113 protein-coding genes and 1 pseudogene are annotated in these 113,889 nt (G+C 57.8%); 42 read left to right on the top strand and 72 right to left on the bottom strand.

What is annotated here, in order from left to right; translation table 11 throughout:
- The first annotated feature begins 154 nt into the window (after positions 1-154).
- Positions 155-283, top strand: a complete 129-nt coding sequence (locus BK658_RS30440) for a hypothetical protein (protein ID WP_259740141.1) — start codon at positions 155-157, stop codon at positions 281-283.
- 139 nt (positions 284-422) lie between these two features.
- Here the strand turns inward: BK658_RS30440 and BK658_RS25585 are convergent, their stop codons facing one another.
- A complete protein-coding gene (locus BK658_RS25585; RefSeq protein WP_123584727.1) occupies positions 423-683 on the bottom strand; it encodes a hypothetical protein in 261 nt (86 codons plus the stop codon).
- A gap of 35 nt (positions 684-718) precedes the next feature.
- On the bottom strand, positions 719-1,018 hold the full coding sequence (locus tag BK658_RS25580) for a DUF6124 family protein (RefSeq protein ID WP_123584726.1): 300 nt from the start codon (positions 1,016-1,018) through the stop codon (positions 719-721).
- 259 nt (positions 1,019-1,277) lie between these two features.
- Here BK658_RS25580 and BK658_RS25575 point away from each other — a divergent pair, with 259 nt between their 5' ends.
- From BK658_RS25575 to BK658_RS25560, 4 genes are all read left to right on the top strand, one after another.
- On the top strand, positions 1,278-1,823 hold the full coding sequence (locus BK658_RS25575) for a PAAR domain-containing protein (RefSeq protein WP_123584725.1): 546 nt from the start codon (positions 1,278-1,280) through the stop codon (positions 1,821-1,823).
- A 10-nt stretch (positions 1,824-1,833) separates the two neighbouring features.
- A complete protein-coding gene (locus tag BK658_RS25570) occupies positions 1,834-2,616 on the top strand; it encodes a hypothetical protein (protein WP_123584724.1) in 783 nt (260 codons plus the stop codon).
- Positions 2,601-2,954, top strand: a complete 354-nt coding sequence (locus tag BK658_RS25565; protein WP_123584723.1) for a DUF7079 family protein — start codon at positions 2,601-2,603, stop codon at positions 2,952-2,954. Before BK658_RS25570 ends, BK658_RS25565 begins: the two co-directional genes overlap by 16 nt.
- A gap of 133 nt (positions 2,955-3,087) precedes the next feature.
- Positions 3,088-3,744: a hypothetical protein gene (locus BK658_RS25560; protein WP_123584722.1), complete on the top strand. Its 657-nt coding sequence runs from the start codon at positions 3,088-3,090 to the stop codon at positions 3,742-3,744.
- Between the two features lie 568 nt (positions 3,745-4,312).
- Here the strand turns inward: BK658_RS25560 and BK658_RS25555 are convergent.
- From BK658_RS25555 to BK658_RS25545, 3 genes and pseudogenes are all read right to left on the bottom strand, one after another.
- Positions 4,313-5,326, bottom strand: a complete 1,014-nt coding sequence (locus BK658_RS25555) for an IS110 family RNA-guided transposase (RefSeq protein ID WP_123584721.1) — start codon at positions 5,324-5,326, stop codon at positions 4,313-4,315.
- Between the two features lie 100 nt (positions 5,327-5,426).
- Positions 5,427-6,813: pseudogene (locus BK658_RS25550) on the bottom strand (IS4 family transposase).
- A gap of 250 nt (positions 6,814-7,063) precedes the next feature.
- Positions 7,064-7,378 carry a hypothetical protein gene (locus BK658_RS25545; RefSeq protein ID WP_123584720.1) on the bottom strand — a complete coding sequence of 105 codons (315 nt, stop codon included), beginning with the start codon at positions 7,376-7,378 and terminating at the stop codon, positions 7,064-7,066.
- A 142-nt stretch (positions 7,379-7,520) separates the two neighbouring features.
- Between BK658_RS25545 and BK658_RS25540 the strand changes: the two genes are divergently transcribed.
- Positions 7,521-7,721 carry a Com family DNA-binding transcriptional regulator gene (locus BK658_RS25540; protein WP_123584719.1) on the top strand — a complete coding sequence of 67 codons (201 nt, stop codon included), beginning with the start codon at positions 7,521-7,523 and terminating at the stop codon, positions 7,719-7,721.
- Positions 7,682-8,152, top strand: a complete 471-nt coding sequence (locus BK658_RS25535) for a DNA cytosine methyltransferase (RefSeq protein WP_259740140.1) — start codon at positions 7,682-7,684, stop codon at positions 8,150-8,152. Before BK658_RS25540 ends, BK658_RS25535 begins: the two co-directional genes overlap by 40 nt.
- A gap of 395 nt (positions 8,153-8,547) precedes the next feature.
- Here the strand turns inward: BK658_RS25535 and BK658_RS25530 are convergent, their stop codons facing one another.
- The gene (locus BK658_RS25530; RefSeq protein ID WP_123584718.1) at positions 8,548-9,561 is read right to left on the bottom strand and encodes an IS110 family RNA-guided transposase; all 1,014 of its coding nucleotides are present in this window, start codon (positions 9,559-9,561) and stop codon (positions 8,548-8,550) included.
- An 867-nt stretch (positions 9,562-10,428) separates the two neighbouring features.
- Between BK658_RS25530 and BK658_RS25520 the strand changes: the two genes are divergently transcribed.
- Complete coding sequence (locus BK658_RS25520) at positions 10,429-11,682, top strand: S-type pyocin domain-containing protein (protein ID WP_259740139.1); 1,254 nt, start codon at positions 10,429-10,431, stop codon at positions 11,680-11,682.
- Between the two features lie 24 nt (positions 11,683-11,706).
- Positions 11,707-12,063: a DUF6572 domain-containing protein gene (locus BK658_RS25515; RefSeq protein ID WP_123584716.1), complete on the top strand. Its 357-nt coding sequence runs from the start codon at positions 11,707-11,709 to the stop codon at positions 12,061-12,063.
- A 307-nt stretch (positions 12,064-12,370) separates the two neighbouring features.
- On the opposite strand, the gene BK658_RS25510 is transcribed toward BK658_RS25515, so the two are convergent.
- A complete protein-coding gene (locus tag BK658_RS25510) occupies positions 12,371-12,769 on the bottom strand; it encodes a hypothetical protein (protein WP_259740138.1) in 399 nt (132 codons plus the stop codon).
- On the bottom strand, positions 12,750-13,904 hold the full coding sequence (locus BK658_RS25505) for a polymorphic toxin type 44 domain-containing protein (protein ID WP_123584715.1): 1,155 nt from the start codon (positions 13,902-13,904) through the stop codon (positions 12,750-12,752). The genes BK658_RS25510 and BK658_RS25505 overlap by 20 nt, the downstream gene beginning before the upstream one ends.
- A 369-nt stretch (positions 13,905-14,273) precedes the next feature.
- Here BK658_RS25505 and BK658_RS25500 point away from each other — a divergent pair, with 369 nt between their 5' ends.
- The 4 genes from BK658_RS25500 to drt4 all read left to right on the top strand — a co-directional run bounded on the left by BK658_RS25500 (position 14,274) and on the right by drt4 (position 18,504).
- Positions 14,274-14,600 (top strand): hypothetical protein, encoded by a 327-nt coding sequence (locus BK658_RS25500; RefSeq protein ID WP_259740137.1) that lies wholly within the window; start codon positions 14,274-14,276, stop codon positions 14,598-14,600.
- A gap of 29 nt (positions 14,601-14,629) precedes the next feature.
- Entirely contained in the window at positions 14,630-15,322 is a 693-nt protein-coding gene (locus BK658_RS25495; RefSeq protein ID WP_123584714.1) for an SOS response-associated peptidase family protein, read from the top strand.
- Between the two features lie 347 nt (positions 15,323-15,669).
- Positions 15,670-16,704 carry a DUF4238 domain-containing protein gene (locus BK658_RS25490; RefSeq protein WP_123584713.1) on the top strand — a complete coding sequence of 345 codons (1,035 nt, stop codon included), beginning with the start codon at positions 15,670-15,672 and terminating at the stop codon, positions 16,702-16,704.
- A 165-nt stretch (positions 16,705-16,869) separates the two neighbouring features.
- Positions 16,870-18,504, top strand: a complete 1,635-nt coding sequence (drt4, locus tag BK658_RS25485) for an antiviral reverse transcriptase Drt4 (RefSeq protein WP_123584712.1) — start codon at positions 16,870-16,872, stop codon at positions 18,502-18,504.
- Positions 18,505-18,529: 25 nt separating this feature from the next.
- On the opposite strand, the gene BK658_RS25480 is transcribed toward drt4, so the two are convergent.
- Positions 18,530-19,324 (bottom strand): DNA adenine methylase, encoded by a 795-nt coding sequence (locus BK658_RS25480; protein WP_123584711.1) that lies wholly within the window; start codon positions 19,322-19,324, stop codon positions 18,530-18,532.
- A 224-nt stretch (positions 19,325-19,548) separates the two neighbouring features.
- Between BK658_RS25480 and BK658_RS25475 the strand changes: the two genes are divergently transcribed.
- Positions 19,549-20,376 carry a hypothetical protein gene (locus BK658_RS25475; RefSeq protein ID WP_123584710.1) on the top strand — a complete coding sequence of 276 codons (828 nt, stop codon included), beginning with the start codon at positions 19,549-19,551 and terminating at the stop codon, positions 20,374-20,376.
- Here BK658_RS25475 and BK658_RS25470 read toward each other — a convergent pair.
- The 33 genes from BK658_RS25470 to BK658_RS25310 all read right to left on the bottom strand — a co-directional run bounded on the left by BK658_RS25470 (position 20,363) and on the right by BK658_RS25310 (position 48,381).
- Positions 20,363-20,902: a lysis system spanin subunit gene (locus BK658_RS25470; protein WP_123584709.1), complete on the bottom strand. Its 540-nt coding sequence runs from the start codon at positions 20,900-20,902 to the stop codon at positions 20,363-20,365. The two genes, BK658_RS25475 and BK658_RS25470, sit on opposite strands and share 14 nt — an antisense overlap.
- Complete coding sequence (locus BK658_RS25465; protein WP_123584708.1) at positions 20,884-21,447, bottom strand: glycoside hydrolase family 19 protein; 564 nt, start codon at positions 21,445-21,447, stop codon at positions 20,884-20,886. Before BK658_RS25465 ends, BK658_RS25470 begins: the two co-directional genes overlap by 19 nt.
- A 48-nt stretch (positions 21,448-21,495) precedes the next feature.
- Positions 21,496-22,542 (bottom strand): phage late control D family protein, encoded by a 1,047-nt coding sequence (locus tag BK658_RS25460; protein ID WP_123584707.1) that lies wholly within the window; start codon positions 22,540-22,542, stop codon positions 21,496-21,498.
- Positions 22,543-22,639: 97 nt separating this feature from the next.
- Positions 22,640-22,846 (bottom strand): tail protein X, encoded by a 207-nt coding sequence (locus tag BK658_RS25455; RefSeq protein WP_123584706.1) that lies wholly within the window; start codon positions 22,844-22,846, stop codon positions 22,640-22,642.
- Entirely contained in the window at positions 22,821-23,666 is an 846-nt protein-coding gene (locus BK658_RS25450) for a phage tail protein (protein ID WP_123584705.1), read from the bottom strand. The genes BK658_RS25455 and BK658_RS25450 overlap by 26 nt, the downstream gene beginning before the upstream one ends.
- 9 nt (positions 23,667-23,675) lie before the next feature.
- The gene (locus BK658_RS25445) at positions 23,676-26,522 is read right to left on the bottom strand and encodes a phage tail tape measure protein (RefSeq protein ID WP_123584704.1); all 2,847 of its coding nucleotides are present in this window, start codon (positions 26,520-26,522) and stop codon (positions 23,676-23,678) included.
- Between the two features lie 150 nt (positions 26,523-26,672).
- The gene (locus tag BK658_RS30860; protein ID WP_123584703.1) at positions 26,673-27,272 is read right to left on the bottom strand and encodes a phage tail assembly protein; all 600 of its coding nucleotides are present in this window, start codon (positions 27,270-27,272) and stop codon (positions 26,673-26,675) included.
- Positions 27,273-27,286: 14 nt separating this feature from the next.
- Positions 27,287-27,790, bottom strand: a complete 504-nt coding sequence (locus BK658_RS25435; protein ID WP_123584702.1) for a phage major tail tube protein — start codon at positions 27,788-27,790, stop codon at positions 27,287-27,289.
- Positions 27,791-27,802: 12 nt separating this feature from the next.
- Positions 27,803-28,969: a phage tail sheath subtilisin-like domain-containing protein gene (locus BK658_RS25430; protein ID WP_123584701.1), complete on the bottom strand. Its 1,167-nt coding sequence runs from the start codon at positions 28,967-28,969 to the stop codon at positions 27,803-27,805.
- 104 nt (positions 28,970-29,073) lie between these two features.
- The gene (locus tag BK658_RS25425; RefSeq protein ID WP_123584700.1) at positions 29,074-29,502 is read right to left on the bottom strand and encodes a phage tail assembly chaperone; all 429 of its coding nucleotides are present in this window, start codon (positions 29,500-29,502) and stop codon (positions 29,074-29,076) included.
- Between the two features lie 9 nt (positions 29,503-29,511).
- Entirely contained in the window at positions 29,512-31,476 is a 1,965-nt protein-coding gene (locus tag BK658_RS30425) for a phage tail protein (protein ID WP_259740136.1), read from the bottom strand.
- A complete protein-coding gene (locus tag BK658_RS25415) occupies positions 31,469-32,077 on the bottom strand; it encodes a phage tail protein I (protein ID WP_123584699.1) in 609 nt (202 codons plus the stop codon). Before BK658_RS25415 ends, BK658_RS30425 begins: the two co-directional genes overlap by 8 nt.
- Position 32,078: 1 nt before the next feature.
- Positions 32,079-32,960 (bottom strand): baseplate assembly protein, encoded by an 882-nt coding sequence (locus tag BK658_RS25410; protein ID WP_123584698.1) that lies wholly within the window; start codon positions 32,958-32,960, stop codon positions 32,079-32,081.
- The gene (locus BK658_RS25405; protein WP_123584697.1) at positions 32,957-33,283 is read right to left on the bottom strand and encodes a GPW/gp25 family protein; all 327 of its coding nucleotides are present in this window, start codon (positions 33,281-33,283) and stop codon (positions 32,957-32,959) included. Before BK658_RS25405 ends, BK658_RS25410 begins: the two co-directional genes overlap by 4 nt.
- Before the next feature lie 5 nt (positions 33,284-33,288).
- On the bottom strand, positions 33,289-33,540 hold the full coding sequence (locus BK658_RS25400) for a hypothetical protein (RefSeq protein WP_123584696.1): 252 nt from the start codon (positions 33,538-33,540) through the stop codon (positions 33,289-33,291).
- Between the two features lie 54 nt (positions 33,541-33,594).
- Positions 33,595-34,128 carry a phage baseplate assembly protein V gene (locus BK658_RS25395; RefSeq protein WP_123584802.1) on the bottom strand — a complete coding sequence of 178 codons (534 nt, stop codon included), beginning with the start codon at positions 34,126-34,128 and terminating at the stop codon, positions 33,595-33,597.
- Positions 34,129-34,157: 29 nt separating this feature from the next.
- Complete coding sequence (locus tag BK658_RS25390) at positions 34,158-34,673, bottom strand: hypothetical protein (protein WP_123584695.1); 516 nt, start codon at positions 34,671-34,673, stop codon at positions 34,158-34,160.
- A complete protein-coding gene (locus BK658_RS25385; protein WP_123584694.1) occupies positions 34,666-35,331 on the bottom strand; it encodes a hypothetical protein in 666 nt (221 codons plus the stop codon). The genes BK658_RS25390 and BK658_RS25385 overlap by 8 nt, the downstream gene beginning before the upstream one ends.
- The gene (locus tag BK658_RS25380; protein WP_123584693.1) at positions 35,328-35,648 is read right to left on the bottom strand and encodes a head-tail joining protein; all 321 of its coding nucleotides are present in this window, start codon (positions 35,646-35,648) and stop codon (positions 35,328-35,330) included. The genes BK658_RS25385 and BK658_RS25380 overlap by 4 nt, the downstream gene beginning before the upstream one ends.
- A gap of 2 nt (positions 35,649-35,650) precedes the next feature.
- A complete protein-coding gene (locus BK658_RS25375) occupies positions 35,651-36,646 on the bottom strand; it encodes a major capsid protein (protein WP_123584692.1) in 996 nt (331 codons plus the stop codon).
- A gap of 62 nt (positions 36,647-36,708) precedes the next feature.
- The gene (locus BK658_RS25370; RefSeq protein WP_123584691.1) at positions 36,709-37,053 is read right to left on the bottom strand and encodes a head decoration protein; all 345 of its coding nucleotides are present in this window, start codon (positions 37,051-37,053) and stop codon (positions 36,709-36,711) included.
- A complete protein-coding gene (locus BK658_RS25365) occupies positions 37,050-38,210 on the bottom strand; it encodes a head maturation protease, ClpP-related (RefSeq protein ID WP_123584690.1) in 1,161 nt (386 codons plus the stop codon). Before BK658_RS25365 ends, BK658_RS25370 begins: the two co-directional genes overlap by 4 nt.
- A complete protein-coding gene (locus BK658_RS25360) occupies positions 38,207-39,688 on the bottom strand; it encodes a phage portal protein (protein WP_123584689.1) in 1,482 nt (493 codons plus the stop codon). The genes BK658_RS25365 and BK658_RS25360 overlap by 4 nt, the downstream gene beginning before the upstream one ends.
- On the bottom strand, positions 39,688-39,894 hold the full coding sequence (locus BK658_RS25355; protein ID WP_123584688.1) for a phage head-tail joining protein: 207 nt from the start codon (positions 39,892-39,894) through the stop codon (positions 39,688-39,690). The genes BK658_RS25360 and BK658_RS25355 overlap by 1 nt, the downstream gene beginning before the upstream one ends.
- A gap of 1 nt (position 39,895) precedes the next feature.
- A complete protein-coding gene (locus BK658_RS25350) occupies positions 39,896-41,911 on the bottom strand; it encodes a phage terminase large subunit family protein (RefSeq protein WP_123584687.1) in 2,016 nt (671 codons plus the stop codon).
- 4 nt (positions 41,912-41,915) lie between these two features.
- Positions 41,916-42,518 (bottom strand): terminase small subunit, encoded by a 603-nt coding sequence (locus BK658_RS25345; RefSeq protein WP_123584686.1) that lies wholly within the window; start codon positions 42,516-42,518, stop codon positions 41,916-41,918.
- 248 nt (positions 42,519-42,766) lie between these two features.
- Positions 42,767-43,267 carry a hypothetical protein gene (locus BK658_RS25340; RefSeq protein WP_123584685.1) on the bottom strand — a complete coding sequence of 167 codons (501 nt, stop codon included), beginning with the start codon at positions 43,265-43,267 and terminating at the stop codon, positions 42,767-42,769.
- Between the two features lie 35 nt (positions 43,268-43,302).
- Positions 43,303-43,647: a phage holin family protein gene (locus BK658_RS25335; RefSeq protein WP_123584684.1), complete on the bottom strand. Its 345-nt coding sequence runs from the start codon at positions 43,645-43,647 to the stop codon at positions 43,303-43,305.
- Positions 43,648-43,836: 189 nt separating this feature from the next.
- Positions 43,837-44,307: a hypothetical protein gene (locus BK658_RS25330; protein WP_259740135.1), complete on the bottom strand. Its 471-nt coding sequence runs from the start codon at positions 44,305-44,307 to the stop codon at positions 43,837-43,839.
- Positions 44,308-44,647: 340 nt separating this feature from the next.
- The gene (locus BK658_RS25325; RefSeq protein WP_123584682.1) at positions 44,648-47,347 is read right to left on the bottom strand and encodes a bifunctional DNA primase/polymerase; all 2,700 of its coding nucleotides are present in this window, start codon (positions 47,345-47,347) and stop codon (positions 44,648-44,650) included.
- Positions 47,344-47,550 carry a TraR/DksA C4-type zinc finger protein gene (locus tag BK658_RS25320; protein WP_123584681.1) on the bottom strand — a complete coding sequence of 69 codons (207 nt, stop codon included), beginning with the start codon at positions 47,548-47,550 and terminating at the stop codon, positions 47,344-47,346. Before BK658_RS25320 ends, BK658_RS25325 begins: the two co-directional genes overlap by 4 nt.
- Positions 47,543-48,031, bottom strand: coding sequence for a phage regulatory CII family protein (locus tag BK658_RS25315; RefSeq protein WP_123584680.1), 489 nt, complete (start codon positions 48,029-48,031; stop codon positions 47,543-47,545). The genes BK658_RS25320 and BK658_RS25315 overlap by 8 nt, the downstream gene beginning before the upstream one ends.
- 140 nt (positions 48,032-48,171) lie before the next feature.
- Entirely contained in the window at positions 48,172-48,381 is a 210-nt protein-coding gene (locus BK658_RS25310) for a Cro/CI family transcriptional regulator (RefSeq protein ID WP_123584679.1), read from the bottom strand.
- 116 nt (positions 48,382-48,497) lie between these two features.
- Between BK658_RS25310 and BK658_RS25305 the strand changes: the two genes are divergently transcribed.
- The 9 genes from BK658_RS25305 (at position 48,498) to BK658_RS25260 (ending at position 53,256) form a co-directional block, all read left to right on the top strand.
- On the top strand, positions 48,498-49,220 hold the full coding sequence (locus BK658_RS25305) for a helix-turn-helix domain-containing protein (RefSeq protein WP_259740134.1): 723 nt from the start codon (positions 48,498-48,500) through the stop codon (positions 49,218-49,220).
- Between the two features lie 355 nt (positions 49,221-49,575).
- Positions 49,576-50,142 carry a deoxynucleotide monophosphate kinase family protein gene (locus BK658_RS25295; RefSeq protein WP_123584677.1) on the top strand — a complete coding sequence of 189 codons (567 nt, stop codon included), beginning with the start codon at positions 49,576-49,578 and terminating at the stop codon, positions 50,140-50,142.
- A gap of 10 nt (positions 50,143-50,152) precedes the next feature.
- Positions 50,153-50,425, top strand: a complete 273-nt coding sequence (locus tag BK658_RS25290) for a hypothetical protein (RefSeq protein ID WP_123584676.1) — start codon at positions 50,153-50,155, stop codon at positions 50,423-50,425.
- Entirely contained in the window at positions 50,422-50,805 is a 384-nt protein-coding gene (locus BK658_RS25285) for a hypothetical protein (protein WP_123584675.1), read from the top strand. The genes BK658_RS25290 and BK658_RS25285 overlap by 4 nt, the downstream gene beginning before the upstream one ends.
- Complete coding sequence (locus tag BK658_RS25280; protein WP_123584674.1) at positions 50,802-51,044, top strand: pyocin activator PrtN family protein; 243 nt, start codon at positions 50,802-50,804, stop codon at positions 51,042-51,044. Before BK658_RS25285 ends, BK658_RS25280 begins: the two co-directional genes overlap by 4 nt.
- A gap of 58 nt (positions 51,045-51,102) precedes the next feature.
- The gene (locus BK658_RS25275) at positions 51,103-51,447 is read left to right on the top strand and encodes a hypothetical protein (protein ID WP_123584673.1); all 345 of its coding nucleotides are present in this window, start codon (positions 51,103-51,105) and stop codon (positions 51,445-51,447) included.
- Between the two features lie 51 nt (positions 51,448-51,498).
- The gene (locus BK658_RS25270) at positions 51,499-52,320 is read left to right on the top strand and encodes a YfdQ family protein (protein ID WP_123584672.1); all 822 of its coding nucleotides are present in this window, start codon (positions 51,499-51,501) and stop codon (positions 52,318-52,320) included.
- A 77-nt stretch (positions 52,321-52,397) separates the two neighbouring features.
- Positions 52,398-52,814: a hypothetical protein gene (locus tag BK658_RS25265; RefSeq protein ID WP_123584671.1), complete on the top strand. Its 417-nt coding sequence runs from the start codon at positions 52,398-52,400 to the stop codon at positions 52,812-52,814.
- Between the two features lie 166 nt (positions 52,815-52,980).
- Entirely contained in the window at positions 52,981-53,256 is a 276-nt protein-coding gene (locus BK658_RS25260) for a pyocin activator PrtN family protein (RefSeq protein ID WP_123584670.1), read from the top strand.
- Between the two features lies 1 nt (position 53,257).
- Here the strand turns inward: BK658_RS25260 and BK658_RS25255 are convergent, their stop codons facing one another.
- Positions 53,258-54,382 carry a site-specific integrase gene (locus tag BK658_RS25255; protein ID WP_185019898.1) on the bottom strand — a complete coding sequence of 375 codons (1,125 nt, stop codon included), beginning with the start codon at positions 54,380-54,382 and terminating at the stop codon, positions 53,258-53,260.
- Positions 54,383-54,484: 102 nt separating this feature from the next.
- Here BK658_RS25255 and dusA point away from each other — a divergent pair, with 102 nt between their 5' ends.
- From dusA to tal, 4 genes are all read left to right on the top strand, one after another.
- On the top strand, positions 54,485-55,495 hold the full coding sequence (gene dusA / locus BK658_RS25250; RefSeq protein WP_123584668.1) for a tRNA dihydrouridine(20/20a) synthase DusA: 1,011 nt from the start codon (positions 54,485-54,487) through the stop codon (positions 55,493-55,495).
- A gap of 212 nt (positions 55,496-55,707) precedes the next feature.
- Positions 55,708-57,444, top strand: coding sequence for a DEAD/DEAH box helicase (locus BK658_RS25245; RefSeq protein WP_123584667.1), 1,737 nt, complete (start codon positions 55,708-55,710; stop codon positions 57,442-57,444).
- Positions 57,441-59,432, top strand: coding sequence for a UvrD-helicase domain-containing protein (locus BK658_RS25240; protein WP_123584666.1), 1,992 nt, complete (start codon positions 57,441-57,443; stop codon positions 59,430-59,432). The genes BK658_RS25245 and BK658_RS25240 overlap by 4 nt, the downstream gene beginning before the upstream one ends.
- 187 nt (positions 59,433-59,619) lie before the next feature.
- The gene (gene tal, locus BK658_RS25235; protein ID WP_123584665.1) at positions 59,620-60,546 is read left to right on the top strand and encodes a transaldolase; all 927 of its coding nucleotides are present in this window, start codon (positions 59,620-59,622) and stop codon (positions 60,544-60,546) included.
- Positions 60,547-60,805: 259 nt separating this feature from the next.
- On the opposite strand, the gene rssC is transcribed toward tal, so the two are convergent.
- Together rssC and rssB are read right to left on the bottom strand one after the other, a co-directional pair.
- Complete coding sequence (gene rssC, locus BK658_RS25230; protein WP_054593158.1) at positions 60,806-61,288, bottom strand: anti-sigma factor antagonist RssC; 483 nt, start codon at positions 61,286-61,288, stop codon at positions 60,806-60,808.
- Positions 61,288-62,469: a two-component system response regulator RssB gene (gene rssB / locus BK658_RS25225; protein ID WP_123584664.1), complete on the bottom strand. Its 1,182-nt coding sequence runs from the start codon at positions 62,467-62,469 to the stop codon at positions 61,288-61,290. The genes rssC and rssB overlap by 1 nt, the downstream gene beginning before the upstream one ends.
- A gap of 276 nt (positions 62,470-62,745) precedes the next feature.
- Between rssB and BK658_RS25215 the strand changes: the two genes are divergently transcribed.
- A complete protein-coding gene (locus BK658_RS25215; RefSeq protein WP_123584663.1) occupies positions 62,746-63,045 on the top strand; it encodes a PilZ domain-containing protein in 300 nt (99 codons plus the stop codon).
- Between the two features lie 63 nt (positions 63,046-63,108).
- Here the strand turns inward: BK658_RS25215 and BK658_RS25210 are convergent, their stop codons facing one another.
- On the bottom strand, positions 63,109-63,798 hold the full coding sequence (locus tag BK658_RS25210) for an MlaA family lipoprotein (RefSeq protein ID WP_123584662.1): 690 nt from the start codon (positions 63,796-63,798) through the stop codon (positions 63,109-63,111).
- A 203-nt stretch (positions 63,799-64,001) separates the two neighbouring features.
- On the opposite strand from BK658_RS25210, the gene BK658_RS25205 reads away from it, so the two are divergent.
- A complete protein-coding gene (locus BK658_RS25205) occupies positions 64,002-64,622 on the top strand; it encodes an HAD superfamily inactivated hydrolase PcrP (RefSeq protein WP_123584661.1) in 621 nt (206 codons plus the stop codon).
- Between the two features lie 123 nt (positions 64,623-64,745).
- Positions 64,746-65,009 (top strand): DUF4404 family protein, encoded by a 264-nt coding sequence (locus BK658_RS25200; RefSeq protein WP_123584660.1) that lies wholly within the window; start codon positions 64,746-64,748, stop codon positions 65,007-65,009.
- 170 nt (positions 65,010-65,179) lie between these two features.
- Here BK658_RS25200 and queF read toward each other — a convergent pair whose 3' ends face one another.
- Positions 65,180-66,010, bottom strand: a complete 831-nt coding sequence (queF, locus tag BK658_RS25195; RefSeq protein ID WP_123584659.1) for an NADPH-dependent 7-cyano-7-deazaguanine reductase QueF — start codon at positions 66,008-66,010, stop codon at positions 65,180-65,182.
- 61 nt (positions 66,011-66,071) lie between these two features.
- Positions 66,072-66,629, bottom strand: a complete 558-nt coding sequence (gene copI, locus BK658_RS25190; RefSeq protein ID WP_123584658.1) for a copper-resistant cuproprotein CopI — start codon at positions 66,627-66,629, stop codon at positions 66,072-66,074.
- Between the two features lie 155 nt (positions 66,630-66,784).
- Between copI and BK658_RS25185 the strand changes: the two genes are divergently transcribed.
- Positions 66,785-67,465, top strand: coding sequence for a heavy metal response regulator transcription factor (locus tag BK658_RS25185; protein ID WP_123584657.1), 681 nt, complete (start codon positions 66,785-66,787; stop codon positions 67,463-67,465).
- A complete protein-coding gene (locus tag BK658_RS25180) occupies positions 67,465-68,826 on the top strand; it encodes a heavy metal sensor histidine kinase (protein WP_123584656.1) in 1,362 nt (453 codons plus the stop codon). The genes BK658_RS25185 and BK658_RS25180 overlap by 1 nt, the downstream gene beginning before the upstream one ends.
- A gap of 143 nt (positions 68,827-68,969) precedes the next feature.
- Here BK658_RS25180 and BK658_RS25175 read toward each other — a convergent pair whose 3' ends face one another.
- The 3 genes from BK658_RS25175 to BK658_RS25165 all read right to left on the bottom strand — a co-directional run bounded on the left by BK658_RS25175 (position 68,970) and on the right by BK658_RS25165 (position 72,222).
- A complete protein-coding gene (locus BK658_RS25175) occupies positions 68,970-70,214 on the bottom strand; it encodes a lipoprotein-releasing ABC transporter permease subunit (protein WP_123584655.1) in 1,245 nt (414 codons plus the stop codon).
- A gap of 66 nt (positions 70,215-70,280) precedes the next feature.
- Positions 70,281-70,964, bottom strand: a complete 684-nt coding sequence (lolD, locus tag BK658_RS25170) for a lipoprotein-releasing ABC transporter ATP-binding protein LolD (protein WP_167368529.1) — start codon at positions 70,962-70,964, stop codon at positions 70,281-70,283.
- A gap of 7 nt (positions 70,965-70,971) precedes the next feature.
- A complete protein-coding gene (locus BK658_RS25165) occupies positions 70,972-72,222 on the bottom strand; it encodes a lipoprotein-releasing ABC transporter permease subunit (RefSeq protein WP_123584654.1) in 1,251 nt (416 codons plus the stop codon).
- Positions 72,223-72,316: 94 nt separating this feature from the next.
- Between BK658_RS25165 and BK658_RS25160 the strand changes: the two genes are divergently transcribed.
- Both BK658_RS25160 and BK658_RS25155 read left to right on the top strand, forming a co-directional pair.
- Positions 72,317-72,901: a PilZ domain-containing protein gene (locus BK658_RS25160; RefSeq protein ID WP_123584653.1), complete on the top strand. Its 585-nt coding sequence runs from the start codon at positions 72,317-72,319 to the stop codon at positions 72,899-72,901.
- Between the two features lie 13 nt (positions 72,902-72,914).
- Positions 72,915-73,637, top strand: coding sequence for a glycerophosphodiester phosphodiesterase (locus tag BK658_RS25155; RefSeq protein WP_123584652.1), 723 nt, complete (start codon positions 72,915-72,917; stop codon positions 73,635-73,637).
- A 42-nt stretch (positions 73,638-73,679) separates the two neighbouring features.
- On the opposite strand, the gene sthA is transcribed toward BK658_RS25155, so the two are convergent.
- Complete coding sequence (gene sthA / locus BK658_RS25150) at positions 73,680-75,074, bottom strand: Si-specific NAD(P)(+) transhydrogenase (protein WP_123584651.1); 1,395 nt, start codon at positions 75,072-75,074, stop codon at positions 73,680-73,682.
- A 210-nt stretch (positions 75,075-75,284) separates the two neighbouring features.
- A complete protein-coding gene (locus BK658_RS25145; protein WP_123584650.1) occupies positions 75,285-76,310 on the bottom strand; it encodes an FAD:protein FMN transferase in 1,026 nt (341 codons plus the stop codon).
- Between the two features lie 230 nt (positions 76,311-76,540).
- Here BK658_RS25145 and tcuC point away from each other — a divergent pair, with 230 nt between their 5' ends.
- Positions 76,541-77,842, top strand: a complete 1,302-nt coding sequence (tcuC, locus tag BK658_RS25140) for an MFS transporter (protein WP_123584649.1) — start codon at positions 76,541-76,543, stop codon at positions 77,840-77,842.
- A 121-nt stretch (positions 77,843-77,963) separates the two neighbouring features.
- Here tcuC and BK658_RS25135 read toward each other — a convergent pair whose 3' ends face one another.
- From BK658_RS25135 to BK658_RS25110, 6 genes are all read right to left on the bottom strand, one after another.
- Positions 77,964-79,403 (bottom strand): efflux transporter outer membrane subunit, encoded by a 1,440-nt coding sequence (locus tag BK658_RS25135; protein WP_123584648.1) that lies wholly within the window; start codon positions 79,401-79,403, stop codon positions 77,964-77,966.
- Between the two features lie 9 nt (positions 79,404-79,412).
- Entirely contained in the window at positions 79,413-81,563 is a 2,151-nt protein-coding gene (locus BK658_RS25130) for a glycosyltransferase family 2 protein (RefSeq protein ID WP_123584647.1), read from the bottom strand.
- A gap of 1 nt (position 81,564) precedes the next feature.
- Complete coding sequence (locus BK658_RS25125; RefSeq protein ID WP_123584646.1) at positions 81,565-82,830, bottom strand: hypothetical protein; 1,266 nt, start codon at positions 82,828-82,830, stop codon at positions 81,565-81,567.
- Complete coding sequence (locus BK658_RS25120; RefSeq protein ID WP_123584645.1) at positions 82,830-84,038, bottom strand: HlyD family secretion protein; 1,209 nt, start codon at positions 84,036-84,038, stop codon at positions 82,830-82,832. Before BK658_RS25120 ends, BK658_RS25125 begins: the two co-directional genes overlap by 1 nt.
- Before the next feature lie 771 nt (positions 84,039-84,809).
- Positions 84,810-85,991, bottom strand: a complete 1,182-nt coding sequence (ampC, locus tag BK658_RS25115) for a class C beta-lactamase (protein ID WP_123584644.1) — start codon at positions 85,989-85,991, stop codon at positions 84,810-84,812.
- A gap of 168 nt (positions 85,992-86,159) precedes the next feature.
- Entirely contained in the window at positions 86,160-87,623 is a 1,464-nt protein-coding gene (locus BK658_RS25110; RefSeq protein ID WP_123584643.1) for a glyceraldehyde-3-phosphate dehydrogenase, read from the bottom strand.
- Positions 87,624-87,791: 168 nt separating this feature from the next.
- Between BK658_RS25110 and mfd the strand changes: the two genes are divergently transcribed.
- From mfd to BK658_RS25095, 3 genes are read left to right on the top strand one after another with little or no spacing between them, the layout of a single operon-like run.
- Positions 87,792-91,241 (top strand): transcription-repair coupling factor, encoded by a 3,450-nt coding sequence (gene mfd, locus BK658_RS25105; protein ID WP_123584800.1) that lies wholly within the window; start codon positions 87,792-87,794, stop codon positions 91,239-91,241.
- Between the two features lie 10 nt (positions 91,242-91,251).
- Positions 91,252-91,818, top strand: coding sequence for a CsiV family protein (locus BK658_RS25100; protein ID WP_123584642.1), 567 nt, complete (start codon positions 91,252-91,254; stop codon positions 91,816-91,818).
- Positions 91,819-91,829: 11 nt separating this feature from the next.
- Positions 91,830-94,520 carry a DEAD/DEAH box helicase gene (locus BK658_RS25095; RefSeq protein WP_123584641.1) on the top strand — a complete coding sequence of 897 codons (2,691 nt, stop codon included), beginning with the start codon at positions 91,830-91,832 and terminating at the stop codon, positions 94,518-94,520.
- Between the two features lie 138 nt (positions 94,521-94,658).
- Here BK658_RS25095 and BK658_RS25090 read toward each other — a convergent pair whose 3' ends face one another.
- The 4 genes from BK658_RS25090 to BK658_RS25080 are packed head-to-tail and all read right to left on the bottom strand — an operon-like array spanning position 94,659 to position 97,324.
- A complete protein-coding gene (locus tag BK658_RS25090; RefSeq protein ID WP_123584640.1) occupies positions 94,659-95,396 on the bottom strand; it encodes an S-methyl-5'-thioinosine phosphorylase in 738 nt (245 codons plus the stop codon).
- A 12-nt stretch (positions 95,397-95,408) separates the two neighbouring features.
- Positions 95,409-96,419, bottom strand: a complete 1,011-nt coding sequence (gene nagZ / locus BK658_RS25085) for a beta-N-acetylhexosaminidase (RefSeq protein WP_123584639.1) — start codon at positions 96,417-96,419, stop codon at positions 95,409-95,411.
- The gene (locus tag BK658_RS30075; protein ID WP_185019895.1) at positions 96,416-96,568 is read right to left on the bottom strand and encodes a hypothetical protein; all 153 of its coding nucleotides are present in this window, start codon (positions 96,566-96,568) and stop codon (positions 96,416-96,418) included. Before BK658_RS30075 ends, nagZ begins: the two co-directional genes overlap by 4 nt.
- A gap of 48 nt (positions 96,569-96,616) precedes the next feature.
- On the bottom strand, positions 96,617-97,324 hold the full coding sequence (locus BK658_RS25080) for a TetR/AcrR family transcriptional regulator (protein ID WP_054593186.1): 708 nt from the start codon (positions 97,322-97,324) through the stop codon (positions 96,617-96,619).
- Between the two features lie 252 nt (positions 97,325-97,576).
- Here BK658_RS25080 and lexA point away from each other — a divergent pair, with 252 nt between their 5' ends.
- Together lexA and sulA are read left to right on the top strand one after the other, a co-directional pair.
- Positions 97,577-98,185, top strand: a complete 609-nt coding sequence (gene lexA / locus BK658_RS25075; protein WP_054593187.1) for a transcriptional repressor LexA — start codon at positions 97,577-97,579, stop codon at positions 98,183-98,185.
- A 10-nt stretch (positions 98,186-98,195) separates the two neighbouring features.
- Entirely contained in the window at positions 98,196-98,669 is a 474-nt protein-coding gene (gene sulA / locus BK658_RS25070) for an SOS-induced cell division inhibitor SulA (protein WP_123584638.1), read from the top strand.
- Positions 98,670-98,775: 106 nt separating this feature from the next.
- Here sulA and BK658_RS25065 read toward each other — a convergent pair whose 3' ends face one another.
- The 7 genes from BK658_RS25065 to BK658_RS25030 all read right to left on the bottom strand — a co-directional run bounded on the left by BK658_RS25065 (position 98,776) and on the right by BK658_RS25030 (position 107,230).
- Complete coding sequence (locus tag BK658_RS25065; RefSeq protein WP_019692745.1) at positions 98,776-99,009, bottom strand: hypothetical protein; 234 nt, start codon at positions 99,007-99,009, stop codon at positions 98,776-98,778.
- A gap of 151 nt (positions 99,010-99,160) precedes the next feature.
- Positions 99,161-99,685, bottom strand: coding sequence for a DUF6586 family protein (locus tag BK658_RS25060; protein ID WP_123584637.1), 525 nt, complete (start codon positions 99,683-99,685; stop codon positions 99,161-99,163).
- Between the two features lie 143 nt (positions 99,686-99,828).
- The gene (topA, locus tag BK658_RS25055; protein WP_123584636.1) at positions 99,829-102,450 is read right to left on the bottom strand and encodes a type I DNA topoisomerase; all 2,622 of its coding nucleotides are present in this window, start codon (positions 102,448-102,450) and stop codon (positions 99,829-99,831) included.
- 114 nt (positions 102,451-102,564) lie between these two features.
- Complete coding sequence (locus BK658_RS25050) at positions 102,565-102,801, bottom strand: DUF1653 domain-containing protein (RefSeq protein WP_019692748.1); 237 nt, start codon at positions 102,799-102,801, stop codon at positions 102,565-102,567.
- 100 nt (positions 102,802-102,901) lie between these two features.
- Positions 102,902-104,077, bottom strand: a complete 1,176-nt coding sequence (gene fadA, locus BK658_RS25045) for an acetyl-CoA C-acyltransferase FadA (RefSeq protein WP_024618393.1) — start codon at positions 104,075-104,077, stop codon at positions 102,902-102,904.
- Between the two features lie 30 nt (positions 104,078-104,107).
- On the bottom strand, positions 104,108-106,255 hold the full coding sequence (fadB, locus tag BK658_RS25040; RefSeq protein WP_123584635.1) for a fatty acid oxidation complex subunit alpha FadB: 2,148 nt from the start codon (positions 106,253-106,255) through the stop codon (positions 104,108-104,110).
- Positions 106,256-106,792: 537 nt separating this feature from the next.
- Positions 106,793-107,230: a hypothetical protein gene (locus BK658_RS25030; protein ID WP_123584634.1), complete on the bottom strand. Its 438-nt coding sequence runs from the start codon at positions 107,228-107,230 to the stop codon at positions 106,793-106,795.
- Positions 107,231-107,334: 104 nt separating this feature from the next.
- Between BK658_RS25030 and BK658_RS25025 the strand changes: the two genes are divergently transcribed.
- Complete coding sequence (locus BK658_RS25025) at positions 107,335-107,772, top strand: universal stress protein (RefSeq protein WP_019689573.1); 438 nt, start codon at positions 107,335-107,337, stop codon at positions 107,770-107,772.
- A 184-nt stretch (positions 107,773-107,956) separates the two neighbouring features.
- On the opposite strand, the gene BK658_RS25020 is transcribed toward BK658_RS25025, so the two are convergent.
- Positions 107,957-109,873 (bottom strand): ATP-binding cassette domain-containing protein, encoded by a 1,917-nt coding sequence (locus BK658_RS25020; protein WP_123584633.1) that lies wholly within the window; start codon positions 109,871-109,873, stop codon positions 107,957-107,959.
- Positions 109,874-110,086: 213 nt separating this feature from the next.
- Here BK658_RS25020 and BK658_RS25015 point away from each other — a divergent pair, with 213 nt between their 5' ends.
- Entirely contained in the window at positions 110,087-112,015 is a 1,929-nt protein-coding gene (locus BK658_RS25015; RefSeq protein ID WP_123584632.1) for a transglycosylase SLT domain-containing protein, read from the top strand.
- A 13-nt stretch (positions 112,016-112,028) separates the two neighbouring features.
- Here the strand turns inward: BK658_RS25015 and BK658_RS25010 are convergent, their stop codons facing one another.
- Positions 112,029-113,825 (bottom strand): ABC transporter transmembrane domain-containing protein, encoded by a 1,797-nt coding sequence (locus tag BK658_RS25010; RefSeq protein ID WP_185019894.1) that lies wholly within the window; start codon positions 113,823-113,825, stop codon positions 112,029-112,031.
- Positions 113,826-113,889: the final 64 nt, after the last annotated feature.

Raw genomic sequence — 113,889 nt, 5'->3', positions numbered from 1 at the left:
CTTTAACTATTCACGTCCCATCTCCGATCACACTCTTTTACATCTGAGGTACACATTCTTAACAACTGCATTCCTTTCGTTGATTAGCATGGACAAACCTTATGCGAATTCAGGGACGTCGCTATTCCAACGGATGCCTTATGAAGGAAAGCAAATGCCTACTGAACAAATCATCATCTTTGTTACCGTTACAATCATTGGCCTTGCATGGGCTGCCAGAAGAGATTTAAAAAACCGGAAGAAAGAACAGGCCACAAAAGAGGCTAATGAGAGCGTAGATTGACTGTCGGTTACTTTCAAAACAAGTAGACAGATATAGTGGGGCACTTCAAAAAATAATAATCTGCCCCGTCAATACGCTACAGCCTTATAAACAGATCGATGATTAACAAGGGGCGACCGTTGCGGTCGCCCCTTTTCGTTTACCGCTGCAATCGCCGCCCGATCACATCCATCAAATCACACCCATCGCGCAGCGGAATCGCCAACACCCGCGCGAAATCCTGCAACAGCAACGCATCACGGCCAAGCCCCTCGCCCAGGGAAAGCGTTTCCAGCAATTGCGTCACGCTGCGAATGCGGTACGCCGCCGTGTCGTGCAGCACATCGACCGGCGCTTCGGTGTCAATCAGCAGCGACGCAATTGTGCAGTCAATGCCGGTGATCGGCATGTATCGAGCCATGGCAAAACCTCCAGTGAATGAACCAGCGCGAGCACTCAGTGACGAGCAGCGGACGAAACCCCGGACGCCAAGTCCGGCGTATCGAAGTGCTCCAAGGCGCGGTTCACCAACAACTCGCTGAGTACCACCAGTTGCTGCATGGCCAACGCCACATGGCGGCGTGAGCCTTTGAGTTCGAAGGCCAGGTCGGTGGTCATGGCGTTGAGGGACGCGAGGGTTTCGGAGGTGTGGATTAGCAGGGTTTCGGTGTCGATGTTGGGGGCGATGGTGAAGACGTGGGTGGTGGGGTCGGAGACGGCTGGGGTTTCGGGGGGATTGGGGGTGATCTTTTTCATGAGTGAAGCTCCTTTAGCATTTATGGGTGCTTGGGCTCCTTTAGCAATAGAACGGACTTCCACATCCGGCCGCTGAATTTGCAGCGACACGTGGAATCTACTTTTGGTAGTCGCCTCTCACAAGTCGGCCAAGAACGCCAAGACATGCGGGAAATTTCCGAAACCTGTATTCAGGTATGAATATGGGCCACCCCCATTGCCCTTCTCAGTCTGTTAAGGTCGCGATCTTCATAAGGAGTTCTTTGACAGGAGGTCAAACATGGCAAAGCCAGCCGCACGCATCACCGACCCGACCAGTTGCCCCATGCCCGGGCACGGCCCCAAAGCGATCGCCTCCGGGTCTCCCGACGTGTTCTTCGACGGACTTGCAGCCGCGACTAAAGGCGACACTTGCACCTGCGGTAGCGCTTTAGTCTCGGGCGTATCCGCTACGGTTTTCATCAATGTTAAAAATGCCGCTCTAGTCGACAGTGTTGGCACCCATGGTGACATCGTGATTGGTGGTTCGGGCACGGTGATTATCGGTGACTCACATACGCCGGCACCGTTCACTCCGCCTACGCCTATGACCATCCACGGGAACTGGATCGGCTTTAAGATTCCTGCAGCAGAGAGTTATGAAGGGTTTGCCTGCACGACTCACTTTGACGACGGGTCTTCGATGTCCGGGGTATTCGACTCAAACAACTCGGTCAAATTCTCCAATCCCACCGGAAAGGCATGCCATACCTTGGCATTCGCCCAGCACGAGAACACCTGCACCACCGCCGGTATCGACGGACTACTGAAAGACATTTTGGGATAAGGATATTCTCGTGACGGAACCGAACCTGGTAACCGGAAGCTATATCGTTAAAAGTGAACATACGCTCTACCAGTCCCCCCTTGAGATGGCGGTTGCGGGTATGGAAGGAGCTGCAAGTCGCTTTTCCATCGATGCCATCAAGGACGAACGGGTCCGTGTGAGCTATGAGAAAAACATTCGGCGAATGGCGCAGCAAATATTTGCTGAGGTGAAAGCTGGCAACATCAGCGTTGAAGACGGCACAAAGTTCAGCAATGAGATGCGCAACAAAATCATGTTCGAACATCGCAAGCTTACATCTGCGCAAGGCTTGGCCATCGTACAAAAAAAGAAAAAGGCTGGTAAGACACACGCCGACGTACTGAACGAAAAATCTCAAGCCCAGTTCAACAAGAACTACGAGCAACTTTCTAAGACACAGCAAAAAGAAGTCCTGTACAGAGCGCTAGAGCGGTCCGGCAGTGCCAATGCCAAGTTCACCTCTGGCACCAAAATCATGTCTGTCATGGGTAAGGTCGGCATCATCATGACGGCAGTGCTGGCCACCTACCAAATACTGAACGCTGACGACAAGGCTAAAGAGACGGCTCGTCAAGCCACCATCTTGGGCGGCGGCGCAGCGGGAAGCCTTCTTGCAGGCTTGGGCATATCGGTTATTTGTGGCCCAGGCGCGCCTGCCTGCGCTATAGCCGTTGTACTCATCGGTAGCGTAGCCGGTGGCATAGCGGGCGGAATCGCTGCCGATACATTCGACGACGAGCTAAAGGAGTTGGCCCATTGGGACATATTCTGACCTCAGCAGAACGAGCGAGTATTCAGATAGCACTGGCAGAGGCATTTGTAGATAGCGCTGTCGACTATGCCTATATCGCGGAACGAATCCGGGGCTATGACCTGAAAGTAGTGAAAGACATTTTGTACTCAGAAGTCGCACCTGTGTGTTTTAGCAACCTTGAAACACCTGTCCCTCCGATTTGGACAGGCTTCAAGGATGAGTGGCTATTAAGTGAAATTGAAAAGGAACTCCAGGCACGAGAAAATAGTTGGCTGCGTCGTGTATTTGACAAGCTGAAAGTTGCCTGGCTACGTTATAGCTACGGCTACATCTGGAGGGAGATAATAAAATTTTAAGAAGATCGGGGACAGAACACGACTTATTTGGCACAGGCTTAATCACTCAAGCCAAAAATCGTGATTCACCCTTGAATTGCAGCTCCTGCTTCCACCTTGACTTAAACACATATTGACTTCAGGAAAACAACACATGGCGCACCTAACCGAGAACTGCAAAGGCGACGACAAGAAGAAAAACATCTGTGCTCTTTATGATGTACAAGTCATCTCAAGAATTGCGCTAATGCCTGGTTCAACCATTGACGGATGTTGTGGAGAGTTAGAGAATGAGCACACTATATTTCATTATAAAAACAAGACCAACCCTAAGGATGAAGGTACATTTTCAGTAGGTAAAAGCTGCGCCGCGAGCTTCCTAAAGATACTCAATCAAAAAATGCCGCATTTGATAAACCCCATGCAAAACATCCAAATTCCAGGAACGGGGCCAGGGCCACAAGTATCGACTAACGGACCAGAAGAAGAGAGCGACAAACATTCCAGCATAACAGCTCAATCGATCCCCACTATTAACCAAGAGCTTTATACCGCCATTAACTTATTTTTCATCTTACAAAATAAAATCCCAAAATGGGCCCTTCAAAGAATTTTGTTAGAGATACAAAACTCTCCCACAAAGGCACTGGATGAAAAAAACGTTTTTGATTTTATCAAAGTCTTAGCAGCCTATAAAAAAACCTTAAGTGACATGATCGCATCTGCGAAAACCAAGCACCCACAAATGAAATCGTATAGTTTTCCAACCATAGATGCCATTGCACGTAAAAACTGGATTTGCCTTCCATAAAATCACTGACTTTTGGGGACAGACCACGATTAATTTGGCATCAGCTTAATTACTCAGCTATAAACCGTGGCCGGCCCCCAAAATTGCACTCAATGCCCCAAAAAAAGAAGGCCCTGTTGCCCTCTTCGGGCAACAGGGCCTTGCTATGTGACAAATAAAGGGGACACCCATTAGCGGGTCCTACGTCAAGATCCAAAGCCGACCCGCCCTGCTTTTTAACGGCAGGGTGTTTCCTTCGTTAAACCTGATCGGTTGAACCGATCGAACCCGTTTTCTCATCATTGGCTGCGACCGAGTCGTGCCTGACACCCATATGGATCAAGCGGTAACGGTATTGCATGCATCGCCCTGGCAGTGAACTGCCCCAGAGAAACGTTGGTGCCGCCAATGTGTCCAAAACGTGTCACAGAACTGTGGCTCGTGCACCATGCACGTCCAGTCCCAGCGGGCTCACTTGGCAGACGACCCGGTTCCAACACACTCAGGCGGTGACAGCCGGTCGCTACTCAGATTTCGTGGTTCGCGCCCAGTCCCTTTTTGGTTGGCCGACCATCACCTAACTCGCCCTTCAGGCGAAACAGCGTTTGGCATCGAAAGGCTGTTTCTCCTTCAAGATGTGGTAACTCGCTCGTGCCAGTTTGTGCGCCAGTGCGGCGGTAGCGACCACGCCATTGGTTTTGGCTTTCTTTCTCTCGAAAAATCGTTTGGCGTCCTCACTGAATCGCCGTGCAAAATTGGCGGCTTCAATGAATGCCCAGATCAGGTAGGCGTTGCCGTTTTTAGCGTTGCCTTCTCCTTTCTTTTTACCATTGGAGTAGCGTGCGCTTTTTACGCATCGAGCATAGGAAGCGAAGTTGCCTACATCCGCAAAACGGTTGATGTCGCCAGTTTCCAACATGATCACTGTTGCCAGTATTTCACCAATCCCCGGCATGGTTTTCAGCAAGGAAAACTCCGGCCGTAATTTGACCTGATGAAGCAACCGACCTTCCAGTCCAGCGATTTGGGATTCCAGTGCTTGGACAACGGCAACATTGGCCTTCATCGCCAAAGCCACATCCGTTGGCAGACCGAGGCTGTCAACGGATGTGGCTGACAGGCTTTTGATTTCATTACAGCTCAGGCTATGGCCCAGCTGGCGCGCTGCGATGTTTTCTACGGCCAGGATGTGTTGGGTTCTCGTACGTACCAATTGAATCCGTTTTCGAGCCAGATCGCGTAACGCTCGTTCTTCAGGTGGATGAATGTAGCCAGTGGGCAGGATCCCCAGTCGCAGCAGATGCGCCAGGAACGCGGCATCATCCTTGTCGTCAGAATGCTTTAAACCGTCGTAGCGTTTCATCGCTACGGGGTTGGCCAGTTTTACCTCAAAGCCAGCAGCCTTGAGGCCGTCGACCAACCAGTACCAGTTGTAGGTGGACTCGATCACGATACCAATCAGTTCGTCACGGTGCGGCTCCAGTAGCAAGAGAATTACCGTCAGCTCGTTGGGGCAGCGCCGACTAACCAGGATCCGGTCCGTTTCGTCGGTAACCACTACAACACTGTTGTTCGAATGCAGGTCTATGCCACAGAATTTCATCACGGCCTCCTCAGCAAAAGCCTAAGTTCGCACCTTGAATTTTGCGCCACCTCCTGGAGGTGGGGAGGCCGGCCAGATGATTCTCAGATTTGAATGGCACTTACTTAACCTTCTTCGGGTGCCCATTCCTCCGTACCTCAGCCCTTGCCGATCGACGTGTTTGCATCAGCATGGGGTAAGGCTTGGGTCTTCGTTTTAAAGCGCGGGGCTCTATCCTGCCAGGCCGGTTTCCGACACGTTTGCAGGCAATCAACTCGAGTAGATCCAACAACTCATCGCCGTATTCGCCAGCCCCGTACTGCCTCAACGCAAGGCACAGCTGAAGACTATGTTTGAAGCTCAGTTCTCGCGGTAAACAATCCGCTAACAGAGCGGATTGGGCCATGATCATCCGAATCAGATTGTGCGCCAGCAGATAAATCCATAACTCTTTGACGGCCATGCCAGGTGTCTTGCAGCTCAGCGTTTCAAGTCCCAACGTTGTCTTGAGATTGCGTAGATCCAGCTCAACATGCCATAGGCCCTTATACAGCGATTTGAGAGCTGCTTTCGGTACTTTCTGCGGGCAGCTCAAGGTCGTCACCAGGATTTTTCCGCCGGTTTTCAGTTCACGTACTGTCAGTGTCTCTGGCGCATCGTCGTAATAGGTCCGACTCATCCAGGAAGGCCGCTGCCTGGGCTTTTTCAATTCAACCAAATGATCTTCCGGCCCCAACGATTTCCCCAGTTGAAAAATCAGTACTACGTCGTCGTGCGCCATATTGCTCGAACACCCCATCGACCCCACGACGTTGCAGTTCACACAACAAAAAATACGTCGCGTAGTAGGCATCGCCCAACACAATGTCACCTCGATTCAAGGTGTCGAGCATTGTTCTGAGCAGCGTCTGCTCATCGCCGCCTTTGCCTCGAAAGCGCCCCAACGAGGCGTCTAGAACTGCTCCGCTGGCGAGGCATATGATTCCCACCAAACGGCAGATGGGAAAGCCCAATCCGGCTGTTTGTCCACGCGATTGTGGATACGCCTCTTGGTTGGCCAGCGTATCCGGCAGGGTGACCGTGGTGCCATCCACAAGACGCACAGGTCGTCCCATCCAGCGCCATGACGGCGGTGCCTTGTTGCTCATTGATGTGCCGGTGGAGCGCAACAAAGTCGAAACCATCTCTACTGGCAACCGCGCTCGGGCTTTGCAATAAGCCCCGGTATGAACGCTGCTGGGCTTTAAACCATCGCAGGAACGCTTGATCGACAAGTCATTCACCGCATTCTGGCAAGAGCGATCAGCATTCATCGCCTGGGCCAAAAACATCGACAGCGTTTCGGCTGGTGGGAACAGCCGCTGACGATGTTTGGGTATCGTTGACTCAACGCGTTGCAGAAGCTCTGGATCGCTGAGCAGCTTGAAGAAGGCGTGAGCATTACTGTTGGTGGCGTGTTGACGAATGCGCTGCTGTTGATGCCTGACGATTTGACGTCTACGATTCACTCGGGCTGGTCCTTGCTCTGTGGGTGTGTGTTCGCAACTATCACCGTAGACCAAGGCCAGCCTTTTTTCATTTTTTTGCAGTCACATCAGCCAGTTAGCTGCTAAGTAAGTACCACTCACCATGAGCCCCTATTGATGCTAGAAACCCGATTGTGAAACGCTTATGAGTTATTCCACTTGGCACCTCTTTTCCTGACGTCAACCAGTAGACGACTGGGGCCTCTACCAGTCGTCACTAGAAGCGCCAGAACTATTGCCTCCCGCCTTCTAACTGATCAAACAATCTCAAAAGCTTGCCATCGCTGGACACGGCGTTCACGAAGTACACAAAAGGACGATCTGCATTGAAACGTTCCTGTTTAGGTATTGAAGAAGACTTTGCTCTAGCAGTGGTGGCAGGACCGCCCTCAAACTTAACCACCGCAGTATTTTTTTCTCTATTAATCTCAACATCTAATACTGATATCTTCCGCCCTGCTGCTTTGATTTGTTTTTCGAAATCCTTCTTGATTTGTTTTTCATCAACCTCTGGAGTTACCTTGCTGAACGTCACTTCAGTGATCATATTTATCTCCCAGCCTCATTTTTGAATAACGCCTTGATAGCTTTACCGCCTACTCGTCACTTGCCAACTGTAAGAAATAACAGTTTTTTAGAACCGATTGAAACAACGGCTATAACGTAAATCGCAAACTTTGGGAAAACGAATGCAAGACATACGTTGCGGCCACTGCTGCCGCAAACTCGCCGCCGCCAGCGGCTTCATTGAATTACAGATCAAGTGCCCGCGTTGCCGGACACTGAATCACTTGAAGGCCCAGAGCCTCCCCCAAGCGTGCCGCGAGCATCCAGAACAACGAGTTCATGGATGCAGCAACCCACCCTTGGCAGCCTGTTCGCAGGTATAGGAGGCTTTGATGTCGGATTTGAAAACGCCGGTTACCGCAGTGCCTGGCAAGTTGAGCTCAACCCCATCAACCGGGCTGTGCTTGCCGATCGATTTCCCCATGCACGCCAATTTGAAGACGTGCGCCAATGCGGCGCCCACAACCTGCCCCCCGTCGACGTCCTCACCGCTGGCTCCCCCTGCCAGGACATCAGCGTCGCCGGACAACGGGAGAGCAACCGAGACAACCGCGGACTACGCGGCGAACGCAGCGGCTTGTTTTGGGAAGTCATACGAATCCTCAAGGAAACACAACCTCGCTGGGTGGTCCTTGAGAACGTCGTTAACCTGCTCGCTGTCAACGATAGCCAAGACTTTGAAACAGTCATCCGGGCCCTTGCGGACTGCGGGTATGTGGGATTTTGGCGAGGAAAAAACGGGGACACCCATTAGCCGGTCTCGAGTCAAGGCTAAAAGCCTACTTTCCCTGCAGTTCTGACTGCTGGGTTATCCCTCTAACGCAACCTGACTGGTTGAACCCGTCGAACCCGTTTCCTCATCACTGGCTACGACCGAGTCGTGCCTGACACCCATGTGGATCAAGCGGTAGCGATACGTCTTGCACCACCCTGGCAGTGACCTGCCCCAGAGAAACGTTGGTGCCGCCAATGTGTCCAAAACGTGTCACAGAACTGTGGCTCGTGCAAAGCACGTCCCGTCCCGACGGGCTCACTTGGCAGACGACCCGGTTACAACACACTCAGGCGGTGACAGCCGGTCGCCACTCAGATTTTGTGGTTCGCGCCCAGTCCCTTTTTGGTTGGCCAGCCGTCACCTTAACTCGCCCTTCAGGCGAAACAGCGTTTGGCATCGAAAGGCTGTTTCTCCTTCAGGATGTGGTAACTCGCCCGTGCCAGTTTGTGCGCCAACGCTTTAGTGGCGACCACGGCGTTGGTCTTGGCTTTCTTTTTTTCGAAAAAACGTTTGGCGTCATCACTGAAACGTCGAGCAAAATTGGCCGCTTCGATAAAGGCCCAGATCAAGTAAGCGTTGCCGTTCTTGGTGTTGCCTTCGCCTTTTTTCTTGCCGTTGGAGTAATGCGCACTCTTTACGCATCGGGCATAAGAGGCGAAGTTGCCAACGCCGGCAAAGCGCTCGATATCTCCCGTTTCCAGCATGATGACCGTGGCCAGAACTTCGCCAATCCCGGGCATCGTTTTCAACAAGGAAAACTCTGGGTGCAGACTGGCTTCCAGCAGCAATCGGTCCTCGAGGACATCAATCTGAGACTGCACCGCCTGGATGATGGCGACATTGGCTTTCATCGCCAGCGCCACCTCCGTCGACAGGCCCAGCCTGTCCACGGAGGTGGCGGACAGCCCTTTGACGTCATTGCAACTCAACCGGCGGCCAAACTGACGCGCCATGATGTTTTCGACGGCCAGAATGTGCTGAGTCCGACTGCGTACCAGTTGAATACGCTTACGTGCTAAATCTCGCAGCGCCCGTTCTTGCGGCGGGTGGATATAGCCCCTCGGCAAAATCCCGAGCCGCAGCAAATGCGCCAGGAAAGCCGCATCATCCTTGTCGTCGGAATGCTTTAAACCGTCGTAGCGTTTCATCGCCACGGGGTTGGCCAGTTTAACTTCGAAGCCCGCCGCCTTGAGACCATCGACCAACCAGTACCAGTTGTACGTCGACTCAACCATGACACCGACCAGTTCGGCACGATGCGGCTCGAGTAGCGAGAGGATTGGCGTCAATTCATTGGGGCAACGTCGACTGGCCAGTATCCGGTCCGTTTCGTCGGTAACCACCACAACGCTGTTGTTCGAATGCAGGTCTATGCCACAGAATTTCATCACTACAGGCCTCCTCCGCAAAAGACTAAGTTCGCACCTTGAATTTTGCGCCACCTCCGAAAGGTGGGGAGGCCGGCCAGATGATTCTCAGATTTATTTAATCCCTAACGAAAGCCGGGTAAGAAGCACGACGTCAGAAACGTGGTCGCCGCAGGTGCATCACGCCCCCTAGCGCCCTCCCACTCCCTCCCCCGTCTCTCACTCCTCTTATTCAGATACCCATGTCCCATTCAGCCGCACCAACTACCGCCCAACCGCTCTCCCGCCACGTCTCCATCACCCCGATGATGGATTGGACTGACTTTCCAGCACCACCCAGCAAATAAAGGCTTAAATGCCACTGAAAATTCAATGCGTACCATTTTTGTACCACCAATACAGAAAGCTGCGCGAGCCGGACGGTGCCCTCACCAAATTCCGCCGGCAAACTTTGTCGACAGTGCCGTGCTCTCCAATCCTAAAACTCATTCACAATAGAAAACCCTTCCACCCAGACGAAAAAAAGCACTGTGTCTGTTTCTGTTTTTTTAAGACCCCGAACGAATCGAAACAGACACCAGCGCTTCGACGAGACTCTCCCTTCTCCGCAATAAACCTGAACATCGGCCAGCTGCATCAGAACAGCCCTCCCAAAGCTGATGGCGCCCAGTTCATGATCACCCCTTCGCCACTCACCCCTGCCCGACCCGCGATGACGATTGCAATCAGCCAGAAGCAAACTTTCGTAATGACGGCAGCGGGTGCGCAAAATGCCATCATTCAAACTCCCATGCTAGTGCGGTTACCATCCGCTCTCTGCAAATGACACGGAAAAGTCATTCTGCCCCAGCCTCAGGCCGGGACGCCTAAAGACGAACAAGGACGCTCATGGCTCGCAACACGGATATACCGCAAGTTAAAAACCCGCCCTCGGGTGATGGTCATCACGTCACCTATCGAAATATGACGGCCACCGAACTGGCAGAGCGTGACGCCAGACAAAAATCCTACGACGACATGCTAGGCCGACAGCAGGCGTATGAGGATCAGCGCGCGACCTCCACCAAGAAAGACGCACAATCAACAGCTGGCTGTGTATTCGCCAAGAGTTGCAACCTGCCTGACGGAGAAATCAATCACAAGAACCCAACCGGGTTTGTGCCTGTGGAGAAACTGGCCGACTACGGGTTGTGGGCAGTGCTTGCCACTGGGGCTGCGATTACAGCCGAAGGCAGCCCACTGCAACTGGTGGGCGGGTCTGCTACTGGCAGTGCAATTGCTGAACGTCTTGGTGGATCGCTGTCACTGGGGTTGCTGAAAAGATCAGGCTTAGCTGCTGGCTTTGCTGTGGGCACCATTGCACTACTAATTCCGAACACCAGCATTTCACCAGATAGCGCCTTCTACACGAACGATCAGTACGCAACACTCGATGCAGGCCGTACACGTGTCCGTGTCAACGTGAAGACCTTGCCGGATGGCTCCGTTAACGCTTACGGCTTCTACACAGGTGGCAAAAAGGATTGGGAAAATGTCCCCGTCATCAAGGGCGAGAAAGTCGGCGAGAAATTTGTTGCTGACATCGGCAATGGAATTGGGCTCACTTGGACCCCAGCGGCAAGTCCTGACGGTGTGCTGGGTATTCCTGCCCTAGAGGGCGCCCCACAGTTGCCACCTGTCTGGGTGTATCCGCCGACAGCACAATCTGACACGGTGCTGGCGAATCCTGCGCATCCTCCAGAGTTCCAAGATGCAATTATCTGGTTCCCTGACTCGGGCATTGAGCCAATCTACATTGTGCTCAGCACGCAGCTGGAGAAAAATAAGGCTGCTGGCGCTGCTTTTGAGGACAAGGCTTACGGTGACTTTTCAGAGGAGATGGAGGAGTCAGGGCAACAGGTAACAATCAAAACAGGTAGCGGCACCAGAACCCGTCTCGACATGATCGGTAGAGATGCAAACGGTGATATCGCGTGCGTCGAATGCAAAGCCTCTGACACAGCGCCATTAACACGAAACCAGAAAATTGCGTTTCCAGAAATTGAAGAGAGTGGCGGGACCATTGTCGGCAAGGGTAAGCCCGGCTTCCCCGGAGGCACAGTTCTCCCGCCTACCCGTGTAGACATCCTGCGACCGAAGTAAAACCAACACACTTAAGGAGCTGCCATGTCAGTAACAGACGCCAAAATCATTGATATGTGGGGAATCCCAAAATGGGACAACAGCAAGATAGTTCTCGGTATCTCTGACCACCTCGGGTGGGCTGACAAAGCCGAACAAGGCGAGCACCTCCTGGTGCTTCAAGAGAAACTGAATGCGTACATCGCTTTTATCGAAAGCGGTGAAATCTACACGGAGATTCCGGATGCTCTAGGCAAGTCTCCCATCATCCGCATCCAGGGCAAGTATGAGCTTTCAGAGCAAGGCGAACTCCTTGTTGATCGCGCTACTGAGGTGCTAAAGGAAGTGGGCATCGGGCTGGAGTTCGTACTTAAAGCGGACGAAGCCACTCGCAACATGTGATCAGTAATATGGCCAGTACAGAGCCCCGCTTTCTGGATGCTGCAGAGCATGGGGGGGGCCGATCCCTGTCATCGTGCAGGGTTCGCAGCTAGAAGAACGGTCGTCGTCATGACCTGGGTATAGTTAGGGATTCGAACCCCTTCAGGTGTCTCTGTGGACCGCTGTAGGCCATCAAACACGGCGTTTTCATCCTTGGCGCGTGGCGTGCTGCGGTCTATTGCGGCCCCGATTCTGCCCTAATTTTGCCCTAAACCTTTTCCAACTAAGCAGAGCTATGCAGGCCGGGACTGAAAAATATCGGTCTCTCTCACTCAGTCGGAAATGGCCCACACGGCTCAATGCTGCGGCTATCGGTGAGGCTATCAATCTCACCGCTTGGCCCGATGTAGATGTCTGTATCAGGCCATTTCGGTTTGACGCGGACACAGTGCGACTTGCCAGCGTTGTTCCAGTCGAACTCCATGAAAAACTTCTTGCTCGGGAAAATGTGACCAGCGCCACCAGTTGCTTCACCGGGGTAAATCTCGCCTTTGGATATGTCGTGCTGGACATTGAGGATGTAGCCAAGCCGCCCTTGGCCATCCTTCGAGAAATGAAAACTCACTTGTGGCGTGGCGAAGTACCAGAAGGCAATGGGACCGACTGCCAGCACGATCAGACCACGCCAGACATACCTAGATCTGGGCTTACTTACAAACGTGGTCACGGATGCCATCCCCCCAGCTTGCAGGCTTCACTGCTAACACTTCGTCCATGACCATCTTCGCGGTAATACCTCCGTTTGGGTGCAGCTTATACAGCTTCACACCGATGCAGATCGATGTCCTATCAGCGACATCATCCCACGCACGCATCCCTTCAATATCTGCTGAGCGGTGCGGACCCGGTCTTTCTTTCCACTTCTGAACTTTGCGGATTGAGTCTGAAGCAATCTGCTCGACCCCTGCACCATCCAGCAAGATGCCTTCGGAAAGACCGCCTGCCATCCCCACATACCCGTAGTGGACGTTCGACCAAATGTCGTAGAAGTAATCAAACTTACCCTGTTTCTGCCATGCTCCGCCGAACTGTTCGCCTATCTTGGGCTTGTGATCCCATGGCCTGTTCTGGCCAACACGCTCTGTCCACAATGCCAGTGCTGCACCTTTGTTCCCAAGCGCCATGGCTTCAAAGTTGGGGGGCGATAGACGAGCGTACCAAGGTAGCTTTTGAAACTTGCCGTATTCGGCAGCGGCATCGAAGCTGTTGAGCTTCTTCATCTTCACGACTGACGGGTGCTTGATGTTGCGGTTCATTTCACCTGCGATGTAAGCCGCTAGCTCTGCCATCCGGTCAGGATGTGGGCAGGCAACTGCAGTCGGTGTTTTAGCCTCAGCTTCTTTCGGATCAGCCTTTTTCGGTACAGCCTTCTTCGGCGCATTGGGGTCTACCAACGCATTCGCAGCAGTGGCTTTTTCTGTGAGCTTTGGATCAGCCAACAGGGTGGCCATCTTTTCATCATCCACAGTCCCGTTCGGACGTATTGCCCCGAGCTTGGCGAAGTTGATGATTGCAGCCCCGGCGCCACCACCAAAGACGAACCCACCACCAACATCGCCTGACCCGGTGATGATGGTTCCGCCGTGACTAGTTGGGCTTCCCAAGTGAGCCATGGGACGGCCATTCACCAGAATGGATGGGAACCCTGTCGTAATCACCGCACCACAACCACAGGTGTCACCAACGCGGGCAGCCCCCATGAAGTTGATGTTGGTATCAGCGCTGGCAGAAGCAATAGGGGTGGTGCCGTGCCCTGGCAATGGGCAGGTGTGTTTATCGCCCAGTCGGGCAGAAGAGATCATGCGTCGTCCTTGATTCGTCCTTGGGAATTCCGGCCTGAGGCCGGGCAAAATGACGTTAGCGGGATATGCGGATGCTTATACTCCGTACTCCCTGCGCTCCGTGTCACTGCTGGGAGCGAAGGATACCCGCTCTGGCATGAGGGCTTGAATGGTAGCCATGAGCCACACACGGTCATTCGATTGCCGAGGCGTCAGCAAAGCGCCCCTTCTCGCTGCGTCCTACCGACCGTACACCACCCCAAACCCTACAGCTCGTCACCCCACACTCGCCCGACCGTCACGCCCATACTACTGTATATCCAAACAGTCGCCAGTAAAGGCACCTACCGTGAATCCTCTCGACATCGAAGACACCAGCGACTGGCTTGGATGCCCGACCGAACTGGAAACTATCTCCCACTACAACCGCATGCTGGAAACGAAGTCCAGGAGCTGACCCTGCAACTGCGCAAAGCCCGCGAGGACATCTTCGGCCTGGTGCAGATGCACGCGGATGTGTCCAAAGAGCGCGACCACCTCAGGGCAGAGCTGAGTCGCACACAAGCCAATCTGTCAGATACCAAGCGAGACAAAACCTCAATCGAAATCAAGTGCAATTGGCAGCTGGCGGCGAAAGACAGAGTGATCAGCGAGCTCTACGCCCGTATTGTCGAACTCACAGGAATCGCCCCATATACCCGCCTCCCGGGCAACTAAACTTGCTGGTTCTACTGGAGGGCTCGCCAATGTGTGGACGACTTTCACAATACCGAGGCATCCATGACTTCGTTGCAGCGCTGAGCATGCCCAATGCTCTGGTCAACACCGTCGGCGATCAGCCGCTCGAGCGTTACAACGTCGCGCCATCGACTCAGGTCGCCCTGCTCCACCTCGAAGGCGACGCCCTGCACGCTGATCGGGTGCGTTGGGGATGGCGGCCGCACTGGGCGAAGGATCGTGCTCCACCGATCAATGCCCGGGTCGAGAAAGTCGCGCACGGCGCATTCTTCCGGGCGATCTGGCCACACCGTGCCATCACGCCCATCGACAACTGGTTTGAATGGGTCGATGAAGGCGGACCGAAGAAGCAGCCCTACTTGATCAGGCGCCAGGACGGCTCACCGATCTTGTGTGCCGCCATCGGCCAATTTCCCGACAGCGACGAAGGGCCTGGCGAGCACGACGGCTTCGTGATCATCACCGCCGATAGCGTTGGCGGCATGGTGGATATTCACGACCGCCGGCCGGTAGTGCTTGAACCGGAGCTAGCTCAGGAGTGGCTGGACCCGGCAACGCCCAAAGAGCGTGCCGAACAGATGGTGTTGTTGCAGGGTGAGCCGACAAAAGTATTCGAGTGGTTCAAGGTGGACCGGGCTGTAGGCAATGTTAGGAACCAAGGGCCTGTAGTGATCGAAGCAATCAAGGATTTGACGCAGTAAACAACAAAAGCCCAGTCGGACTGGACCAAAATCCCTATACCCGTTCAACGCGTAGCAACAAAGCAACTTGTAATAGGTATCTGTCGCAGGTGCTGCCGCTGCTATGCTTGAATTTTCTCGAAGGGAATCGTAACTATGCCAAGCCCTCGATTCTGACATCCGGCAAAGAGATGGCCCCTTATACGGTGTCATCTTCAACGATTTATTTGCACAAGCGGTGGCCCATGGACAAGCTAGTGATTGCGGTCGAGACTCTTGTTCATCCCGATAATCCCGTTCGTAAAGCCTGAGCATCTATACTGAGTACTCCACTACCACCCTAGGGGTGACAGGACGACGATCATCCGATGGATACATTCGAAAATCTTAAATCGAAGCCCCATCTCAATGGCCCAAAGCGACAGCACTTTGTTCCAAAGTTCTATTTAGAGGGTTTTACCTCGGCCGGATGGCTTGGAGTCTTTGATCGGGCCAGTGGTGAGATCAGAAAGCAACGACCGAAGAATGTAGCGGTTGTCGGCCACCTGTACACCTTTGAGGACCATCAAGACCGCAAGCGGTTTGACCTTGAGGTATTTTTCGGTCACATCGAAAATGCTGCGGCCCCTATCCTGAAGTCGCTCGTGCAGGGCAAGCACTTAAGCTCCGCAGACCGCGAAACCTTCGCGATCTTTCTGGGCCTTACAGCTGTTCGGACACCGGCGGCAATTGCGGAGGCGAGCAGCGTTTACGCGGGATTTGTGAAAGCACGATCTCGCCTAACGCTGACAGACGAGTCTCAGGTCCTTGAACTCCTCAAGAAAATTAAGGGGGATGAGGCAAATGATTCTTTGCTGCAGAAGCAAGCCCAAGATGTCACGAAAATGGCTCGCGAGGAGTCCTATGATGTCGAGGTAGACCAAGGATATGCACGCGGTCGTTCGCTGAAAGTCTGGCACATTGTGGCCGAAGAACTATTAAAACGAGACTGGATGATTCTGCACGCGTCCGGCGATGGCCACAGCTTCCTGACTTCAGACTCACCTGTCGTGCTGATGTCGACTTCGACTGCAACTCGAAATCTACCAATCGGTTATGGCTCACCTCATGCACAGATTCTGGTCCCGCTAACCTCGAAGTACGCTCTCGTCGCAAGTGGATCATTGGGAAGAACAGGTCGCGCAGACATCAAGAACGATGATCTACGTCGATTCAACATGACAGTCGCTCTGAATTGTCACAGGCAAGTCATGGGAAGTGATATAGCCCTCGTTGAAAGCATCACAACTGAACTCGGCCTAGCAGGCACCGAGTGGCAGCCTACGTCCCGCGTCGAGAGCGGGACTCATGCGAAGACCGACGGCATCGTCTCCGTTAGAACATATGAGCGCATGGGGACTTAGTCGTTGATTGACGCCTTTCAGAATCACACCGGTGCGGTACCAACCATTAGTAACGACTTACTGTGCGAAATGAAATTTTCAAATAATTTAGAAGTTAAGTTTTTGAAAACTATCACGAACTCCAAACTAGTAACACCAAGAATTAACCAAGGGATTTAGAGAGAAATGGAGCAGATCAATAAGATGTCAAAGGATTTTCTTTTGGAGGCCCTAACTCGGTGGAGTTATTTTCCAACTCAAAAAAAAGAAAATGAATACACCCCTGCGCTACACTCCAAAAAATTCACACCCGAAGTATCTTTAGAACTTACTTACATTGACTTTCCAAAAGACAGAAAACAGAAATACGATCAAGTTGAATTCAGCCTAACAAGACACAACTCTACAACGCGCCTACTGTCAATACCTCACCCCCTACCCTACTCCAAACTTTGCAATACTGTCGCTAACAGCTTAGAACAAATCAATCTAAAAATGGACATATACAACAATGTAAACAGCCTCATTAAGCCTCATAAAAATGAAAGCGGTAAACTAGTAGTAATGGATTACGAAGATCCTCTTGAAAAATCCGAAAGACTTTTAGATCATAGCTTCGGAAAAAAATTTAGAGTCCAAACGGACATCTCCAACTGCTTCCCCAGCATATACACGCATGCCATCCCTTGGGCGCTAGTAGGCTTCGAGCATGCAAAAGAGTTTCGCGGCAATGCGGAATGGTACAATCAGATAGATGAAGGCTTTCGCAATATAAGACGAGGCGAGACTCAAGGCATTGGAATTGGACCTGCCATTTCAAATTTTGCCGCCGAAATTATATTAACTCGTATAGATGAGAGTCTATCTAAAAAATTTGACTACACACGCTACATTGATGACTACACCTGCTACTGCGAAACGCATGAAAAAGCATTAGAGTTCCTAAACACATTAGAGAGCCAGCTTAAAAAATTTAAACTAACAATCAATACGCGAAAAACCACAATAAAAGAGCTACCAGCCACAATACATAACGAGTGGCTGATCGAACTACAGTCAAGAAGCCCAATCGGCTACCTAAACAAACATGACGACGAAATACTAAGTTTCAAGCACAGCGCTCTGGAAGCAATAAAACATATCGAACTGGCAGTCCATCTAAACTCAAAAGAACCGGATGGCAGCATCATAAAATACGCAGTAAAAATGATACTTGGAAGGCTAGACAACACCGCAAACGAACCCGTCATACATTACCTTCTCAACCTATCATTCATTTACCCTCATCTTCTCCCTCTGCTTGAAGAGTTACTTGAACAGCCTAATGTCGACCCCAAAAAATACGAACTCCACCTAAACAAAATCGCCGCAACAAACGCTAAACTTGGGCGCTCAGATGGAATGTGCTGGCCACTCTACTACTTACACAAACACAATTTAACACTAGACCCAAACGTTATTGCGGCAATAATACAAGCCGAAGACTGCACTGCAATACTATTAATCGAGCATTTCGAGGATCATCATGGATGCAGTGCAGCGTTCCTGAGCACACTTCAACCAGGCTATGACCAAGACAAATACTGGCTACTAATCTATCAACTCCTACACTGGGACAGACTCGACAAAAAATTTATCACACCGGAATACCAAACAATGATGAAACATCAAGTTAGCTTTTCATATTTAGATAACAAAAATAGCGAGAGCGAGGACAAACTTGAAACAGAAAAAATTCGTAAAATTTTCGAATCCGTCCCACTTTTTGTTCCCGCACCCGCACTAGTTTCAGCACCACCAAATATAATTAAACCTTATTAGAAACCTCGAATGATTTTCCGCTTTTTTAGAACAATCCACCTAGTCCTGCTGGGTCCCAATTCATGATCACCAGTTCACCACTCACCTCGGCCTTCCCCTGCCTTTGGTTGGCGTTGCTGTAACGAATGTCCAGAGTCTCGAAGTGAAAGCCCTCGAACACCCGTCTGATGTCCGGGTGATCGTTGATGCTGACCATCACCTTACCTTTGCAGCGCCGCATGAAGTCGGCCATCCGCTCGTAGTTCTCGAACGGAAAGTCCACCCCATAACCGGCGGTCTGCCAGTAAGGCGGGTCCATGTAGTGGAAGGTGTGGGCACGGTCGTAGCGTTCGACGCATTCAAGCCAGGGCAGGTTTTCGACATAGGTACCCGACAAACGTTGCCAGGCGGCCGATAGATTTTCTTCGATCCGCAGCAGGTTGATGGCCGGGCCGGTGGTGGCGGTACCGAAGGTTTGCCCGGTGACCTTGCCAGCAAAGGCATGGTGCTGCAGGTAGAAGAACCGGGCGGCGCGCTGGATGTCGGTGAGGGTTTCGGGGCGGGTCATCTTCTGCCACTCGAATACCTGGCGTGAGCTAAGCGCCCATTTGAACTGGCGAACGAACTCTTCAAGATGGTTCTGCACGACGCGATACAGCGTCACCAGGTCGCCGTTGATGTCGTTGAGAACTTCCACGGAAGCGGCCTGGGGTCGCATGAAGTAGAGCGCTGCGCCGCCGGCAAAGACTTCGACGTAGCATTCGTGCGGTGGGAAAAGCGGAATGAGGCGGTCGGCCAGGCTGCGTTTGCCGCCCATCCAAGGGATGATGGGTGTGGACATTGAACGCAAGACCTTTGCTGTATGGATAAACAGGTGCTAGGCTCTCCGAGCTTTGTGCACGGAGCAGGAGCCTCGGCTGGGCTTGCAGGGAGGTTCTGCGAGTTTGGTGTCTGAAGTTGATGTTGACGCATTCACTTCAGACGCTCCTTTTATATTAAAAATTTGTAAAATTACGCGCCAAAATTAAGTCACGAGAAACTGAAACCTTATTCAGGGAATGGAAAATGAACAAAACCATAAAACTCTACTGGATACCAATACTCCTACTTGCAGCTTTCACACTAATAACTTTCTACACATACCACGCCAGTACAGACGAGATCCAAAAAAACATAGCACTAAGCCTAGCAACATCGCTTCTATCTACAACACTAGCTGCAATCATAATAAATTTCTATATATCCTACAAAGAAAACAAGAACCAAGAACAGCTCAACCGAATCGCACTCAACACATTAGTAATTCCTATAGCTCAATTCAGCAGCTTTATATTTAATATTATAAAAGCCACAGCACGCACCCCAGGAGAAGACTCAAAAACACCACACTGCAAACACATTAAATCACTGCAAGCAGCTCAAGTTCGCGCACTAGACGCATCAAGCACAGCTCCAATTTATCCAAATCGAACATGGGAAATTTATTTTTTAGAACAACTCTCACAACTCAACAACTCAATAGTCATCTTCCTGGAAAGGCACTCCACACTAATCGAACATCAAACACTAGACCTTTGCAACAAAATAATAACCCACAACTTTTTCATGCTAGCCAACAGCACTCAAACAATAAAAACACTATCCAGCGTTCCAGATAACTCAAGCACATTATATTTTCTTGCATCTGACGATAGTGACACCCCAATAATGATTGATTTTCTTAACATGGTCGGAGAACTAGCCGACACCATTTTTAGAGTCACGGGGTCGGCTAATTTCGAATTCACTCCATGCTGGAGAAATGACATAGCCCCTCACATTGGAAGCGCTTTACGTGAAAATCATGAGGAAGACGAGAGGGCTTTCGCCAGTCGTAAAACTAGCGAGTACTAGAAATTTCTCGCAAATAGCTTTGGCACGCAGTCAAGGCTATCAGTCCTTGGTCGCCGGCATCGGTGATGCCGATAATTCGTTCAGCATGCGCTGGGTCAAGTTGGGCTCTTGTGGCTCCATGAACCACGCCGCCGGTTGAGGTGGCGGCTGACACTGCACCACTGGCTGAATCGGTGGCGTCGAGTAGGACTGACAAGCGCAGATCAGCAGTGGCAAGGCGGTCGCGCAGGCGACCTTGATCACGTTGGGCATCGCTCAGGACTCGGTAATAGGTTTGTTCGCTGGCGGACAGCCGCTGCTCCAGGGCCAGACGTTTGGCCTGTTCAGCTTGTTGCTGGGTCGCCGCTGCCAGCGTCTGTTGATTGAGGCTTTCCGCCTGCAGGCGGGCTTGTTGCTCCAGCTGCCGGCCGTAGCGCCAGTCCTGAACCTGCCACGCTAACGCAGCAGATCCGCCGGCCAATACCATCAGCAGTGCGCCGCTGGCCAGTAACCGATACGGCGCTGGGATCAGGTCGACGATACGCATAGCACCGCCCTCGCCCGCCCCCACATCTCCAGCCGATCCGCCAGGCCGTTGAGCCCGCCGTTAATTTTTCGGGTGATCGCCTCGAACTCCCCCCGATCTGCCAGGGCATTCAGCTCACGTACCCACCAGAACCACGCGGCCGACTCGGCAGCCCATTGCGGCAGTTCCAATAACTCCGGAGTGCGCAGCAATCGTTCATCGCCAAACAGCGCCAGGCTGCAGCGCAGGTAGTTATTACGGCCGGTGATCTGGATCAGACCGCGACCGCGATAGCGCTGACCATCTCCGTCGGCCTCCGGGGTATTGCCCAGTTTTACCGCCAGATTGCCGGTATCGTATTTGCTCAAGTACTGATCACCGCCCAGTTCGCGGACGTACTGCAGCTGACCCGACTCATGACCGAGCTGGGCCAGGAACGCCGCCTGACGCGGAGGTGTATTAATCTGCCGGCGGAGCATCGCCGCGTTGAGGGCCGAAACAAAAACGCCCGCTTGGCGGCGGGCGTTCGGCATGATGCGTTGTAGTTGTTGTTCCGTGATGGACATAAAAACTCCGGACATAAAAAAACCGCATTCAAGCGGCGATGGGATGCGTTACAACTTCTGGACGCTCATAACCTTGAGCGGCTTCGTGTCTTTCTTTTTCTTGCCTTTGGATTTGCCTTGCTTGCCGGCATTGCACTCGACGGTGGTCGACCAGCCGGCCTGGGTGACCACCTGCTCGACCGAATCCGCCAGGTATTCGCCATCAAGGCCGACCTTGAACCCCTGGGCATTAATGGGCCGCTCGGTAAAGAGGTCCGTCCGGCCGGGCATCTCCAGGCGAACGTCAGCGGTCGAACGGTTGAACGCCGACAAACGCGCCTTAGCGGCCGCCTCGGCGGCGGTCTTGTTCGGGTAGATATGCCGATCGGTATGCACCGCCGGCAAGCCAGCCGGGGCGTCGTTGTTGTCAATGGTGACGACCGCCAGCTTGCCGTCCTTCTTGTTCTGGTGTTTGGTCGCCACGGCCTTGTGCGAGTTGCGATCGCCCAGGCTGAACTGCCAGCGACTGAGGTCGCTCTTCGTCAGGGTGATCGCGCCAAACGCCTTGCCGCTGGCGGTCTGGCCACCTTGACGCGGCATCACCAACAGCTTGCCGTCGGCGACCTTGGCCGTGCAGTCATATTGCTTGGCCAGGCGCGTGATGAAATTAAAATCGGACTCGCTGAGCTGATCCACCCGGGCGACCTTTGTCGTCACCGGGCACACCGGCTGCCAGCCATTACGCGCGGCGATGTCGGCCACGATCTTCGACAGGGGCACGTTTTCCCAGCTTCCGCTGCGGATGGTCTTGCCACTGCCGCGCATGTCGCTGGCCTTGCCCTTGATCACGATGGTGTCCGGCGGACCCGACACCTCGACCGTGTCCACGGTGTAACGCCCCAGACGCGCCAGAGACGTTTCGGCATAGCCCAAGTAAACCTCGATAGAGCTGCCACGCCGAGGCAACTGCACCTGGCCGTCACGGTCATCAATGCGTAACTCAAACTCGTCGGAGTCCATGCCCGGTTTGTCAGAGGTGCGCAGCAACAACAGCCGATCATTGATCAGCGCCGTGACATCAGCGCCATCGGCAACGATTCGAAAAGTGGGAGTCATGGATTTTGTCCAAAAAAAAGCCCGCACAAGGCGGGTCAAAAAACAAAGTGTCGTTACGCGTAACGCAACGGGCTGCCGGCGCTGGTGCCGTCCGAGGTCAATCCCACAAGCTAATCCCTTCCTCGGTTGGGCTAGGCAAATCCGGCAACACGATCACCACCCCAGCGCGGTAGGGTTGGGGCTCGTCCGCCAGCCCCTGATTGGCATCCAGCACTGCCTCGGTGCTGCCGTTCAGATGGCCATAAGCGTTGTGACAGATGACATCGAGCATGTCCCCATCAGACGTTCTGCATGTCGTCGCCATAGCGCACAAACTCCAAAGTGAACCCTTGTTTACGGGGAATCCCGCCGTGCAATAGCGCGCCCTGCTCCTCGTTGATGGTCTTCAGGCACCAGGTCCCAATCACCTCGCCATAGCCTGTGGTCAGGGTCAGAGGCTGAAGCCTGGCGCCAATGGTGCGCAACGTATCAAGCTGCTTGAGGCCACCCTTGAAGCCCGGGTAAATCGTCCCTTTGAGTGTTAGCTTTTCCTCACCCATTCCAACGGCTTGTTGCGCCGGACGGCGCGACAGCCGCTCCTGGGAAGCCCAGCGAAATTCGGTCGAGCGGCTCAGCTCGTCGAAAGCCGCCGTGTCCAGATTGAAATAGTAGGGCTGCAACTTGGGGTCACGAGGCTGGATGATCAGCAAGTGCGGGAACGGCTTCACTGCTTCCGGCGCCGGCGTTGCATCCACGGCAAAGGAGCTGGTGGGCACGATGTTGGCCAGCGACGGGCTGACCTTGCCGGCGATGTTGTTGATCGCCGTCGCCGCCTTGCCCGCCTGTTCTTTCAGCGTGCCCAACCGCTCCTGTACTTCAGTGGCCGCCCGGGTCGCACGGCCGTACACCGCCACCGCTTGGCCGACCTTGGCCTGAGCGGCATCTACGCCGCGCATCACCCGCTGAAGCTTGGCCCCGATAGCCGGCCCCACAAACGGGATATTTTCCAGCTCGGACGCCGCGCCGGTGATTTCGCTGATCGCACCGTTGACCGGCCCCAGCATGCCGTCCGCACTGCGCCGGCCAGCTTCCCCCGCTTCCACCAGGTACTTGAGGCCCGATTGCAACTGTTCCATATAAGCCATGAGGCCTCCTTACACGTGGGGTTCGTCGTACAGCTTGGCGGCGTTCTGTTTCGCGGCATCCGCCATCATCCGCTGCATGTGCGGCATCAGGTCCTGAGCCAAGCGTTGCGGGTCTTTGACATCCCCTTGCACCGTGACCGGCATGTTCAGCGAGTACTGAAACTGCTGATCCACTTTGGCCGGCACAGGCTTCTCCGGCTCCTTGGACTGGATCACCACGGCTGCCGGCTTGGCCGGTGCCTGAACGGCCAATGAACGCGCGACATCGCCCAGCACTGGCCCTTGCGGGGCCGGCGCTTGAGCCATCAACAACGCTCCTGGACTGTTCGCCCCATTGAAGGACTGGCCCATGGTGGCCAAGCCGGGAACCGCCGGACCAGGGCGCGGCGCCATCAATAACGGCGTGATCGGTGCCGCCGGCTTTTCTTCGGGCTTGTCATCTTTGCCACCAAACAGCGACTTGCTCAAGGAGCCGCCCAACGCCTCGCCGCCCTTACTGCCGAGATAGGCGCCAACCAATCCGCCGATGGCGGTACCAATAATTGGCACTACCGAGCCAATGGCCGCCCCTGCCGCCGCCCCGGCCATGGTGCCGGCCAGATTGCCGGCGGCCGCGCCATAACCCTCAGCCTTTTCGTCCTGGGTTTTGGCCGTCTGGTAAGTTTCGAATGCCATGGCACCGGCATCCATCAGCGAACCACCGGGGATCATCTTGGCGGCTTTGCCGATCTTGCCGACCGCTTGCACGACCCCTCCCAGCTTGGCCATCGCACCGGCTGGCACCGGCACCGATGGAATCGGCGGACGCGGCGCCGGAATAGGCGAGCGCGAAGAACCACCCGGCCGAGGCAACCCGGCCCGTCGCCGCGAAGCAGTTCGCCTTGCACCGCGACCACGCCGGCGTGTTTCTCCAGGCCCTTCAGCGGCGCCCCCCATGGCCCCCGCGTTGACGACAAACACCTTCTTGACACCGTCGCCCCCCGATCCTGCTTCACCGCCCCCTGAGGTCGCTTCCTGCGCCAGCGAAACCACCTTGAGCCCGGTCGCAACCACGTCGAGCTTGCCGGGCTTCTTGTCGCCCTCGCCCCCTGCTTCGGCATCGACAGACTTACCCTTGAAGGCCGCCACCGCCTTGAGCCCGGTTTCCACCAGCGACAACGCTTTGCCGGCCTTGCCCTTGGGCTCGGCATCCTTGCCCCCGCCGCCTTCCTCGGAGTTGGTCACGAAGACCTTTTGCACTGCGCCGGACTTGCCGCCCAGCGACCCGCGTGCCAGATTGAACAAGCCCTTGCCCATCTTGAACGAACTGTACAAGCCCGCGAGTGCGACCAACCCGCCGCCAACCGAGGCGAGCCCTGCCACCACCTTGGGCGAGCTGTCAGACAGCGCGGTAATGCCCTTGGTGACGTTAGTCAGCGTCACGGCCACGGTATCCGTGACCGGGCGCAGCGCGTCGCCTACGCTACGCATGGCGTCATCCATCGACTGAGCCATTTCGGCCCACTTCTGCGACGACGACTCACGTCGCTCGCTGAGGTTTTTATCGAGGATGCCCGTTGCCGCGCGTGAATCGTTTTTAAGCTGGGCGTACAGCGCCTTGTTCTGCATGAACGCTGTAAGCGCCGCCTTAACCTGCATGTCGGCGAACAGGTCGCCGGTGCGCAATGACTCCTCCAGAGAGGTCATCATGGCCTTGGCTTTCTCCGGGTCCGCCTCCTTGCTGATTTTCGACGTCGCTTCGGCCATCGCCGCAGCGCGTTTCGGATCGGTGGCCTGAATGTACTTCTGAGCCAACGCCATGCTGGTTTCAAGCGTGGACATGCCGTTTTGCAACCCGGTCTGCATCGACCCCTTGTAGTCGATGCCGGCCTTTTTGTAGGCCTGGACGGTGTCGGTCGAGCCGATTTTGCCCATCCAGTTTTTGAGGTTGTTGGCCGCCTCGTCCGAGCTGCCGGCCGTCTTCATTTGCACTTGCAGCATGGCGCCCAACTGGGTCACCGCATCCATGCCGGTGATCCCATTCTTGCCCATTTCCGCCAACAGCTCAGGGAACCACTTGGCCATGTCGGACGCTTCAAAGCTGCCCGCCTGCCCTTGGTAGGCAATCGCTTCCAGCGCCTGCTGCATCTGCTTGGCGTCGGTGATCTTGGCGTTTTGCCCCAAGGCATTGATCATATTCGCCGTATCGACACCGCTCGACCCTTGCCCCACGACAAACTTGGCCGCGACGGGCGCGTATTCCAGGGCCTTGCTCAACTCCATACCGGCGCCAACCAACTGGTTGACCACGTCGGCCACGTCGTTGCGCGCCATGCCGGTGTCGCGCGAGGTATCAATGATCTTGCGCGACATCTCCTGTTCTTGTGGCTTGTTGGCAATCCCGGCCTTGATCGCGATGTCACGAACAATGGCACCGAAGTCCGCACTGACCTTCGTCGGCACCGCCAGAGCCCCCACACCAACGACAGCGGCACCCACCGCTTTTGTCATGCCAGCCTTGCCGGCATCAAGCTGCTGATGCCCCTTGGCCTTAAACTCAGCCTTGTTGGCCGCCTGGCCCATGGACCGATAGGCCTTCTCCAGCCGGCCGACCTCGACGCCCTGTTTTTTCAAGCTGTCGAGGTTGGAGTTCAACCGACTGAGCAATTTGGACGCCCCGGCGGCACCGCTGTCGTGGGCCTTTTTCCATTCATCGCGCAGGCGAATGGTGTCGCCAATCGTGCGCTGCAGCACGCGTGCCTTGTTGCCTTCCGCTTCGAGGCGCTTGATGCGCCCCGTTACGTCTTTGAACGCAGCGCCGACCGTCGAACTGACGGCGCCACCGATCACCAGCCCGAGGGCAATTTTGTTCGCCATGTCATGGCTCCCCGTTGCACAGCATTACCGGTAGCGGCTCAATCCGTGAGCCACCACACCATCTCGGCAAATGGCATCGACAGTATCTCGGCGGCGGAAAATCCGGTTTCCGCCGCCAAACGTTTCGCGGCCATTTTTATGACGCCGGGGTCAAACCCCGTTGTCTTGGTCCATACGAAAATAGCCGGCCTGCAAGCGGTTGAAATCCACCAGCTTCAGGCCCTCCAGATCCGCGACAGGCGCACCGGACAGCTCGGCAAACAACACCAGCTCGCGCTGCTCGTCATCGCCGCCCGCCTCACGATTCGCCGAACGAACGTCGCGAACGGTTGGGGAACGCAGGGCCAACTTATCGACCGTCACGCCGTTGATTTCGCTCGGGCACGACAGCGTGACCATAACGTTATCGGTGGTGACCGACAGCCACGCCGGCATCGACGTCGAGTAGTCGGTATCAGGCGCCAGGCGCGAATAGGCCGCCTGTACACGGCGATAGTCCACCAGCTTCAGGCCTTCCAGATCCTTGAGGCCCACCTCGGCCAAGCCCGCGAACAACATCAGCTCGCGCTGCTCGTCATCACCATTCGAGGCCCGGTCGGCCGCCCGCACTTCGCGTACGGCCGGGGCTCGCAAGGTCAACGTATCGACCTTGACCCCATTGGCATCACTTGGGCGCGAGAGCGTCACGACGGCGCGCTCAGGGGTGATCGACAGCCATTCCGGCAGTTTTTTATCGTTTACTTGAGTCATCTGGATCTATTCCCTTAGAGGCCGAGCGCGGTGCGCACTTCGGCGAGCTGGTCTTTGCCGTCGATCACCTGAACGCCGGCGACCATGTCGATTTCGTACATCAGGCGACCGTCGATTTCGAGCTTGTAGTAGGTCACCGCAATCGCGTGCTTGATCTCTGCCGGGTCGCCGGCCTTCCAGTCGCCCAGGTCGACCTCTTTGAGGCGCCCGCGCAGGGTGGCGACAACGGCAATAATCGCCCCCTTCTGCCCCTTGAAAGCACCCCGGAAAGTGGCATTGAAGGCCGTACCATCGGCCAGGCCGAAGTGCTTCAGCGACTCACGACGCACGCCCTTGGTGACAAAGGACGCCTCCATCTTTTCAAGTCCCTGATCCATCTCGATGGCACCGGCCATGCCACCGGCTCGATACTCGTCAGTCTTGGTGGTCAGCTTGGGCAGCGTCAGGCTTGGCACGTCACCGGCAAAGTTCACCCCGTCGACAAACAGGTTGGTGTTAAACAAAGTTTGAGGAATCATTGACTAGGCCCCTTAGGCTGCTTCAAGAACTTCGGTCATCCACTGATCGGTGACTTCGAAAAGGAAATTCGGGTTTTCCGCCGGCGGCACGTCGGTGTAGCGAATGCGCCAATAGACTTTGCCCTGGGCGATTTGGCTTTCCGTGTTCAGCTCGGCGTCCGGGAACACTTCGAAGTTGATAATCGCGCCCTGGGCTTTCAGGTCGCGCATGAACGCATTCAGACCGTTAGTCACATCACTGACGTAAGTCTTGGTGATCGAGCGGTCAACGGCCCACTTGTGACTGGCTTGCACGGCATCCATGAGGATGAACAGCGTGCGAACGCGGGTGACGAATGCCCATTTCGGATCGCTCGACAGCGTGCGGTTACCCCATAGGCGGTAGCCATCGTCGCGAATGATCGTCGCGATATTCGCGTTGTTCAGCAGGTTGGCCCGACACGTCTCGTCGCCGTCCAAGTACTCGACGGCGCGGGTCGTGCCAGTGATGCCGGTTAACTCCTTGTTCGACGGCGACGCCCAAAAGCCATATTCCGCATCGGTCCAGGCGAACAAGCCCGCCGCCCAGGCCGAGCCCGGTGCGTCGACCGTCTTGCTGAGGTCGGTGTCCCAGTACTGAACACCGGGGTCAACCATGTACAGGTTGCGGCTGCCAAAGTTTTTGGCGTAGGCCATGGCGGCCTCATCGGTGGTGCCAGGCCCGTCGATGATGCCGATAGCCCGCAGCTTCTGCGCCAGGCTATCGAGCGCCGTGGCCACCGCCTGCTTCGCCGTATGCCCCGGAGCGATCAACAGCCGCGGCTGGGCGTTGAACAGGCTTTTGCCATCGAGCAAGGCCTGTAGGCCGGTACGCTGCCCTGATGCCAACACCCCGCCAATGATCGCCGAGGTTTGCAGCGCGGCGTCTTCCAGCTTGGGCACGCCAATGGCGACAATCACCGCCTTTGCCTTGCTGTAGATCGCCTTACAGGCCTTGGTGATCGCCGAATCGGCGCCGAAGGCGGCAATGGCTTCGCGCTCGGTGGTGATCAATTTCAGCTCGCCGGCCTTGGCGGTGCCACCACCGAGAACGCCCGGGGTAAAGGTGTCGCAGAGCCCAATGATCGAAGACGACGGCAACGAAATGGTGCGCGCACCAGTCTTGACATCGGTGGTCGTAACGCCGTGAAAGAAACTCATAAAGCTCAATCTCCAGAAACGAAAAAGCCCCGCATAAGCGAGGCTGTGAGAGGTGTTTGTGTTGCGCGTAACGGAAAAGAAAACGCCCCGTCAGTGCGGGGCGTTTATTGGAGCTGATCTACCAACCAAAGAGGCGCCGGCGGACGATGCTCAATCAGCGGAAACTCTCCCGCCTCCGGCCAGTTGCGCAGGCCACTTCGGTACGTCTGCAATTCGGCGTACTGCTCAAGAGTCAGCGTTGTAGTGCCCCCACCTTCCAACTCATCGCGGTGGCGCGAAACAACACCATCCGTTTCAGATAGGCGCTGATCCCGCCAAACCCGTTCGATAGCAGCCAACGCCTCATCACTGGGCGGCGGTGGATCAACCAGCACTGGAAAGCCATCATCCCCGGCCACTATCCGCTTACCTTGCTCTTGGCCAGCCAGTAACGCCCGATAGCCCTCATCAGAGACTTCAACGCAGCCAACTGGAATTACGCCGTGAAACTCCAAGCTGTAAAACCCACCATCAGCCGCACAGAAATGATTCATAAATACCCCCTAGTTACCTTTGGCGCGCCAGAAATGTTGAGCGCCGCTACTGCTGCCCGAGTGGGAATAGTTAAATCCCGTCTTCGTGAAGTTACCGACCTGTACGGGGCCACCGCGCGTTGCAGGCGCCTGCGTCCCTGAATCGACGTAGGTCAGCTGGATATTCAGACACGCGTTCGGGAACGCAAATGGGAATGTAATTCCCACAAAGTTCCCCGGCACCGCCCCACCCGTCAACCCCCACATTTCGATATCCCCATTAGGTGACTTTGAATATCCCGTCGTGCCGAACGAGGCGGCAAAGAGTGGAGACGTTCGTAGAGTTTCGCTGCCGAAGTGACAGCGCCACACGTTGGCCTCACGTATGGCTATAAAGTCCCCTCCAGGGGAAAGCGTGTAAGGAACTGCCACGGAAATGTTGTTCATTGCCAACTGATCCCCCGCGGCGACAGTCACCCGCGAGGTGGTGGACACTGGTCCTGCCGATATCAATACCGCAGACCCGTCAGGTACAGACGAAGAGTCAGGCAACGTCACCGTGACGCCCGCTGCCAACTCCAGTCGCTTGCCGATGTCATCGCCGGTCAACACCCGGCTTACGGAAACGCCGGCACCTCCGCCAAAACTCCCGAGGGAACGTTTAACAAACTCCGTCGTAGCGAGCGACTTGCCGCTATCAAACTGCGGCCGCGTTGTCCAGTTTGCACCGGCCATCACAGCCGCATACTTGAGGGCCATGGACCCACCACGCAAGCGCCAGGTGCCCGACACCTTAACGAACTCGGCGTTATCCCCCATGCCCAAGACGATATTGATCACCCCCGCAACTGGAGATGCCAACACGTCCAACCCTGACGGCAGAACAGTTACTCCCGCACCGCCAGCGTTAACCACCTCGACCGTAGCCCCCTCAGGAACCCCGGCGGTCGGTGGTAACGTGATGTTGATCGGCGTAGCGGATGCGGCAGCCACAATCCCGCCAACACTTGAAGCCCCCAACGCGGTACTGGCAGTCAGCGGGGAGAAGCCCGAATACTCCACACCCATTCGCTTTGCAAAGGCCGTTGTCTGTACCCTCGTACCGCTATCGAACTGAGCCGGGGTCGGGGCCGTTGGAGCGCCCAGCAAGGCTGGGGAGTTGATCGGCGCATACCCCTGAGTGACGTCCTGGAAAGTCAGGGCCGTGGCGCCCAGGACAATCACCCCATCCGTGACCAACTGCCAACTCGTGTCGGCCTGCGTGGCGCCCTGCTCGACCGAAACCAGCAGTGCTGAAGTTACTTCGGCATTGGTGTCGGCATCCGCCGCGCGTGTCCACACGCCAGACGCCGCGACATACAGGCCGTTGTCCTTAGCGACGGACTGGCTTTTCACCAGCACCCGATCACCGGCCGCCAACGCAACGCCGTCAATGGTCAACAGGCCCGCCAGCGCTATGTTGGCCGTGGTGGCCACCCGTACCGACTGTTTATTGTCGAGCTTGTACAGCTCCTCCATGATCCGAGTATCGACGTATTCACGGGTTGCCAGCACCACCGCCGGATCGATCTTGAGCGTGATGTTCCCGGTGCTGGCCACGATGAAGTTCATGCGCACGACTTGCGTGCGGCCCGAGCCTTGCGACAGCACGGGCTTGAAGCTCGGCGCACAGTTGGCCACCGCCACCAGATCCCCGTCCGCGTCATACAGACCGATTTCGCGAATCCAGTGCCCACCCTCGTCGGCCGGAATAATCTGCTCGGCGATGATCACTGCCGGGTTGACCGGGTCAACCCGGACCTGATTCAGTGGACGGCGACGCCACTCATTGATCAGCTTTTTTTGCGCGGCGCTGGGGATAGGGTCGGTGTTGTTGGCATCACCTACGCCCATTTCGGTGAACTTCCAGGGAATGCCGAGCGCATCGGCGTTCGCCTGCTTGGCCATCCCCACGTTCGTGAGGATCGCGAAAAACTGCGAATTCGCATCAATCATAGTAAACGTCCAGGGTGTCTATAGAGTGTTCGCGTCCGACCACACCGATAGTCCCGGTGACCTCGATGTCACGCATTACTGGCGGGTAAACGTCGATTTCATCGCCTTCGTACAGGGCGACACTGATATTCAAAGCACCTTGAGTTTCGAGGCTGATCGCCAGCCCCGTCAGGTGCCGCGTGACGGGCTTAGCGTCGTCAATCAGGCGCTCAAGCTCCTGATACATTTCCTCAGTGATACCGGTTTCGAGAACGCCGACCTTTAGCGCGAAGGTGCCCGGGATGCCTTCCGGCACCGTCTTGAACCACTCGATAATCTCGATCAGGTAGCCCAGGGGCTCGACCACACGGCGCAGCGCGCCAATGGTCCCCTTGTGGGCATGGATGAAATAAGAGGCTTTGATGGCGGCGCGCTTGGTCGCCTCGGTCCATCGGTAGTCCCAGCGATCCACTGACCAGGCCCACGCCAGATGCGGCAGTAAATGCACCGGGCAGGTATCGGCGTTGTAGAGATCGCGTAGCGGGACAATCGTTTTCTCGAAAAACGCGGCCTCCATGGCCCGTTCCAGCTGCGTGCTGTTGATCGGCAGTAGGCTTTTCATATCAGCCCGCCAGCTTCACGGTGTAGTCCGTGCAGAACGCCGCCTGCGCCTTGGTCGGGGCCAGGTCCTGCCATCCGACCAGTTCAACCCGAGATACGCCGGCAACGTGCAACTGAGCGTCGACGCCGGACCGCGCGACCTCAACGCCCAGCCGTTTACGCGGATTGATCCACGCAGCCAATCGACTTTTCGCCTCGGCCAAACTGGCATCCGCTTCGGGGCCGGCGCTGGACATGTGCAGAATCGCGTTGATTTGGTAGCGGATCACCTGGGCGCTCTGCACCGTCACCCGATCACACACCGGCCGCACGTCGTCGTCATTCAGCGCGGCGGCCACTGTGGCCAGCAACTCCGGTGGCGCCACCCCTTCCCCGTCCAAACCCAGCACCGTGACCGTCACGTAACACGGCGCCGGGCTTTCAGCCGTGGCATCTGCCACCAACCCCGAAGCGTTACGCGCATGCAGGATGTAGCTGTTACGCGGGCCGGCCGTGGTCAGCCCTTCATAGGCCAACTGGATACGCTCACGAAACGGGTCGTCGTCCTCCTTGACCTCGGGCACCGGCGGCACCGCCAGCAGATCCTCGGCTTGAATGACCAGCCGTTTTAGATTGACGTTGGCCCCTAAGTGATCGAGGTCGCCGCGTATGGCGTGCGCCAGTAGCACCGCCTTGCCGGCGTCATTGACCCGGGCGCGGTTGCCGACTTTGATGTAAGCGCCGACCTCCAGCACCTTTACCACCGGATCACTTTCAAGCGCGGCGGTCCAGTTGCCGCCCATGTACCCGCGAAAAACACCCAGCTTTTCCTGATAAACCTCTTCGAAGTCCAGAGGCTCCAACACAGTCGGCGCCGGCAACGACGACAGATCCACGATACTCATACGGCTACCTCCAGCGTGACTCCGTCGCCCAGGTACTCCCCGACGATTTTCAGATTGATTTGCCCCCCGATAACGGAAAGGACGCGCACCTGATCCAGTTTCAAACGTGGCTCCCAACGCCCCAAGGCGCGAGCGACTTCAGCCTGTACGGCGCTTTTCCAACCCTCGTTAACGGGCAAGTCAACAAACCGCCGGAGCTGGCTGCCGTAATCCGGTCGATGCCGGCGGCTGCCCAACGGCGTACCCAATATGTCTGGAACGGATTGCCGCAAGTGCGCGATGCCGGAAATGGGCTGGCCGGTGTGACGATCCATTCCGATCATCTACATCACTCCTTCAGCGGTTCGAATTCTTCGTTCGCTTTCAGGAACTTGACGGCGTCGGTATCGGACACCGGTACCTCTACCACCCCCTTGTTCACCGGCAGGGTGCGGTCAGTGTCGGGAACGATCAGCAACCGCGACGTATAGACCTTGTCGCGAAACTTCAAACGCTCCGGTGTCGTTTGCAGTAGCGGTTCCCGCATCGGTGATGCAGACACCTGTTCGTCGGTGACAAGCGTGTCGACAATCTTGGCCATGTGTTTCTCCAGGCATGAAAAAGCCCGCACTGGGCGGGCTGTCGTGAGTTGAAATTAATGCGAGTGGTGGTTGCTGTTGCCACCGGCGTCTATGATCGCGCCGGCACTGGTGATGCCCTTCGTGACGTGCAAGGCGCCGTCGATGGCCACTGCCGCTTTCAGATTGATATTCCCGGTCGTTACGGTAACGGCGCTATCGGTGACGACTACCTCCGTGCTGGCGACTTTGATGGTCACCGTACCGCTGGGCAGGTTGATGGAGTAGCTCTTGGCCTGCCAGTCGTAGATGAGCGAGCCGCCATCATCAAAGCGCCAGACTTCCACATGGTCGCGGTTATCCGGCGGCGGGCCGGCATTACCGTACAAGCCCGGGATAAACGTGCCTTGTGACACATCACCACTGGCACTGACCAAAGTCCCCTGCTCGCCCATGGACGGCGCCCGCCAGTGCCTGGCCTTGCCGGCGGCGATGCTGTGCCAGCGCACCCAGGCGCTAGTCCACTCGCCATCCGAAACCCGACACACCGGCGGGGAGGCGGCCAGATCGACCGCCACCACAAAGCAATCCTTGACCATCCCCGCAAGCATCCGGTCGTGCTGGGAGGTTACGTAGCCGCTCACACGTCCTCCGCCGGGACAAAGCCCTCTTTGAGGTCGCCGTTAAAGCCAAACAACAACGAGCCCGGCGGCTCATCAGGCCATGGCCATTCCTCGGGGCCGAGGTACACCTGCTGAGTCCATTCCACCAGCCAGACGGTGTAGCCATCCAGCGCCGGCTGGGTCCAGTCCTGCTGCGCTTGTACGAACTCGGCGGGATCGACCGACAACCCCCACGTCTGTGCGCGCAGCAACACGGCGAGCTGGGTCGCTAATTGCACGGCATGCCGTTGATGGTGCGGCTTGATCGGGTCAACGATGATGCGCGCCTCGAACTTGCACACCAATGTTGTTTCGCCCGTGCCGATGTCCGGACCTGGCTCAATCTCGGCCAGCTCCAGAAACACCGCCGGCAACGCAACGCGGTCCGAAATGTTCGGCCATACCGTCACAGCCCGCACGCCTGGCAGATGGGTCGTCAGATGTTGTTCAACAGCCTGATAAAGCTGGTCCAGGCTCAAAGGCTCGTCAGACATTGCCTATCCTCTTGAGGTACTTCTGCAACTCAAAGTTGAGTTCCTGTTTCAGGATCTCCAGCAGGCGTTCATCCGCCTTTTGAACCCAGCTTTCGAAGTGCGGCCGAGCTTGCTCCAGAGAGACTTTCGCCTTGGCTAACGGAAAGCGACTGCCATTTTCCGCAACCCACCCCGAGCTCGGCCCGCGACCCGGTGACACCGTGCTATCGGGATAGTCGTCCGCATTGAAATGCTTGCTCGCGGTACGAATCCAGATGTCGGGCTTGTTGCCGTAGACCTTTTTCAGGAACGCCCCCTGGTAACGCCGCCCCGCCACCGACACGCCGCTGCCGGTCTGCCGTGCTCGGCCGATCCGGCTCGACTCGATAGCATTGAGCCCAAACCACAGCTTGCCGCTCGAAGCCCCGCCGGAAACCGGATAGCTGCGCAACCGTTGACGCACCGCCGCGACAGCGATCCGTTCCTGTCGGCTGACGGCCCGGGCGATGTGCGTGCGCAACCACCCCAACGTCTTGTTGATCGCGCGTCGGTGCGCCGTCGCAGCCGCCTTGGGCACCAGCTTGGCAAAGTCCTGAAACGCCTGAAGGTCCGTGGCCGAGGACTGGATAGAAATCATCCCGCCGCCGGCCGAGGGTTTGAAATGGCTACCGACACTCATGGACGCAACCTCAGGATCAAGGCGACCAGGCCGTCGCCGCTCGGCTCCAGCTGAAACAGATCGTAATCGCCACCGCCATCCAAGACAGGCAAATCGATACGAACCAATAGGCCCGGCTCCAGGCCTTGCGAATCGCTGACGCGGATTTCGAACCGAGGCTCACGGAGCCCGGTGTTGAGCTTGCCGAACTTCGGCTGCAGCCAGGGCGCGGCAAACATTCCGAACACCGGTTCTTCGCGACCCTCGATCCGTGCGGTGTCGCCCAACGTTTCGAACACCACTGCATCGACCTCGGCGACCAGGTCGCGAAAGCCCACGATCAGAGCTCCAGCAGGATCTGTGCCCGAGGACGGGTGCACAGGTGCAGCGGGTTGGACTGGGCTTCACCGGCCATACCCTTGCCGAACTGCATCGGTTCAATCTTGCTGTAGTACGGGATACCCTGCGTGTTGACCGTTTCCATGTAGTCGGCCGGTGCGAACACCGAGATGTACAAATCAGGAACACCTTCAGGGACCAGCAGCGCCTTGTCGTCATGGACGAAAGACACACCAGCTACCTTTCCACGATAGCGCTCCCAGATGATGCCACCGAATTCGAAGCTCTCCCGAGCGTCACCGCGCAAGGACGCCGCTTGCTGGCTGTTGAGGTAGGTCTCGGTGACCGAGGGGTGAACGATCAATTTGTTCCAGAAGTGCTTGCCGCAGAACGCGCGGGAACCGGTGCTAGTCACGCTGCCGAGCGCGTCCTCCTGCATGTCCAACGCCTCAACACACTGGACCCGCAACTCTGTGCTCTTGTCGGCCAAGCCCATGGACAACGTCTGACGCTCCACACCGAAGCGATCATAGAGATTCAACAGCGGTGTCCGGCCATCGGCATCGAGAATCAAACCATTGAGCGCGCCCATGCGCTGGAACTCATGGGTCGCGTCCAACTGACGCCGTGCTTTGGCCAGTCGGGTATTGACCACGTCCTGCACCGCCTGCAGTTCGGTGCGAGTACCGAAGGCGCGAATTCCCTGGATCTCGTCGGCCTTGATGGTGAAGCGTTCCGGCAAGTGCACAGTGTTGAACGGGATCAAGTTGCGCTTGCTGGCCGCGACCACCAGACCAGAGCCACCCCGCTCACCGGCCGGCACCAGCGCCAGGGTGTCACCGTCCTTTTCGATCTGTACGGTCAGGGTGGTGATGCCCTCCTCGCGGAACAGGCCCAGGGCGCTGATGCGACCCGGCAGGTAAGGTTGATCATTCAGTGCAGCGGTCAGCGCGGTCACGGTAAACGCTTCGTCGTCAAAAATGGCGATCTCGGCCATGGGTACTCTCCAGAAATGAAAAAACCCGCTCAAGGCGGGCTGGGTAAACGTGACTGAGCGTCTTAACGAACGATCAGGAAATGGGTGGCCAGAGCCTTTTCGGCATCGAGATCCAGCCCGGTCAGATGCGCTTCGCTGATTTCAGCCAAACGCACGACAGCGCGACCACGGCGCACGATGTCCGACGCCCCCAGAGGCCCGAAGAGAATCGCCACGGCGGTCTGGGTGCCGTCTTCGGCGGTCGGGTGGTACGGCGCGAACTCGCCCGTCGCCGTGACCAGACCGAGGATCTGCCCGGGCTCCAGCGCCGGGCCTGCCGCAACGTTGATCGATTCCCGCGAAATGTTCCCGGCGCCCTCGGACAGGAGAAATTCACCTGCGTGGATCGGCTCTTTTTTGATGGTCATTGTCTTGCTCCTTTAGCGCCGTGCGCAGTTCCGGACTGAGCGATTTGTCGAGCAGCCCAGATCGAGGTTGGATCAGGTTGTTTGGCCAGCACCTTGGGTGCAGGGTCGTTGTCGAGCGGCAAACTGTTGTCGATTTCAAAGCCTTTGCCACTGGTGACGATCTTGTCGAACAGACGTGCCCGAACCGCCGCAGCATCCAAGCCAGCCGCGACATACTCGGCACTGAATTCCGGCAAGCGTGCCGCCACGCAAAGGTCATTCACCGCCTTGGCACGGGCCAGGCCGGCCAGAACAATCTCTTCGCTTTCGAGCTGGGTCGAGCTGAGCAGCGGCTCGACCAGATTGCTGATGCCCGCCGCCGTGCAACGCTGGGTGATCATCAATGCCAACTTGGCCGAATCGACTACCGGCGGCACCAATGGTGGATCGACCGGTTCCAGCTCTGGCTCCAGATCCGCTTCGGGTGGTTCGTCGAGTTGGGCCAGCAATTCAGCCGGTGCGTGCTGGTAACGCTGCAACACAGCACCCTGGCCGAGGCAGGCCTTGACCTTGATCCCGTCGCCGACTTCATCGGCCAGGCCCAGGGCCACGGCCTCATTGGCGGTGAGCCAGGTTTCAGCGGCGACCAGCCGCCGCAGTTCGACCTCATCGATATCCGGCGCCTTCGCCTTGTAGGCTGCGATGATCGCCTCCATCGTCTGATCAAGGACGTCGGCCACCTTGCGGAAGTCTTCGGCGTCCCCAGCCGCATAGGTCCATGGGTTGTGGATCATCAACATGGCGTTGGCTGCAATCACCACCTTATGTGCACCGCACACCGCCACGCTGGCTGCACTCGCCGCCAGAGCATCAATGCGGCCGGTGCAGCGCTCGCCCAGACGCGACAGCGCGTTGTGCATGGCCAGCCCGTCAAACAAATCGCCGCCGATGCTGTTGAACGCCGCGATCACCGGCGAGACGCCGTCGTCCATGGCGCGCAGATCCTGCACAAACTGATTGGCGGTAATGCCCCAGGCACCGATCTCGCCGTAAACGAAGACTTCGAAAACTCGCTCGGCGGCCTCCCCGCTGGCTTGCAGGGCATACCAGGTTTTGTCTTGCACCTGCACCCGCTGGCCAGCCCTGTTGTAAATGCGCGGTTGCGCTCTTTTGCTCATGGTTGCTCCTTGTCGTCGATTGGCTGGACGGCGTCGAGAGTGTTGTAGTTGAGGCCCAGTGCTGTAGCCCGTGCCAGATCGGCGGCGTTTTCCGCATCGACCGTTTCAGCGTCGTAGCCGGTTCGCAGACACATTTCACTGCGAGAGCCGAACCCGGCCTGTACTTCCATCCGCCTCGCCTGAACGTCTTGCACCGGCTGGATGTAGGCCCAGCCTTGCGGCACCCAGCGGGTACGCAGGTAGTCGCGGCGCTTCTGCGCGTAGTCGTCTAGTACCAGGACACCCGACAACACCGCCATGTCCATCCAGGCAGCCCGCACCGGGCGACAGAGCTGGTGGACGTATACGCTGAATTGCAGTTGCTCCAGGCGGCGCCGAAACTCGTTGAGCACCACACGGAGCGCTCGGTCGTTGATCCCACGCATGTCGCCGGTGAGGATCTCGTAAGGCGTGCCCGATCCTGCGGCTGCAGCCATCAGTTGCTGCCGCATAAAATCCGGGTAGTTATTGCCTGCATCCGGGGGCTTGGAGAACTCAACCTCTTCTCCTGGCCCGAGCTCCTGCATAGTGCCGGGTTCAAGGGCGACCATCGGCGTGAAGCCATCACGATCCAGGCTCAGCGGCGCGCCGGTCACCGGATCTCTGGGTACCGGTCCAGACTCCGGCGTAGGCCGTTTGATAAAGCCGGCAAACAGGTTGGCCACCTCCTGGCGGAACAACACGGCATCGTCGTAGTTGTCCAGGCTGCGCAGACGCTTCAGCACCGGCGACAATCGTGGCACCCCACGCAACTGACCGGGTTCGACCGGCTCGAAGATGTGCAGCACCTGGGCTGCCGGCACGCGGACCAACTGGTTGTAGCCGGCGTTCAGCGACGCCGCATCGCGCGGATGCGACAGGTACATCCAGTACGCCACGCGCTTGCCGCCCGGGTTGAACTCGATCCCGGCGCGGATGGTGTTGCCGGTTTTGGTGCTCTCGTACTTGTCATGCGGAACGAACTCCGGCGCCAGAATCTGGAGCTGCAGCGGAACCGCCAAGCCCTCGTCCGGGCTTCGCGGTCGCAGCCGCACAAAGCACTCGCCCGAGGTTTCAACCGTGCGTGCCACCAAAGCCTGCTGGCCGTAGAAGTCGGTACGATCATCGGCGTCTGACTCATCGACCCAATCACCCCACAGCTCCTGCAGCAACTTGCGTAAAGCGTCATCATCGGTCGTCGGCCGAGGGGTGATGCCCGTGCCGATCAAATTGCTGACGCGCTTGTCGATCACGTTGAAGGCATACGGGTCATTGCGAACCGCTGCCCGGGAGCGCGACCGCAGGTTGCGCAGTGCCGGGGTGTTGATGCTGTTGATCCCGTTGTCGGGAGCATCCCAACCAGTGGAGCGGCGGCCCTCTCCGGCGCCTTCGTAACTGGCCTTGATGTTCGACGGCAACACGAATCCGTTACGGGTTAGCGTAGGGAAATGGCGGGCCATTAGAGTCCTTTGCCCCCGTGGTACAGCCGAACCACACGCGAGCGCGGTCCAGCAGCGTTGACCAGCGACGAACGAATTTCTTCGCGAGCCTTGAGCAGCTCATCGACCGTGCGGTACTCCACGGTGCGGTCGGTGTAGCGCACGGTTTTTTCACCGCGAGCGATGGCCGCCTCAACCGCGTCGAGGTGCTTCTGGGTAAATGACATATCAGCGTCTCTTAAGGTAACCGCTGGTGGAGCTGCGGCGTTGAGGTGGTGTTGCTGCGGGGCGCGGTTGCACGACCGGAACAGCGGGTGGTGGAGCCGGTTGCCGAGCAGGTGTTGCTGGACCAGGACCATCGACCCGTTCACCTTGAACAGGCTTGATGCCCAGGGCCTCGTCGAACAGTCCGGACTGCGCCAGGGACTGACGCACGCGCTCCCAGTCATGTTCCTTGTAGCGGTTGAGGCCCAGGTAATGCGCCATGGCCAGGCAATACACCATCAGGTCGAGCGCTTCGTTGCGCTCGGCCTTGCCCTTGACCCATTCGATGCGCTTGTGGCCCCGTACATAGCGGGCGACCTTGCGCTCCGCGACGCACTGGTCAAAGAAGTCGTCCGGCAGGTCATTGGCAAAGTGCAACGCGCCCGGCCCGGATTCGAACGGGTAGCGGTTGTAGATCCAGTCCTTCGCCGTGTCGGTACCCACGAACCAGAGTTCAGCACCGTTGCGTTCGGTCTGGCCTTTCCAGGTCACGTCGACCATGGACGGCCGTTGAGCAATGACCGGCTTACCGGGTTTGCTCGCACCTTTGATGGCGAACACGTTGCGCCAGCGACGAACGCGGCAGAACTGGTAGACCTCATCGGTGTGGTGACCACCGGAGTCGACGGCCACCGCGAGAATGCCAAGACCGACACCGCACGGATGGCGATATTTAGCCTTGAGCAATTCATCCAGCGCCGCCCAGGTGCGCTCGTCTGCAGGATCGCCCGAGACTACTTGGTAGTCCACGACCCAGCGCTCCATACCGGCCCCCCAGCCCATGGCCATGAACTCCAGGCGATTGGCCTGAACGTCGACGGCACCGGTGATCATCATCACCGCCGCCGGCAGTGAGCCGAGGGTAAAGGTTTCCAACCGCGCCCGCTGTCTCAGCACGTCGGCTTTGGTTTGCTCTTGAGCCGCGTCCCAAACCTTCGCCAGACGGGTGTTATAGAACACCTGCATGGGCTCAAGATCGCCTTTGGCCTGGGCCTTTTTCGCCTTCTCGAATTGCTTGGCCAGCGACTTCCAGTCCATCCAACCCAACGGCGAATACAACGCGTTGAGGTGGAAGCCAACGGTCTCGCCGTCGCCTTCGGCGTGCGCCCGCCATTCGCCGTTGGCGAGCATTTCGCCCTTGTGATACTCCTCGATCAGCACATCACATTCAGGTCCGGCGCACTGGTAATGCACCAAGCTAAAGTCCTTCGAGTAGTGCAGCCGTTCCCACTCAAGGATTTGCATGTGCCCGCAAGTCGGGCATGGCACGTAGTAGTGACGCTGGTCGCTACCATCGAACAGGTCGGAGATCCGCGAGGCGCCCTTGATCGTCGGCGAGCTGGAGAAGTAGAACTTGGCGTTGCGGCCAAAGGTACTGCCACGGGTTTCCGCCAGTTCGATGGGGTCGCCCTCCTCGCCGATGTCCACTTCCCACCGGTCGATTTCGTCGCCGTAAACGTAGCGCGCCGATAACTCCGACAGGTTGGCCGCCGAGCCGGCGGTGGTGACGTACAACGTACCGCCCTCGAACTCCTTGGTATCCATGGTATTGCGCGAGTCCCGCGACCGGTTGGCCGCCACCCGCTCCCGCAGTACAGGCGTGGCCTTGATCGTTTTGCCGATCCGCGACGACACCCGTTTGGCCAGGCCGAGGCTTGGCAGCAGCGCCAGGATGTTCGACGGAGCCATGTGCATCAGGCCGCCGATCCAGTTCAGACCGATCTGCGTTTTCATCAGTTGCGACGCGACCATGGTGATCACGCGCTTGCAAGGGTGAGCCGGCGACAGGCAGCGCATCGGCTCGCGGGCATACGGCGTGCGCGAGGTGCGGTACTGGCCCGGCTCAGCGGCGCCGGTGTCACGCGGAATCCGCATGTACTCATCGGCCCACTGATCGATCCAGACATCCGGGTCGGGCCGTAGCCCACGGAAATACGCCTCGCGGTACACCTCTGCACCGTCAGGAATTTCTGTGGGCATGGGCTTAACTCGTGGTCAGTGCGTGTTCAAGGTCCGCTGAAGACATGCGTTCGGCGTCTTCCAGCGAGCGGCGGATCGCCGCCGTCAGGTGCTTTTCAATTTCCCAAGGGTCGGTCATGGATGCCAGTTCGGGGGCCAACTGCGGAGGCATGCCAAAAAGCTGATCGCGCAGCATGCGACCGGCGTTGTAGGCGCCGGTCTTAACCGCTGACATGGCGACCAGAGAGCCCTTGGCCTTGTGCAACTCGATCTCGGCGAGCTGTGCCAGGTTGTGTTCGCGCAGTGCACGGGCCTTCTGGAAATCGGGCAGTTGCCCCGAAGGGGTGATCGCGGGCGGCGGCGCAGCCGTTGAAGTCGGCTCGACCTGACTGGATAACTGGCTGTAAACGTCACGCTGAAGCCGGTCCTGGTGGTGTCGATCAGCGACGGCGGTCTTGCAGGGGTCAGCGGTGTCGCGAATCAACGCTTCGCTGGCCAGCACATCCACCTGTTTGCCATCGGCGGTCAGCACCAGCCGGTCGTTGTTTTTCAACCAGGTGATGTAGCTTGGCGCCCTGCCGATCCGAGCCGCGAAGGCGCTCTTTGACAGGTACATTGGTTCTGTCATAAGCCCTCCTTTCAACGGCTTTTCAATGGGAACCTTTCAATTTCAATGGATTGAATTTCAGTAAGCTGACAACCCTGCCGCTAACACTTTCCCGCGGGTTTCCGACCCCGTACCCTCCGAATAACCCCAGGGTCCCCGGCGGTTTTCGGCGCCCCAAACCGGTGCGCCTACCCCTGCCCGCCACCTGCGGGGTGGCACTTCGAGGACACGCGAGAGCTAGGCCGTCCCCGGAACGCAAAGGCGGGGGTTTACGCAAACTCTCGCAACGCCTCTTGCAGTCGCTTGGCTTTGACGATGGCTTCAGCATTACTTTCGCGCTCAGCCTCTACCGACAGGGCTACCTCTTCGATGCGGCCAGCCAATGCCTTCATGCGCTTGCTGAACTCCTCAGACAGGCTCACCACTTCACCCGACAGGGTTGCCAATACGTCCAGCGCGCCATCGGTTGTTTTGGTCGATGCAACGGACTGCTTGGATACCTGAGGCATGGTTGTCTCCTTCTTGGATTTGGGTGTGGCTACAGCCCGCTGAAACTTTCCGCCGACTGGCTCCCTGATCAGCCCGGCATCTTTGAGCTCACCAAGAGCGCGGCGTATAGCATAGGCAGATGCGCCACTGACATTGGCCGCCAGGACGGCGCCGTGAATATCACGAGCGGCCCAGCATGATTGAATGGGTACATAACTAAAGATTTTTTGAGCGATGGAAGATTGCCCTGCAAGCATCTGCTGCTGCCTGGATTCATTCATTGCTGGAGACCTGCTAAATGAGTGGCTGGTGAGAGTTATTCAGAACGATTAGATTCGGCGGGCATTTCAATGACGCCCAACCGTTTGGCAGCCCAGCGCTCGTACAACCCGATGGCGACATCAGCGCCGGCCATCGCGGTCAGGCAACCCAAGCTGCCGGCCGTCCAGATCGTCATCCCCGCGCCGATCATCAGCATCATCGCCGACACCCCGCAGACAATGCAGGCACCGGACCGAAGCGCCAGGCGCCGCAACAATGCCCAGCCCCGCGCCCCGTCTTTATCTGCTCGCCACATTTCACCGGATACGCCACCGACCAAGGCCAGGACGATCACTAACCAGATCGGCATCTCTGCCAGCGCTTGCTGCTCATTTGTCATGTTGTGCCTCAAGTGAAAGAGCGCGCCAAACACAAAAAGAAAACCCCGCCGGAGGGCAGGGTTTTCAGTGTCGAGGCGCTTGCCAGGACGGTGCACAGCACGTGCTCGGGGGAAGCGCCGAGGCGCAGAATTCATATCGTGGTGACTTTTTACCCCCTGAGTACGGAACCGAAAAGAGGGCATTTTCGGTTAACCGGCTCGACGCAACTTTGACGCAACTTTGAGGAGACTTTGAGGTAAAACGCCCCGACCAGCGGTAAGCCATTTGCGTGCATCTTTGCGTTCAGCCAACACCTCAAAGAGTCGCACATGAAGACTGTGCACAAGGTCGTAGTAGGTTTGCTTCGCCTTGGACACATACCCCAGCTCATGCATTTGCGAAATCCAGGTCGGCGCCGGGTCGTCGCCGTAGCGCAAGACTGCCAACTGTTGCAGCCTTTCTCCCCGCCCATCTTGTCGAGCGATCTCGGAAAGAGCCGCACCGACTTCCTGAGCAACTGCATCAGGCCCCGCACCAGCACCCATAATGATCCGAGATCCGGGAGTGCCGCGCGGTGCACATCCGCCCCACTGCATGATGGTTGCCATCGGGCTACCCATGCCCCCCACCTCACCATTACTCCGAAGTTGCTCGCCCCAGTGCTTCAGCAGCACTTCCATTGCCTCGATCATCGCCCTACCCCCCGAAAAACCGAACCCGACACAAAAAAACTATTACCCAACACAAACCCAACACAAATAAATCCCTTTAAAATCAATACTCTTATTAACTTTGAGTTGAGTGTGTTGGGTTTGTTGGGTTTTTCTGTCCTCGCATAAGAAAAAAGTCTTACCGTTGTTTTCAGTGCAAATAACGTCACGCATGCGCGCACGCGACGCCAAACCCAACACACCCAACACAACAGCCGGAAACCCGCGCAAATAAAGGACTGAAACTGTGTTGGGTAGCCAAAACCAACCCGACACACACCCGACACACCCAACACACTTTTAGACGTAGTCATGCGGCAGCCGCCTTAATGTGGTCCCAGCTGTCCACATTCCAACCTGCCAGCTTCGCCCTTGCCCGCCAGGCGACGACCATTACACCCAGCTCGGCCGACTTCAGTGATGGGGGCAGGGAAGCATCCTGATCAACCGGAAAGAAGAACGCACCAAACTTGCGATTACTGCCATCGGTCCAAGGTATCGAACGCGTTTTTTCCACTTCGGAGTTGATGAACAGCGAGAACTTCGTCTGACTCATTACGTGTTCCTTGTTGCGCTGACACCACTCCAGGAACAGCGAGTAAAGGTCAGTGGATAGGCATGGTCCCCAGAGCCCCTGACCCAACTCGCTGTATTTCCACAGATGCAGGAATGTCTGCCAACCGGCCCGACTCAAGGCTACCAGGCGTTCACGGGCGTCAGTGGATGGCGGACGCGTACGCTGATTGAAGTCGCCCAAATCAACCGACAACAGCCAGCCATAAAGAGCTGCGACACCACCCTGCTCCAATTCCTGGCCGATGGCTTTCTGGCGCTCCACCGGCAAAGTCTCCAAGGGCCAGACCACCAGCATCCGGCGGTCGCTGTCACTGATCGGCCACGGCATGATCTCGTTACTCAAGAACACCGCGTTCATATGGTTGGATTCCTCCCAGCCATTGATGAACTTGGATTCCATCCGCACCGTTTTTCCCGTCACCAGATGCTTGATTTTGCCCACCTGGTTGTAACGCTGATCGCGGCTGACCACCTCTTCGAACACGGCCCAAAGTTTCCGGCTTTGCCAGGCGTTGAAATTGCTTTCCAACTGGGTCTGTCCGACTGTCGCGGCGTACTGGCCGTACAACTTACCCATGGTATCGGCGAAAAACAGACTCTTACCCGAGCCCTCCATGCTGGAGTGCATCAGCACAGCGGTATCCATCTTCGCGCCCAGGTGCTGCAGCGGAAACGCCAACCAGCGAGTCAACCAGAGCGCTGCATTTTCATCGTGGTTGCATAGAAACGAGATCAGCCACCGTAAGTTGGCACATGCGGCATCATCCCTGAGCGGTTCCAGCGGCAGGCCATCAAAGGTATTGATATAGACCGCTGGATCTTTGGTCATGGTCGGGTCAAACACGATGTGCTCGACATCCACCGTGCGCCGCTCACTGCTGTTCAGCCACAGCGGGTAGGTGTCGCCCAGCGCCATCTTCACCGCGCCCTCGGCAATGCGCCGCTTCTTCTCTCGATCCCAAACGTCCTTGGTCCCATCGATGTACACGTAACGATCGGTCGGCGGCATGCCCAGCGCACCGCCCTTCTTTCCCGCCATGCGTCGGGACTGCTCGATATCGCGGACATGATCATCAGAGATCAACCGTTTTTCCGTATTGTCCAACCACTCCTTGGCCAGCGGCTTGCCCACTCGAGCCTCAAAAGCCGACTTCTTCATCACCCGTGACTGGTCGCAGTCCCACACATGCGTTGTGCCCTCAACCAACGCAAATCGACGCAGCACCTGGTCAATCGTCAGCGCCTCCCCCGCGCCCCCGTCTGGAGCCGTAGCGGCCTCGCTGGGCGCGCTGTCATCGACCTGGCTCGGCTCGCTCGGGTCACAAGATGGGGTGGGGGGAAGATCACGCGGATCCGGGCGCGACGAATACTGCATACCCAGCAACCGCGCCGCGTCCTTCACCGCCCGCGCCTGATCGCCGCCATGCTGCAGCAAACAGAACACTTCGAACGCATCGTTCTGATGCCCGTTCGCGAGTGGATCGGCGCCATGGTGCGAATACACCTTGCCGTCGTCGCTGACCGTCACACCCGGCAGCCCGGTGCTGCTGTGTGGATATAGCCACTTACTGCCACGCTTGATGTAGTCGTGGGCACGCAGCAGCTCTTCAACGTCGTGGCAGAGATTGAACTCATCGATCACCGACGGCTTGCCCGCCGCTGGCGGTGCCCGTTTGATGACCTTGGCCACCGGCTTTTTCGGCTTGGGCGCCCACGGGCACGCAGCCTCGGCATCGCGCTTGAAGATGTCCCAATTGCTCCAGATGGACAGCAACTCCGGAGTCAGCACCGGCAAACCATCACTCACACTCGGCGGCGTGCGCCAGGTGTAAGGTTTACCCGTGCCCGGGTGGATCGATGGTGGCAATACATCCTGCACCAACCCACCGCGCAGCTCGAACACCGTGATGCGCTGGTATTCGTCCGCCTCAGCCCGCGCCTCGGCTTCACCCGCCGCATCACCGGCTTCCTTCGCGGCTTTTGCCTTGGCGGTCAGCGCCTTGTGTATCGATCCGTCAGGATCTTTCTCGTTGGGCCATGCCAGCGCATGACGGCTCAGTTCAAGACCGTCAGGGACGCGGAACATAATGCGAAAGCGCGCCGGGTTGCCCACCACCGTCGGAAACGCCAACGCCATCGCATCAAGATCAATTTCCAGCTGGTCATAGAGAACATGCCGCGTCCACTGCACGTCATCTACGTCCAGAGAACAGATACGGCTGGGGCCCAGCACAACACCAAGATTGTGCTCAGGCTTCTTTGTCCAGAACGCCGCAGCCTTCGCCGAATCGGTGAAATACCCACCCGGCTTGTTCCAACCCATTCCTTTCGGGCCTTTCTGACCAGGCTCAATCGGAACCAGCGCCAAACCAAACGTATCAATGTAAAACTGAGCCCAATCAGCAGTAGGCAATCGGTTGTCGTGATCAGTCATCTGCGCCGCTCCCGCAACCCCTGGCAACTGACACAGGTCTGGCACCCCTGAATCGTCTGCTGTCGAAGCAACGGGATAGGGTCATCGCAGTCTTCGCAGAATTGCGCGCTGACGCGACTTGAAGGGATACGGCGACTGCGCTGAAGAGCAACGTCGAGCAGATATTGAGCCTGGTCATTAGCACGATCGATATCGTCAGCCATCTTTGCGATCCTCCATCGCCTGACGGGCACCCGCCATGATGCCGAGAATTTCGCGGATCACATCAGCTCCGTGCTTCTCCAACGCGAGGACCTCATGAAGCTCCCAGACGTTGTCCCTGGCTGCTTCATGCATGCTCGATACGAACTCTGCAGTCTCACCCAAAACATTACCAACAGCTTTCAGCGCTTCCGAAGTTGCAGGCACTGGAACTGGTTTGTACCAAACCACCCCGGCTGGACGCATCAGAGCGTCCAGCAGCAACGGACTGGCTGTCAGCCGGATAACCTCTTCCAGCTCGTCCGGCGTCAGCCAGCGGCGCTCTTCGTCGAGCTTCAGTTTTTTCTGAAGCGAGTCGTTATCCATGACCATGTCGAAAGCCAGGGCTGTGATGCCACCCCTATAATCACGCCCAGCGCGATAAAGCGCATGGCGCAAAGAAAGGACCGGACCAGCGTCCGGCAAAAGATCTGTGCGACTCATAACCGTAAATACCCCGTTTACGGCCTAGCCATACGAATAGGTACGACCTATCCTACGACCACGACCGATGTGCATGTGCTGTGTATCGTCGTAGCCGGGCTGGGGGATTCTTTGGTGAGAGGCCCCAGCTCGGCACCTTTTTATGCTGCTAGTGGTTTTCGGCGACTGCCAACCGGACGAATCTCAACAGCCCCGAGTCCCCCGTCAGCTTTACTGACCACTCGGATGTCTCGTCCAGAGAGAATCATTTGAGAGACGGCGCTTTGGGTCACGCCGATGACACCAGCCACTTCAAGCTGGCTCTTACCCTTCGCGAACTCACGCAAAGGCGTTCCATATTCAACCGTCATTCGCAATTCCTCGGAATGGATGCAGGGCAGAATATTAGTTCGACTCATAAAATCAAGCAAGAAAAAAACACTAACACTCTTTGTCGAATATAAGTGCTACTTCTAGAATCGACGACATGACGAATAAACCGACCTACATTGCTGAAGAAGCCTCACGGCTCAAAAGCATTTACAGAGCTAGAAAAGCGGAAGACCGAAGCCTGAATCAGGAGAAGGTCGCCGAGGCCTGTGGCTGGTCGGGCCAAAGCGCTGTCAGTCAATACATGACAGGCAAGATCCCCCTGAATCTCCCCGCGTTGTTAAGCCTAAGTCGTGCGTTACGTTTCGCCCCCGAGAGCGTCAGCCCTCGGCTGGCAGAAACGATGATGACGGCAAATAACGCTCCGATGATAAATAGCCCCGGTTTTGGGGACTGGCATCGGAACACCACGGATATGGGACCGGCGGGGAGGCTGTTGCCTGTGATCGGATATGTAAAAGCTGTAGCCTTTTTGAAGGCGGATGAAGGATTTCAAGCGGACGATGCTGAGGAATGGGTAGAAGCAGGCGGACCTGCTGGCCCACGCGCATTTATCCTGCGCGTTGAAGGAAGAAGCATGGAGCCCGATTTCAAGCCTGGCGATAAGGTAGTGATCGACCCAGATATGCCATGGAAGTCTGGCGACTTTGTTGTTGCTAAGCGGACAAGCGATAAGGCGGTCAGCCTTAAACAATTGAGCGAAGAAGGCGGCGAGGCGTACCTGTACGCCACTAATCCTGATTGGCCAGATCGGGTACTGAGGATCACCGAGGAATGGAAGGTTTACGGACGCGCCCGCCGAAAAATTGTAGACCTCTGACAAATATCACCTGAACCCCACCTGAACGGAGCCCGCAAATTGCGGGCTTTTTTGTGCTCGCGGATAAATAAAACAGTAAATATCAGTAACACTATTGACATAATAAACCACTAACACTAATTTTAGTCCCGTATCCCTCTCACCAAAGAGTACGAGACATGCAAACCCCACAGCACAGCAACACCCGCTGCCCGGTGTACCTGCACCTAGCAGCGATCACCAGCCCCACCGCAGTCGAAGCCATTCAACAGCGCACCGAACTGCTAGTCATCATCAATATCCGTCGTCCTGCTATCGCCCTTCCTCTCCGCCCTGTCGCAACTGACGACATCGGACCACGGGGAGGCGACGCAGCATGACGCCTCTTCTTATCGGCCTTGCGGGCCGCGCCCGATCCGGCAAAGACACCGCAGCCCAGCACCTGGTGAACCATCACGGGTTCCAGTCCTACGCCTTTGCCGATCCGCTGCGCGATGGCCTGATGCACATCCTCAACCTGAGCCCGTGTGACTTCGAAGGCGAACAGAAAGAACAGCCGCTCCCGTGGCTGGGCCGCTCCCCTCGCGAACTGATGCAGTCCCTGGGCACCGAGTGGGGCCGCAACAGCGTGCACCCTGAACTGTGGCTGCTACTGGCCGCGCAGAACCTCGATTTACTGGCACGCACCCACGACACCGCACGCGGCTTCGTCGTCAGCGACGTTCGGTTCAACAACGAAGCGGACTTCATCCGTAAGCGCGGCGGCGTAGTACTTCACATGGATCGCGTGGTGGCATCACCCGTAAAACCGCACAGCAGCGAAAACGGAATCCAGATTGCTCTTGGCGACTTGCGGCTGAAAAACGATGGCTCCTTCGATGAATTGTTCACGAATGTCAACGACATCGTGGACACGCTGCACGCCCGTGCAGCAGGCGCCTGAGGACAGCGCCATGAACCGCACCCTGGACGAAACCGCCGCAGTGCTCGGCCTCAAACCCCGGAAATTTCGTGAGCAACTGCGCGCGCTCCGCGTGCTGACGCAAAGCGGCGACCTGGCCAGCCATCACCGTGGCGGCGGCAATCTGTTTTCAGACCCTCGTAGCGTCCAGATCGGGACCACCAACCGTTACAAGCATTACGCCGTGGTGATGGTTACCGAGGCCGGCGTGCAATGGCTGGCCAAGAAGCTGGGCATCACCATCACGCACAAGGACGCCGCATGAAAACCAACTACTTCAATGCCTACACCCAAGCCCTCGGTGCCCTGAGACTGATCCCCATCTACCTGGACAGCCCAGGCGTGGTCAGCCGCGCCACTCTGCTCGGCGCCGCGAGCGAAGCGATTGACCTGCTGGACAGCATGCCTTGCCGCACAGTGGAACTGGCCGAGGTCTTTCGCTGTGTCAACAACGTAATTCAAGAAGGCCAAATAGCCTATGTCACTCCGACCAACTCGCCCGAGTATCCATTCGGCGCAGTTGTCGCTGATGCAAAAGGCAATGTCTGCGCCGCCGGAATGGGCAAAAACAAAGAAAGCCTCGCCGAACTGATCCGCCTCAAGTTGGTGCCCCCTGCGGAGGGGTTCGGGGAGGTCGCTGCATGAGCAATACCCTCGACCAGCTTCGCAAGCAGTTCGCCACACCCTGCCCGTCTCTGACGGCAGTGCGGGAACAGTACTTCTCGCACATCCGCACGGACCGCTACCTGCTGAGTGAGATCAAGGCTGGCCGCATTGCTTTGGTCGTGACACACCTGCACAGGTCAGTCCGGACTAAACCAGTGGTGTACCTGCACAACCTGGCCGCCTTCCTCGACGCCCAAGCGGCGCAGGAAGCAGCCTGATTCAACGGTGCCCCTGCCGTCCAGGGGCAGACAACATCCACTCAATGAGGCACAGCACATGAGCAAAGCTCGCCCCTTCATCGACACGTTACGGGACATTGAGGCCGGAGGCTTACTTGATGAACTCAGCGAAACCCAACACAGCCTCGTCGACGCCATCCGCCAGACCGGCAAGGGCGGTGAACTGACCATCAAGCTCACCTACAAGCCAGACGGCAGTGGCCAGATGACCATCAAGGCCGACGTCAAAGCGAAGGAACCGATCCTGTCCCGCGGCACATCGCTGTTCTTCCTAACCCCCGAGGGCAACTTGACCCGCCGCGACCCACGGCAACAGGACCTGCCGTTGCGCACAGTCAGCGAAGACCCGGTACCGGAAAAACTGCGCCACGTCAGCCCGTAACGCCTGCTTCGAAAACCTCTCACCACAGCATCATCCACTGGAGCACATCCAATGCAACAAGCCATTCAACAACTGGTCACCCTCGCACAGGCGATCGGCAAACCGATTGATCATCAAGGGCTGGCAGCACCCATTTCCTTGCTTCCTGACGGCGTGGGTGTCCACTCCCTTGAGCACCTGCTGCCGAACCCTACCCGCACGCGCCAGAAACTCACCGTGCTTGATGCCGAGTCCTTCATTGCATACGTGAACCGCTTCGCCGATGACGCGACCACAGTATTCTGCAACGGCCCTGAAGGCCGAACCTTCTTGGCAGTCATCGACTACCACCAGCCAGCCGCCCCTGCCTGGCGCGACCACGTGGCCACGTACCGCTGCCCGACCAGCATTGAGTGGGGCCGCTGGAAAGAGAACGACCGCAAGCGCATGGATCAAGCAACGTTCGCCGAGTTCATCGAAGAGAACGTCAGGGACATCACCCAGCGCGCAAACGAAGCAAACGACCCCAGCCCTGCCGATATGCTGGAAATCAGCCGCACCCTGGAAGCCAAGAAAAACATCACCTTCCGCCAAGGCACCCGCCTCGACAACGGCCAAGTTCAACTGACCTACAACGAAGAAATCGACGGACGTGCCGGCGAAGCAGGCCAACTGCGCATCCCTGAACAATTCTTCATCGCCGTGAAACCGTTCCTCGGTGGTGACGCTTTCTGCGTCCCTGCCCGCTTCCGCTACCGCATTCTGGAAGGCCGCCTGCAAATGTGGTTCGAACTGGTACGCCCGGACAAAGTGCTTGAAGAGGCCTACAACGCCGTTCGCCAGAAGATCCAGAGCGCAATCGGCGAAGTACCGCTGTACGAAGCCACCCTGTAACTAATCCCCAAGTAACACCCCGCCGCCAGCCTCTCACCAAAAATCCTGACGGCGGGCTTTACCGAGGTACACAGCACATGACAGCAATTCAGATTTGCGCACTGATCGTTCTGATCGTACTTGTTGGCCTTACCTATTGGGCAGGCTATCGCGGCGGCCTGAACGATGGCCGCATCGAAGGTATCGACGAAGGCAAGGCCATTCAGCAATCAGATAGCTCAGGGACGATCCAGGACCTTAAGCGATTGCTTGATCAGGCGCAGGACCACCATAAGCAACTGCACTCCCACTATGAGCACGCATTGACCGCCTCAAAACTAGGGGAACCAGAACGCCAGACTCTGCTGGCCATCGCCGAACAACTGAGAATTGCGGCAGAGACATTCAGCGCATTCCGCACAGGCAAAAAACTCGAACGCGATTCACTCGCCCTCCGCGATCAAGCGCTCGAAATGGCCGCCCTCCTGAAGCAAGTAGCACCGGAGGCCGCATGACAGTCCTTCGCCGAACAGTCCGAATACGCAGCGGGCAAATGCCGCCTCTCGATTTACAAACCATCTGCGACCAATGCAACAAATCGCGAGCACATGGTAACCACCGAAAATGCAGCAAGCAGCGCCAGGCCGACGGCATTGAGCGGCGTGCCAAGGAGATCAACCCATGAACACCGCCTTTATCTTGATGGCCCAATACAGCGGTCGGGCAATTATCCCTCTGGACCAGGTGTGCAAGGACTACTTCACACACCTGACCACCGAGATGTTTCAGCGCAAAGTCATGGCCGGCCAAATTAAAATCCCTATCACCCGCCTAGAGCCAAGCCAGAAAAGCGCCAAGGGCATCCACATCACTGACTTGGCAGCCTACCTAGACCTGCAACGCGCAGCAGCAGTGAAGGAATGCAATCAGCTCAACGGGTTCCGCCGAGCTAGTTAACTTACTGCTTGCCCCAGGCGCCCAGCTTCACAGGCGCCTGAATGATCCTCTCTAACCACGGCCATTCGGCATAGTGGTCACCTCGCCCGCGCAGATGGGTGTATCTACGCAATGAATTCCAATCCCGATGCCCGGAAACACTGGCCACTCGAGGGATATCCCAGTCCATCTCAAATAACCGACTCACGCCGTCGTGCCGCAGATCGTGGAAGTGCAGATCTTCAATCATCAGAAACTTGCACGCCTTTGCCCAGGCAGTGGCGATCGATGACGAGTTGTAGGGGAAGATCTCTGCACGCTCCTTTGGCATGCTCCTCAGAATGCGCCAAGCTTCATCCGGTAGGTGACACCAAACATCGTTGCCAATCTTCTGGCCTGGGTTCTTCATATCCCGCACCATCACCCGCTGACGCTCTTCATCGACGTCCTCCCAAAGCATTCGGCCGATCTCGTCTTGCCTACGCGTGGAGAACAACGCGAAGCCGGTTACTTTGAGCATGTTGATCGAACTAGGGCGACGTTGCTGAATACCTACAAAGTGCTCCAGCACCTTATCCAGCTCGTCCTTGGTCGGCCGCCGATCCCGCTCGCGGCTTTTCATGTTGTAACCTAGCTTTCTCAACACCTTTCGAGCATCTGCCATCGCGTGGATATCGACCTCATAACCCCAAGCTGGCCGTGCAATCGATAGGACAGCCCCAAGGTGCGCCAGATCGTTGCCGGCCGTCTGCGGCTGGACACCGCCGCCCTCTTTGCTCATACGCCATAGTGCAAAATCTACCAATCGCTGACTGTTGATGGCGGAATCAACGGTCTGGCCAAACTCCGTCGCCGCGATAGCATTTAGAGTGGCTTCCTTGGTTTTACCCAACGGCCGGACTTTCTCCATTTCATCCAGGTACTGCTTGATCATGTCCTGTACGGTGACGCCCTTGCGGTTCGCCCGCTCAATCGCACCCGGCTGATCTAGCTCTGCCTCACGTCGCCGCACCCACGCTTGTGCCGCCTGTTTCCGGGCGAAGGTCTGGCTCTCTTGGTAGACTTGCGCTCCATCGCGAAACAGGCGTATCTGTGCCGTGTAACTGACTGAGCCATCGGTGCGTTTTCGTGCTCTGATCGTTGCCATAGTCGACTGGTACAATTCCGAAAGTGATTGGTACATTGTACCAGCGCCATCGAAAAAACGCCTGAAAACGCCTAAAAACACGCTATAAATACGTTGAGCCAAATGGTACCAAACACCCACTCCAGCCCAGTAAACTCAAGCCCTGCGCTATCTCGGCGGTTTTCCGTTGCGCCTATGATGGACTGGACAGACCGCCATTGCCGTTTCTTCCTGCGCCTGCTCTCCAAGCACGCGCTCCTCTACACAGAAATGGTCACCACCGGCGCGCTGCTCAACGGCGATCACGAACGCTTCCTGCGTCACAACGAAGCCGAACACCCGCTGGCCTTGCAGCTGGGCGGTAGTGTCCCAGCCGATCTGGCCGCCTGCGCGCGCATGGCGCAGGAGCACGGTTACGACGAGGTAAACCTCAACGTCGGCTGTCCGAGTGATCGGGTGCAGAACAATATGATTGGTGCGTGCCTGATGGCGCATCCGGTGTTGGTGGCGGAGTGTGTGAAGGCGATGCGCGATGCGGTGTCGATTCCGGTGACGGTGAAGCATCGGATCGGGATCAATGGGCGGGACAGTTACGCTGAGCTGTGTGATTTCGTCGGGACGGTTCGGGATGCCGGCTGCACCAGTTTTACCGTGCATGCGCGGATCGCGATTCTGGAGGGGTTGTCGCCGAAGGAGAATCGGGACATTCCACCATTGCGCTATGACGTAGCGGTGCAGTTGAAGGCGGACTTTCCGGAGCTGGAGATTATTCTCAACGGCGGGATCAAGACGCTGGAGGCCTGTCACGAGCATTTGCAGACCTTTGACGGCGTGATGCTGGGCCGTGAGGCGTATCACAATCCTTATGTGATGGCTGAGGTCGATCAGCAACTATTCGGCAGCACGGCACCGGTGATTTCGCGGGCCGAGGCGTTGGCGCAATTGCGGCCTTATATCGCTGCGCACCTGGATGCGGGCGGTTCGATGCACCATATCACTCGGCATGTGTTGGGCTTGGGCACCGGGTTTCCGGGGGCGCGCAAGTTTCGGCAGTTGTTGTCGGTGGATATTCACAAGGCTAAAGAGCCTTTGGCGTTGCTAGATCAGGCGGCGGAGTTGCTGGAGGGGCGTTAGAGTTCAAGTGGGTCGATACTGTCGCGAAAAGGGGCGGACTTTCATTTCTACTCGAAGAAATCAAAGCAGCCCCTTTTTTCATGGCGAATTTTTGAAATACGGATAGCGGAAAAACTCACCATGATGGCAATCTGACGCTTTATCGCGCAATACTTACGCATCGTGCAACACTATTCCCTTATGTTATGGATGATTAAGGACGAGTTATCGCTATGCAAGGACCGCATCCGCTTATCCAGGAACTTCACACCTTTGTCGAAGCTGAACGCGACGCCAATGCGTTGCAACTTCAGCAAACATGGCTGCTCCCGCTGGAGCAAAAGCTGACGAAGGGCTTGACGCAAGGCTTCACTCGACTTGAAAAAGCCGGGGAAGCAACACAACTGTGGGCTTATCTCGACGAAGGTGATTCGCGGTTTCGTGAAGGCGACATGCTGCGTCTGCATTTGGGCCATGCGATCGGTGAAGTACTTTGCGCAAGAATGAAGTTCGAACGCGAAGAAGATGGCCGCTGGCTGCTGAGTCAAAAACTGGCGTCCACCATCTGGGATCAGTACCAGGATGGTGCTTGCTATGCCGACCCCGACGGTATGGATCTGACGCACTATTACGTGAAGGCACTGGAGGATATCGCCGCAAGCATCCAGGGCGATAACGTGATTGTTCCGTTGCTAGGCGACTCACCAGACATCACGTTCAACGAGGCCGACCTGGATCACGCTGAGAAGTTTGCTTTGGATGAAGGTTGTAATGAACGTCAGGCGCAGGCCGTTGGACTTGCGTTGGGAGCAGAACAAGTCGCCTGTATTCAGGGGCCTCCGGGAACTGGAAAGACCCGCGCGCTGGCGTTGATTGCGCAGCTTTTGGTGGCCCGGGGTGAGCGCGTATTCGTAACATCCCATACACATATGGCCATCAACAATGCACTCAGCAAAATTGCCGGGCGCAATGTGCCCACTGTCAAAGTTGGTGGCCGCCCCGAAGACCTCGACAAGGCAGTGGACTGGGTACAAGACCCCGCCAACTGGAAGCGTTGGCCCAAGGACGGTAGTGGTTATGTTATTGGGGCAACACCGTTTGCTACGTGCAGTCGCCTGGAAAACTACACGTTCGACACCGTAATCTTCGACGAGGCCAGCCAGATCACGCTGCCCTTGGCCTTGATGGCTATGCGCAAAGCCAAACGGTTTATCTTTATCGGTGACCAGAAACAATTGCCTCCGGTCATGTTGTCGCGATCCATTCTCTCGGGTGAATCAATGTCGATTTTCGGGCGATTGACCTCCCAGGATGCTGATCACACGGTCATGCTCGAAGACACTTACCGAATGAACCAATGGCTGACCGAGTGGCCAAGCAAGGCCTATTACGGCAATCGGTTACGTGCGGCTGGCAGCAATAAACTTCGACGTTTTCAACGCTCTGATCTGAATGGTCCACTGGCACAGGTGTTCGATCCAGAAGCTTGCGCAGTGTTCATTCCAACTGCTGACTCTGGCGCAAAAAACCGCAATTTCCGAGACGCCGAGCGAGTCGTGCAGTTGTGCCAGACCGCAAAGGCACTGGGCTTGCCGTTACATGAAATCGGCATTGTGTCGCCCTATCGGGCCCAAGGACGCGCAATCAGAAATCTACTGATCAAGTGCTTTGGTCGGGACGCGGCCAAGCTGGTGGTTGCCGATACGGTGGAGCGCATGCAAGGGCAAGAGCGTGAACTGATCATTCTCTCTATGGCCAGCGGAGACGAGGTGTTTATCGGCGCCGTAGCGGAGTTTTTCTTTCAGCCTGAACGTCTGAATGTCTCTATTACCCGCGCCATGACCAAACTCATCATCATCGGGCCAGAGCTGGCACAGGGTATCGTTTGCAGTAACGACACCACTCAACAGTGGGCGGAACAGTATCGCCATTTGATCAGCCAGTGTCGAAAAGTGGTATTTGACGTATGACGATATTTATCCCGGAGTGGAACCGCAGTACCGGTGCACATGTACAGATCAAGCGCCTATTCAGGAAGCTCGACGATGATTATGTGGTACGCAAATGCATTACTGATCAGCCCAAGTCTCCTGACTTTTTCCTGCAACAGGCCGAACATCGATGGCTGGCCCTGATGCTCTGTGAAATACCTTTTGAGGCACTGGACCCGGGCCAGCTGTTTGGGGCCAGCCAGCAACAGAATTTCATAAACCTGCTCTTGTCCCTAAACGCTATTGACGATTCCGAGCGCCTTGGCGAGCAAAACATGGGCAAACTGGTGGTGATGTGGAATTGCGATTCCGATCAGTCAAAATCGCTGTGGACGCATTATGGCGCTCAACGCGGGATACGTCTGATGTCGAAAAAAACCTTTTTGGAAAGTGGACTCGAGGTGCTGCCCAAACTGCTCACTCCACTTAGCCACGAAGCGAGTCAGAATGTGCTGGGGTATTACTTTCCGGAAGCTGAAATACCAGGCATCTGCACCACTCGACGGCATTTTGCTCGAGACAACTCAGTAAAAACCCCGCGCTATTTCCTGGATACGCAGCAAGAGTGGGCCAGTAAACTCGATTTGGAGTTACCTGAAGAACAAACGGAAACGACCAGCGACTTTTCGGTGCGCCTGGTAAACGGTGTCGCTGGCAGTGGCAAGACGCTGATTGCGGCGAATCGTGCACTGATTCTGGCGAAGCGGTTTCCAGGACAACAGGTGCTGATGCTGATCCACAATGTGCCCGTGGTTAAAGACCTCAAACATCGCCTGGAACGGGCCCATGGAAAGCTCCCCAACAACCTGACAATAGTTACTGCACTGGCATGGATACGCCAGCAGTGGGTGAATGTATTCGAACGCACCCCCCTGATGCCCAAGAGCAAAAATAAGGTACCAGGGCTCATTAAGCATTACCGCAAGGATTACCCAGAGCTCAAGCCCAGCGATGATCAACTGTTGGACGAGTTCGACTTTATTAATGAAAACCTGATTGAATCCGAGGACAGCTACCTCGCGGTCGAGCGTGCGGGTCAGGGTTTTGCTTTACGTAAAGAGGAACGGGTTCAGGTGTGGTCGTTATTTAATCGTGTTATCACCGGACTTGGAAAAGAGCAGCTTCGCTTGTGGAGTTCGCTGTCTCGCGACCTGTGCCTGAAAAACCAATGGGACAAACTCGACACATATCATCATATTCTGGTGGATGAAGCCCAATTCTTCGCCCCCACCTGGTTCCAGTTGATCAAGCGCACACTCGAGAAATCCGAAGGGAGCCTGTTTCTATGCGCAGACCCCAACCAGGGCTTTTTGAAGAGTCGATTGAGCTGGAAACGCGTGGGTCTGGATGTCGCCGGCAAAACCAAAAAGCTACGCAAGTCATATCGAACCACACAGGCAATTTTGCGAGCAGCCAATCAGGTATTGGCTGAATTCACACAGACAGACCCCGATGATTTCCTGCAACCGGACTTCGAAGGGATGGAAGCGGGTATCGCCCCGTTACTGGTGCCCTCCCCGTCACCGCAAGACTCGATCGAACAAGCCTGCAATGAAATAGCCGCGCATTTGGACTCTCATGCGATTGCGTTATCCAACATGCTCGTCATTCACGGTCAAAGCATCGACAAGAAGCTGCTGATGGGTGCGTTGCAGGAGCGGTTTGGCGCACCTAAAGTCTGGGATTTGAACGGTAAAGACGCCGCGCGGGATCTTCTCGACAATTTGCGTGTTTCCAGCGTCGACACTGCAACTGGACTGGAAGCCAGCGTGGTGTTTCTGCTGGGGTTTGAGAAGCTGCTCAGAGATACCGTACAGACTGAGTCGATTTCCGCCGACGATCTTGAACAGAACGCACGCAAACTTTATATGGCCATGACGCGTGCCGGGCAACGGCTGGTTCTGATCTCATCAACCCCTTTACCGACGCGCATTGCGCAGCTATTCGTGGTCGCCAACTGCAAATGACTCACGCTGGCCGTCAGGTTGTTTGAACCTGTAAGCCATTTCAGCATCGTATTTAATGGATAGCGCCGGGCCTTTCAAACGCCTGTTCTCAGGTTGTTGCCGCCCAGGCCGTTGTTACGCATTTGCGCCCTTGAGTGGCTGTCAGCGCTCGGGTAATGTCAACAGACCCACAGGATAGAGCACGCTCATGACTTCCAAGCTGGAACAACTCAAACAAATCACCACCGTGGTGGCCGATACCGGCGACTTCGAGGCAATCGCTCGCGTTAAACCGGTGGATGCCACCACCAACCCTTCCCTGCTGCTTAAAGCGGCGGCCATTCCTGCCTACGCCGATTTGCTGAACGCCTGTGTCAGCGACTGCAAAGGCGACGTCGGCCTGGCCAGCGACCGTTTTGGGGTCGCGGTCGGTCAAGAGATTCTGAAAGTGATTCCGGGGCGTATTTCCACTGAAGTGGATGCGCGCCTGTCGTTCGACACTGACGCCGTATTGAAGCGCGCGCACCGTCTGATCGAGCTGTACGAAAAGGCCGGCATTGGCCGCGACCGTGTGCTGATCAAGATCGCGTCCACCTGGGAAGGCATCCGCGCTGCCGAGAAGCTGGAACGCGAAGGTATTCAGACCAACCTGACGCTGCTGTTTTCCTTCGCCCAGGCGGTTGCCTGTGCCGAGGCCGGGGTGTTCCTGATTTCGCCGTTCGTAGGCCGCATCTACGACTGGTACAAGAAGGCCAACGGCAACGACTACACCGGTGCCGATGATCCGGGCGTGCAGTCGGTGACGCGCATCTACAACTATTACAAGGCCAATGACTACAAGACTGTGGTCATGGGTGCGAGCTTCCGTAATCTGAATCAGATTGAGCAACTGGCCGGCTGTGATCGCCTGACCATCAGCCCGGACCTGATCGAGAAACTGGCGGCCGACACCGGCAAGCTGGAACGCAAACTGGCGCCAGGCCACGCTGGCGAAGCCCGTCAGAGCCTGACCGAAGCGCAGTTCCGCTGGGCGTCGAACGAGGACGCCATGGCGACCGAGAAACTGGCTGAAGGTATTCGTCAGTTCGCTCGCGACCAGGAAAAGCTTGAGGCGCTGCTGCAAGCCAAGCTGTGATTTGATCTGATTTGATCTGATCCAGGCAAGCGCAAAAAGGGCGAACCTTCACAGGTTCGCCCTTTTTTATGCGGTTTGGCCGCGGGAATTGTATGAGCTTCGCGCCAGAGCAACGGGTGGCAGGCCTGGCCCCATCGCGAGCAAGCTCGCTCCCACAGGGGATTTGTGGCGTGACCGAGGTAGCGTGATCGACACAAAACTAGTGTGGGAGCGAGCCTGCTCGCGATGGGGCCGGTGAAGAAGGCGCAGATTCAGCGGATCAGTGACGCTCCAGGGCGTTCACCAAGTCATGGAATGCTTCGCGGTTGGAGTCGTTCAGGCCCATGAGGATCTTGTGCGCTTCCAGCACCTTGATCCGCACCACTTCTTCGGACTGATCCTGGTCAGGCAGATCGGTCAGGCATTCCGGGCACGGAATCGGGCGGTCAACGATGTTGAACACCTGCTCGAAGCCCATGGACTCCAGCAACCGCGTGATGTCTTCGTGGGTGGTGACGACGGTCGGCAGCAGGCCGACCTTTTGCCGCGACATGATCGACAGCTTGGCCAACAGGCCCAGCGTGGTGCTGTCGATGCTGCGGGTTTCGGTCAGATCAATCACGATCGCGTTGAAATTCAACGCGCTGAAGATCCGCTCAATAGTCGCATCCAACGCCGAACACAGGGTCAGGCGAACTTCACCGACGAACTTCAGGACGAAGGTGCCGTCCTGCTCGGCGAACTGGATTCTACCGGTACTCATTAAAGATTCCTGCTCAACACCAACAGGGCGATATCATCCGGCATCTCCCCTAGCGTGGCCAATCCAAAAACCTGCCGCAAGCCATCCAGGCTGCCGCCCGCCGTTCTTACCCGTTCAGGTAAGGCAGCCTCTTTCTCTTTGAGTGTAGGTTCTGGCAAAAGGTCCAGAATGCCATCGGACATCAGCGTCAGGCTGAATACCGGCGGCAGCTCGATAACGTGGTCTTCGTAGGTGGCTTCATTGAACAAGCCCACCGGCAAGCCGCGCCCTTCGAGATAACTCACACTGTCTGGCGTGTACAACACTGGCAACGGCAGGTGTCCGCCGATGCTATAGGTCAACAAACCCGTCTCCTCGTCGATGACTCCACCGACCATCGTGACATGTTTGCCCAGCTTACAGCTGATCAGCCCTCGGTTGATATGACCAAGGACCTCTGAAGGGGTGAATTCCGGCAATGTGCCGTTGCGCTTGGATTCGAACAGCAAGCGCGTGGTCATGAATTTCAGCAGCACGGTCACGAATGCCGATGAAGCGCCATGGCCTGAAACGTCCGCCAGGTAGAACGCCACCCGGCGCTCGTCGACCCGAAAGTAGTCAACGAAGTCGCCCGACAGGTACAGAGACGGGATGATCTGGTGCGCGAACTTAAACTCGTCGATCGTCCAGGGACTGACCGGCAGCATGTTCATCTGCACCTGACGTCCGGCGTTCTGGTCTTCCTGCAACAGGTTCAGGCTGGCTTCGAGTTCGCGGTTGGCGGTTTCGAGTTTTACCCGATAGCGCTGGTTTTCCAGCAGCAGACGCGCACGATCCAGGGCCCGGCGCACGGAGTGCTCGAGCACGGCCAGATCTTCCAGCGGTTTGATCAGGTAGTCCGCGGCGCCCAGGCGCAAGGCCTCGACGGCGTCGTTCATCACGCCGGCACCCGACACCACGATCACCGGCGTTTGCGGTGAAAGGTCAGTGATTTGACGAATGAGTTCGAGCCCGCCCATCTGCGGCATGCGCAGATCGCAGATCACCAGGTCGGGTTGGCTTTTCTTGAATACCTGAAGCCCCTGCTGGCCATTACTGGCCTGAAGGACGCTGAACCCACTGTCTTCCAAATAGGCCGCGAGACTCGCGCGTACTACTTCGTCGTCATCGATTATCAGCAGCGTGGCACTGGTTTTTTGCATGTGGGCAAACGGCGCCAGAATTAGGTTGGCGTAGCTGGCAGGGCATTCGGCCCGGCACACACTACTGGATTCGCTTTCTAGCCTCTCTGTCGCACCGCTTTCGAGCATTTGCCCTACAAGCGTGTTCATCAGAGGTGCCCTTCTAAGGCGCAGACGGTACTCCCATCCGCGAGGCGTTTCAAGCTCACGCCGATGGTCATCAGGCGTCTTTACATCGCAAATCACCGGGAGTTATAAGAACAGTCAAAACCGCAACACAATGGAAGGATCGAGCCCATGAGCCAAAGCGATCGTGACTACAGTGAAAAGCGCGACTACATCCGCATGCGGGTCGATGCGGATGTCACATTGATTCACGCTGGCGATTTGATTCCAGCCGTCTGTATCGACCTTTCCAGCAGCGGTATGCAGGTTCGGGCTGCCCGTTCGTTCCAGGTGGGCGACAAGCTGAACGTACGCATCGATTCCGAGCACGCGGCGCTCAAGGGCCTGGAAGCCGAGACCGAAGTGGTCTGGGTGACTCAACAGGACGCTGGCGGTCAGAAACTTGGGCTTACAATCCTGAAAATAAATTGAGCACGAACTCAAACAAAGAAGGCGGCCAAATGGCCGCCTTCTTGTTGTTGCGCGGGTGACGATTTAAAAATCGTCTTCCACCTTGCCGTCTTTGACCTTGAATTCGCGGTTCTGCAGGTAAGCGTTGCGAATGAAGATGTATTTGTCGCCGGTGATCAGCTTCTCGCTCGACAACAGGCTGGCACGGGTGTCGATCACGCTCATACCAAGCGCCATGTTGCGCGCCGGAATGTCGTTCATGTAGCGGTAGGGTTTGGCGTAGCTATCGACGTATATGGACGGCGCATCACGCACCGTGCTCGGGCCGAAGAACGGCAGCATCACGTAAGGACCGCTAGGCACGCCCCAATGGCCAAGGGTCTGGCCAAAGTCTTCGTCGTTGCGTTGCAGGCCCATTTTGGTGCCCACATCGAAGAACCCGGCCAGGCCGATGGTGGTGTTCATCAGCACGCGAGCCGTATCGACGCCAGCGGCGCGCGGCTTGGCCTGCAAGATGTCGTTGGCCAGGTTGCCGACGTCACCGATGTTGCGGAACATGTTGTGAATGCCGTCCGAGAGAAACGTCGGCGTAATGAACTGATAGCCCTGCGCAATCGGCTTCAAGGCATAGGTGTCCAGTACATCGTTGAACTTGTAGATCGGACGGTTAATGCTTTCCCAAGGGTCATCTTCCGACGCCGCCTGGGCAGCGAACGGAACCAGCAACACACTGGCACACATACATAGTCGAACTAGACAATTGCTCCAGCGCATAGCAAAAAACTCCTTGGACCGTACTGGCGCGGGCCTCAATACCCGGGCGATAAGCGCGCTAGTATAAGACGGATAAGTATTTTTAGGCAGCCACCCAGGAAACACCCTACGGCGAACCGGCCTTGGTGCGGCCGATTCATCCTGATGTCACTCAACTGTCATGGGGCCTCCCTAATCTCTGAGATTATTTCAGGGACGTTGAAATGCCCCATGCTCAAGCCCTTCCCCACAGCATTCCCAACCCGACCGCCGTGCTCTTCGGCCTCAGCGGCTGCCTGGTGGATTTCGGCGCCCGCAGCCGCCAGAACAATAACGACATCGCTGAACGAGCGCACCTGACACCGGGCGCCCTGGAAGCGCTGAACCGTCTGCAACTTCAAGGTATTCCGTGTGCCTGGCTCGACGAGTTACCGCACGCGCAAAGTCTCGCGCTGGCCACTTCTCTGCCAGACTGGATCACCGCCAGCCCGCACACGCTGAACATGGGGCAATGGCCGTCCCCCGATGCGTGCTGGCAAGCATTGATGGCGCTGAACATTGATCGCCTGGACGGTTGCGTGCTGGTCAGCGGCGAACCGCGCTTGCTGCAATCAGGTCTCAACGCCGGGCTCTGGACCATCGGCCTGGCGTCCTGCGGCTCGCTCTGCGGGATGACGCCCATTGAGTGGCAAGCCTTGAGTCAGCAGGAACGCGAACTCAAACGCGGTAAGGCGACCGTGCAATTGTTCGGCCTTGGCGTGCACTCGGTGATCGATCATCTGGGTGAACTCGACACCTGCCTATCAGACATCGGCCTACGCCGACGCAAGGGTGAAAAGCCTTGATCGGCCGTTCTTGATCAAGATCATGCACTTCGCTCGCCAGTGGATTAATCTAAAGGCCAGATGCAGACCTTTGGCCCATCGCTGCGGTCTATGCCAGTGCCTATCGATAAAAGGAAGAACGCCATGCCTGCCCGCGAACTGCAAGAACAGCTCAACGCCCTGCGCGAGCAACTGGAGCAGAACCCGCCGCTCTCCGAAGCCGAGCGCGATGATCTGCATAAGTTGATGGAGCAGATTGAGGCTGAGATAAAACTGGAAACTGCGACTCAGGACACGAGCCTGGCCGACGGTGTGAACCTGGCCGTAGAGCGCTTTGAAGTGGAACACCCAGCGTTGGCCGCGACCTTGCGCAACATCGTGCAGACCCTGGGCAACATCGGGATCTGACCCCCTCGAATGCAAAAAAGCCCCGCTAGCGATAGCGGGGCTTTTTAGTTTTTGGCAGTTGAGTGATTGGCTGGCGGGTAGATTGCCAAGATCGCAGCCTTCGGCAGCTCCTACGCAAGACGCATTTTCCCGTAGGAGCTGCCGAAGGCTGCGATCTTTTGATCTTCTTCTTACTGACGGACCAAACGGTGGTTCGGCAATTGCACTTCTTCAGTGCTGCGATACGGGTTGATGTCCAGCCCGCCGCGACGCACATAACGCGCATACACGGTCAGTTTTTCCGGTTTCAGCAAGCGTTGCAGGTCGAGGAAGATCCGTTCTACGCACTGCTCGTGGAAGTCCGAATGCTGGCGGAAGCTCACCAGATAGGCCAGCAGACTCGCGTGATCCAGCGCAGCGCCACGGTACTCGACCGCGACACTGCCCCAGTCCGGCTGGCTGGTGACCGGGCAATTGGATTTGAGCAGATGGCTGTGCACGCTCTCTTCAAGGATGCGCGAATCGTCACAACGCAGCAGTTCCGGGCGCGGATGCTCATAGTTGCTGACGCTGATATCCAGATCATCGATGCACACGCCCGGCAGCGCTACAACGCCTTCAGCCTCGACCTCGCTCAAACTGCGAATACGCACGCCCACCGGCTTGCCCGCAGCAGCCGACAAATCGCTCACCAGCGTGGCTTCAAGGCTTTGGGTATCGGCGAACGGCGTCTGGTTCAGCGAGTTCAGGTACAACTTGAACGATTTGGACTCGATGATGTTCGGCGAGTCCGCCGGGATGCTGAATTCACCGATGGCCACCACCGGCTTACCCGATGGCAACAGCCAGGACAGTTCGAAGCAGTTCCAGAAATCCACGCCCTTGTACGGCAGGGTTTCCGCCGTCAGGCCCAGCTCGGCCCATTTCGCGGTGCGCGGGATCGGGAACAGCAAGGACGGCGTGTACGTGGCGATGTATTCGCTGGATTTGCCCAGCGGCGAATGTTCGGCTGCGGGATGCATGGCGGAAACCTGACTGAATAATCAGCGGATTCTATCAGCCTTTGCTCCCGCCTTTGAGTGCTTACTGACTGACAGTCAATTTGCCGACCATGCCCGCCTGATAGTGGCCGGGGATGTTGCAGGCGAATTCCAGGTTGCCGGCCTTCTTGAAGGTCCAGGTCAACTCGGCGGTTTTGCCCGGTTCAATCAGCACGCTGTTCGGATCATCGTGCTTCATGCTTGCGCCGTGATCCATACCTGGCATCGAGTTGTGATCCATGCCCGCCATCGAGCCGTGATCCATGGAAGCGCTTTTCATCGTGGTCGGGGTGAGCATGCCGCTCTGCTGCATTTTCAGCATTTCCTGTTGATGCGCAGCATGCATCGCCGCATCGCCCAGGTTGAACTCGTGCAGTAACTGACCTTTATTGATCAGCACAAAACGCACCGTCTCACCGGCTTTGATGTCCAGCGTCTTAGGCGTGAACGACATATCGCTCATCACGATTTCGACGCTGCGCGTAGCCTTCGCCGCCGGGGCCGGTGTGCCGAAGTCGTAGGTCTGTGCCGGCGACGCCCACACAGGAAAGCTCAACGCCAACAAACAGCCTGCCAATACCAATCGATGACGCAAAAACATGATCACACTCCAACAAGATAAGGTTCAGCCTGTGGGAAACTCTACCGTTGTGCCGCTGCCAGCCAGCTGACGGCCAGATTACAACTTTGTAAGGTTGCGCTGCATGAGCGCCTGCCACGGTATAACGCACCTGTTCCATTGACCTCGAGCTGCCCATGAAATTGCTGATCGTCGAAGACCAACCGAAAACCGGCCATTACTTGCGCCAAGGCCTGACCGAGGCCGGTTTCAACGTCGAACTGGTGGCCGACGGCAACACCGGCCAACATCTGGCGCTGACCGGCGATTACGCCTTGCTGATTCTCGACGTGATGCTCCCCGGCCGTGACGGCTGGCAGATTCTGCAAGCGGTACGTAACGCCGGCCTGGACATCCCGGTGCTGTTTCTCACCGCCCGCGATGCCGTGGAAGATCGGGTTCATGGCCTGGAACTGGGCGCCGACGATTACCTGGTCAAGCCTTTCGCCTTTTCCGAATTGCTGGCCCGCGTGCGCAGCCTGTTACGTCGCGGCAGCGCGACGCCGCAGGAAACCAGTCTGCAACTGGCCGACTTGCGGCTGGACCTGATTCGCCGCCGGGTCGAGCGCAGCGGCCAGCGCATCGACCTGACCGCGAAGGAATTCGCCCTGCTGGAACTGCTCTTGCGCCGCCAGGGCGAAGTGCTGCCCAAATCGCTGATCGCTTCTCAGGTCTGGGACATGAATTTCGACAGTGACACCAATGTCATTGAAGTAGCGATCCGCCGGCTACGCCTGAAAATCGACGACGACTTCCCGAACAAGTTGATTCATACCGTACGCGGCATGGGTTATGTGCTTGAAGAGCGTCCCGCCTGATGCGCCGTCTATCCCTGAGCGGTCGTCTGGCCTTGCTGTTTGCCGCCTGCACGGCGGTGGTTTCGTTGTTTGCCGGCGTACTATTCAGCCGCGCCAGCGAGACGCACTTCATTGAACTCGACCAGCAATTGCTCGACGGCAAGCTGATCGCCCTACGCAGTGTCTTGGCCGGCGCCGACGACCCGCGGTTGTTCGGCGAACGAAAAGCCCGATTGCAGGATGAAATGAGCCATCAGCCGGACCTGGCATTGCGGGTGCGTGGCGCCAATGGTCGCGTATGGTTTGACAGTGCAGCGAACCTCCCCGACGACTTGCCAAGCCAGTCCGGCATTCACCGCCTGCAAAATGCCGGCACGGCGTATCGGGTCTACAGCGCCGCACTGGAGCCGGGCAAGGCCGATTCCGCGCAGCTGATTCTGATGCTCGACATCACTCACCATCAGCACTTTTTACAGCGCATGCAGCATTTGATCTGGCTGACCGTCGGCCTGTCGGCGCTGGCCACCGCGCTGCTCGGTGCGTGGGCGGCGCGCAGTGGTTTGCGGCCGTTGCGGCGCATGAGTGAAGTGGCCGCCGGGGTGTCCGCCAGCTCGCTGACCCAGCGCCTGCCCGAAGATCAAATGCCCACCGAGCTTGCCGAGCTGGCCCACACTTTTAATGCCATGCTTGGCCGTCTCGACGACTCGTTCCAGCGGCTTTCAGCCTTCTCTGCCGACATTGCCCACGAGCTGCGCACGCCTTTGTCGAACCTGCTGACCCACACTCAGGTCACCCTCACCCGCCCGCGCGACCTGGAAGATTACCGCGAGGCGCTGCACAGCAACCTCGAAGAGCTGCAATGGATGGCGCAACTGGTCAACGACATGCTGTATCTGGCCAAGGCCGATCACGGCTTGCTGACGCCAAAACGCGAACCGCTGCAACTGGCCGAGGAAGTGGATCTGTTGCTGGAGTTTTTCGCACCGCTGGCCGAGGACGCACGGGTCAAGCTGACCCGTCTCGGCGACGCCAGCCTCAATGGCGATCGCAGCATGTTGCGCCGCGCCCTCTCCAATCTGCTGGACAACGCGCTGCGCTTCACCCCGCCAAACGGTGAGGTTCAGGTGCGGATTGTCGATGAGCCAAAGGGCTTGAGCCTGAGTGTTGAAAACAGCGGCGAGGGGATTTCTGAAGAGGTGTTGCCGCGATTGTTTGACCGGTTCTACCGCGCAGACCCGGCGCGCCATGAAGGCAGTAGCGAGCATGCAGGGTTGGGGTTGGCGATTACTCAGTCGATCATCCGCGCCCATGGCGGGACGATTCATTGCGAATCAGGCCAGGGGTGGACGCGGTTTTTGATGGAGTTGCCGAAGGGAGTCTGAGGCCAGCCGGAACCTGATCGTTCCCACGCTCTGCGTGGGAATGCAGCCCGTGACGCTCCGCGTCACATCCAGAGCCGAACGCAGAGCGTCCCTAGAGGCGTTCCCACGCGGAGCGTGGGAACGATCAGATGCGGTGTCTGGACTTACGAATAGCGCAACGCGGTTGCCGGTTCGATCTTCGCGGCGCGCCAGGCCGGGTATACCGTGGCCAGGAAGCTCATGATGAAGCCCGCCGAGCAGATCAGCAGCACGTCACCGCCCTGCAATTCCGACGGCAAGTTGCTGACGAAGTACACGTCGGAACTGAAGATATGCTGGCCAGTCACGCGCTCCAGCCAACCCACCATCTCACTCACGTTCAACGCTGCGATCACCCCGAGGACGCCGCCAATCAGCGTGCCGACGACACCGATCACCGTACCCTGAACCATGAAGATTGCCATGATCTGCCGAGGCGTGGCGCCGATGGTCCGCAGGATCGCGATGTCCGCGCCCTTGTCGTTCACCACCATGATCAAGGTGGCGATAATGTTGAACGCAGCGACCGCCACGATCATCAGCAGCAACAGGCCGATCATGGTTTTTTCCATTTTCATGGCGCTGAACAGACTGCCTTGGGTGTGAGTCCAGTCATCGGCCTTGAAGTCGACGCCCAGCCCGCCTGCAATGTCTGACGAGACCTTGGGTGCGGCGTACAGGTCTTTCACCGCCAGGCGCACGCTTTGCACCTGATTCGGTTCCCAATGCTGCATTTGCGCCGCATCGGCAACGTGGATCAGCGCCATCGAGCCGTCGAGTTCCGCACCGACCTTGAACACGCCAACCACGTTCAGCCGCTGCATGCGCGGCGTGATGCCACCCGGTGCGGTGCTGACTTCCGGCACGATCAGGGTGATTTTGTCGCCGACGTTCAAGCGGAAGCGACGTGCGGTGATTTCACCGACCACCACCCCGAACTCGCCCGGCTTCAGGTCTTCCAGACGACCCTGCACGATGTGCTGGGCAACGATGGAGACTTTGCCTTCCTGTGCCGGATCAACGCCGCTGATCTGGATCGGCTGCATCGAGCCCTTGTAGGACAGCATGCCTTCCATCTCGGTGAACGGCACGGCGGCGGTCACTTCAGGGTTCTTCATCGCGGCGGCCGCGACAGGCTGCCAATCATCGATCGGCTTGACGCCAACGATGGTCGCGTGGGGCACCATGCCGAGGATGCGCGAGCTCATTTCGCGCTGGAAGCCGTTCATCACCGACAACACCACGATCATCGCCAGAACGCCCAGGGCGAGGCCGATCATCGAGGTCATCGAGATAAACGAAACAAAGCGATTGCGGCGCTTGGCGCGGGTATAGCGCGTGCCGATAAAGATCGATAACGGTCTGAACATTCGCTGGGGCACCGTATAAAAATAAAAGACCCGACACGCTTTTCAGTCGTGCCGGGTTTCGGCCAATCAGATGGGCGTCAGGCGACCTTCCTGCAGGTGCAGGACGCGATCCATCTGGCGAGCCAGGTTCATGTCGTGGGTCACCACCAGGAACGCGGTGCGCATCGAGGTGCTGAGTTCCAGCATCAAGTCCTGAATGCCCTGGGCGGTATGGGAGTCGAGGTTACCGGTCGGCTCATCGAGCATCACCAGCCCTGGCTTGTTCACCAGCGCACGGGCGATGGCCACGCGCTGACGTTCACCACCGGACAGTTCGGCCGGTTTGTGCTCCAGACGATGGCCCAGCCCTACCCGCTCCAGCAAGGCCGTGGCGCGCTGACGGGCCTCCGGGATCGCGGTGCGGCCAATCAACAGCGGCATGCAGACGTTTTCCAGCGCGGTGAACTCGGGCAGCAGGTGGTGGAACTGGTAAACAAAGCCCAGCGAGCGGTTACGCAGCAGGCCACGGGCCTTTTCGTTGAGCGCCGACAGCTCTTCACCGGCCAGCCAGACACTGCCTTTGGTCGGCGTATCAAGGCCGCCGAGCAGGTTGAGCAAGGTACTTTTACCGGAACCGGAGGTGCCGACAATTGCCACGCGCTCACCCGGGTGCAACTCCAGTTGCAAACCGGACAACACCACCACCGACTCCGGGCCTTCCTCGTAGGATTTACCCAGATCGCGGCAACTCAAGACTGCTTTCGTACTCATACCCAAATCACTCATAACGTAGCGCCTCCGCAGGCTGGGTGCGCGCAGCACGCCAGGCTGGATACAGGGTGGCGAGGAAACTCAGGACCAACGCCGCGCCGCAGACCATCAACACGTCTTCAGCCATCAGTTGCGACGGCAGGTAGTCGATGAAGTACACGTCGGCGTTAAGGAATTTGTGCCCGATCAGGCCTTCGAGGACGGAAATCGCGGCGCTGACATTCAGTGCGGCAAACATCCCGACCACGGCACCGATTGCCGTGCCGACCACACCGATCACCGTGCCCTGGACCATGAAGATCGCCATGATCTGGCCCGGCGTGGAACCGAGGGTCCGCAGGATCGCGATGTCGCCCTTCTTGTCGTTCACCACCATCACCAGCGTCGAAATGATGTTGAACGCGGCCACCGCAACGATCAGCAGCAACAGCAGGCCGATCATGGCTTTTTCCATGCGGATCGCCTGATACAGGTTGCCGTGGGTGCGGGTCCAGTCACGGGCGTAGTAATGGTCTCCGTCCAGGTTCTGGGCGATGTTCCATGCGGTGCGAGGCGCCTGGAACAAGTCATCGAACTTCAGCCGCAAGCCCTGGACCTGATCCGGCTTCCAGCGATGCAGGCGCGCCAGGTCATCCAGATTGGTCAGCCCCAGGTAGCCGTCCAGCTCACCGGCGCCGACATGGAAAATGCCGACCACGGTAAAGCGCTTCATCCGCGGGAACATCCCGGCCGGGGTCACGGTGACCTCCGGGGCGACGAAGGTCAGCTTGTCGCCGAGACCCACGCCGAGTTTGGTCGCGGCCTTGTCGCCGATCACGATGCCGAAGCTGCCCGGCGACAAGTCGTCGAGTTTGCCCTGCGTCATGAAGTTGTCGATGATCGAGACTTTGCGCTCCTGATCCGGGTCGACGGCATTGAGCAGGACTTTCTGCACCTGGCCGTTGTTGGTCAGCAAACCCTGCATCTGGGTGAACGGCGCAACCGCCACCACCTGCGGGTTCTGCTGGACCTTGGCGGCCAGGCTTTGCCAGTCGCTGATGGGCTCACCGGACTCGATGGTCGCGTGGGGCACCATGCCCAGCACGCGGGTGCGCATCTCATGATCGAAGCCGTTCATGACCGACAGCACCACAATCATCACGACCACGCCGAGGGCGAGTCCGATCATCGAAGTCAGGGAAATAAACGACACAAAATGATTGCGACGCTTTGCACGGGTATAACGCGTGCCGATAAATACGAAGAGAGGTCTGAACATGTCGGGGCTTGTTCGGAGGGAAAAGGAACGTCCTTGTGGCGGGGGTCGATAACCAGCTTTACACTCAGACCACCGCCGCTACCATGGGTTCGCCATGTCGACATTAGATGAAGAAGATCGCCGCGAATACTACCGTATCGAGGACACGATCGCACTGGAAATTCGGCCCCTGTCTGCCCCCGAAGCGGCAGGTCAGGAAGTGTTGCAGGATGCTTCCCCGCTATTCAACCTGCTCAGCGAACTGCACCTGAGCGAATTCGAGTCGCAGCACTTGCTGCGCCAGATCAGTGAGCGGGATCGAAACACCGCCAACTATCTGAAGGTCATGAACAAGCGCATCGACCTGCTGAGCCAGGTCGTGGCACAAACCGTGCTCGGCAAGTTCGGTGAGCCGCAGCCCGTGGTGCTGTCGGAAGGCGGCATCGAGTTCGAGCACCACCTCGCCTACCCGACCGGCAGCCATCTGGCGATCAAGCTGTTGTTGATGCCGCAAGCGCTGGGCCTGCTGTTACGGGCCAAGGTCACTCACTGTGAACCGGAAAGTTTCGGTACCTTCGAGATTGGCACCGAGTTCGAAGCCCTGACCGATGCGCAACGACAGCTGCTGGCCCGCTATATCTTGCAGAGACAGGCGCATGAGCGACGCCTGGCACGCGAGCAAAACGAATCAGGCAATTAATTAAGGAAGACCCGTGACCCTAATCTACGGCCACCGCGGCGCCAAAGGCGAAGCACCGGAAAACACCCTGAGCAGTTTCCAGGAATGCCTCAAGCACGGCGTACGCCGCTGTGAACTGGACCTGCACCTGTCCATGGACGGCGAGTTGATGGTCATTCACGACCCGACGCTCAAGCGCACCACCGAGCGTCGCGGCAAGGTGGTCGAGCATACGGCGACAGAACTGGTGACCTACGATGCGCGCAAGGGTGGTCCGGGCTGGATCAAGCCCTGCCCGATTCCACGGCTGGAAGAGCTGTTCGAAAAGTGCGATTTCGAGCACTGGCAATTGGAGGTCAAGAGCGCGTCGCGTATGCGCGCAGCGACGACGGTGTTGGCGATCCGCGAAATGGCGCAACGGTTTGGCGTGCTGGACAAGGTCACCATCACCTCGAGCTCACGCGAAGTGCTGAAGGCCGCAGTCGATCTGGTTCCGGATGTGTCGCGTGGACTGGTCGCCGAATATGCCTGGCTCGACCCGCTGAAGGTCGCGCAAAGTTATGGCTGTGAGATTCTTGCGCTGAACTGGACCCTGTGTACGCCGGAACGCCTGCAGAAGGCGCAGCGACAAGGTCTGCATGTGTCGGTATGGACAGTCAACGAACCTGCGCTGATGCGCAGGCTCGCTGATTTCGGCGTTGACAGCCTGATTACAGACTTTCCCGGTTTGGCCAGCGCCACGCTCGAGAATTGCTGAAATCGGTCTCCCCGGCCGGCTCAGGCCACCGGCCGGAGCCGCTCAAAAAAGCCGGTTGAGGCCATCGTAGGCCGCTACCCGATAGGCTTCGGCCATGGTCGGGTAGTTGAACGTGGTATTGACGAAGTACTTCAACGTGTTCTGTTCGCCCGGCTGGTTCATGATCGCCTGACCGATGTGGACGATCTCCGATGCCTGATAACCGAAGCAGTGCACGCCGAGCACTTCCAGCGTCTCGCGGTGGAACAGGATCTTCAGCATGCCTTGCGGCTCGCCGGCGATCTGCGCACGCGCCATGCCCTTGAAGAACGCCTTGCCGACTTCGTACGGCACTTTGGCCTGGGTCAGCTCTTGCTCGTTCTTGCCGATCGAGCTGATCTCCGGAATGGTGTAGATCCCGGTCGGTACGTCATTGACGAAGCGCCAGCTGTTGTTATCGACAATGCTGCCAGCGGCCGAACGCCCCTGGTCGTGGGCGGCACTGGCCAGGCTCGGCCAACCAATCACGTCGCCTGCACCGTAGATGTTCTGGATGCAGGTGCGATAGTTCTGGTCAACTTCGATCTGGCCACGGCTGTTGACCTTCACGCCGATGTTTTCCAGGCCCAGCGCGTCGGTATTACCGGTACGGCCGTTGCACCAGAGCAAGGCGTCGGCCTTGATCTTCTTGCCGGACTTGAGGTGCAGGATCACCCCGTTGTCCACGCCTTCAACGCGATCGTAATCTTCGTTGTGGCGCACGGTGATGTTGTTGTTACTGAAGTGGTAGCTCAGTGCCTGGGAGATTTCCGAGTCGAGGAAACTCAGCAACTGACCGCGGTTGTCCACCAGCTCGACCAGCACACCCAGACCACTGAAGATCGACGCGTATTCGCAACCAATCACGCCGGCGCCGTAAACAATGAGCTTGCGCGGGGTGTGGCCGAGGCTGAGGATGGTGTCGCTATCGTAGATACGCGGGTGGTGGAAATCGATGTCGGCCGGGCGATACGGACGCGAACCGGTGGCGATGATGATGTGCTTGGCCACCAGTGTTTCGACCACGCCGTTGGCGCAGACCACTTCGATGGTTTGCTCGTCAGCGAAGCTGCCGGTGCCAAAGAACAAGTCGACCCGATTGCGCGCGTAGTAACCGGTGCGCGAGGCAACTTGTTTGGCAATGACTTTTTCTGCGCTTTTCAGTACGTCCGGAAACGAGAACCAGCGCGGCTCACCAATGGCCCGGAACATCGGGTTGGTGTTGAACTGCATGATCTGCCGGACCGAGTGACGCAAGGCCTTGGACGGGATAGTGCCAAGGTGGGTGCAGTTGCCGCCGACCTGGCGACGACTATCGACCATCGCCACTTTGCGCCCTGCTTTGGCGGCGTTCATTGCCGCGCCTTCTCCCGCCGGGCCGGAACCCAACACCACCACGTCGTAGTTGTAGACAGCCATGCGTACTCCTCAGAACAGGCCGCGGCACCCCATTGGTACCTGCGGCTAAATCATGCCGGCCTTGCGGCATGAAGGAACAATTTGGGGTCAGTCGAGAACCCGGACACAGTCTATAGAAGCGTCAACGCCGCGCACATTAACCCTTGGTCGCGTCGTAGGCTAGTTTTGCCTGCACTACAACACCAACAATGAGTGCCCATGACACCCTATTTACTTGGCTTTTTCGGCGCTCAGGCGATCAAAAGCCTGACTGGTTCGCGTGACAAAGCCTGTATCGGTTCGAATTACAAAAAATGCACCGATGTCATGCTTTTCGGCGTAGTCCCAACCACGCTCGGGGCCGAGAATCAGCAACAGCGTCGATAAGCCATCGGCCATCAGCGTCGAAGGATGAATCACCGTGACGGATGCCAGGGTATGGGTGATCGGTGCGCCGGTTCGGGCATCGAACGTGTGGGAATAGCGCCGGCCATCCTGCATGAAATAATTGCGATAGTCGCCTGAGGTCGAAACACCGTTGCCGTCCAGCGTGATCACCCGCTCGACAACTTGCTGGTCATCGCGCGGTTCCTCCAGCGCAATCTTCCAGGGCGACCCGTCGAGTTTCTTGCCGATGGCCTTGAGTTCGCCCGTGGCATCGGCGATGAAGCTGTCGATACCCATTTCCTGCAACTTCGCAGCGATCCTGTCGACGGCGTACCCGGCACCAATGCTGCCGAAGTCAACCTCGACCGGCGCGTCCTTGCATAACTGATCGCCTTCAATCCGCAGATGCGCATAACCAACGCGTTGTCGGGCCTGAGCCAAGGCCTCGGCGCTGGGGACTTTTTCATCGCGCGATTGTGGACCAAACCCCCAAAGGTTCAGCAGTGGCTCCACCGTCAAGTCGTAGGAACCGTCGCTCGTATCTGACAGTTGTTCGCCAACCTTGACCAACTGCAAGACCGGCGCCGGCATTGGCTGACAGCTATTGGCCGGCAAACCATTGAATCGCTCGATGTCGGAGTCACTGCGGTAGGTCGACAGCTGCCGATCCACCTCGGCCAGAATCGACTCGACCTGCTTCTGCACCTCGACTGGCCCAGGAGTACCCGGATGGCGGATGTATTTGACTGAATACGTGCTGCCCATGGTCGGGCCACCAAAGCTTTCCAGGTTGTCGCCATTACCACAGCCTGACAAGGCGCCGACAAGCACCACGAAAACGCCCAATCGCCGGTTCAACAACGCGCACATCCCCCAAAGAATTCCCTGGCAGAACGCCAAGGCCAGCCATTATGCGACATATGCCCGAACCGGCTAATGGCTATAACGTTTAAGCAGCACGCTAACTATTGGTTGCCTACCGTTCTTGTTACACATATCGTTACAAAACTGCTCGAGGCACCGGCACAGACCAGACCCGTCAGTAAGGATGTTTCAAGACCAGGGATTTCTAATAAGACAGCCAAAGTGAGTAAGATCAAATGGCCTCGACTACGGGCAAGGGCAAAGCGATATTTCGCGTTGTCAGCGGCAACTTCCTAGAGATGTTCGACTTCATGGTCTACGGCTTCTATGCCACGGCCATCGCCAAAACCTTCTTCCCTGCCGACAGCGCTTTCGCTTCCCTGATGTTGTCACTGGCCACCTTCGGTGCCGGCTTCCTCATGCGCCCACTCGGTGCAATCTTTCTCGGCGCCTACATCGACCGTCACGGCCGTCGCCAAGGCCTGATCATTACCCTCGCGCTGATGGCGGCCGGGACCGTGTTGATTGCCTGCGTGCCGGGTTATGCGACCCTTGGCGTCGCTGCGCCGCTGATCGTACTGTTTGGCCGCTTGCTGCAAGGTTTTTCCGCAGGCGTGGAACTGGGCGGTGTGTCGGTTTACCTGGCCGAGATCGCTACCCCTGGCCGCAAGGGCTTTTTTGTCAGCTGGCAGTCCGCGAGCCAACAAGCAGCCGTAGTATTTGCCGGTTTGCTGGGTGTGGGCCTCAACCACTGGCTGAGCCCGGAACAAATGGGTGATTGGGGCTGGCGCGTGCCGTTCCTGATCGGCTGCATGATCGTGCCGGCGATTTTCATGATTCGCCGCTCGCTGGAAGAAACCCCGGAATTCCAGGCGCGTAAACATCGCCCAAGTCTGAGAGACATCGTCCGTTCGATCAGTCAGAACTTCGGCATCGTACTGGCCGGCATGGCGCTGGTGGTCATGACCACCGTGTCGTTCTACTTGATTACCGCCTACACCCCGACGTTCGGTAAAGCCGAACTGCACCTGTCGGACTTCGACGCGTTGCTGGTCACCGTGTGCATCGGCCTGTCGAACTTCTTCTGGCTGCCGGTAATGGGTGCGCTGTCCGACAAGATCGGGCGTAAACCGCTGCTGCTGGCGGCGACCACTCTGGCGATCCTGACGGCTTACCCGGCACTGTCCTGGTTGGTCGCCAACCCGAGCTTCAGCCATCTGCTGATCGTCGAGTTGTGGTTGTCGTTCCTCTATGGCTCGTACAACGGCGCCATGGTGGTGGCCCTGACCGAAATCATGCCGATTGAAGTCCGCACCACCGGTTTCTCCCTGGCTTACAGCCTGGCGACCGCGACCTTTGGCGGCTTCACTCCGGCCGCCTGTACTTACCTGATCCACGTACTGGACAACAAGGCTGCTCCGGGCATCTGGCTCAGCGGCGCGGCAGTGCTTGGCCTGATCGCAACGCTGGTGTTGTTCCGTGGCAACCGGCATGAGTTGCGCACCGCGCAGGCTGCTGTAGTCGGCGGCGCCCGCTAAATCGCCTTCGCGAGCAAGCCCGCTCCCATAGGTTCAGCGGTGTTCACACAATCGTGATCACACCGCAAACCGAATGTGGGAGCGAGCCTGCTCGCGAAGAGGCCGGCGAAAACACCCCACATCATCGATTCGCCATTTTCACCGACTGACTCCACCCCCCGCCCAACGCCTTGTACAAGTCCACCTGATTGATCTCCCGCGCCAGCTCCATTTGCGTCAGCTTCTGCTGGGCGTCGAATAACGAACGCTGCGCGTCCATCGTCGAAAAGTAGCTGTCCATCCCCGCCTCGAAGCGCAATCGGGATTGCCGGTAGGCTGCTTGATAATCCGCCACCAGACGCTTCTGATAGTCGACCTGGGTGAGCATCTCCTGGCGGGCGTTGAGGGCATTGGCGGCTTCGCGGAAAGCATTCTGCACCGTGGCTTCATACGCTGCCGTCTGCCCGTTGAACCGCGCATGGCTGGCGTCCACCTGCGCCTTTCGCGCACCGCCGTCGATCAGGGTCAACGACCCCGCCAGCGCCACCGACCAGAACTCGGCCGGCGCACTCAACAATCGCGAAAAGTCACCGGTCAGGCCACCCACCGCCGACGTCAGCGAAAAAGTCGGGAAGTACGCGCTGCGGGCTGCGCCGATGTCCGCATTGGTAGCTCGCAACAAGGCTTCGGCCGCCATGATGTCGGGCCGCCGCGCAATCAGTGACGACGGTAACCCGGCGGGCACATCGGCGGTTGCCAACTGCTCCCCCAGCACGCCAGTGGGCAGCAACCCAACAGGCACCGGCTGCCCGACCAACACGCGCAGCGCATTCATGTCCTGCGCCACCTGCATGCGGTACGTGTTGATCTGAACCGCCGCCGTGTTGGTTTGCGCATCCGCCTGATGGACATCGATTTGAGCACTGGAGCCCAGGTTGTAACTCTTGTGCAACAACTGACCGTAGTGGTCCTGGGATTGGTAGGTGTTCTGTGCGAGGTCGAGCAGACTCTGATTGGCCTTGAGGCTAAGCCAGGTGCTGGCCACTTCACCGATCAACGCCAGGCGAGCCGTTTGATAGTCCGCCTCGGTCGCCTCGAAGCGTGCGCCTGCGGCGTTTCGCTGACTGCGGATGCGCCCGAACAGGTCCAACTCGTAAGACGTGAAGCCACCGCCGGCCTGAAAGGTGTTGGCCGTGCTGCCTGAACTGACGCCGCCTCCCTGCGTCCTGACCTGTGACGGAAACTTGCTGCGGCCGGCGTAGGTGTTGAGTCCGATGGAGGGAAACAGCCCGGATTCGGCACCGGCGTACCCTGCCCTCGCCTCCTCGACGCCCGCCTCGAACTGACGCAGGCTGCGATTGTTCTTCAAGGACAGGTCGATCAACTGGCGCAGTCGGTCATCGAGCACGAAGCCGTGCCAATCCTTGTCGAACGCCTGCTTGGCGCTGCAACAGTCACTGGCCGAACTGGCTGGCCATTGCTGATCGATCGGCGCCTCCGGTTTCTCGTATTTGGGTTCCAGAGAACAACCGCCGAGCAATAACAGCGACATGAAACATGAGGTGGATAAGCGTCTGTTCATGAGGCGCACCTACAAGCGTTGGCCGAGCAAGGCTCGTAACGGAGTGAGAAGGAAAGCCCAAAGACCTGAGCGGGTGGCGCTGATTTGCGGCAGTGGTTGCTGACGCGAACGGAGGCTGATCGGGCGTAATCCAGGCAGTGAGCTGTAGGACGGCGCCTTGACCGGCCGCCGCGAACGCGGTGCCGTGCGCTTTTCGCCGAGCAACGAACGCCGCAACAAGGTGCCGAAAGCCAAGCCTGGCTCAGCCTTGCCGACCACGTTGACCGGCGCCTCACTGAACAGCCGCGCGATCAGCCGGCGCCGAAGCGTTTCGTCAAGGTCGATGAACTTCAAGCCCAAACGGTCCTCGCCGTGATGACGCATGACCTCGATATCCAGCCAGCCGAGCTTATTGATCCACACCTGCCCCCGCAGCCCGGGCTTGATCAATGACGCAACGGCACAGGAAATGGAGGCGCCACTCAGCGAAATATCCACCAGCTGGCCCGCCAGGGTTTTGCCGGCGAAGCGCAACCCACTCGGCTTATCGAAAGGAAAGCGCTCTTCGCCGTGCAAGCGCGGCCGGTCAACACACGCCACCAGGGTGGCCAGGTTGTAGATCAGCGCGACCACCGTCCAGCACAGGTTGAACAGCATATTGCCGTCGAACGCAGCCGCGTTGCTGATGGTGATGTAAGCGCCTATTTGCGAGAACAGCGTCAGCGCAAAAAAGAACCCGAACAACTTCCAGTGGACCGTTGTGCGTGAACGATCCAGGCCCTTTGCCGTGACCTTGAAGGGTCGCCCGAACGGCCGGACCATGGCGCTGATGATCGTCGCCGTCACCGCCAGTGAGGCGACGATTTGGGTGACCTCGGTAAAAATCGGCAAGGTACGCCGGTCAGTGACCCACGTCCCGTAGCCCCAGAATGCAATCAACGCCGGCATGCCGAAGGCCATGAAATCCGCCGGATGGGCGTAGAACCCGGCAATACCGAAATACCAATACAACACCGGCGACACCAGCATCATCAGGATGAATGGCTTGGAGAACCAGTGCATCAAGCCATGCACGAAGTGCAACCGTTCATTGAGTGAGTAGCCACGACCGCGCAAGGGGCCCTCTTTGAGCAGCGCGACCTGGATCGTCCCCAGGCACCAGCGCCCACGCTGATTGATGTACTCGGTCAACCCCTCGGCGGACAAACCGATCGACAGTCGCTCATTCAACCAGCGGGTGACGTAGCCTTTTTGCTGCAGACGGCAGCTGGTGTAGATGTCTTCACAGACCGAACCCGTCGGAAAGCCACCCATTTCAGTGATCAGATCACGCCGCACAACAAACGAAGTGCCCACGCAAAACGCGGTATCCCAACCATCCTTGGCCGGCTGGTAGACGTCGAAGAACACTCGCTGCTCATCGACCCAGCAGTTGGATGAACCGAGGTTGTGCTGAATCGGATCGGGGTTGTAATAGAACTGCGGCGTCTGCACCAGGCCGACCTTGGGATCTTCGAACAATCCCAGGGTGCGCATCAGGATCGGCTGCTGCGGGGCGAAGTCGGCGTCGAGCACCAGTATGTATGGCGCATTGCTGCTGGCCGCCGACAGACGCAGGCCGTTGTTCAGATTACCGGCCTTGGCGTGGGAATTGTCGGGACGTCGGGCGTATTGCACACCGACTTCGGCGCAATAGTCGCGCAACCAGTCGCGGCGGGTATCGTCGAGCACCCAGATGGTCACGTTGGGGTAGTCGATCGCCTGGGCGGCGATGATGGTTTTCTCCAGGATCTCGAGGCCTTCGTTGTAGGTGGCGATGAACACATCCACCGCCGGCACCGAGGGGCCCTGGGCACGCAAACGTTGCTCCCCGGCATCGGCACTGGCGTGGTGATCCGAGCGACAGAGCAGGACGATGATCGAAAATAGCGTGTAGCCGATCGCCAACATTTCGAAAAACAGGAACGCGTAAGCCCAGATCGAGGCAAATCCTGCGTGTCCATCGGGCAAGGTGTCGCGAATCCGCCAGGCCACGTAATTGATCAACAACAGCGCGGTCAAGGCTCCGAAACCGGCACGTGCCGCCCATTGATCACGGTGAGTCAGGCAGGTGAACAGAATCACCGCGACCACGGTCCAGAAATTGATTTGCACAAGTTGCAGCGTGTCCAGTGCCTGCATGTCAGTCAGCCTCTTGAAAACCGGTAAAGGGGTTGATGCCGGTAGCAGCGATCGCGGCCCATGCTGTAGCGCCCAAGTGAGGCAGGTGGTAATAGAAAAAGTCGTTGGTTGTTGAGTCCGGGCCGATCGCCAACCCGGTACTGATACGCGGTGCGGGTGTTGCAAACAGCCAGCCATTGCCGGCCTGTTGGGCCAGCAACACATTCCACAGCGGCTGCGCCTTTTCCTTCATACCGCTCAAGCCCGCCACGGCGGCGGCTTGCGCGGTGCCCTCGGTCCATAAACCGTCCGGGTCGCGGTTGAAGCCATACCCGGCACCCGAGCGGTGCGCCTGATCGATAAACGTGAAGACGCGCCGCCAGTCCGCAGGAGGATCACTCAAGGCGATCAAGGGCCAGATCTGTGCGTCCAGTCCTGAACGCTGGCGGTCCGAGGTTCGACCATCCTTCCCGGTGCCAATCAGAAAGCGCCCTTCCCCGGCGTCCCACTGATTCGACACGAATTGCCGGGCAATCTGCGCCTGGTGCGCCGAGCCCGAGTCGGGCGCAGCCGTGTTGAGTGCCGACCAGGCTGCCGCAAGGTCGACGTTGTGCTCGGTGGACTTCCAGGTCTGCTGGATCTGCTTGGGGAAATACCCGTAGTAACCGCCGCTGAAACCCGCGGGGACCTGTCCGTCATAAGTGTTTTTCCCGGACCACTGCAACACCCTGCGAGCGGCCTCCAGGTAGGAGGAATCACCGCTCTGGCGCAACGCCTCCAACAACGCCAACGCGGCCCAGGCCTGATTGCCGGTGGCACTGCTGACCTGATAGGCGTCCTGATTCCAGGCATTGCGCTCTACGCTCCAATAACCCGGCAGGTGCATCGACGACGAACCCACCGGGCCTGCAGCGTAGGCGTTGCGCAAGCGTCCATCCTGATATTCCGGGTCATGGGTCGTGGCGAAGGCCAGCGCATCGGCAATCCGTCGCGCCGACTCGGCTTTACCACAGGCAAACAAGGCAATGCTGGCCAAGGCGTTGTCGTAGGTGAACGCAACCCCACGCAACGCCTGGATTGGAGCCGGCTGACCGTCCAGCGGCGGGTAACTGGCCAGCAACACCGGCCCCGCCGCTTGCGATTGCACCGCGTGATCCAGCGCTGCACACGTCATCGCCGCCAGTTGCGGCCTGGCTTGCGTTGCCAGCGCAGATCCGCCGCTGCTCATCAGCATCACCCCGATCAGGCCCGGCAGCCACGGCCATTGCACAACGTTGCGCGGACTCATCAGTGAGATACCTCGGCGCTGGCCCACAGCCCTGGATTGCAGGTCATGGCGCGCTGGCTGTCGGTGAGGTCATCGGCAAAAGTACCGACGACGTACACCGAGTTCTGCTCGGCATACGGGAAAGGAACGCTGTAGCTGTTAGGGCGAATATCCTTAGTGCTGGATAACAACTGCACGACATTGGCCTTGAGCGGTTCGTCCAGGCCATGGATTCTCACCGTCAGGACACTGTCGTGATCAATCTTGCTGGCCATGCGTTCGGGAAACACTGCGACGACATAGCTTTCTTTGCAGTTGGTGGCACGCAGCAAGGTCGACCCGGCTTGCACCACCGTCCCTTGGGGCGCCAGCAGCTCTTGAACCGTGCCGGACGAATACGCCGTGACCTCATAGCCAGCCGTCAACTTGACCCGATTCTGTTCGGTTTCGATCAGGTGGTTGAGATTGTCGAGTTCGCGTTGATAGGTCTCGCGGTTGCGGGCTTGATTTTCCAGGCTCAGTTTCAGGGTGGTCATCTGCGCATCGAGGTCGAACATGCGCAACTGATCAGGGTCAAGGTAGACCTGCTTATTGGCCGCACTGACATCACTGTCATTGATTCGCAGCTGTGAACGGACAGACTCTGCCGCGCCTTGTAACGAGGCCAGCTTGGCTTTCGAGGAGGCGACGACCGCGCCACTGACCGCCCCTTGAGTGAACAACTCGAGGTTGCGATCGAGGGTTTCCTGTGCGTCCGTCAAGCGAGCGCCGGCGGCACTGCTCTCGGCCTTCAGCGCGCGTTGTGCATAGAGCTGACGAGTATGAAACGCCGATTGATAGCGCTGACTGGTTTTCTCCAACTCGTCGTAATACTGCTGGTCGTGCTCGGCCTGGCTGGCCGATGATGATAGCTCCTGCTCCAGGGTCAAACGCCGGGTTTGCAGGGTCAACAACGTCTCCTGGTTAGCCCGCGGGTTTTCAACCACCGCAATCTTCTGACCCTGGGTAAAGGTCGAGCCGGGTTTGACCTCAAGCGAATTCACCACCCCCTCGATGGGTGTCGTCAGCAGAATGACCGGCGCATTCAGAATTGCCCGTGTCGCCGATGTCGACACCAGCGGCATCAGCAACGTCGAGAGCAACAGCCAGATGATAAATACCAGGACACCCAAGCCCACCAGACGCGGCAACAGGGACCATGAAAAAAACCTTGAGCGTTCTTCTGCCATGTTTAATTCTCTCAATAAGCCATGAATACACACGGCTATATGTCAGCACTGCGCAGCCGTCATGCCCGATTAGAACGCAACCGCGAAACACATTAAGCAGGATCAACGAAAGCGGATCATCAACTCCCCGGACAGCAACAAAGCCAGCACGGTTTATTTAGATTCAGTGTGATGTGAGCAGGAATAAGTTCCCTGTCTTTTTGGAGTATTAGTTGCCATCATGACGCACATTAAAACGCCATTACTTTTAAAGCAGCACTGCCAAAGTTGTGAAAGTTACCGTGACTATTTGCCCGACTGTACAGGCAATTTGCTGTCACCCAACCCCGGCCAACCCCGGCCAATGCCGGAGCTGTCAGGGGGAGACACTAATTTCAGCACCGATCGCTGTCAAGCATCGAAGCATTCAATAAAATGGCGTCAATTATTGAGCGCACCCTGTATTGGATCCATGTAAAGCAAGTAACAACACCCTCCCATTGCAAACGCTTATTTTATTTGAGGATTTTTTTATTATTGAATTTTTATAGCGATGACATGTCGATCTTTACAGTGTTCTGACCTGGCACACATCAAGAATAAAACGGTATAACTACATTGCACTGACCAGACATAGCAGATGACGCATGAACACTTCCAATTTAATAGATGATGTCTAATTGCTCCTTATAATGAACCGCTGCACATGAAAACGCCCCGACAAGTCGGGGCGTTTTCATGTGCAGCCAGGGCTCAGCGCGGAAACGCTGGAGAGTTCACATCGGCCGCCACTCAATCCTCCGCCAGCGAACAGCAATCCAGTTCACTCAGGATCCGATGCGCCAGGCGCACCCGGGGTTCGTTGGGGTAGCTCTTGTTGGCCAGCACCACAATGCCAAACTTCTTCTCGGGGACGAAGGCCACATAAGCAGAGAACCCGCCGGTCGAGCCCGTCTTGTTGACCCAGACCGCCTCCTGTGGCGCCAGGGGCGGGTTTAATGCCGTGACGACATGACTGTCGTAAATCATCTTGTCGGCGTTGCCTTCAAGCAGTGCACTCAGTTGCACCGGATAGCCGTACTGCTCCCAGATCAAGTCTTGAGTCATCGGGCCTACCTGAAAATAGCCCTTGTGCGTCTCCATCAGTGCGCGCCCGAGTTTTGCCTCTACCTTCGCGACGCCCAGATTGGCATCGACAAAGCGAATCAGGTCCGTGGAGCTGGTTTTTACCGAGTAGGCCTCGTCACCCAGCACACCGGAATTCAACCGGACCGGGACATCTTGCTTGTTGTAACCCTGAGCATAGAGCGACAGCTTGCTCGCCGGGATGTTGATGAAGCTGTTGGGCATTCCGAGTGCCGGGAAGAGTCGCTGCTCCAGCGCCACCGCGAACGGCATTTTCATGCTGATCGCCGTAATCATGCCCAGCGCCCCGATGCTGGGGTTGGCATAGGTTCTTTGAGCGCCCGGCGCATACGTCGGCTGCCACGCCTTGAAGTAGTCCATCAGCTGTTGGTTGTTCTGTACCTGATCAGGCACCTGCAGGGGGAAGCCGCCTGCGGTATGGGTCGCCAGGTTGATCAGCGTCGCTTTATCGAACGGGCTACCCGCGAGCTCGGGCAGGTACTTGCCGGGGTGGTCAGTGAGCGAAAGCTGACCGTTGACCTCAGCGTAGGTCGCCAGGGTGACCGTGAAGGTTTTACTGATCGAGCCGATTTCAAACAGCGTATCGCTCGTGACCTTCTGCTGTGTTTCCTTCGAGGCCACGCCGAAGTTGTAGAACTGCTGCTTGCCATTAGCGGTCACCGCAATGGCCAGGCCGGGAATGTTGTACTGCTGCATGACCGCTTGGGCGGCATCTTGCACGATGCTGTCGATATCCGACCGCTTGGCATTTGCCATGGCGAGGTTGCCGAAAGAGACGGTGGTCGCCAGCAATAGCAATGCTGCGCAAGGCTTTGCGATAAAGCGCATTCAAATCATCCTCAAGTATTTTATTCGCGGACAAACCTATCACCTTGATACAAAGGCTCCAGAAGCGATGTATCACAGAATATTTCGCCGAATCCGCAGGCCGGCCAGACAAACCACACAAACAAAAACGCCCCGACAAGTCAGGGCGTTTTCGTGTGCGGCTAAGGCTTAGCGCGGGAATGCTGGCGGGTTTACACCGGCCATGTCTTCCATCACGCGAACCACCTGGCAGCTGTAACCGAATTCGTTGTCGTACCAAACGTACAGAACAACACGGTTGTCTTGGGTGATGGTTGCTTCAGCGTCCACAACACCTGCGTGGCGCGAGCCAACGAAGTCGGTGGAAACCACTTCCTGCGAGTTGACGAAGTCGATTTGCTTATGCAGATCGGAGTGCAGCGCCATGTAGCGCAGGTACTCGTTCATCTCTTCACGGGTGGCGGCTTTCTCAAGGTTCAGGTTGAGGATTGCCATCGACACGTTCGGCGTTGGAACACGGATCGCGTTACCGGTCAGCTTGCCGGCCAGCTCAGGCAGGGCCTTGGCAGCAGCGGTAGCAGCACCGGTCTCGGTGATTACCATGTTCAGCGCGGCGCTACGACCACGGCGATCGCCTTTGTGGAAGTTGTCGATCAGGTTCTGGTCGTTGGTGTACGAGTGAACCGTTTCAACGTGACCGTTGATGATGCCGAACTTGTCGTTCACAGCCTTGAGCACCGGCACGATGGCGTTGGTGGTGCAAGAGGCGGCGGAAACGATCTTGTCGTCAGCGGTGATTTCACCGTGGTTGATGCCGTGAACGATGTTCTTCAGCTTGCCTTTGCCAGGTGCGGTCAGAACAACGCGGTCGATACCCGGGCAGGCCAGGTGCTGGCCCAGACCTTCGGCGTCACGCCACACACCGGTGTTGTCCACCAGCAGAGCATCTTTGATGCCGTACTGGGTGTAGTCCACTTCCGTCGGGTTCTTCGCGTAGATAACCTGGATCAGGTTGCCGTTGGCGGTGATGGTGTTGTTGGCTTCGTCGATGGTGATGGTGCCATTGAACGAACCATGAACCGAATCGCGACGCAGCAGGCTGGCGCGTTTGGTCAGGTCGTTTTCAGCGCCTTTGCGCACAACGATGGCGCGCAGACGCAGGCCATCGCCACCGCCGGTTTTTTCAATCAGGATGCGCGCCAGCAGACGGCCGATACGACCGAAGCCGTACAGTACAACGTCAGTGCCTTTGCGTGCGGAAGCGTTCTGCTGGCCTACAACGTCGGCCAGTTCTTCACGGACGAACTGCTCGGCAGTGCGGCCATTGCCTTCGGCCTTGAACTTGACCGCCAGCTTGCCCAGGTCTACCGAAGCGGCGCCGAGCTTGAGCTCGCTCATCGCTTTGAGCAGCGGGAATGTTTCGTGAACGGACAGTTCGGCGTCATCGGACTGACGATGGCGAGCAAAGCGGTGAGCTTTGAGAATCGCGATGACAGACTGGTTGATCAGGCTGCGGCCATAGATCGAGCTCACCACGTTGTTATTGCGGTAAAGCTGACCGATAAGCGGAATCATCGCTTCTGCGAGTGCTTCACGGTCGATCCATTCACCAAGACACTGGTCGGGCTTCTGAGTCACGGGAACCTTCCACATGTAGGGGCTGAAAAAAGGGGCTACATTATGCCGCCGAGTCGTCTGCGGAGCAATGCACGCCTATCGCAACATGCTTTTCCTTTCGTCGGCGGTAGTCTGCAACTGACAGCCGGCACCTTCGCCCGCTACAATTACCGACTTTGTCGCAACGCTGGAGCTCAACCTTCCGTGCCCGTCCTGCGTCTACCGCTTCTCCCTGCCGCGGCAGGTAAACAGCACTGGGGCAACCTGCCCGGTGCCGCCCTGAGCCTGGCCATCGCCGAGGCCGCCAGCGCTGCCAAGCGCTTTACCCTGCTACTGACCGCCGACAGCCAAAGTGCCGAACGGCTGGAACAGGAGCTGAGTTTCTTCGCCCCCGATTTGCCGGTGCTGCATTTCCCGGACTGGGAAACCCTGCCGTACGACCTGTTTTCACCGCACCAGGACATTATATCCCAGCGCATCGCCAGCCTGTATCGGCTGCCTGAACTGAGCCACGGCGTTTTGGTAGTGCCGATCACCACCGCCCTACATCGCCTGGCCCCCACCAAGTTCCTGCTCGGCAGCAGCCTGGTGCTGGACATCGGCCAGAAGCTCGACGTCGAGCAAATGCGCACGCGGCTGGAGGCCAGCGGCTATCGCTGCGTCGACACGGTTTATGAGCACGGCGAATTCGCGGTGCGCGGCGCACTGATCGACCTGTTCCCGATGGGCAGCAAACTGCCCTACCGCATCGACCTGTTCGATGACGAAATCGAGACCCTGCGTACCTTCGACCCGGAAAACCAGCGCTCCATCGACAAGGTCGAATCGGTCCGACTGCTGCCCGCCAAAGAATTCCCGCTGCAAAAGGAAGCCGTGACCCGCTTCAAGGCACGCTTTCGTGAACGCTTCGATGTCGATTTCCGCCGCTGCCCGATCTTCCAGGACCTGAGCAGCGGTATTACACCGGCCGGTATCGAGTACTACCTGCCGCTGTTCTTCGATGAAACCTCCACACTGTTCGACTACCTGCCGCAGGACACCCAGGTGTTTTCCCTGCCGGGCATCGAACAGGCGGCGGAAAATTTCTGGAACGACGTGCGCAACCGCTATGAAGAGCGCCGTGTCGATCCATCCCGGCCATTGCTGCCGCCGGCTGAGCTGTTCCTGCCGGTAGAAGACTGCTTCGCACGCCTCAAGAGCTGGCCACGCGTGGTTGCCAGCCAGCAAGACGTCGAAACCGGTGTCGGGCGCGAGCGCTTTCCGGCCAAACCTTTGCCGAACCTGGCCATCGAAGCCAAGGCCAACCAGCCGCTAGAAGCACTGTCGAATTTCCTTGATGGATTTTCCGGTCGCGTGCTGTTTACCGCCGAATCGGCCGGTCGCCGCGAAGTGCTGCTGGAACTGCTGGAACGCCTGAAGCTGCGACCGAAAACCGTCGACAGCTGGCCGGATTTCGTCGCCGGCAAAGAGCGTCTGGCGATCACCATCGCACCGCTGGACGAAGGCCTGGTGCTGGACGATCCAGCCCTGGCACTGATTGCTGAAAGTCCGTTGTTCGGTCAGCGAGTGATGCAGCGCCGTCGTCGCGAGAAACGCGCCGATGCCAATAACGATGCCGTGATCAAAAACCTCACCGAGCTGCGCGAAGGCGCACCGGTGGTGCATATCGATCATGGCGTTGGCCGTTATCTGGGCCTCGCGACCCTGGAAATCGAAAACCAGGCCGCCGAGTTCCTGACCCTCGAGTACGCCGAAGGCGCCAAGCTTTATGTGCCGGTGGCCAACCTGCATTTGATCGCCCGTTACACCGGCAGCGACGATGCTCTGGCGCCGCTGCACCGCCTCGGCTCCGAAACCTGGCAGAAAGCCAAACGCAAAGCCGCCGAACAGGTGCGTGACGTCGCCGCCGAACTGCTCGACATTTATGCTCGCCGCGCGGCTCGCGAAGGTTATGCCTTCGCCGATCCGAAAGCCGATTACGCAACCTTCAGCGCCGGCTTCCCGTTCGAAGAAACCCCGGACCAGCAAACCACCATCGACGCGGTGCGCGAAGATATGCTCGCGCCGAGACCGATGGACCGATTGGTCTGCGGCGACGTCGGCTTCGGCAAGACCGAAGTGGCGATGCGCGCGGCATTCATTGCCGTGCACGGCGGCCGTCAGGTCGCGATTCTGGTACCGACCACCCTGCTCGCCCAGCAACACTACAACAGCTTCCGCGACCGCTTCGCCGACTGGCCAGTGACCGTGGAAGTGATGAGCCGCTTCAAGTCGACCAAGGAAGTGAATGCCGCCGTTGCCGACCTCGCCGAAGGCAAGATCGACATCGTCATCGGCACGCACAAGCTGTTGCAAGACGACGTGAAGATCAAAAACCTCGGGCTGGTGATCATCGACGAAGAACACCGCTTTGGTGTTCGTCAGAAGGAACAGCTCAAGGCCCTGCGCAGTGAAGTCGACATCCTGACCCTGACCGCCACGCCGATTCCACGCACGCTGAACATGGCAGTGTCGGGCATGCGCGATCTGTCGATCATCGCTACGCCGCCAGCGCGACGCTTGTCGGTACGCACCTTCGTCATGGAACAGAACAAGAGCACAGTCAAAGAGGCCCTGCTCCGTGAGTTGCTGCGTGGCGGTCAGGTCTACTACCTGCACAACGATGTGAAAACCATCGAGAAATGTGCCGCCGACCTCGCCGAACTGGTACCGGAAGCACGGATCGGCATCGGCCACGGGCAGATGCGCGAGCGCGAGCTTGAACAGGTGATGAGCGACTTCTACCACAAGCGCTTCAACGTGCTGATCGCCTCGACCATCATCGAGACCGGCATCGACGTGCCGAGCGCCAACACCATCATCATCGAGCGTGCCGACAAGTTCGGCCTGGCCCAGCTGCACCAATTGCGTGGCCGCGTCGGTCGCAGTCACCACCAGGCTTACGCCTACCTGCTGACACCGCCGCGTCAACAGATCACGCCAGACGCGGAAAAACGCCTGGAAGCGATCGCCAACACCCAGGACCTCGGCGCAGGCTTTGTGCTGGCCACCAACGACCTGGAAATCCGTGGCGCCGGCGAACTGCTGGGCGATGGTCAGAGCGGGCAGATCCAGGCCGTCGGTTTCACCCTGTACATGGAAATGCTCGAGCGCGCGGTGAAATCCATCCGCAAGGGCGAGCAGCCAAACCTCGATCAACCGCTGGGAGGTGGTCCGGAAATCAATCTGCGCTTGCCGGCGCTGATCCCGGAAGACTATCTGCCGGATGTTCACGCACGCCTGATTCTCTACAAACGTATCGCGTCGGCGACCGACGAGGATGGCCTCAAAGACCTGCAAGTGGAGATGATCGACCGCTTCGGCCTGCTGCCGGAACCGACCAAGAACCTGGTGCGCATGACCTTGCTGAAACTGCAGGCCGAGCAACTGGGGATCAAGAAAGTCGACGGCGGCCCGCAAGGCGGTCGTATCGAGTTCGGCGCACAAACGCCGGTCGATCCGCTGGTGCTGATCAAGCTGATCCAGGGCCAACCCAACCGCTACAAATTCGAAGGCGCCACGATGTTCAAATTCATGGTGCCGATGGAGCGCCCGGAAGAGCGCTTTAATACAGTGGAGGCGCTGTTTGAGCGCCTCACTCCAAAAACTGCTTGAAGGACGCCGCATGCGCCTGTTTCGCTCATTGACCCTGCTGTTGACCCTCGTTGCTCCGACGGCGTTTGCCGACAGCTTGTATCAGGTTGAAATGATCCTCTTCCGCCAGAACGCCGTACCGGCCATTGTCAGCCGCACCGCGCCGGAAGACTGGGCTGCCGGTGCACGACCGGTCAGTGCCGACAGCCTGCGCACCCCAAGCCTCAATACCGAAGCAGAAAAACTGCGCACCAGCAGCGATTACACGGTGCTGCTGCACAAATCCTGGCAACAGAGTCTTGGCGAGGACGCGAGAAAAGTCTCGATCAGCGACGGCAAGGAGCAATTCGGCCAGTTCCCGATCGAAGGCACGCTGAACCTGAAGCTCGGGCGCTTCACCGACGTTGACGCGAACTTCTGGGTCAACCAGTTCGATACCTATGGTCGGGTTATCGCCAGCGAACGCCTGAAGCAGCAAAGCCACACCAAAAACGGTCAGCTCAACTACCTCGACAACGGCCACCTGGCGCTGCTGATCAAAATCACTTCGCTGACTGCACCTGCGCGTCCGCCAGTCCCTGACGTTCTCCCGGACTGATTGAAGTCCCCATGCCCCCGAACCTGAGCAAACCCCTGGCCCCTTCCTGGGTCAGTCGATTCAAGGAACAAAGCCTGGAGCGTGGCCGCCGCTACGCACTGGAAAATCGCGTCAGGATCGTCGAGGCCGGCGACAGCACCATCACCGCCAGTTGCGAAGGCTCTGGCGGCAATGTTTACCGCCAGACCATTACACTGCGCGAATCCACCAAAGGCACTCTGTTACTGGTCGAGGCAACGTGCAGTTGCCCGGTGCGCGTTAACTGCAAGCATTGCGCTGCAGTGCTGCTCAAAGTCCAGGAAACCCTTGAGTACCCCGCTGCCGCCAAAGACGCCGAGTTGCTGGAAAAACTGCAGGCGGTTCTCGAAAACCGTAGCCCCGCGCCTTTGCCGCAACAACTGGTGGACAACGTGCAACCGGTGCCGCGTCTGTGGCTGGCGAGCATTGAATTCAGCGCCTTCGAACCACGCAACGGCAAAATGCAGCGCTACATCCAGCACCGTGCTGCGCTGTCTTTCCGCTATCTGGATGAATACGTCAGCGGGCAGAGAAATGCCGACATCCTGATCCGACAGGAACAGCAAACGCTACGAATCAAACGCCAGCCGGACGCCGAAAAAGCCTACCGGGAACAGCTGCGAATCCTCGGATTCAGAGTTGCGACCCGCCAAAGCAAAGCCTTGCCGGAAAGCGCCGGTGAACTTTATGAGATGGTCAACGACAGCGCCTGGCTGACGTTCACCCTCAATGAGCTGCCCAAGTTACGTACCCAAGGCTGGGAACTGCAGATTGACGAAGACTTCGGCTTTGACCTGACGGCGGTCGATGACTGGTACGCCACGGTCGAAGAGGCGCCGGAGCGCGACTGGTTTGATCTGGAGCTGGGGATTATCGTCAATGGCGAGCGCCTTAGCCTGCTGCCGATCCTGCTGAACCTGATGCGCTCGCACACCGAGATTCTCAACCCGGAACGCCTGGCCAGACGCCGCGACGATGAGTTGATCCTGGTGAACATCCCGAACCGTCCGAACTCCGAATACGGCCCATTGCAGGTCGCGCTGCCGCTCGGTCGTTTAAAGCCTGTGCTGGCGACCCTTGGCGAGTTTTACCTGCAAGAGCCCGGAGAAACCCGGTTGCGGCTGAGCAGCGCCGATGCCACCCGCCTGAATCCGCTGGAAGACATGCCCCTGCTCTGGGAAGGTGGCGAGCACATCCGCACCTTTGCCCAGCGCCTGCGTGACATCAAGGATTACACGACCGAGGCACCCGAAGGGCTGAACGCCACATTACGGCCTTATCAGCTTGAAGGCTTGAGCTGGATGCAGTCGCTGCGGCAACTGGAAGTCGGCGGCATCCTTGCGGACGACATGGGCCTGGGCAAAACCCTGCAGACTCTGGCGCATGTGCTGACCGAGAAAAACGCCGGCCGCCTGGACCGGCCGTGCATGGTGGTGATGCCCACCAGTCTGATTCCCAACTGGCTCGACGAAGCGGCGCACTTTGCTCCACAACTCAAAGTGCTGGCGCTGTATGGCACCGGACGTAAAAAACACTTTGAGCATTTGGCCGAATACGACCTGATCCTCACCACGTATGCGCTGCTGCCCAAGGATGTCGAACGCCTGGCAGCGCAGCCATTGCACGTGCTGGTGCTCGACGAAGCGCAATACATCAAGAACCCCAACAGCAAGGCCGCTCATGCGGCGCGAGAGCTCAATGCCCGCCAGCGCCTGTGCCTCAGCGGCACGCCACTGGAAAATCACCTGGGCGAGCTGTGGTCGCTGTTTCACTTCCTGCTGCCCGGCTGGCTGGGCGACGTGAAAAGCTTCAATCGCGATTACCGCGTACCGATCGAAAAGCGCGCCAGCGACGTACGACTGCAACACCTGAACGGTCGGATCAAGCCGTTCCTGTTGCGTCGAACCAAGGAACAGGTCGCCACCGAACTGCCGCCGAAAACCGAGATCGTCCATTGGGTCGAACTCAACGAGGCGCAGCGCGACGTTTACGAAACCATGCGTCTGGCCATGGACAAGAAAGTCCGCGACGAGATCACCCGCAAAGGCGTGGCGCGCAGTCAGATCATCATTCTTGAAGCGTTGCTCAAGCTGCGACAGGTGTGCTGCGATCTGCGCCTGGTCAATGACGCCGCCCTGCCCACCCGCGGCAGCACCTCGGGCAAGCTCGACAGCCTGATGGAGATGCTTGAGGAGCTCTTCGAAGAAGGCCGCAAAATCCTGCTGTTTTCGCAGTTCACCTCGATGCTGTCGCTGATCGAAGACGAACTGAATAAACGCAGCATCGCTTACGCACTGCTGACCGGACAAACCCGCGATCGACGCACGCCGGTGAAAGACTTCCAGAGCGGCAAGCGTCAGATTTTCCTGATCAGCCTGAAAGCAGGTGGCGTTGGCCTGAACCTGACGGAAGCCGACACGGTGATTCACTATGATCCGTGGTGGAACCCGGCGACGGAAAACCAGGCCACCGACCGCGCTTACCGGATCGGCCAGGAGAAGCCGGTGTTCGTTTACAAGATGATTGCTCGCGGCACCGTCGAAGAGAAAATCCAGCACCTGCAAAAGGAAAAATCCGACCTGGCGGCCGGCGTACTGGATGGGCGTTCGACCGGGGACTGGAAGTTGCAGAGCGACGATATTGAAGCGTTGTTTGCGCCGCTGCCGGACAAATCGAAGATTTAGCGGCGGCAGGCAGACCGCCTTCGCGAGCAAGCCCGCTCCCACATTAGTTTTATGGGGGTGCCCACTATTGCGGACTAACGCAAATCCAATGTGGGAGCGGGCTTGCTCGCGAAAGGGTCGACTCGGTGTAACAGATGCTCAGCCCTTCAACACCCGCGCCAACGTCGACTTCACCTTGCCCATCCCGTCATGCAGCGCCTGTTCGATTTCAGCCATGGTAATCACTGCCGTCGACTTGCCCGCCGCCGGGTTCACCACCAGCGCCAGACACGCGTAATCCAGCTCCAGTTCGCGAGCCAATGCCGCTTCCGGCATACCAGTCATGCCGACGATATCGCAGCCATCACGCTCCAGACGGACGATCTCGGCAACGGTTTCCAGACGTGGTCCTTGCGTGCAGGCGTATACACCGTGACTGCTGTAGGCACAGCCTTCAGCCGCCAACGCGGCAATCAACTGCTCACGCAATGGCTCGCTGTAGGGATAGCTGAAATCGATGTGGGTGACCTGCTCCAGGTCATCGGCAAAATAGGTGTGCTGGCGACCGCTGGTGTAATCGATCAACTGATGGGGCACACAGAAATGCCCGGTGCCCATGGCGGCATGAATTCCGCCGACCGCGTTGACCGCCAGAATCGCCTGCGCGCCCGCCTGTTTCAACGCCCACAGGTTGGCCCGGTAATTCACCTGATGCGGAGGAAAACGGTGCGGATGGCCGTGACGGGCGAGAAACAGCACTTCACGCCCGGCGTATTCACCGATCTGGATCTCGGCCGACGGCGCGCCGTACGGCGTCTCCAGAGCCAATGACTGGCGAATGCTCAAGCCTTCGAGCTGGGTCAGGCCGGTGCCACCGATAATCGCGTAAACCGTCATTGCAAAAAGTCCTTAATCAATCAGTTGGGCATCTTTGAGCGCGCCAAGGGCGGTCAGCCAGCGCGGATCCTGCCGGTAATCGGTGCGGGCGAACGACTGGCTGCGCATCCGCGCAATGCGTGCAGACGGCTTGATCTTCAGGCGCTGAGCCGCACTCAGTGCCAGTTCGGCGGCCGCGCGATCATTGCATACCAGCCCCATGTCGCAACCGGCAGACAGCGCCGCTTCGATCCGGCTGGCAGCGTCGCCAACCACATGGGCACCGGCCATCGACAGATCGTCGCTGAAGATTACCCCGTCAAACTGCAATTCTCCGCGCAGGATGTCCTGCAGCCAGCGGCGCGAGAAGCCGGCGGGCTGCGAGTCAACTTGCGGGTAGATCACATGGGCGGGCATCACTGCCGCCAGTTGCTTGCTCAAGCGTGCGAACGGTACGAGGTCCTTCGCGCGGATTTGCTCGAGACTGCGCTCGTCATTCGGAATCGCGACGTGCGAATCGGCCTCTGCCCAGCCATGGCCTGGGAAGTGCTTGCCGGTCGCCGCCATGCCCGCGCTGTTCATGCCGCGAATGAATGCGCCTGCCAGCAAGGCCGCACGCTCCGGGTCACCTTCGAATGAACGGGTACCGACCACGGCACTGCGCTGGTAGTCGAGGTCCAGCACCGGGGCGAAGCTCAAATCGAGGCCGACAGCCAGCACTTCAGTCGCCATGATCCAGCCGCACTGCTCGGCCAGGTATTCGGCGTTCGGGTTGTCAGCAATCGCCCGCATGGCAGGCAGACGCACGAAACCCTGACGCAGGCGCTGCACTCGACCGCCCTCTTGGTCTACGGCCAACAGCAGGTCGGGACGCACCGCGCGGATCGAAGCACTCAACTCGCGAACCTGACGAGGATGCTCGATATTGCGCGCAAAAATAATCAGGCCACCCACTTCGGGCTGACGCAACAGTTGGCGATCTTCGGCCGTCAGCCAGGTACCGGCGACGTCCACCATCAACGAGCCTTGCAGGCCAGCAGTCATAGAAATTCCTTGATAACGAAAAGCGCGCGCGGCGCATCTTTGAAGAGCCCGGCCCGATGCAAACACACGACTTCGCCGCCAAGGGCGATGCCCGGCTGAACGTGGTCGGTAAAAGAGAAATCGAGCGGGTCTGAAACGAGAGTCGGCATGGGCGGCTAGCTTAGCGGATGTAAGCTGCCGCGCCCACCCGTGAGCCGTTAAACCTTGGCGGCGACGGGTGCCGATTTGCTGCGAGGACGCAACTGGGCCGACGCCATGGCCTCGTCGGTGACGCCGGTTTCTGCGCGCATGCCAGCAGCCAGGAACGGCACCATCAGACGCATCACCTGCTCGATCGAGGTGTTCACCCCGAAATCGGTCTCGGCGATCGCGCGCAAGGCCTTGATCCCCGACATGCTGAACGCCGCTGCGCCGAGCATGAAGTGCACGCGCCAGAACAGTTCGATAGGCGGAATACGCGGTGCGGCTTCATTGACCAACAGCATGTAACGACGGAATACCTTGCCGTACATGTCTTCCAGGTAACGCCGCAAGTGCCCCTGGCTCTGGCTGAATGCCAGCCCCAACAGGCGCATGAAGATAGACAAATCATTGCCGCTGCGTGGCTGCACCACGAGGGCTTGCTCGACGAGGATTTCCAGCAACTCTTCAAGGCTCGGTTTGCTGTCCGGCTTGGCCTGACGGCGCTCCAGCTCACGATCGAGGCTGATGCAGAAAGGCCCGAGAAAACGCGAGAAGACGGCCTGAATCAAGGCCTTCTTTGAGCCGAAATGATAATTCACTGCCGCCAGGTTGACCCCAGCCTTGCTGGTGATCAGCCGCAATGAAGTTTCGGCAAAACCTTTTTCCGCGAACAGCTGCTCTGCAGCATCGAGAATGCGTTCAACGGTTTCCGACTGGGCCATGGCTACTCCGCCTGACAAACACTTGTTTGAAACATACGTTTCAGCCTGGGCATTGTCAAGCCTGCCTGTTCGTTTTGCGAACGGTCGGTCAGCTATTTAACCATACAAGTCGGGAGCTGTAGCCAGTCCTACAAGCAGCAAGCTGACGATCTGTAAACCGACCGTCCAGCGGCCGGATAAAAAAGGAGGATTGCCAAGACCACTCCACTGTATATAATCCCAGTCACTGTATAAAAAGACAGAGCGATCGACATGATAAAACTGACGCCACGCCAAGCTGAGATTCTGGCTTTTATCAAACGTTGCCTCGAAGACAACGGCTATCCGCCGACCCGTGCAGAAATCGCCCTGGAGCTTGGCTTCAAGTCACCCAATGCCGCTGAAGAACATCTCAAGGCACTGGCGCGCAAGGGTGCAATCGAAATGACGCCCGGCGCCTCACGCGGCATTCGCATCCCGGGCTTCGAAGCCAAGGCCGACGAGTCCACCTTGCCGATCATTGGCCGGGTTGCTGCCGGCGCTCCGATTCTCGCTCAACAGCACATCGAAGAATCCTGCAACATCAATCCTTCTTTCTTCCATCCACGCGCCGACTATTTGTTGCGCGTTCACGGCATGAGCATGAAGGACGTGGGGATTTTCGACGGCGACCTGCTCGCCGTGCATACCACGCGCGAGGCCCGTAACGGCCAGATAGTGGTTGCGCGGATCGGCGACGAAGTGACCGTCAAGCGCTTCAAGCGCGACGGCAGCAAGGTCTGGCTGATTGCCGAAAACCCCGAGTTTGCCCCGATCGAAGTGAACCTGAAAGATCAGGACCTGGTGATTGAAGGCTTGAGTGTCGGCGTCATTCGCCGCTAAAGGAGGCGTTATGCAGTTCCCTCACACACCACAGCACACACAACTTCCGCTGTTTGAAGCGTTCATGGCGCAGCCGTTGGCGCCGATTCTCAAAGACGTGGTCGAGTCGCCCTGGAGCGCCGAACCCGAAGTGTTCAGTGAGCTGTCATTGCGTGGTGCGGCAGGGAACTGCCTGAACCTTCTGGCCCCCATCCTCAGAGAGTTGAGCCAGGACAAGGACGCTCGCTGGCTGACGCTGATCGCTCCACCTGCCAGCCTGACTCAAGCCTGGCTGCGAGATGCCGGCCTGAACCGCGAACGCATTCTGTTGCTGCAACCACGGGGAACACAAAGCGCCCAGCAACTGGCTTGCGAAGCCCTGCGCCTGGGCCGCAGTCACACCGTTGTAAGTTGGCTGAACCCGTTGAGCTCCAGCGCACGCCAACAGCTGATCAGCGCCGCCCGTACCGGGGATGCTCAAAGTCTGAATATTCGGCTGGGCTAAGTGACACGCACTGTGCACTTGAAAGGCGCAGGGCTTCTCCAGGACAGAGAAGCCAATCTGTAACGTCGATGTGAAATGATGCCCTACGAAAAGCCGATGAACGGAATCAATGAAGAATCCGCGGCCCTTCTTCTTTGTCGAATTCGCCTTCAACCAAGCGCCCAGCCATCTGCACACCCACGCTCAACATCGCCTTGGCGACTTCAACGTGCTGGCCCTGCAGGAACGCTTTGGCGTCTTCAGAGAAGTTCAAAGTCACCAGAGAACCCTCGTCCTCAGCTCTGCGCAGCTCAATACGGCCGTCTGGCAGTTCGACAATTTCTAGAAAGGACGTTGGCATAAAGGTCTGTTCTCCACGAAAGGCGGGGATTATATAGTCATCAGCGCGGCTTCGCTCGGGATCTTGACCGGCTGCACGTCACCGAAACCAATGCTAAAGATCATCCCTGATCCATGGCCATCACTGAACACTCAGCGCTCCGTGCGCAGATTCAGCACTCATTCAACCCTTCGCGAAACCGAATCGCCAAATCCTTGAGGTTCTGACGCCAGCTCTCCAGCTCTTCTCGGCTCAACTCTTGAGGCGTCTCTTCTTCATCGAGGTTAACCGCCATGATCAGCGGCTGGGTCACGTCGCCCTTGGGCTTGTGCGGCACGCGTGGCGGTTGAAACAGCGCGGCATGGGCAGCCAAAAGCTTTGCCAGCCAGGTTTCAGGGTTATTCGCCAACTCGACCATCTCCGCCATTTCCGGAATAGCGATGGTCTCGAGCACTTCACGAGTCAGCAGCAATTCTGCTCGCGGTGCATTGGCCTGAGGCAAACGGTAGAAACCGGCAATCTCATGACACAAGCCCAGCAGTGCGCCGTACAAGTGAAACAACGCTGACTCACGCCCGGCCTGGATCAGCGCCAGGGAGTTCATCGCCCGCCCCTCTTCCGCCCGGGCCAGCGCCTCAAGCGACAGGCCGGCAAAGTAAATTTTCTGATTGGTACGGGTATAGAGCTCAAAGGCCATGACGGCAGTCTCCACAACGAAATAAGACGCGTAATGCGGGTCTGACAGTGTCATGGATCAGACAAGCCGACCGCAAGCACAAAACAAAAGGCCGCATGAAAACCCGAGGGTTCGCATGCGGCCTTTGGCATCGCATTGCCCGATTATTTGGCTACGCGCTTGTCTTCAACCACCCACTTGCCACCGTCGTAGAATGCCTTCCAACCGGTAGGCTTGCCTTCGACCTCGGTCTGCACGTACTGCTCCTTGGTCTTGCGGCTGTAACGGATCACCGCCGGGAGACCATCCGGATCCTTCTTCGGCGCTTCGCAGAGGAAGTGGTACTTCGGATCGATCTCATCCTTGTGCGGCACGATCTCGATCACCAGCGGAGCACGGGTCTCGCGGTTTTTCGGGAACTGGCTCGCCGCCAGGAACAGGCCAGAAGCACCATCACGCAGAATGTAGGTGTCGTTGACCTTCTCGCACTTGAGCTCGGGCATCTTCACCGGATCCATCTTCGGCGGCGCCGCGTCACCGCTCTTCAGCAGTTTGCGGGTGTTTTTGCAGGTCGCGTTGGTGCAACCGAAGAACTTGCCGAAACGGCCAGTCTTCAACTGCATTTCGCTGCCGCACTTATCGCACTCCAGGCTCGGACCTTCGTAGCCCTTGATGCGATAGCTGCCTTCTTCGATCTCGTAGCCTGCGCAATCCGGGTTGTTACCGCAGATGTGCAGCTTGCGCTTCTCATCCAGCAGGTAAGCGTCCATCGCGGTGCTGCAGATCGGGCAGCGATGCTTGCCACGCAGCACCAAAGACTCCGACTCACCCTCGTCGTCTGCAGCGATTTCATCGCCCGGCACCAGGTTGACGGTGGCTTTGCAGCGCTCTTTTGGTGGCAGGCTATAACCCGAACAACCAAGGAACACACCGGTCGATGCGGTACGAATCTGCATCGGACGACCGCAGGTGAGGCACGGGATGTCGGTCATGACCGGCTGATTGGCACGCATGCCGTTTTCCGCACTCTCGGCTACTTCGAGTTTCTTCTTGAAGTCGCCGTAGAACTCGTCCAGCACGTTTTTCCAGTCACGCTCGCCCTGGGCGACGTCATCGAGGTTCTCTTCCATGCCGGCGGTGAAGCCGTAGTCCATCAGGTTCGAGAAGCTTTCGGACAGACGCTCGGTGACGATGTCACCCATCTTTTCCGAGTAGAAACGACGGTTGTGCAGCGCGACGTAACCGCGGTCCTGGATAGTCGAAATGATCGCCGCGTAGGTCGAAGGACGACCGATACCGCGTTTTTCCATTTCTTTAACCAGGCTCGCTTCCGAGTAACGCGCCGGCGGCTTGGTGAAGTGCTGGCTTGGATCAAGCTTGATCAACTTCAGCACATCGCCTTGCACCATGTCCGGCAGCACATCGTCGTCGCCAGGCTTGGCCATTTGCGGCATGACGCGGGTGTAACCGTCGAACTTCAGAATGCGGCCCTTGGCGCGCAGCTCGAAGCCGCTAGCGGCGACGCTGACGGTAGTCGACAGGTATTTTGCCGGCAGCATCTGGCACGCGACGAATTGGCGCCAGATCAGCTCGTAGAGACGCTCAGCGTCACGCTCCATGCCCGACAGCTTGCTTGGATCGGTATTCACATCAGAAGGACGAATCGCTTCGTGAGCCTCTTGCGCGCCTTCCTTGCTGCTGTAGACGTTCGGTGTTTCCGGCAGGTACTTGCCGCCGAACTCACCTTCAATATATGTACGCGCCATCGCCACGGCATCAACCGAGAGGTTGGTCGAGTCGGTACGCATGTAAGTGATGTAGCCAGCTTCGTACAGACGCTGGGCCATCATCATGGTTTTCTTCACGCCGAAGCCCAGGCGGTTACTGGCAGCCTGTTGCAGCGTGGACGTGATGAACGGTGCCGACGGCTTGCTGCTGGTCGGTTTGTCTTCGCGCTTGGCGATGGTGTAGCTGGAAGCCTTGAGCTTCTCCAGCGCAGCCATGGCCTGGGCTTCGTTGAGCGGCTTGAAGGCTTCGCCGTTTTCACGGGCCACTTCAAAACGCACATTGGCGCCCTTGGTAGTGCCGAGGTCAGCATGAACTTCCCAATACTCTTCCGGGTTGAACGCACGAATTTCGCGCTCACGCTCCACCACCAGCTTCACGGCTACCGACTGCACACGGCCGGCAGACAGACCGCGAGCGATCTTGGCCCACAGCAGCGGCGAAACCATGTAACCCACCACACGGTCGAGGAAGCGACGCGCCTGCTGAGCATTGACTCGATCGATATCCAGCTCGCCCGGCTTGGAGAAGGCTTCCTGAATCGCCTTCTTGGTGATTTCGTTGAACACCACGCGCTTGTAGCGGCTGTCATCACCACCGATGGCTTCGCGCAGGTGCCAGGCAATGGCTTCCCCCTCGCGATCCAAGTCGGTTGCGAGATAGATGGTGTCAGCATCTTTGGCGAGCCGGCGCAGCTCTTCGATGACCTTTTCCTTGCCCGGGAGGATCTCGTACTTGGCTTTCCAGCCATGATCGGGATCGACACCCATGCGCGAGACCAGTTGCTTGCGCGCCTTTTCTTTAGGCGACAGCGCCGGCGCTTCACCAGCAGCAGCCTTGCCGCGCTTGGCAGCAGGCTCTTTGCTGGCGCTAGCCGAACCGCTGGTGGGCAGGTCTCGGATATGGCCGATACTCGACTTCACCACGTATTGGTTACCCAGATACTTGTTGATGGTCTTGGCCTTAGCCGGGGATTCCACAATGACCAGCGATTTGCCCATGGATCAGAAAATTCCTGAATTCTAGAAGTGAAAGGCGGTTGGCGCCTGACGCGGCACCGCTATATATAGTGGCAACAAGGTGAGGTCAAGCGCAGGGTTCTGCGCGCTCTCAGCTTATGGCCTTGAAAAAAGGCTTGGTTCGGCCTGCACCAAAGCAAAGCGTGGGACCTGTTCGCCGTCAACTTCGACCGACTCCAGGAACATGCTCAAGGGACGCACCCAAAAGCCGTAATCGCCATACAGGGCTTGGTAGAAGACCACTTCTTCTTCGGTCTCGGAATGCCGCGCAACACTGAATACGCGGTACTGCGGACCTTTGTAATGCTGGTAGAGCCCTGGTTGTATCGGCATGGTCTGGCCCTCACTCAAATCACTTGAAATAAAAAACAAAAAAAATCTTCAGAAAAACAAAAACCGGGGCACTTGGCCCCGGCTTCCGTCGACGAATCGCTTAAACGCGTTCGAAAACGGTGGCAATGCCCTGGCCGAGGCCAATGCACATGGTCGATACACCGAAGGTGCCGCCATTCTGCTTCATTACATTGAGCAGCGTGCCGGAGATACGTGCACCGGAGCAACCGAATGGGTGGCCCAGGGCGATCGCGCCGCCGTGCAGGTTAACCTTCTCGTTCATCTTGTCGAGCACTTTCAAATCTTTCAGCACTGGCAGGGCCTGTGCAGCGAAAGCTTCGTTGAGTTCGAAGAAGTCGATATCGGCAATACCCAGACCTGCACGCTTCAGTGCTTTCTGTGTCGCCGGTACTGGACCATAGCCCATGATCGCCGGGTCCACACCTGCCACTGCCATCGAGCGGATCACCGCCATCGGCTGGATGCCCAGGTCCTGTGCACGCTGCGCCGACATCACGATCATGCACGAAGCACCATCGGTGATCTGCGACGAAGTACCGGCTGTCACGGTGCCACCCTTTGGATTGAACGCCGGCTTCAACGCCGCCAGGCTTTCCAGGGTAGTTTCCGGACGGATGGTTTCGTCGTAGTCGAACAGTTTCAAGAAACCGTTCTCGTCGTAACCCTGCATCGGGATGATTTCGTCTTTGAACTTGCCTTCCACCGTCGCTTTATGGGCGAGTTGGTGGGAGCGCACGCCGAAGGCATCCTGCTGCTCACGGGTAATGCCGTGCATTTTGCCGAGCATTTCAGCGGTCAGGCCCATCATGCCCGAGGCTTTCGCCGCGTACAGCGACATGTGCGGGTTCGGATCGACACCGTGCATCATGCTCACGTGACCCATATGCTCGACGCCGCCAACCACGAACACGTCACCATTACCGGTCATGATCGCTTGCGCTGCTGTGTGCAATGCGCTCATCGACGAGCCACACAGGCGGCTGACGGTCTGGCCGGCAGCGGTGTGCGGGATCTGAGTCATCAAGGACGCCATGCGGGCGATGTTCCAGCCCTGCTCCAGGGTCTGGTTGACGCAGCCCCAGATCACGTCTTCGACTTCGTTCGGGTCGACTTTGACATTGCGTTCCAGCAACTTGCTGATCAGGTGTGCCGACATGTCTTCGGCGCGGGTGTTGCGGTGCATGCCGCCCTTGGAGCGGCCCATCGGAGTACGACCGAAGTCGACAATCACGACGTCTCTAGGATTCAAGCTCATATAATTTCACTCTCGCTCTAGTGTGGGCGCTTAACCGAAGAAGCTCTGGCCGTTTTTGGCCATCTCGCGCAGCTTCTCGGTCGGGTGGTACAGCGCGCCCAAATCAGCGTACTGGTCAGCCAGGGCAACGAACTCTGCAACACCGATTGCGTCGATGTAGCGCAGTGCACCGCCACGGAATGGAGGGAAACCAATACCGTAGACCAGACCCATGTCGGCTTCGGCAGCGGTTTCGACGATGCCGTCTTCAAGGCAACGCACGGTTTCCAGGCACAGCGGGATCATCATCCAGTTGATGATGTCTTCGTCGGTTACTTCACGCTGTTCGAAGACGATTGGCTTGAGCACTTCGAGTACCGACGGATCGGCTACTTTCTTCTGCTTGCCGCGCTTGTCGGTCTCGTAGGCGTAGAAGCCCTTGCCGTTCTTCTGGCCCAGGCGCTTGGCTTCGTAGAGCACGTCAACGGCCGAACGACGGTCGTCTTTCATGCGGTCCGGGAAGCCTTCAGCCATCACGTCACGACCGTGGTGACCGGTGTCGATACCGACCACGTCCATCAGGTATGCCGGGCCCATTGGCCAGCCGAATTTTTCCATGATCTTGTCGATACGGACGAAGTCCACACCGGCGCTGACCAACTTGGCGAAACCGCCGAAGTACGGGAACAGAACGCGGTTGACCAGGAAGCCCGGGCAGTCGTTGACGACGATCGGGTTCTTGCCCATTTTCTTGGCATAGGCAACGGTGGTGGCAACAGCCAGCTCGCTGGACTTCTCGCCACGAATGACCTCAACCAGCGGCATCATGTGCACCGGGTTGAAGAAGTGCATGCCGACAAAGTTTTCCGGACGCTTGAGGGCCTTGGCCAACAGGCTGATGGAAATGGTCGAGGTGTTCGACGCGAGGATGGTGTCCTCTTTGACCTTGTCTTCGACTTCGGCCAATACCGCTTGCTTGACCTTAGGGTTCTCGACAACGGCTTCAACCACCAGGTCGACGTGGCCGAAATCACCGTAGGACAGGGTTGGACGAATGCCGTTGAGCACTTCGGCCATTTTGGCTGCGGTCATGCGGCCTTTCTCAACGCGACCAACCAGCAGTTTCGCGGCTTCAGCCAGACCCTGCTCGATACCGTGCTCGTTGATGTCCTTCATCAGGATAGGCGTGCCTTTGGACGCCGACTGATAAGCGATACCGCCACCCATGATACCGGCGCCGAGTACGGCAGCCTGTTTCACGTCTTTGGCGATTTCGTCGTAGGCCTTGGCTTTTTTCTTCAGCTCCTGATCGTTCAGGAACAGACCGATCAAGCTCTGCGCAGCAGAGGTCTTGGCCAGCTTGACGAAACCGGCAGCTTCAACTTCCAGAGCCTTGTCGCGACCGAAGTTCGCGGCTTTCTGGATAGTCTTGATCGCTTCAACCGGTGCCGGGTAGTTCGGGCCAGCCTGACCGGCCACGAAACCTTTGGCGGTTTCGAAAGCCATCATTTGCTCAATGGCGTTCAGCTTGAGCTTTTCCAGCTTCGGCTGACGCTTGGCCTTGTAATCGAACTCGCCGGAGATGGCGCGCTTGATCAGTTCCAGGGCCGCTTCCTGCAGCTTCTCTGGAGCGACCACCGCATCGACTGCGCCGACTTTCAGCGCGTCTTCCGGACGGTTTTCCTTACCGGCGGCAATCCACTCGATGGCGTTGTCGGCACCGATGATGCGCGGCAGGCGAACGGTACCACCGAAGCCTGGGTAGATGCCCAGTTTGACTTCCGGCAGACCGATCTTGGCCTTGGTGGACATGACGCGGTAGTCCGCCGCCAGGCACATTTCCAGACCGCCACCCAAAGCGATGCCGTTGATCGCGGCCACGGTTGGAACATTGAGGTCTTCGAAATCGCTGAAAATCTTGTTGGCTTCGAGGTTGCCAGCAACCAGCTCTGCATCCGGCAGCTTGAAGTTGTCGACAAATTCGGTGATGTCGGCACCGACGATGAACACGTCCTTGCCACTGCTGACGATCACACCCTTGACCGACGCATCTGCCTTGATGGCGTCTACGGCCGAACGTAGTTCGTTCAGGGTTAGACGGTTGAACTTGTTGACGGACTCACCCTTGAGGTCGAATTTCAATTCGACGATGCCACTTTCAAGAGCCTTAACCGTGATGGCTTTACCTTCGTAAATCATCAACTGATCTCCACGATATGGAAGCTGAACAGTACACGTCGGACGCTGACGTTCTGGCTCGGCATGGACGTTACCGTCGATGCTAACGCCATCCCACCAGGCACACCCGCCAACGCGATAGTCGGGATTCTGTAGGAGCCGTCTGTAATACAAACGCTCAATTCATACGCCCGTTTGATTTGGGTACGCCACCTTCACGGAATTTCCGACAATTGTCAATCGCCCAAAATGCGGGTTGTAACTCGACTTTACGGTCATATCCGTACCACGAAGACCTGCAACACGCGGATGCATGTTCAACCATTCATAGAATCAATATTTAGAAACGTCGCCCTAATTAGCTGCGCAACTCGAAATACAAGCTACGCTGGCCGGGGACGTTTAACGAAAAACAGAAGCGCTTATGGCGAACGCCAAGCGCAAGATCAACGCCACGCCTCGGACAGCGTGACGATTCAGCGAATTACCGGCCTGCCTGGCCACTCCAGCCCGATGACGATGTCGGGCTTTTTATTGCCTGTGTGTAGGCGCTGCGTTTCAGGCTAATGCCTTCAGCACTGCATCGATCTCATTCAAAACACTGGCCTCGCCCCGCTCCCCCCAATACAACGTGATCATTTGCTTGTCGGCCTCAATCTTGTAGACGTTGGCCGGCAACTTCCGGAAATGAATCAGCAACGACTCATCCTGACAAACCTCTCGCCATTGATTGACCCACACACCCGGTGCACTTTGCCAATAAATCCAGCACGCCGGCTGATTGCCCCGCCGCGGACGATGATATTGCGCACACGGGCTGGGCGGCGCTGGCTCCAGCCAATGCGGCCACTCCTGCGGCGCCAGCTGCATGGCCAGGCCAATACGCCGCGCCTCCATGCGCAAGGCCATCTGCCCCCCCTGTTTACGCGAAGGCCGCAGCCATGCCAGCGGGCTCAGCACCACTGCGAGGATTGACACCACTATCCAGACCGTCATATCTGTACTCCCGAATCTTGATGGGCAGATTGATCCCTGTCGGAACCGATCCGCTTGAAACCAGCCATACTTACCGTTATCGCAATCCTCAGGAGGAGCACCTCATGCCCTACCACCATATTCTGGTCGCCGTAGATCTAACCGAAGAGTGCGATCCTGTGATTCACCGTGCTCGCGAGTTATCGGTCAGCAACGGTGCCAAATTGTCCCTGGTTCATATTGTCGAACCGATGGCCATGGCCTTTGGTGGTGACGTGCCGATGGACCTGTCGCAATTGCAGCAACAGCAATTCGACCAGGCCAAGGAGCGCCTCGAGCGCCTGATCAACAAATATCCTGAACTTTCCAAAGAATACAGCCACTTGACCTATGGCCAGCCACGCCAGGAAATCCATCATATGGCCAAGGAACAGGAGTGCGACCTGATCGTCGTGGGCAGTCATGGCCGCCACGGCCTCGCACTGCTGCTGGGCTCCACCGCCAATGACGTGCTGCATGGTGCGCCTTGCGATGTACTGGCAGTGCGCCTGATCAAAAGCTGAATACGTCCAAATGGAGATCCAGTGTGGGAGCCGGGCTTGCCCGCGATAGGGCCATTACAGCCAATGCAAAGGCTGAGGTGATGCCATCGCAGGCAAGCCAGCTCCCACATTAGATCGTATTGCATATGAAAAGCCCGACGTTCAGCGATGAACGTCGGGCTTTTTTACATCAGCAACGGATCAATCAGGCATCCAGCTCGGCCCAGCGCTCGACCAGTGCATCGAGTTCCGCTTGCAGTTGCTCAAGCTGCGCGATGACCTTGGCGGTTTCGGCAGCAGGACGCTGATAGAAAGCAGCATCGGCCATTTCGGCTTGCACCGCGGCGATTTGCTGTTCCTTGGCGTCGATATCGCCCGGCAGCGCTTCCAGTTCACGCTGCAGCTTGTAGCTGAGCTTTTTCTTGGCCACTGGCGCTTCTTGAGCGACCACTGGCGCAGGCGCCGCACTGACGACCGCAGAGTTCAGGTCTGCCTTGCCGGATTTGCTCTCGGTCACGCCCAACAGGCGCGGCGAGCCACCCTGACGCAGCCAGTCCTGATAACCACCGACGTATTCACGAACCTTGCCTTCACCTTCGAAGACCAGGGTACTGGTGACCACGTTGTCGAGGAATGCCCGGTCGTGGCTGACCATCAGCACGGTGCCGTTGAAGGTCAGCAAGACCTCTTCCAGCAGCTCGAGCGTTTCCACGTCGAGGTCGTTGGTCGGTTCGTCGAGTACCAGCAGGTTAGCCGGCTTGCTGAACAACTTGGCCAGCAACAAACGCGCACGCTCACCACCCGACAATGCCTTGACCGGCGTGCGGGCACGCTGCGGGCTGAACAGGAAGTCGCCGAGGTAGCTCAGTACGTGACGGCTCTGCCCGTCGATATCGATAAAGTCGCGACCTTCGGCGACGTTGTCGATCACGGTCTTTTCCAGATCCAGCTGATGGCGCAGCTGGTCGAAATAGGCCACATCGATGCGAGTGCCCTCTTCAACCGTACCGCTGGTCGGCTGCAAACCGCTGAGCATCAACTTCAGCAAGGTGGTTTTGCCAGTACCGTTGGCGCCCAGCAGACCGATACGGTCGCCACGCTGCAAGACCATGGAGAAATCCTTGATCAGGAACGGGCCATCCGGGTGGGCGAAGCTGACGTTCTCGAGGACCATCACCTGCTTGCCGGACTTGTCAGCGGTATCCAGCTGAATATTGGCCTTGCCGGTCCGCTCACGACGCTCGCTACGCTCGACGCGCAGAGCCTTGAGGGCACGAACGCGACCTTCGTTACGGGTGCGACGAGCCTTGATGCCCTGACGGATCCAGACTTCTTCCTGGGCCAGCTTCTTGTCGAACAACGCGTTGGCGGTTTCTTCAGCGGCCAGCGTGGCTTCCTTGTGAACGAGGAAGCTGGCGTAGTCGCCGTTCCAGTCGATCAGGCCGCCGCGATCCAGTTCCAGGATGCGGGTTGCCAGGTTTTGCAGGAAAGAACGGTCGTGCGTGATGAACAGCACGGCGCCCTGGAAATCCTTCAAGGCCTCTTCGAGCCAAGCGATGGCACCGATGTCCAGGTGGTTGGTCGGTTCGTCGAGCAGCAGCAGATCCGGTTCGGAAACCAGGGCCTGCGCCAGCAGGACGCGACGGCGCCAGCCCCCGGACAATTCGGCGAGGGTCTTGTCAGCCGGTAATTGCAGGCGGCTCAAGGTGCTGTCGACCAATTGCTGCAAACGCCAGCCATCGCGAGCTTCGAGGTCGTGCTGGACGTGCATCAGTTTGTCCAGATCAGCGTCGGTCACGATGTTCTGGCTCAGGTGGTGATACTGCGCAAGCAGCTCGCCCACACCGTCCAGGCCTTCGGCAACCACGTCGAACACTGTCCGCTCGTCGGCCACCGGCAGTTCTTGCGGTAATTCGCCGATCTTGAGGCCTGGTGCGCGCCAGACGGAGCCGTCATCAGGCTTCTGATCGCCCTTGACCAGCTTCATCATGCTGGATTTGCCAGTGCCGTTGCGGCCGATGATGCACACCCGCTCACCACGGGCGATCTGCCAGGACACCTTGTCCAACAACGGCATAGCGCCGAAAGCAAGGGACACATCGCTGAATTTGAGCAGGGTCATGAGCTTCTCCAAAAACCGGGCGCGCATTCTACCTGACTTGCGACGTCAGAAGGCCGGCATTTTCAATGTCGAAGCACTCTGCACAACAATTGTTGCGATCTTGTACCGACGAGCCGGCAAAGCTTTCACCGGTTGCTGGCAAAAGGCTAAGCTATAAATAATCAGTGCTGGCATTTGCAGGCACTTGTCGTGTTTTTTCTGCCCGGACGTCTCATGCGCAGTCGCCTTTTCAGTTTTTTATCCTGTTTGATTCTTTCTGCCGCTGCCGTTCAATCCGCCCAGGCGGTGGACTTGTCTACCCAACGCCAGTATTACGACGAAGCCAAGCGCGCCTTGGCCAAAGGCGATACAGGCCCGTATTTTCGCTACAGCCAGGAGCTGAGCGATTACCCGCTGGAGCCGTATCTGGCCTATGACGAGTTGACGGCGCGCCTGAAAACCGCGAGCAACGATGAAATCGAAAGATTCCTCGCCGAGCACGGCGACCTGCCGCAAGCCAACTGGATGAAATTGCGCTGGTTGCGCTGGCTGGCTGAACGGGGTGACTGGTCGACCTTCGTCAAATACTACGACCCCAAGCTCAATTTCACCGAACTGGACTGCCTGAATGCGCAATACCAGATCGGTCACAACCTCAAGTCCGAAGGTTACGCCAACGCTGACAAGCTTTGGCTGACCGGCAAATCCCAGCCTGAAACCTGCGACTCGTTGTTTGCGCAATGGGCCGCCGAGGGTCAACTGACCGAACAGAAACGCTGGGAACGCCTCAAACTCGCCGCTCACGCACGCAACTACGCGCTGGCCAACAGTTTGATCAACAACATGACCACCCTGGCATCGCGTGGACGTTTATTGGTAGACGTCGCGCAAAGACCCGAAATGCTTGACCAGCCTTCGCGCTTCACCCCGGCCGATGAAGCCATGTCCGACATTGTCAGCCTTGGCCTGCGCCGCTTCGCCCGCCAGGATCCGGACCGCGCGATGGCCCTGCTCGACAGCTATGCCGCCAGCATGCACTTTTCCAGCGCAGAAAAGGTCGCTATCGCCCGTGAAATCGGCCTGACCCTGGCCCGTCGCTTCGACAGCCGCGCCCTAGACGTGATGACCAAATACGACCCGGAGCTGCGCGACAACACCGTATCCGAATGGCGTTTGCGCTTGCTGTTGCGCCTGGCACGTTGGGACGACGCCTATCAGTTGACCCGCCGTCTGCCACAGGATTTGGCCCTTACCAATCGCTGGCGTTACTGGAAGGCCCGAAGCCTGGAGCTGGCCCAACCACAAAACCCGGAAGCGCAAACCCTGTACAAGAGTCTGGCCCGTGAGCGTGACTTCTATGGGTTCCTTGCCGCTGACCGTTCGCAATCGCCTTACTCGTTGATCAACAAACCGCTGATGTTGAGCCCCGCGCTGATCAATAAGGTTCGCAATACACCGGGTATCCGTCGGGCGCTGGAATTCCTTGCCCGGGGGCAGATCGTCGACGGGCGCCGCGAGTGGTATCACGTCAGCCGTCACTTTAGCCGTGACGAAATGGTTGCCCAGGCAAAACTGGCGTACGACCTGAAATGGTATTTCCCGGCGATCCGCACCATCAGCCAGGCGCAGTACTGGGATGACCTGGACATTCGTTTCCCGATGGCTCACCGCGATACTCTGGTACGTGAAGCCAATGTCCGCGGCCTGCATTCGAGCTGGGTGTTCGCCATTACCCGCCAGGAAAGCGCCTTCATGGACGACGCCCGCTCCGGCGTCGGCGCCAGCGGTCTGATGCAGTTGATGCCCGGCACCGCCAAGGAAACCGCGCGCAAGTTCAGTATTCCGCTGGCCTCGCCGCAGCAAGTGCTGGAGCCGGACAAAAACATCCAGCTCGGCGCGGCCTACCTGAGTCAGGTCCACAGCCAGTTCAACGGCAACCGTGTCCTCGCCACCGCCGCCTACAACGCCGGCCCCGGCCGTGTTCGCCAGTGGCTAAGCGGTGCCAACCACCTGAGCTTCGACGTCTGGGTCGAAAGCATCCCGTTCGACGAAACCCGCCAGTACGTACAGAACGTGCTCTCCTACTCGGTGATCTACGGCCAGAAGCTCAACTCACCGCAGCCGCTGGTGGATTGGCATGAGCGGTATTTCGACGATCAATAACCGGTAATACCGGTTATGTAGGCGCTGCCGAAGGTTCGCCGTCTTCGGCAGCGCCCACAAACTGCAACGCCGCCAGCCGCGCATACAGCGCATTGCTGGCGATCAGTTCGTGGTGCGTACCCACCGCTACCAGTTTTCCCTGGTCCATCACCGCGATCCGGTCGGCGTTTTTTACCGTGGCCAGGCGATGGGCGATGACCAGCGTCGTGCGGTTTCTCATCAAGCGGGGCAGCGCTTGCTGGATCAGGTATTCACTTTGCGCATCGAGGGCGCTGGTGGCTTCGTCCAGCAGCAGGATCGGTGCATCCACCAATAATGCCCGGGCGATGGCCAGGCGCTGACGCTGACCACCGGAAAGTCCGAGACCGCCGTCGCCCAGATGCGTCTGGTAGCCATCAGGCATTTTTTCGATGAAGTCGTGGGCGTAGGCAATCTTCGCCGCTTCCTGGACCTGGGCCAGGGTTGCCGAGGGTTTGCCATAGCGGATGTTCTCTTCGATGCTGCCGAAGAACAGCGCCGGGCTTTGCGACACCAGCGCGAAACAACGGCGCAAATCCATAGGATCAAGCTGGGTCAGCGGCACGCCATCGAGCAGGATGCGGCCCGCTATCGGATCGTAAAAGCGCAACAGCAGGTCATAAACCGTCGACTTGCCGGCCCCTGAAGGTCCGACCAGCGCGAGGGTTTCGCCGGCCTTGATGGCCAGACTCAAACCATCGATAGCGTAGCTTTCGGGCCGTGACGGGTAGGAAAAACGTAGATCTTCGAGCAGCAAATCGCCACGCACTCGATCAGGCAATGTCACTTGCCCCGAGACCGGTGGCTGGATGATGTTTTCCGAGCGCAGCAACTCGGCAATTCGTTCAGCCGCGCCGGCCGCCCGCTGCAGCTCGCCAATCACTTCGCTCAAAGTGCCAAAGGCACTGCCGACGATCAGGCTGTAGAACACGAAGGCCGCCAGCTCACCCGCGGAAATGCGCCCGGCCATCACGTCCATGCCGCCGACCCACAGCATCACCGCGACCGCCCCCAGCACCAGCATGATCACCAGGGTTATCAGCCAGGCGCGCTGGACGATACGTTTGCGTGCGGTATCGAAAGCCTCTTCCACGGTGACGGCGAAGCGTTGTTCGTCCTGCACCTGATGGTTATAGGCCTGCACGGTCTTGATCTGGCCGAGCGATTCCGACACATAGCTGCCGATGTCGGCAATGCGATCCTGACTCAAGCGCGACAGGCGGCGAACCCGGCGACCGAAGATCAGAATCGGTGCGATCACCAACGGCAGCGTCACCACCACAATGCTGGTGAGTTTCGGGTTGGTGATAAACAGCAGCACGACTCCGCCGATGACCATCAGCAAATTGCGCAGGAACAGCGACAGCGACGAGCCGATCACCGATTGCAGCAGTGTGGTATCGGCCGTCAGACGCGACTGGATCTCGGAGCTGCGGTTGTTCTCGTAGAACCCCGGATGCAGGTAGATCAAATGATTGAACACCTGTTGGCGGATATCGGCCACGCAACGCTCACCGATCCACGACACCAGGTAAAAACGCATAAAAGTGCCGATCGCAAGGCCCAACACCAGCAACATGAACACGCCGATGGACTGGTTGAGCAACTGCGGTGACTGGGTCATGAAGCCCTGGTCCACCAACAGGCGAATGCCCTGCCCCATGGACAAGGTAATGCCGGCAGTGACAATCAGCGCCAGCAAGGCACCGAGCGCCTGCCAACGGTAAGGTGCAACAAAACGACTGGCCAGGCGAATCGCGCGGCGGTGACGGGCAGACAGCATCAGGATCATCCGAAAGCACAAACTGAAAGAATCAACCCGGCCAAGCCTACACCGGTCGATCCGCCGCAACGCT

The sequence above is a fragment of the Pseudomonas brassicacearum genome (genome assembly GCF_003732175.1).
Classification (GTDB): domain Bacteria; phylum Pseudomonadota; class Gammaproteobacteria; order Pseudomonadales; family Pseudomonadaceae; genus Aquipseudomonas; species Aquipseudomonas brassicacearum_G.
Note: the sequence above shows the minus strand (reverse complement) of the source record. Positions and strands in the feature narration are given on the sequence as shown.

Bases quoted from the DNA above. Each gene is read 5' to 3' on its own strand.
- lolD (WP_167368529.1), bottom strand. From the start codon at position 70,964: ATGAGTACGAAAGCAGTCTTGAGTTGCCGCGATCTGGGTAAATCCTAC.
- BK658_RS25375 (WP_123584692.1), bottom strand. From the start codon at position 36,646: ATGGCCGAGATCGCCATTTTTGACGACGAAGCGTTTACCGTGACCGCG.
- BK658_RS25165 (WP_123584654.1), bottom strand. From the start codon at position 72,222: ATGTTCAGACCTCTCTTCGTATTTATCGGCACGCGTTATACCCGTGCA.
- BK658_RS25430 (WP_123584701.1), bottom strand. From the start codon at position 28,969: ATGAGTTTCTTTCACGGCGTTACGACCACCGATGTCAAGACTGGTGCG.
- BK658_RS25100 (WP_123584642.1), top strand. From the start codon at position 91,252: ATGCGCCTGTTTCGCTCATTGACCCTGCTGTTGACCCTCGTTGCTCCG.
- BK658_RS25470 (WP_123584709.1), bottom strand. From the start codon at position 20,902: ATGCGTATCGTCGACCTGATCCCAGCGCCGTATCGGTTACTGGCCAGC.
- BK658_RS25280 (WP_123584674.1), top strand. From the start codon at position 50,802: ATGAGCAATACCCTCGACCAGCTTCGCAAGCAGTTCGCCACACCCTGC.
- BK658_RS25215 (WP_123584663.1), top strand. From the start codon at position 62,746: ATGAGCCAAAGCGATCGTGACTACAGTGAAAAGCGCGACTACATCCGC.
- BK658_RS25295 (WP_123584677.1), top strand. From the start codon at position 49,576: ATGACGCCTCTTCTTATCGGCCTTGCGGGCCGCGCCCGATCCGGCAAA.
- BK658_RS25490 (WP_123584713.1), top strand. From the start codon at position 15,670: ATGGATACATTCGAAAATCTTAAATCGAAGCCCCATCTCAATGGCCCA.
- BK658_RS25200 (WP_123584660.1), top strand. From the start codon at position 64,746: ATGCCTGCCCGCGAACTGCAAGAACAGCTCAACGCCCTGCGCGAGCAA.
- BK658_RS25210 (WP_123584662.1), bottom strand. From the start codon at position 63,798: ATGCGCTGGAGCAATTGTCTAGTTCGACTATGTATGTGTGCCAGTGTG.
- fadB (WP_123584635.1), bottom strand. From the start codon at position 106,255: ATGATTTACGAAGGTAAAGCCATCACGGTTAAGGCTCTTGAAAGTGGC.
- BK658_RS25360 (WP_123584689.1), bottom strand. From the start codon at position 39,688: ATGGCCCGCCATTTCCCTACGCTAACCCGTAACGGATTCGTGTTGCCG.
- rssC (WP_054593158.1), bottom strand. From the start codon at position 61,288: ATGAGTACCGGTAGAATCCAGTTCGCCGAGCAGGACGGCACCTTCGTC.
- BK658_RS25555 (WP_123584721.1), bottom strand. From the start codon at position 5,326: ATGAAATTCTGTGGCATAGACCTGCATTCGAACAACAGTGTTGTAGTG.
- BK658_RS25540 (WP_123584719.1), top strand. From the start codon at position 7,521: ATGCAAGACATACGTTGCGGCCACTGCTGCCGCAAACTCGCCGCCGCC.
- ampC (WP_123584644.1), bottom strand. From the start codon at position 85,991: ATGCGCTTTATCGCAAAGCCTTGCGCAGCATTGCTATTGCTGGCGACC.
- BK658_RS25145 (WP_123584650.1), bottom strand. From the start codon at position 76,310: ATGTGCGCGTTGTTGAACCGGCGATTGGGCGTTTTCGTGGTGCTTGTC.
- BK658_RS25530 (WP_123584718.1), bottom strand. From the start codon at position 9,561: ATGAAATTCTGTGGCATAGACCTGCATTCGAACAACAGCGTTGTGGTG.
- BK658_RS25130 (WP_123584647.1), bottom strand. From the start codon at position 81,563: ATGCAGGCACTGGACACGCTGCAACTTGTGCAAATCAATTTCTGGACC.
- BK658_RS25010 (WP_185019894.1), bottom strand. From the start codon at position 113,825: ATGATCCTGATGCTGTCTGCCCGTCACCGCCGCGCGATTCGCCTGGCC.
- BK658_RS25320 (WP_123584681.1), bottom strand. From the start codon at position 47,550: ATGGCTGACGATATCGATCGTGCTAATGACCAGGCTCAATATCTGCTC.
- BK658_RS25370 (WP_123584691.1), bottom strand. From the start codon at position 37,053: ATGACCATCAAAAAAGAGCCGATCCACGCAGGTGAATTTCTCCTGTCC.
- BK658_RS25310 (WP_123584679.1), bottom strand. From the start codon at position 48,381: ATGACGGTTGAATATGGAACGCCTTTGCGTGAGTTCGCGAAGGGTAAG.
- BK658_RS25365 (WP_123584690.1), bottom strand. From the start codon at position 38,210: ATGAGCAAAAGAGCGCAACCGCGCATTTACAACAGGGCTGGCCAGCGG.
- BK658_RS25405 (WP_123584697.1), bottom strand. From the start codon at position 33,283: ATGATCGGAATGGATCGTCACACCGGCCAGCCCATTTCCGGCATCGCG.
- BK658_RS25065 (WP_019692745.1), bottom strand. From the start codon at position 99,009: ATGCCAACGTCCTTTCTAGAAATTGTCGAACTGCCAGACGGCCGTATT.
- BK658_RS25345 (WP_123584686.1), bottom strand. From the start codon at position 42,518: ATGACAGAACCAATGTACCTGTCAAAGAGCGCCTTCGCGGCTCGGATC.
- BK658_RS25450 (WP_123584705.1), bottom strand. From the start codon at position 23,666: ATGGCTTATATGGAACAGTTGCAATCGGGCCTCAAGTACCTGGTGGAA.
- BK658_RS25465 (WP_123584708.1), bottom strand. From the start codon at position 21,447: ATGTCCATCACGGAACAACAACTACAACGCATCATGCCGAACGCCCGC.
- BK658_RS25460 (WP_123584707.1), bottom strand. From the start codon at position 22,542: ATGACTCCCACTTTTCGAATCGTTGCCGATGGCGCTGATGTCACGGCG.
- BK658_RS25095 (WP_123584641.1), top strand. From the start codon at position 91,830: ATGCCCCCGAACCTGAGCAAACCCCTGGCCCCTTCCTGGGTCAGTCGA.
- BK658_RS25480 (WP_123584711.1), bottom strand. From the start codon at position 19,324: ATGTCCACACCCATCATCCCTTGGATGGGCGGCAAACGCAGCCTGGCC.
- BK658_RS25390 (WP_123584695.1), bottom strand. From the start codon at position 34,673: ATGTCTGACGAGCCTTTGAGCCTGGACCAGCTTTATCAGGCTGTTGAA.
- BK658_RS30440 (WP_259740141.1), top strand. From the start codon at position 155: ATGCCTACTGAACAAATCATCATCTTTGTTACCGTTACAATCATTGGC.
- BK658_RS30860 (WP_123584703.1), bottom strand. From the start codon at position 27,272: ATGACTCAAGTAAACGATAAAAAACTGCCGGAATGGCTGTCGATCACC.
- sulA (WP_123584638.1), top strand. From the start codon at position 98,196: ATGCAGTTCCCTCACACACCACAGCACACACAACTTCCGCTGTTTGAA.
- BK658_RS25560 (WP_123584722.1), top strand. From the start codon at position 3,088: ATGGCGCACCTAACCGAGAACTGCAAAGGCGACGACAAGAAGAAAAAC.
- BK658_RS25090 (WP_123584640.1), bottom strand. From the start codon at position 95,396: ATGACGGTTTACGCGATTATCGGTGGCACCGGCCTGACCCAGCTCGAA.
- copI (WP_123584658.1), bottom strand. From the start codon at position 66,629: ATGTTTTTGCGTCATCGATTGGTATTGGCAGGCTGTTTGTTGGCGTTG.
- BK658_RS25125 (WP_123584646.1), bottom strand. From the start codon at position 82,830: ATGAGTCCGCGCAACGTTGTGCAATGGCCGTGGCTGCCGGGCCTGATC.
- BK658_RS25585 (WP_123584727.1), bottom strand. From the start codon at position 683: ATGGCTCGATACATGCCGATCACCGGCATTGACTGCACAATTGCGTCG.
- BK658_RS25260 (WP_123584670.1), top strand. From the start codon at position 52,981: ATGAACACCGCCTTTATCTTGATGGCCCAATACAGCGGTCGGGCAATT.
- BK658_RS25385 (WP_123584694.1), bottom strand. From the start codon at position 35,331: ATGAGTGTCGGTAGCCATTTCAAACCCTCGGCCGGCGGCGGGATGATT.
- rssB (WP_123584664.1), bottom strand. From the start codon at position 62,469: ATGCAAAAAACCAGTGCCACGCTGCTGATAATCGATGACGACGAAGTA.
- BK658_RS25455 (WP_123584706.1), bottom strand. From the start codon at position 22,846: ATGGCGACGACATGCAGAACGTCTGATGGGGACATGCTCGATGTCATC.
- BK658_RS25515 (WP_123584716.1), top strand. From the start codon at position 11,707: ATGTCAGTAACAGACGCCAAAATCATTGATATGTGGGGAATCCCAAAA.
- BK658_RS25505 (WP_123584715.1), bottom strand. From the start codon at position 13,904: ATGATCTCTTCTGCCCGACTGGGCGATAAACACACCTGCCCATTGCCA.
- lexA (WP_054593187.1), top strand. From the start codon at position 97,577: ATGATAAAACTGACGCCACGCCAAGCTGAGATTCTGGCTTTTATCAAA.
- BK658_RS25425 (WP_123584700.1), bottom strand. From the start codon at position 29,502: ATGAATCATTTCTGTGCGGCTGATGGTGGGTTTTACAGCTTGGAGTTT.
- BK658_RS25185 (WP_123584657.1), top strand. From the start codon at position 66,785: ATGAAATTGCTGATCGTCGAAGACCAACCGAAAACCGGCCATTACTTG.
- tcuC (WP_123584649.1), top strand. From the start codon at position 76,541: ATGGCCTCGACTACGGGCAAGGGCAAAGCGATATTTCGCGTTGTCAGC.
- BK658_RS25520 (WP_259740139.1), top strand. From the start codon at position 10,429: ATGGCTCGCAACACGGATATACCGCAAGTTAAAAACCCGCCCTCGGGT.
- BK658_RS25030 (WP_123584634.1), bottom strand. From the start codon at position 107,230: ATGACGGTCTGGATAGTGGTGTCAATCCTCGCAGTGGTGCTGAGCCCG.
- BK658_RS25495 (WP_123584714.1), top strand. From the start codon at position 14,630: ATGTGTGGACGACTTTCACAATACCGAGGCATCCATGACTTCGTTGCA.
- BK658_RS25080 (WP_054593186.1), bottom strand. From the start codon at position 97,324: ATGGCCCAGTCGGAAACCGTTGAACGCATTCTCGATGCTGCAGAGCAG.
- BK658_RS25305 (WP_259740134.1), top strand. From the start codon at position 48,498: ATGACGAATAAACCGACCTACATTGCTGAAGAAGCCTCACGGCTCAAA.
- drt4 (WP_123584712.1), top strand. From the start codon at position 16,870: ATGGAGCAGATCAATAAGATGTCAAAGGATTTTCTTTTGGAGGCCCTA.
- queF (WP_123584659.1), bottom strand. From the start codon at position 66,010: ATGCATCCCGCAGCCGAACATTCGCCGCTGGGCAAATCCAGCGAATAC.
- dusA (WP_123584668.1), top strand. From the start codon at position 54,485: ATGGTACCAAACACCCACTCCAGCCCAGTAAACTCAAGCCCTGCGCTA.
- BK658_RS25400 (WP_123584696.1), bottom strand. From the start codon at position 33,540: ATGGCCAAGATTGTCGACACGCTTGTCACCGACGAACAGGTGTCTGCA.
- BK658_RS25110 (WP_123584643.1), bottom strand. From the start codon at position 87,623: ATGTGGAAGGTTCCCGTGACTCAGAAGCCCGACCAGTGTCTTGGTGAA.
- BK658_RS25255 (WP_185019898.1), bottom strand. From the start codon at position 54,382: ATGGCAACGATCAGAGCACGAAAACGCACCGATGGCTCAGTCAGTTAC.
- BK658_RS25350 (WP_123584687.1), bottom strand. From the start codon at position 41,911: ATGCCCACAGAAATTCCTGACGGTGCAGAGGTGTACCGCGAGGCGTAT.
- BK658_RS25445 (WP_123584704.1), bottom strand. From the start codon at position 26,522: ATGGCGAACAAAATTGCCCTCGGGCTGGTGATCGGTGGCGCCGTCAGT.
- BK658_RS25415 (WP_123584699.1), bottom strand. From the start codon at position 32,077: ATGAAAAGCCTACTGCCGATCAACAGCACGCAGCTGGAACGGGCCATG.
- BK658_RS25580 (WP_123584726.1), bottom strand. From the start codon at position 1,018: ATGAAAAAGATCACCCCCAATCCCCCCGAAACCCCAGCCGTCTCCGAC.
- BK658_RS30075 (WP_185019895.1), bottom strand. From the start codon at position 96,568: ATGCCGACTCTCGTTTCAGACCCGCTCGATTTCTCTTTTACCGACCAC.
- BK658_RS25245 (WP_123584667.1), top strand. From the start codon at position 55,708: ATGCAAGGACCGCATCCGCTTATCCAGGAACTTCACACCTTTGTCGAA.
- BK658_RS25335 (WP_123584684.1), bottom strand. From the start codon at position 43,647: ATGACAAATGAGCAGCAAGCGCTGGCAGAGATGCCGATCTGGTTAGTG.
- BK658_RS25275 (WP_123584673.1), top strand. From the start codon at position 51,103: ATGAGCAAAGCTCGCCCCTTCATCGACACGTTACGGGACATTGAGGCC.
- BK658_RS25240 (WP_123584666.1), top strand. From the start codon at position 57,441: ATGACGATATTTATCCCGGAGTGGAACCGCAGTACCGGTGCACATGTA.
- BK658_RS25545 (WP_123584720.1), bottom strand. From the start codon at position 7,378: ATGATCACTGAAGTGACGTTCAGCAAGGTAACTCCAGAGGTTGATGAA.
- BK658_RS25135 (WP_123584648.1), bottom strand. From the start codon at position 79,403: ATGAACAGACGCTTATCCACCTCATGTTTCATGTCGCTGTTATTGCTC.
- BK658_RS25180 (WP_123584656.1), top strand. From the start codon at position 67,465: ATGCGCCGTCTATCCCTGAGCGGTCGTCTGGCCTTGCTGTTTGCCGCC.
- BK658_RS25330 (WP_259740135.1), bottom strand. From the start codon at position 44,307: ATGGAAGTGCTGCTGAAGCACTGGGGCGAGCAACTTCGGAGTAATGGT.
- BK658_RS25340 (WP_123584685.1), bottom strand. From the start codon at position 43,267: ATGAATGAATCCAGGCAGCAGCAGATGCTTGCAGGGCAATCTTCCATC.
- BK658_RS25025 (WP_019689573.1), top strand. From the start codon at position 107,335: ATGCCCTACCACCATATTCTGGTCGCCGTAGATCTAACCGAAGAGTGC.
- BK658_RS25175 (WP_123584655.1), bottom strand. From the start codon at position 70,214: ATGTTCAGACCGTTATCGATCTTTATCGGCACGCGCTATACCCGCGCC.
- topA (WP_123584636.1), bottom strand. From the start codon at position 102,450: ATGGGCAAATCGCTGGTCATTGTGGAATCCCCGGCTAAGGCCAAGACC.
- BK658_RS25060 (WP_123584637.1), bottom strand. From the start codon at position 99,685: ATGGCCTTTGAGCTCTATACCCGTACCAATCAGAAAATTTACTTTGCC.
- BK658_RS30425 (WP_259740136.1), bottom strand. From the start codon at position 31,476: ATGATTGATGCGAATTCGCAGTTTTTCGCGATCCTCACGAACGTGGGG.
- BK658_RS25285 (WP_123584675.1), top strand. From the start codon at position 50,422: ATGAAAACCAACTACTTCAATGCCTACACCCAAGCCCTCGGTGCCCTG.
- BK658_RS25160 (WP_123584653.1), top strand. From the start codon at position 72,317: ATGTCGACATTAGATGAAGAAGATCGCCGCGAATACTACCGTATCGAG.
- BK658_RS25020 (WP_123584633.1), bottom strand. From the start codon at position 109,873: ATGACCCTGCTCAAATTCAGCGATGTGTCCCTTGCTTTCGGCGCTATG.
- BK658_RS25395 (WP_123584802.1), bottom strand. From the start codon at position 34,128: ATGCTTGCGGGGATGGTCAAGGATTGCTTTGTGGTGGCGGTCGATCTG.
- BK658_RS25500 (WP_259740137.1), top strand. From the start codon at position 14,274: ATGCCCGACCGAACTGGAAACTATCTCCCACTACAACCGCATGCTGGA.
- sthA (WP_123584651.1), bottom strand. From the start codon at position 75,074: ATGGCTGTCTACAACTACGACGTGGTGGTGTTGGGTTCCGGCCCGGCG.
- BK658_RS25050 (WP_019692748.1), bottom strand. From the start codon at position 102,801: ATGCCGATACAACCAGGGCTCTACCAGCATTACAAAGGTCCGCAGTAC.
- BK658_RS25120 (WP_123584645.1), bottom strand. From the start codon at position 84,038: ATGGCAGAAGAACGCTCAAGGTTTTTTTCATGGTCCCTGTTGCCGCGT.
- BK658_RS25290 (WP_123584676.1), top strand. From the start codon at position 50,153: ATGAACCGCACCCTGGACGAAACCGCCGCAGTGCTCGGCCTCAAACCC.
- BK658_RS25535 (WP_259740140.1), top strand. From the start codon at position 7,682: ATGCAGCAACCCACCCTTGGCAGCCTGTTCGCAGGTATAGGAGGCTTT.
- BK658_RS25015 (WP_123584632.1), top strand. From the start codon at position 110,087: ATGCGCAGTCGCCTTTTCAGTTTTTTATCCTGTTTGATTCTTTCTGCC.
- BK658_RS25410 (WP_123584698.1), bottom strand. From the start codon at position 32,960: ATGAGTATCGTGGATCTGTCGTCGTTGCCGGCGCCGACTGTGTTGGAG.
- BK658_RS25205 (WP_123584661.1), top strand. From the start codon at position 64,002: ATGCCCCATGCTCAAGCCCTTCCCCACAGCATTCCCAACCCGACCGCC.
- BK658_RS25575 (WP_123584725.1), top strand. From the start codon at position 1,278: ATGGCAAAGCCAGCCGCACGCATCACCGACCCGACCAGTTGCCCCATG.
- nagZ (WP_123584639.1), bottom strand. From the start codon at position 96,419: ATGACTGCTGGCCTGCAAGGCTCGTTGATGGTGGACGTCGCCGGTACC.
- BK658_RS25270 (WP_123584672.1), top strand. From the start codon at position 51,499: ATGCAACAAGCCATTCAACAACTGGTCACCCTCGCACAGGCGATCGGC.
- BK658_RS25265 (WP_123584671.1), top strand. From the start codon at position 52,398: ATGACAGCAATTCAGATTTGCGCACTGATCGTTCTGATCGTACTTGTT.
- BK658_RS25325 (WP_123584682.1), bottom strand. From the start codon at position 47,347: ATGACTGATCACGACAACCGATTGCCTACTGCTGATTGGGCTCAGTTT.
- BK658_RS25355 (WP_123584688.1), bottom strand. From the start codon at position 39,894: ATGTCATTTACCCAGAAGCACCTCGACGCGGTTGAGGCGGCCATCGCT.
- BK658_RS25435 (WP_123584702.1), bottom strand. From the start codon at position 27,790: ATGATTCCTCAAACTTTGTTTAACACCAACCTGTTTGTCGACGGGGTG.
- BK658_RS25315 (WP_123584680.1), bottom strand. From the start codon at position 48,031: ATGAGTCGCACAGATCTTTTGCCGGACGCTGGTCCGGTCCTTTCTTTG.
- tal (WP_123584665.1), top strand. From the start codon at position 59,620: ATGACTTCCAAGCTGGAACAACTCAAACAAATCACCACCGTGGTGGCC.
- fadA (WP_024618393.1), bottom strand. From the start codon at position 104,077: ATGAGCTTGAATCCTAGAGACGTCGTGATTGTCGACTTCGGTCGTACT.
- BK658_RS25475 (WP_123584710.1), top strand. From the start codon at position 19,549: ATGAACAAAACCATAAAACTCTACTGGATACCAATACTCCTACTTGCA.